This window comes from Acinetobacter wanghuae (assembly GCF_009557235.1).
Taxonomy (GTDB): domain Bacteria; phylum Pseudomonadota; class Gammaproteobacteria; order Pseudomonadales; family Moraxellaceae; genus Acinetobacter; species Acinetobacter wanghuae.
This window is the reverse complement of record NZ_CP045650.1, coordinates 2,305,388-2,418,555: the sequence shown is the minus strand read 5'-3', so window position 1 is coordinate 2,418,555 and position 113,168 is coordinate 2,305,388. Positions and strand designations below refer to the sequence as shown.

Annotated in this window: 124 protein-coding genes, 6 tRNA genes, 3 rRNA genes and 1 pseudogene (2 of these 134 running past the window's edge); 84 read left to right on the top strand and 50 right to left on the bottom strand. The window is 41.8% G+C overall.

Annotated elements, in window-relative coordinates:
• Positions 1–218, top strand: the 3' portion of a protein-coding gene (locus tag GFH30_RS11580) for a hypothetical protein (protein ID WP_171501052.1). Its footprint begins 160 nt before the window's first position; the window shows 218 of its 378 coding nt (coding positions 161–378); the start codon falls outside the window, past its left edge; the stop codon is at positions 216–218.
• A 79-nt stretch (positions 219–297) separates the two neighbouring features.
• On the top strand, positions 298–624 hold the full coding sequence (locus GFH30_RS11575; RefSeq protein WP_153372774.1) for an AbiH family protein: 327 nt from the start codon (positions 298–300) through the stop codon (positions 622–624).
• On the opposite strand, the gene GFH30_RS11570 is transcribed toward GFH30_RS11575, so the two are convergent.
• Together GFH30_RS11570 and GFH30_RS13550 are read right to left on the bottom strand one after the other, a co-directional pair.
• Positions 621–989, bottom strand: a complete 369-nt coding sequence (locus tag GFH30_RS11570; RefSeq protein ID WP_171501085.1) for an IS1 family transposase — start codon at positions 987–989, stop codon at positions 621–623. The two genes, GFH30_RS11575 and GFH30_RS11570, sit on opposite strands and share 4 nt — an antisense overlap.
• Before the next feature lie 87 nt (positions 990–1,076).
• A complete protein-coding gene (locus GFH30_RS13550; RefSeq protein ID WP_166323682.1) occupies positions 1,077–1,358 on the bottom strand; it encodes an IS1 family transposase in 282 nt (93 codons plus the stop codon).
• Between GFH30_RS13550 and GFH30_RS11565 the strand changes: the two genes are divergently transcribed.
• Positions 1,317–2,438, top strand: a complete 1,122-nt coding sequence (locus GFH30_RS11565) for an AbiH family protein (protein ID WP_153372770.1) — start codon at positions 1,317–1,319, stop codon at positions 2,436–2,438. The two genes, GFH30_RS13550 and GFH30_RS11565, sit on opposite strands and share 42 nt — an antisense overlap.
• 150 nt (positions 2,439–2,588) lie before the next feature.
• Positions 2,589–3,818, top strand: coding sequence for a chloramphenicol efflux MFS transporter CraA (craA, locus tag GFH30_RS11560; RefSeq protein ID WP_153372768.1), 1,230 nt, complete (start codon positions 2,589–2,591; stop codon positions 3,816–3,818).
• A 75-nt stretch (positions 3,819–3,893) separates the two neighbouring features.
• Here craA and sodC read toward each other — a convergent pair whose 3' ends face one another.
• The 3 genes from sodC to GFH30_RS11545 form a co-directional block, all read right to left on the bottom strand.
• Positions 3,894–4,454, bottom strand: coding sequence for a superoxide dismutase family protein (sodC, locus tag GFH30_RS11555; protein ID WP_153372766.1), 561 nt, complete (start codon positions 4,452–4,454; stop codon positions 3,894–3,896).
• Positions 4,455–4,565: 111 nt separating this feature from the next.
• Positions 4,566–5,696, bottom strand: a complete 1,131-nt coding sequence (locus tag GFH30_RS11550; RefSeq protein ID WP_406565733.1) for an AI-2E family transporter — start codon at positions 5,694–5,696, stop codon at positions 4,566–4,568.
• 126 nt (positions 5,697–5,822) lie between these two features.
• Positions 5,823–6,467, bottom strand: a complete 645-nt coding sequence (locus GFH30_RS11545; protein WP_153372762.1) for a ParA family protein — start codon at positions 6,465–6,467, stop codon at positions 5,823–5,825.
• Between the two features lie 120 nt (positions 6,468–6,587).
• Between GFH30_RS11545 and GFH30_RS11540 the strand changes: the two genes are divergently transcribed.
• Together GFH30_RS11540 and GFH30_RS11535 are read left to right on the top strand one after the other, a co-directional pair.
• On the top strand, positions 6,588–7,061 hold the full coding sequence (locus GFH30_RS11540) for a Holliday junction resolvase-like protein (protein ID WP_153372760.1): 474 nt from the start codon (positions 6,588–6,590) through the stop codon (positions 7,059–7,061).
• A gap of 12 nt (positions 7,062–7,073) precedes the next feature.
• Complete coding sequence (locus GFH30_RS11535; RefSeq protein ID WP_153372758.1) at positions 7,074–7,658, top strand: hypothetical protein; 585 nt, start codon at positions 7,074–7,076, stop codon at positions 7,656–7,658.
• On the opposite strand, the gene GFH30_RS11530 is transcribed toward GFH30_RS11535, so the two are convergent.
• Positions 7,655–8,281: a class I SAM-dependent methyltransferase gene (locus GFH30_RS11530; RefSeq protein WP_153372756.1), complete on the bottom strand. Its 627-nt coding sequence runs from the start codon at positions 8,279–8,281 to the stop codon at positions 7,655–7,657. The two genes, GFH30_RS11535 and GFH30_RS11530, sit on opposite strands and share 4 nt — an antisense overlap.
• 179 nt (positions 8,282–8,460) lie before the next feature.
• On the opposite strand from GFH30_RS11530, the gene GFH30_RS11525 reads away from it, so the two are divergent.
• A complete protein-coding gene (locus GFH30_RS11525) occupies positions 8,461–9,027 on the top strand; it encodes a hypothetical protein (RefSeq protein ID WP_153372753.1) in 567 nt (188 codons plus the stop codon).
• 68 nt (positions 9,028–9,095) lie between these two features.
• On the opposite strand, the gene GFH30_RS11520 is transcribed toward GFH30_RS11525, so the two are convergent.
• Positions 9,096–9,428 (bottom strand): HopJ type III effector protein, encoded by a 333-nt coding sequence (locus GFH30_RS11520; protein WP_153372752.1) that lies wholly within the window; start codon positions 9,426–9,428, stop codon positions 9,096–9,098.
• 177 nt (positions 9,429–9,605) lie between these two features.
• Between GFH30_RS11520 and crcB the strand changes: the two genes are divergently transcribed.
• Positions 9,606–9,980 carry a fluoride efflux transporter CrcB gene (gene crcB, locus GFH30_RS11515; RefSeq protein ID WP_153372750.1) on the top strand — a complete coding sequence of 125 codons (375 nt, stop codon included), beginning with the start codon at positions 9,606–9,608 and terminating at the stop codon, positions 9,978–9,980.
• Between the two features lie 92 nt (positions 9,981–10,072).
• On the opposite strand, the gene GFH30_RS11510 is transcribed toward crcB, so the two are convergent.
• Both GFH30_RS11510 and GFH30_RS11505 read right to left on the bottom strand, forming a co-directional pair.
• Positions 10,073–10,327 carry a type B 50S ribosomal protein L31 gene (locus GFH30_RS11510; protein WP_153372748.1) on the bottom strand — a complete coding sequence of 85 codons (255 nt, stop codon included), beginning with the start codon at positions 10,325–10,327 and terminating at the stop codon, positions 10,073–10,075.
• 112 nt (positions 10,328–10,439) lie between these two features.
• Entirely contained in the window at positions 10,440–11,738 is a 1,299-nt protein-coding gene (locus tag GFH30_RS11505; protein WP_153372746.1) for an ABC1 kinase family protein, read from the bottom strand.
• 260 nt (positions 11,739–11,998) lie between these two features.
• On the opposite strand from GFH30_RS11505, the gene GFH30_RS11500 reads away from it, so the two are divergent.
• Positions 11,999–12,211: a DUF1737 domain-containing protein gene (locus GFH30_RS11500; protein ID WP_153372744.1), complete on the top strand. Its 213-nt coding sequence runs from the start codon at positions 11,999–12,001 to the stop codon at positions 12,209–12,211.
• A 72-nt stretch (positions 12,212–12,283) separates the two neighbouring features.
• Here GFH30_RS11500 and GFH30_RS11495 read toward each other — a convergent pair whose 3' ends face one another.
• Together GFH30_RS11495 and GFH30_RS11490 are read right to left on the bottom strand one after the other, a co-directional pair.
• Entirely contained in the window at positions 12,284–13,627 is a 1,344-nt protein-coding gene (locus tag GFH30_RS11495; protein ID WP_171501033.1) for an MATE family efflux transporter, read from the bottom strand.
• A 51-nt stretch (positions 13,628–13,678) separates the two neighbouring features.
• Positions 13,679–14,137 carry a DMT family transporter gene (locus tag GFH30_RS11490; RefSeq protein ID WP_153372742.1) on the bottom strand — a complete coding sequence of 153 codons (459 nt, stop codon included), beginning with the start codon at positions 14,135–14,137 and terminating at the stop codon, positions 13,679–13,681.
• A gap of 125 nt (positions 14,138–14,262) precedes the next feature.
• Between GFH30_RS11490 and hemW the strand changes: the two genes are divergently transcribed.
• A complete protein-coding gene (gene hemW / locus GFH30_RS11485) occupies positions 14,263–15,417 on the top strand; it encodes a radical SAM family heme chaperone HemW (protein WP_153372740.1) in 1,155 nt (384 codons plus the stop codon).
• Positions 15,418–15,474: 57 nt separating this feature from the next.
• Here hemW and GFH30_RS11480 read toward each other — a convergent pair whose 3' ends face one another.
• From GFH30_RS11480 to hemF, 6 genes are all read right to left on the bottom strand, one after another.
• The gene (locus GFH30_RS11480; RefSeq protein ID WP_153372738.1) at positions 15,475–15,738 is read right to left on the bottom strand and encodes a hypothetical protein; all 264 of its coding nucleotides are present in this window, start codon (positions 15,736–15,738) and stop codon (positions 15,475–15,477) included.
• Between the two features lie 383 nt (positions 15,739–16,121).
• Positions 16,122–16,331: a cold-shock protein gene (locus GFH30_RS11475; RefSeq protein ID WP_153372736.1), complete on the bottom strand. Its 210-nt coding sequence runs from the start codon at positions 16,329–16,331 to the stop codon at positions 16,122–16,124.
• 338 nt (positions 16,332–16,669) lie between these two features.
• Complete coding sequence (locus tag GFH30_RS11470; protein WP_153372734.1) at positions 16,670–18,493, bottom strand: acyl-CoA dehydrogenase C-terminal domain-containing protein; 1,824 nt, start codon at positions 18,491–18,493, stop codon at positions 16,670–16,672.
• Between the two features lie 411 nt (positions 18,494–18,904).
• Positions 18,905–19,693 carry a shikimate dehydrogenase gene (aroE, locus tag GFH30_RS11465; RefSeq protein ID WP_153372732.1) on the bottom strand — a complete coding sequence of 263 codons (789 nt, stop codon included), beginning with the start codon at positions 19,691–19,693 and terminating at the stop codon, positions 18,905–18,907.
• Between the two features lie 90 nt (positions 19,694–19,783).
• Entirely contained in the window at positions 19,784–19,990 is a 207-nt protein-coding gene (locus GFH30_RS11460) for a hypothetical protein (protein ID WP_153372730.1), read from the bottom strand.
• 166 nt (positions 19,991–20,156) lie between these two features.
• The gene (hemF, locus tag GFH30_RS11455; protein ID WP_153372728.1) at positions 20,157–21,101 is read right to left on the bottom strand and encodes an oxygen-dependent coproporphyrinogen oxidase; all 945 of its coding nucleotides are present in this window, start codon (positions 21,099–21,101) and stop codon (positions 20,157–20,159) included.
• Between the two features lie 239 nt (positions 21,102–21,340).
• On the opposite strand from hemF, the gene hemN reads away from it, so the two are divergent.
• Positions 21,341–22,714, top strand: a complete 1,374-nt coding sequence (gene hemN / locus GFH30_RS11450) for an oxygen-independent coproporphyrinogen III oxidase (RefSeq protein WP_153372727.1) — start codon at positions 21,341–21,343, stop codon at positions 22,712–22,714.
• 153 nt (positions 22,715–22,867) lie between these two features.
• Here the strand turns inward: hemN and ribA are convergent, their stop codons facing one another.
• Complete coding sequence (ribA, locus tag GFH30_RS11445; protein WP_153372725.1) at positions 22,868–23,470, bottom strand: GTP cyclohydrolase II; 603 nt, start codon at positions 23,468–23,470, stop codon at positions 22,868–22,870.
• Between the two features lie 306 nt (positions 23,471–23,776).
• On the opposite strand from ribA, the gene dxs reads away from it, so the two are divergent.
• The 8 genes from dxs to GFH30_RS11405 all read left to right on the top strand — a co-directional run bounded on the left by dxs (position 23,777) and on the right by GFH30_RS11405 (position 32,675).
• On the top strand, positions 23,777–25,681 hold the full coding sequence (gene dxs / locus GFH30_RS11440; RefSeq protein WP_153372723.1) for a 1-deoxy-D-xylulose-5-phosphate synthase: 1,905 nt from the start codon (positions 23,777–23,779) through the stop codon (positions 25,679–25,681).
• Positions 25,682–25,800: 119 nt separating this feature from the next.
• Entirely contained in the window at positions 25,801–26,631 is an 831-nt protein-coding gene (locus tag GFH30_RS11435; protein WP_153372721.1) for an inositol monophosphatase family protein, read from the top strand.
• Between the two features lie 530 nt (positions 26,632–27,161).
• The gene (locus GFH30_RS11430) at positions 27,162–29,075 is read left to right on the top strand and encodes a DEAD/DEAH box helicase (protein WP_153372720.1); all 1,914 of its coding nucleotides are present in this window, start codon (positions 27,162–27,164) and stop codon (positions 29,073–29,075) included.
• Positions 29,076–29,465: 390 nt separating this feature from the next.
• Positions 29,466–30,284, top strand: coding sequence for an ABC transporter ATP-binding protein (locus tag GFH30_RS11425; protein WP_153372718.1), 819 nt, complete (start codon positions 29,466–29,468; stop codon positions 30,282–30,284).
• Entirely contained in the window at positions 30,281–31,060 is a 780-nt protein-coding gene (gene mlaE, locus GFH30_RS11420; protein ID WP_153372716.1) for a lipid asymmetry maintenance ABC transporter permease subunit MlaE, read from the top strand. The genes GFH30_RS11425 and mlaE overlap by 4 nt, the downstream gene beginning before the upstream one ends.
• Complete coding sequence (gene mlaD / locus GFH30_RS11415) at positions 31,060–31,731, top strand: outer membrane lipid asymmetry maintenance protein MlaD (RefSeq protein WP_153372714.1); 672 nt, start codon at positions 31,060–31,062, stop codon at positions 31,729–31,731. The genes mlaE and mlaD overlap by 1 nt, the downstream gene beginning before the upstream one ends.
• 17 nt (positions 31,732–31,748) lie before the next feature.
• Entirely contained in the window at positions 31,749–32,375 is a 627-nt protein-coding gene (locus tag GFH30_RS11410; RefSeq protein WP_153372712.1) for an MlaC/ttg2D family ABC transporter substrate-binding protein, read from the top strand.
• A 12-nt stretch (positions 32,376–32,387) separates the two neighbouring features.
• Entirely contained in the window at positions 32,388–32,675 is a 288-nt protein-coding gene (locus GFH30_RS11405) for an STAS domain-containing protein (RefSeq protein ID WP_153372710.1), read from the top strand.
• A 141-nt stretch (positions 32,676–32,816) separates the two neighbouring features.
• On the opposite strand, the gene GFH30_RS11400 is transcribed toward GFH30_RS11405, so the two are convergent.
• Positions 32,817–33,830, bottom strand: coding sequence for a CorA family divalent cation transporter (locus GFH30_RS11400; RefSeq protein WP_153372708.1), 1,014 nt, complete (start codon positions 33,828–33,830; stop codon positions 32,817–32,819).
• A gap of 153 nt (positions 33,831–33,983) precedes the next feature.
• Between GFH30_RS11400 and GFH30_RS11395 the strand changes: the two genes are divergently transcribed.
• Both GFH30_RS11395 and GFH30_RS11390 read left to right on the top strand, forming a co-directional pair.
• The gene (locus tag GFH30_RS11395) at positions 33,984–34,583 is read left to right on the top strand and encodes an LOG family protein (RefSeq protein ID WP_153373458.1); all 600 of its coding nucleotides are present in this window, start codon (positions 33,984–33,986) and stop codon (positions 34,581–34,583) included.
• Between the two features lie 20 nt (positions 34,584–34,603).
• On the top strand, positions 34,604–35,005 hold the full coding sequence (locus GFH30_RS11390; protein ID WP_153372707.1) for an NUDIX hydrolase: 402 nt from the start codon (positions 34,604–34,606) through the stop codon (positions 35,003–35,005).
• A 1-nt stretch (position 35,006) separates the two neighbouring features.
• Here the strand turns inward: GFH30_RS11390 and GFH30_RS11385 are convergent, their stop codons facing one another.
• On the bottom strand, positions 35,007–35,642 hold the full coding sequence (locus GFH30_RS11385; RefSeq protein ID WP_153372705.1) for a ComF family protein: 636 nt from the start codon (positions 35,640–35,642) through the stop codon (positions 35,007–35,009).
• Positions 35,629–37,674, bottom strand: coding sequence for an ATP-dependent DNA helicase RecG (gene recG / locus GFH30_RS11380; RefSeq protein ID WP_153372703.1), 2,046 nt, complete (start codon positions 37,672–37,674; stop codon positions 35,629–35,631). Before recG ends, GFH30_RS11385 begins: the two co-directional genes overlap by 14 nt.
• Positions 37,675–37,707: 33 nt before the next feature.
• Between recG and GFH30_RS11375 the strand changes: the two genes are divergently transcribed.
• Complete coding sequence (locus GFH30_RS11375) at positions 37,708–38,505, top strand: NAD-dependent epimerase/dehydratase family protein (RefSeq protein ID WP_153372701.1); 798 nt, start codon at positions 37,708–37,710, stop codon at positions 38,503–38,505.
• Positions 38,506–38,608: 103 nt separating this feature from the next.
• Here the strand turns inward: GFH30_RS11375 and plsB are convergent, their stop codons facing one another.
• Positions 38,609–41,164 (bottom strand): glycerol-3-phosphate 1-O-acyltransferase PlsB, encoded by a 2,556-nt coding sequence (plsB, locus tag GFH30_RS11370; protein WP_153372699.1) that lies wholly within the window; start codon positions 41,162–41,164, stop codon positions 38,609–38,611.
• A gap of 284 nt (positions 41,165–41,448) precedes the next feature.
• On the opposite strand from plsB, the gene GFH30_RS11365 reads away from it, so the two are divergent.
• Both GFH30_RS11365 and GFH30_RS11360 read left to right on the top strand, forming a co-directional pair.
• Positions 41,449–42,321 carry an acyl-CoA thioesterase gene (locus GFH30_RS11365; protein ID WP_153372697.1) on the top strand — a complete coding sequence of 291 codons (873 nt, stop codon included), beginning with the start codon at positions 41,449–41,451 and terminating at the stop codon, positions 42,319–42,321.
• Positions 42,322–42,709: 388 nt separating this feature from the next.
• Positions 42,710–43,957, top strand: a complete 1,248-nt coding sequence (locus tag GFH30_RS11360; protein ID WP_153372695.1) for a dicarboxylate/amino acid:cation symporter — start codon at positions 42,710–42,712, stop codon at positions 43,955–43,957.
• A gap of 60 nt (positions 43,958–44,017) precedes the next feature.
• Here the strand turns inward: GFH30_RS11360 and GFH30_RS11355 are convergent, their stop codons facing one another.
• The 6 genes from GFH30_RS11355 to GFH30_RS11330 all read right to left on the bottom strand — a co-directional run bounded on the left by GFH30_RS11355 (position 44,018) and on the right by GFH30_RS11330 (position 50,280).
• Complete coding sequence (locus GFH30_RS11355; RefSeq protein ID WP_153372693.1) at positions 44,018–44,962, bottom strand: metal-dependent hydrolase; 945 nt, start codon at positions 44,960–44,962, stop codon at positions 44,018–44,020.
• A 101-nt stretch (positions 44,963–45,063) separates the two neighbouring features.
• A complete protein-coding gene (gene yihA, locus GFH30_RS11350; RefSeq protein WP_153372691.1) occupies positions 45,064–45,918 on the bottom strand; it encodes a ribosome biogenesis GTP-binding protein YihA/YsxC in 855 nt (284 codons plus the stop codon).
• A 104-nt stretch (positions 45,919–46,022) separates the two neighbouring features.
• Entirely contained in the window at positions 46,023–46,463 is a 441-nt protein-coding gene (locus GFH30_RS11345) for an RrF2 family transcriptional regulator (protein ID WP_153372689.1), read from the bottom strand.
• 97 nt (positions 46,464–46,560) lie between these two features.
• Positions 46,561–47,322 carry a globin domain-containing protein gene (locus GFH30_RS11340; protein WP_153372687.1) on the bottom strand — a complete coding sequence of 254 codons (762 nt, stop codon included), beginning with the start codon at positions 47,320–47,322 and terminating at the stop codon, positions 46,561–46,563.
• A 153-nt stretch (positions 47,323–47,475) separates the two neighbouring features.
• Positions 47,476–49,059, bottom strand: coding sequence for a helicase HerA-like domain-containing protein (locus tag GFH30_RS11335; protein WP_153372685.1), 1,584 nt, complete (start codon positions 49,057–49,059; stop codon positions 47,476–47,478).
• An 18-nt stretch (positions 49,060–49,077) separates the two neighbouring features.
• Entirely contained in the window at positions 49,078–50,280 is a 1,203-nt protein-coding gene (locus tag GFH30_RS11330; protein ID WP_153372683.1) for a PLP-dependent transferase, read from the bottom strand.
• A gap of 161 nt (positions 50,281–50,441) precedes the next feature.
• Between GFH30_RS11330 and GFH30_RS11325 the strand changes: the two genes are divergently transcribed.
• The 30 genes and pseudogenes from GFH30_RS11325 to GFH30_RS11180 all read left to right on the top strand — a co-directional run bounded on the left by GFH30_RS11325 (position 50,442) and on the right by GFH30_RS11180 (position 66,707).
• Positions 50,442–51,182, top strand: coding sequence for a type 1 glutamine amidotransferase (locus GFH30_RS11325; RefSeq protein ID WP_153372682.1), 741 nt, complete (start codon positions 50,442–50,444; stop codon positions 51,180–51,182).
• 262 nt (positions 51,183–51,444) lie between these two features.
• A complete protein-coding gene (gene rpsJ, locus GFH30_RS11320; protein WP_000070912.1) occupies positions 51,445–51,756 on the top strand; it encodes a 30S ribosomal protein S10 in 312 nt (103 codons plus the stop codon).
• Between the two features lie 60 nt (positions 51,757–51,816).
• Positions 51,817–52,455: a 50S ribosomal protein L3 gene (gene rplC, locus GFH30_RS11315; RefSeq protein ID WP_153372680.1), complete on the top strand. Its 639-nt coding sequence runs from the start codon at positions 51,817–51,819 to the stop codon at positions 52,453–52,455.
• Positions 52,456–52,466: 11 nt separating this feature from the next.
• Positions 52,467–53,069, top strand: a complete 603-nt coding sequence (rplD, locus tag GFH30_RS11310; protein WP_153372678.1) for a 50S ribosomal protein L4 — start codon at positions 52,467–52,469, stop codon at positions 53,067–53,069.
• Positions 53,066–53,386, top strand: coding sequence for a 50S ribosomal protein L23 (gene rplW, locus GFH30_RS11305; protein ID WP_153372676.1), 321 nt, complete (start codon positions 53,066–53,068; stop codon positions 53,384–53,386). The genes rplD and rplW overlap by 4 nt, the downstream gene beginning before the upstream one ends.
• A gap of 11 nt (positions 53,387–53,397) precedes the next feature.
• Positions 53,398–54,222, top strand: coding sequence for a 50S ribosomal protein L2 (gene rplB, locus GFH30_RS11300; protein ID WP_153372674.1), 825 nt, complete (start codon positions 53,398–53,400; stop codon positions 54,220–54,222).
• Positions 54,223–54,241: 19 nt separating this feature from the next.
• Complete coding sequence (gene rpsS, locus GFH30_RS11295; protein WP_004281508.1) at positions 54,242–54,517, top strand: 30S ribosomal protein S19; 276 nt, start codon at positions 54,242–54,244, stop codon at positions 54,515–54,517.
• Between the two features lie 9 nt (positions 54,518–54,526).
• The gene (gene rplV, locus GFH30_RS11290; RefSeq protein ID WP_131291426.1) at positions 54,527–54,856 is read left to right on the top strand and encodes a 50S ribosomal protein L22; all 330 of its coding nucleotides are present in this window, start codon (positions 54,527–54,529) and stop codon (positions 54,854–54,856) included.
• 1 nt (position 54,857) lies between these two features.
• Positions 54,858–55,674, top strand: a pseudogene (rpsC, locus tag GFH30_RS11285) (30S ribosomal protein S3).
• Positions 55,614–56,027 carry a 50S ribosomal protein L16 gene (rplP, locus tag GFH30_RS11280; protein WP_153372670.1) on the top strand — a complete coding sequence of 138 codons (414 nt, stop codon included), beginning with the start codon at positions 55,614–55,616 and terminating at the stop codon, positions 56,025–56,027. The pseudogene rpsC and the gene rplP overlap by 61 nt, the downstream one beginning before the upstream one ends.
• On the top strand, positions 56,027–56,224 hold the full coding sequence (gene rpmC, locus GFH30_RS11275; protein ID WP_153372668.1) for a 50S ribosomal protein L29: 198 nt from the start codon (positions 56,027–56,029) through the stop codon (positions 56,222–56,224). Before rplP ends, rpmC begins: the two co-directional genes overlap by 1 nt.
• Entirely contained in the window at positions 56,221–56,478 is a 258-nt protein-coding gene (rpsQ, locus tag GFH30_RS11270; protein ID WP_153372666.1) for a 30S ribosomal protein S17, read from the top strand. The genes rpmC and rpsQ overlap by 4 nt, the downstream gene beginning before the upstream one ends.
• A 91-nt stretch (positions 56,479–56,569) precedes the next feature.
• Positions 56,570–56,938 carry a 50S ribosomal protein L14 gene (gene rplN, locus GFH30_RS11265; RefSeq protein ID WP_153372664.1) on the top strand — a complete coding sequence of 123 codons (369 nt, stop codon included), beginning with the start codon at positions 56,570–56,572 and terminating at the stop codon, positions 56,936–56,938.
• 9 nt (positions 56,939–56,947) lie between these two features.
• Positions 56,948–57,265, top strand: a complete 318-nt coding sequence (gene rplX, locus GFH30_RS11260; protein ID WP_153372662.1) for a 50S ribosomal protein L24 — start codon at positions 56,948–56,950, stop codon at positions 57,263–57,265.
• A gap of 16 nt (positions 57,266–57,281) precedes the next feature.
• Positions 57,282–57,818, top strand: a complete 537-nt coding sequence (gene rplE / locus GFH30_RS11255; protein WP_153372661.1) for a 50S ribosomal protein L5 — start codon at positions 57,282–57,284, stop codon at positions 57,816–57,818.
• A 9-nt stretch (positions 57,819–57,827) separates the two neighbouring features.
• Positions 57,828–58,133 (top strand): 30S ribosomal protein S14, encoded by a 306-nt coding sequence (gene rpsN / locus GFH30_RS11250; RefSeq protein WP_153372659.1) that lies wholly within the window; start codon positions 57,828–57,830, stop codon positions 58,131–58,133.
• 13 nt (positions 58,134–58,146) lie between these two features.
• Positions 58,147–58,542 carry a 30S ribosomal protein S8 gene (gene rpsH, locus GFH30_RS11245; protein ID WP_153372657.1) on the top strand — a complete coding sequence of 132 codons (396 nt, stop codon included), beginning with the start codon at positions 58,147–58,149 and terminating at the stop codon, positions 58,540–58,542.
• A gap of 13 nt (positions 58,543–58,555) precedes the next feature.
• Entirely contained in the window at positions 58,556–59,089 is a 534-nt protein-coding gene (gene rplF / locus GFH30_RS11240) for a 50S ribosomal protein L6 (RefSeq protein ID WP_153372655.1), read from the top strand.
• Positions 59,090–59,103: 14 nt separating this feature from the next.
• On the top strand, positions 59,104–59,454 hold the full coding sequence (gene rplR, locus GFH30_RS11235; protein WP_106984042.1) for a 50S ribosomal protein L18: 351 nt from the start codon (positions 59,104–59,106) through the stop codon (positions 59,452–59,454).
• Between the two features lie 2 nt (positions 59,455–59,456).
• On the top strand, positions 59,457–59,954 hold the full coding sequence (gene rpsE, locus GFH30_RS11230; RefSeq protein WP_153372652.1) for a 30S ribosomal protein S5: 498 nt from the start codon (positions 59,457–59,459) through the stop codon (positions 59,952–59,954).
• Between the two features lie 6 nt (positions 59,955–59,960).
• The gene (gene rpmD, locus GFH30_RS11225; RefSeq protein ID WP_068973579.1) at positions 59,961–60,137 is read left to right on the top strand and encodes a 50S ribosomal protein L30; all 177 of its coding nucleotides are present in this window, start codon (positions 59,961–59,963) and stop codon (positions 60,135–60,137) included.
• Positions 60,138–60,140: 3 nt separating this feature from the next.
• Positions 60,141–60,581 carry a 50S ribosomal protein L15 gene (gene rplO / locus GFH30_RS11220; RefSeq protein WP_067762900.1) on the top strand — a complete coding sequence of 147 codons (441 nt, stop codon included), beginning with the start codon at positions 60,141–60,143 and terminating at the stop codon, positions 60,579–60,581.
• 45 nt (positions 60,582–60,626) lie between these two features.
• A complete protein-coding gene (gene secY, locus GFH30_RS11215; RefSeq protein WP_171501034.1) occupies positions 60,627–61,946 on the top strand; it encodes a preprotein translocase subunit SecY in 1,320 nt (439 codons plus the stop codon).
• A 19-nt stretch (positions 61,947–61,965) separates the two neighbouring features.
• Positions 61,966–62,082 (top strand): 50S ribosomal protein L36, encoded by a 117-nt coding sequence (gene rpmJ / locus GFH30_RS11210; RefSeq protein WP_000867907.1) that lies wholly within the window; start codon positions 61,966–61,968, stop codon positions 62,080–62,082.
• 107 nt (positions 62,083–62,189) lie between these two features.
• Positions 62,190–62,546 carry a 30S ribosomal protein S13 gene (gene rpsM / locus GFH30_RS11205; RefSeq protein ID WP_153372650.1) on the top strand — a complete coding sequence of 119 codons (357 nt, stop codon included), beginning with the start codon at positions 62,190–62,192 and terminating at the stop codon, positions 62,544–62,546.
• Between the two features lie 19 nt (positions 62,547–62,565).
• Positions 62,566–62,952, top strand: coding sequence for a 30S ribosomal protein S11 (gene rpsK / locus GFH30_RS11200; RefSeq protein WP_001040166.1), 387 nt, complete (start codon positions 62,566–62,568; stop codon positions 62,950–62,952).
• A 12-nt stretch (positions 62,953–62,964) separates the two neighbouring features.
• The gene (rpsD, locus tag GFH30_RS11195) at positions 62,965–63,591 is read left to right on the top strand and encodes a 30S ribosomal protein S4 (protein WP_153372648.1); all 627 of its coding nucleotides are present in this window, start codon (positions 62,965–62,967) and stop codon (positions 63,589–63,591) included.
• A gap of 16 nt (positions 63,592–63,607) precedes the next feature.
• Entirely contained in the window at positions 63,608–64,615 is a 1,008-nt protein-coding gene (locus GFH30_RS11190) for a DNA-directed RNA polymerase subunit alpha (RefSeq protein WP_004650465.1), read from the top strand.
• 18 nt (positions 64,616–64,633) lie between these two features.
• Positions 64,634–64,999 (top strand): 50S ribosomal protein L17, encoded by a 366-nt coding sequence (rplQ, locus tag GFH30_RS11185; protein ID WP_005012953.1) that lies wholly within the window; start codon positions 64,634–64,636, stop codon positions 64,997–64,999.
• A gap of 217 nt (positions 65,000–65,216) precedes the next feature.
• Positions 65,217–66,707 carry a flavin-containing monooxygenase gene (locus GFH30_RS11180; RefSeq protein ID WP_153372646.1) on the top strand — a complete coding sequence of 497 codons (1,491 nt, stop codon included), beginning with the start codon at positions 65,217–65,219 and terminating at the stop codon, positions 66,705–66,707.
• 50 nt (positions 66,708–66,757) lie between these two features.
• Here GFH30_RS11180 and GFH30_RS11175 read toward each other — a convergent pair whose 3' ends face one another.
• Positions 66,758–67,930: an acyl-CoA dehydrogenase family protein gene (locus tag GFH30_RS11175; protein WP_153372644.1), complete on the bottom strand. Its 1,173-nt coding sequence runs from the start codon at positions 67,928–67,930 to the stop codon at positions 66,758–66,760.
• A 184-nt stretch (positions 67,931–68,114) separates the two neighbouring features.
• Here GFH30_RS11175 and GFH30_RS11170 point away from each other — a divergent pair, with 184 nt between their 5' ends.
• The 6 genes from GFH30_RS11170 (at position 68,115) to GFH30_RS11145 (ending at position 73,328) form a co-directional block, all read left to right on the top strand.
• Positions 68,115–68,372 carry an FAD assembly factor SdhE gene (locus GFH30_RS11170; protein ID WP_153372642.1) on the top strand — a complete coding sequence of 86 codons (258 nt, stop codon included), beginning with the start codon at positions 68,115–68,117 and terminating at the stop codon, positions 68,370–68,372.
• Positions 68,365–68,748 (top strand): hypothetical protein, encoded by a 384-nt coding sequence (locus GFH30_RS11165; protein ID WP_153372640.1) that lies wholly within the window; start codon positions 68,365–68,367, stop codon positions 68,746–68,748. The genes GFH30_RS11170 and GFH30_RS11165 overlap by 8 nt, the downstream gene beginning before the upstream one ends.
• A gap of 147 nt (positions 68,749–68,895) precedes the next feature.
• On the top strand, positions 68,896–69,036 hold the full coding sequence (locus tag GFH30_RS11160; protein ID WP_153372638.1) for a hypothetical protein: 141 nt from the start codon (positions 68,896–68,898) through the stop codon (positions 69,034–69,036).
• Between the two features lie 239 nt (positions 69,037–69,275).
• Complete coding sequence (locus GFH30_RS11155) at positions 69,276–70,307, top strand: hypothetical protein (protein WP_153372636.1); 1,032 nt, start codon at positions 69,276–69,278, stop codon at positions 70,305–70,307.
• Between the two features lie 82 nt (positions 70,308–70,389).
• Entirely contained in the window at positions 70,390–70,965 is a 576-nt protein-coding gene (rrtA, locus tag GFH30_RS11150) for a rhombosortase (RefSeq protein WP_153372634.1), read from the top strand.
• 176 nt (positions 70,966–71,141) lie between these two features.
• Positions 71,142–73,328 carry a TRAP transporter large permease subunit gene (locus GFH30_RS11145; RefSeq protein WP_153372632.1) on the top strand — a complete coding sequence of 729 codons (2,187 nt, stop codon included), beginning with the start codon at positions 71,142–71,144 and terminating at the stop codon, positions 73,326–73,328.
• A gap of 49 nt (positions 73,329–73,377) precedes the next feature.
• On the opposite strand, the gene GFH30_RS11140 is transcribed toward GFH30_RS11145, so the two are convergent.
• The 5 genes from GFH30_RS11140 to rnr form a co-directional block, all read right to left on the bottom strand.
• Positions 73,378–74,250, bottom strand: coding sequence for a DMT family transporter (locus tag GFH30_RS11140; RefSeq protein WP_153372630.1), 873 nt, complete (start codon positions 74,248–74,250; stop codon positions 73,378–73,380).
• 55 nt (positions 74,251–74,305) lie between these two features.
• Complete coding sequence (locus GFH30_RS11135) at positions 74,306–74,743, bottom strand: hypothetical protein (RefSeq protein WP_153372629.1); 438 nt, start codon at positions 74,741–74,743, stop codon at positions 74,306–74,308.
• 28 nt (positions 74,744–74,771) lie between these two features.
• Positions 74,772–74,972, bottom strand: coding sequence for a YheV family putative zinc ribbon protein (locus GFH30_RS11130; RefSeq protein ID WP_171501036.1), 201 nt, complete (start codon positions 74,970–74,972; stop codon positions 74,772–74,774).
• Between the two features lie 39 nt (positions 74,973–75,011).
• Positions 75,012–77,051 carry a M3 family metallopeptidase gene (locus GFH30_RS11125; protein WP_153372625.1) on the bottom strand — a complete coding sequence of 680 codons (2,040 nt, stop codon included), beginning with the start codon at positions 77,049–77,051 and terminating at the stop codon, positions 75,012–75,014.
• A gap of 274 nt (positions 77,052–77,325) precedes the next feature.
• Positions 77,326–79,758, bottom strand: a complete 2,433-nt coding sequence (gene rnr, locus GFH30_RS11120; protein ID WP_153372623.1) for a ribonuclease R — start codon at positions 79,756–79,758, stop codon at positions 77,326–77,328.
• A 264-nt stretch (positions 79,759–80,022) separates the two neighbouring features.
• Here rnr and GFH30_RS11115 point away from each other — a divergent pair.
• The 4 genes from GFH30_RS11115 (at position 80,023) to GFH30_RS11100 (ending at position 80,697) form a co-directional block, all read left to right on the top strand.
• Positions 80,023–80,112 (top strand) — tRNA-Ser (locus tag GFH30_RS11115).
• Between the two features lie 14 nt (positions 80,113–80,126).
• Positions 80,127–80,203 (top strand) — tRNA-Arg (locus tag GFH30_RS11110).
• 33 nt (positions 80,204–80,236) lie between these two features.
• Positions 80,237–80,313: transfer RNA gene (locus GFH30_RS11105), tRNA-Arg, on the top strand.
• A 307-nt stretch (positions 80,314–80,620) separates the two neighbouring features.
• Positions 80,621–80,697, top strand: a tRNA-Arg gene (locus tag GFH30_RS11100).
• A 101-nt stretch (positions 80,698–80,798) separates the two neighbouring features.
• Here the strand turns inward: GFH30_RS11100 and GFH30_RS11095 are convergent.
• On the bottom strand, positions 80,799–82,100 hold the full coding sequence (locus tag GFH30_RS11095; protein WP_153372622.1) for an SRPBCC family protein: 1,302 nt from the start codon (positions 82,098–82,100) through the stop codon (positions 80,799–80,801).
• A 160-nt stretch (positions 82,101–82,260) separates the two neighbouring features.
• On the opposite strand from GFH30_RS11095, the gene GFH30_RS11090 reads away from it, so the two are divergent.
• Both GFH30_RS11090 and GFH30_RS11085 read left to right on the top strand, forming a co-directional pair.
• Positions 82,261–82,758, top strand: a complete 498-nt coding sequence (locus tag GFH30_RS11090; protein ID WP_153372620.1) for a YcxB family protein — start codon at positions 82,261–82,263, stop codon at positions 82,756–82,758.
• 26 nt (positions 82,759–82,784) lie between these two features.
• Positions 82,785–83,426 carry a fumarylacetoacetate hydrolase family protein gene (locus tag GFH30_RS11085; RefSeq protein ID WP_153372618.1) on the top strand — a complete coding sequence of 214 codons (642 nt, stop codon included), beginning with the start codon at positions 82,785–82,787 and terminating at the stop codon, positions 83,424–83,426.
• Positions 83,427–83,484: 58 nt separating this feature from the next.
• On the opposite strand, the gene GFH30_RS11080 is transcribed toward GFH30_RS11085, so the two are convergent.
• A complete protein-coding gene (locus tag GFH30_RS11080) occupies positions 83,485–84,732 on the bottom strand; it encodes a YihY family inner membrane protein (RefSeq protein ID WP_153372616.1) in 1,248 nt (415 codons plus the stop codon).
• 112 nt (positions 84,733–84,844) lie between these two features.
• Here GFH30_RS11080 and wrbA point away from each other — a divergent pair, with 112 nt between their 5' ends.
• Entirely contained in the window at positions 84,845–85,441 is a 597-nt protein-coding gene (wrbA, locus tag GFH30_RS11075) for an NAD(P)H:quinone oxidoreductase (RefSeq protein ID WP_153372614.1), read from the top strand.
• Between the two features lie 44 nt (positions 85,442–85,485).
• Here the strand turns inward: wrbA and GFH30_RS11070 are convergent, their stop codons facing one another.
• The 4 genes from GFH30_RS11070 to GFH30_RS11055 form a co-directional block, all read right to left on the bottom strand.
• Positions 85,486–85,899, bottom strand: coding sequence for a hypothetical protein (locus GFH30_RS11070; protein ID WP_227551498.1), 414 nt, complete (start codon positions 85,897–85,899; stop codon positions 85,486–85,488).
• A 282-nt stretch (positions 85,900–86,181) separates the two neighbouring features.
• Positions 86,182–86,757 carry a xanthine phosphoribosyltransferase gene (locus GFH30_RS11065; protein WP_153372612.1) on the bottom strand — a complete coding sequence of 192 codons (576 nt, stop codon included), beginning with the start codon at positions 86,755–86,757 and terminating at the stop codon, positions 86,182–86,184.
• Positions 86,758–86,848: 91 nt separating this feature from the next.
• Positions 86,849–87,562, bottom strand: a complete 714-nt coding sequence (locus GFH30_RS11060; protein ID WP_153372610.1) for a DUF3108 domain-containing protein — start codon at positions 87,560–87,562, stop codon at positions 86,849–86,851.
• Positions 87,563–87,727: 165 nt separating this feature from the next.
• A complete protein-coding gene (locus tag GFH30_RS11055; RefSeq protein ID WP_153372608.1) occupies positions 87,728–88,402 on the bottom strand; it encodes a hypothetical protein in 675 nt (224 codons plus the stop codon).
• Between the two features lie 256 nt (positions 88,403–88,658).
• On the opposite strand from GFH30_RS11055, the gene GFH30_RS11050 reads away from it, so the two are divergent.
• The gene (locus GFH30_RS11050; RefSeq protein WP_171501032.1) at positions 88,659–89,516 is read left to right on the top strand and encodes an energy transducer TonB; all 858 of its coding nucleotides are present in this window, start codon (positions 88,659–88,661) and stop codon (positions 89,514–89,516) included.
• Positions 89,517–89,611: 95 nt separating this feature from the next.
• Here GFH30_RS11050 and ybeY read toward each other — a convergent pair whose 3' ends face one another.
• The 3 genes from ybeY to miaB are packed head-to-tail and all read right to left on the bottom strand — an operon-like array spanning position 89,612 to position 92,688.
• Positions 89,612–90,094, bottom strand: coding sequence for an rRNA maturation RNase YbeY (gene ybeY, locus GFH30_RS11045; protein WP_153372604.1), 483 nt, complete (start codon positions 90,092–90,094; stop codon positions 89,612–89,614).
• 21 nt (positions 90,095–90,115) lie between these two features.
• Positions 90,116–91,192, bottom strand: a complete 1,077-nt coding sequence (locus GFH30_RS11040) for a PhoH family protein (RefSeq protein WP_153372602.1) — start codon at positions 91,190–91,192, stop codon at positions 90,116–90,118.
• 38 nt (positions 91,193–91,230) lie between these two features.
• Positions 91,231–92,688, bottom strand: coding sequence for a tRNA (N6-isopentenyl adenosine(37)-C2)-methylthiotransferase MiaB (gene miaB / locus GFH30_RS11035; protein ID WP_153372600.1), 1,458 nt, complete (start codon positions 92,686–92,688; stop codon positions 91,231–91,233).
• A gap of 316 nt (positions 92,689–93,004) precedes the next feature.
• Between miaB and GFH30_RS11030 the strand changes: the two genes are divergently transcribed.
• The 5 genes from GFH30_RS11030 to GFH30_RS11010 all read left to right on the top strand — a co-directional run bounded on the left by GFH30_RS11030 (position 93,005) and on the right by GFH30_RS11010 (position 97,593).
• Positions 93,005–94,960, top strand: coding sequence for a lytic transglycosylase domain-containing protein (locus tag GFH30_RS11030; protein ID WP_153372598.1), 1,956 nt, complete (start codon positions 93,005–93,007; stop codon positions 94,958–94,960).
• Between the two features lie 13 nt (positions 94,961–94,973).
• Positions 94,974–95,633, top strand: a complete 660-nt coding sequence (locus GFH30_RS11025) for a ribonuclease T2 family protein (RefSeq protein WP_406565732.1) — start codon at positions 94,974–94,976, stop codon at positions 95,631–95,633.
• Between the two features lie 167 nt (positions 95,634–95,800).
• On the top strand, positions 95,801–96,787 hold the full coding sequence (locus GFH30_RS11020; protein ID WP_153372596.1) for a malate dehydrogenase: 987 nt from the start codon (positions 95,801–95,803) through the stop codon (positions 96,785–96,787).
• Positions 96,788–96,967: 180 nt separating this feature from the next.
• Complete coding sequence (locus GFH30_RS11015; RefSeq protein WP_153372594.1) at positions 96,968–97,228, top strand: DUF2789 family protein; 261 nt, start codon at positions 96,968–96,970, stop codon at positions 97,226–97,228.
• A 107-nt stretch (positions 97,229–97,335) separates the two neighbouring features.
• The gene (locus GFH30_RS11010; RefSeq protein WP_153372592.1) at positions 97,336–97,593 is read left to right on the top strand and encodes a DUF2789 family protein; all 258 of its coding nucleotides are present in this window, start codon (positions 97,336–97,338) and stop codon (positions 97,591–97,593) included.
• Between the two features lie 63 nt (positions 97,594–97,656).
• Here GFH30_RS11010 and GFH30_RS11005 read toward each other — a convergent pair whose 3' ends face one another.
• Positions 97,657–98,184 (bottom strand): hypothetical protein, encoded by a 528-nt coding sequence (locus GFH30_RS11005; protein WP_153372590.1) that lies wholly within the window; start codon positions 98,182–98,184, stop codon positions 97,657–97,659.
• Between the two features lie 58 nt (positions 98,185–98,242).
• A complete protein-coding gene (locus GFH30_RS11000) occupies positions 98,243–98,845 on the bottom strand; it encodes a 2OG-Fe(II) oxygenase (protein ID WP_153372588.1) in 603 nt (200 codons plus the stop codon).
• A 115-nt stretch (positions 98,846–98,960) separates the two neighbouring features.
• Between GFH30_RS11000 and GFH30_RS10995 the strand changes: the two genes are divergently transcribed.
• The 8 genes from GFH30_RS10995 (at position 98,961) to rrf (ending at position 107,641) form a co-directional block, all read left to right on the top strand.
• Positions 98,961–99,818 (top strand): 23S rRNA (adenine(2030)-N(6))-methyltransferase RlmJ, encoded by an 858-nt coding sequence (locus GFH30_RS10995; protein ID WP_153372586.1) that lies wholly within the window; start codon positions 98,961–98,963, stop codon positions 99,816–99,818.
• A gap of 42 nt (positions 99,819–99,860) precedes the next feature.
• Entirely contained in the window at positions 99,861–100,673 is an 813-nt protein-coding gene (gene pssA / locus GFH30_RS10990; RefSeq protein WP_153372584.1) for a CDP-diacylglycerol--serine O-phosphatidyltransferase, read from the top strand.
• Positions 100,674–100,698: 25 nt separating this feature from the next.
• Positions 100,699–101,808 carry a DUF6670 family protein gene (locus GFH30_RS10985; protein WP_153372583.1) on the top strand — a complete coding sequence of 370 codons (1,110 nt, stop codon included), beginning with the start codon at positions 100,699–100,701 and terminating at the stop codon, positions 101,806–101,808.
• A gap of 399 nt (positions 101,809–102,207) precedes the next feature.
• A 16S ribosomal RNA gene (locus GFH30_RS10980) occupies positions 102,208–103,745 on the top strand.
• A gap of 60 nt (positions 103,746–103,805) precedes the next feature.
• A tRNA-Ile gene (locus GFH30_RS10975) sits at positions 103,806–103,882 on the top strand.
• 68 nt (positions 103,883–103,950) lie between these two features.
• A tRNA-Ala gene (locus GFH30_RS10970) sits at positions 103,951–104,026 on the top strand.
• Positions 104,027–104,449: 423 nt separating this feature from the next.
• Positions 104,450–107,346: ribosomal RNA gene (locus GFH30_RS10965) — 23S ribosomal RNA — on the top strand.
• 180 nt (positions 107,347–107,526) lie between these two features.
• Positions 107,527–107,641, top strand: a 5S ribosomal RNA gene (gene rrf / locus GFH30_RS10960).
• The 16S, 23S and 5S rRNA genes sit together here with 2 tRNA genes alongside, the layout of an rRNA operon.
• Before the next feature lie 501 nt (positions 107,642–108,142).
• On the opposite strand, the gene GFH30_RS10955 is transcribed toward rrf, so the two are convergent.
• From GFH30_RS10955 to GFH30_RS10945, 3 genes are all read right to left on the bottom strand, one after another.
• Complete coding sequence (locus tag GFH30_RS10955) at positions 108,143–109,525, bottom strand: dihydrolipoyl dehydrogenase (protein ID WP_153372581.1); 1,383 nt, start codon at positions 109,523–109,525, stop codon at positions 108,143–108,145.
• Positions 109,526–109,725: 200 nt separating this feature from the next.
• Complete coding sequence (locus GFH30_RS10950; RefSeq protein ID WP_153372579.1) at positions 109,726–110,148, bottom strand: beta-lactamase hydrolase domain-containing protein; 423 nt, start codon at positions 110,146–110,148, stop codon at positions 109,726–109,728.
• Entirely contained in the window at positions 110,141–110,476 is a 336-nt protein-coding gene (locus tag GFH30_RS10945; protein ID WP_153372577.1) for a TIGR01244 family sulfur transferase, read from the bottom strand. Before GFH30_RS10945 ends, GFH30_RS10950 begins: the two co-directional genes overlap by 8 nt.
• A gap of 124 nt (positions 110,477–110,600) precedes the next feature.
• On the opposite strand from GFH30_RS10945, the gene GFH30_RS10940 reads away from it, so the two are divergent.
• Genes GFH30_RS10940 through GFH30_RS10930 form a run of 3 tightly spaced genes read left to right on the top strand, consistent with a single transcriptional unit; the run spans position 110,601 to position 112,377 of the window.
• Positions 110,601–111,497 (top strand): alpha/beta hydrolase, encoded by an 897-nt coding sequence (locus GFH30_RS10940; RefSeq protein WP_153372576.1) that lies wholly within the window; start codon positions 110,601–110,603, stop codon positions 111,495–111,497.
• Positions 111,498–111,923: a thioredoxin TrxC gene (trxC, locus tag GFH30_RS10935; RefSeq protein ID WP_153372574.1), complete on the top strand. Its 426-nt coding sequence runs from the start codon at positions 111,498–111,500 to the stop codon at positions 111,921–111,923.
• Positions 111,924–111,948: 25 nt separating this feature from the next.
• Positions 111,949–112,377 carry an acyl-CoA thioesterase gene (locus GFH30_RS10930; RefSeq protein WP_153372573.1) on the top strand — a complete coding sequence of 143 codons (429 nt, stop codon included), beginning with the start codon at positions 111,949–111,951 and terminating at the stop codon, positions 112,375–112,377.
• Positions 112,378–112,437: 60 nt separating this feature from the next.
• Here the strand turns inward: GFH30_RS10930 and GFH30_RS10925 are convergent, their stop codons facing one another.
• Both GFH30_RS10925 and GFH30_RS10920 read right to left on the bottom strand, forming a co-directional pair.
• Positions 112,438–112,914 carry a nuclear transport factor 2 family protein gene (locus GFH30_RS10925; protein WP_153372571.1) on the bottom strand — a complete coding sequence of 159 codons (477 nt, stop codon included), beginning with the start codon at positions 112,912–112,914 and terminating at the stop codon, positions 112,438–112,440.
• 136 nt (positions 112,915–113,050) lie between these two features.
• On the bottom strand, positions 113,051–113,168 hold the final stretch of the coding sequence (locus GFH30_RS10920) for a DUF4442 domain-containing protein (RefSeq protein WP_153372569.1). 386 nt of this gene lie beyond the right edge of the window; only the last 118 of its 504 coding nucleotides appear in the window; its start codon lies off the right edge, out of view; it ends in the stop codon at positions 113,051–113,053.

Here is a 113,168-nt window from a genome sequence, read left to right as displayed (position 1 = left end):
TCGAAGTTCGTCAGTATTTTAACCGAGTAGAAAACCCAACTTCGGCAGAAGTGAAGGTGACTGAAACAGGCTTGATGGATGATTCGGTAAATACCATTCGAACCGTCTATAACTTTAAGCTTGAAGGACGTACATGGGTGCAAGTAGCGAAAAAAGAAGAATATAAGTGTGCTCGTGGGAAAAATACCAAAACCTTCCAAACAGCGAAATGCTCATAATATTGTTTGATTTTTAAGCCAAAAGTCTTTAAAAGCGTATCTATATGATGCGCTTTTTGCTTTTGGGGCTATAAGAAAAATGAATATTCTAATTGTGGGGAATGGTTTTGATTTGTCGCATTATTTGCCGACAAAGTATGATCATTTTATGGATGTGATGAAAGCAATCGAAGAGTCAAAAAGCGACTTAATGAATTTTGATGAGTTGTTTTCAAAGTGTCGTGAAGATTGGTTTATAGTTAAAACAAAAGAATATTACTTAACAGAAAATATTATTTTAGAGAAAGAACAACTTTATGAAATTAGAGCTTTGTTAAAAGAGAATTGTTGGTATCACTATTTTCAAAAACATGTACAAGATATTCAAACATGGATTGATTTTGAAAAAAAAATTGGTAGTGTCTAAATGTGACGTGTTAACCACCTATCTTTCATGTCTTGATTGTATTTTAATAAAAATAGATGCAAGACAGCTTCATGATTTTCTTTCTTCTTCGAAAAGCTTAAAGTTTTCCGTGTAAAACGCCCTAAGCGATTTCTTAATGTGGCATTGAAACGCTCAACATGGTTGGTTAAACCTGTATGTTTACCTACAGAGCGATGGGTATCAGGATCAAATACCTCAGCATAACTTGACCAATAATCACTACAGGTTGCTAAATTAAAGTAGCTTGTGGGAATACGGCAACGTAAATCTGTACACGTTTTATCATTACGCTGACCACACACATAAGCCACTACTTGGCGTGTACGATGGCAGAGTGCATCCAAGTCCAAACCTTATGGCGACGGGCTTTTACGAAACTCCATAACTCATCAAGCTCAAGGACATCTGTTGGATGAGCATCAAGTAATTCGTCACTCAGTTTCCTGCTGTTTACTTTTTTTTATCCAGCCCATCAGTGTTTCAGGTGCAACACCGAATAGACGCTGCATGCCTCTCAAACTGCCTCGTTCAAGATAGGTACTGATAATGAGTTCTTTCTGTTCTTCGGTATATTTAATTTTGGGTTTGAGTACACTAGAGCGCCCACAATCTTTACATCTGAACTGTGCATTTCCACTTTTGTTGTGACCATTCTTATGGATATTGGGTGATTGGCAACGGGTGCAGACATAAGTTGTCTTTTCTATGATCATGTTAAAGGTTTATTGCTCACACATTTTCACGTCTATTCTAAATTAAAACACGTTGTTTTTGTACACTACCAAAAAATTAATGAATCACTAAGAGCGATAAGTATATTTATAGATAAAATAAGTGAAAAAATTGATGAGATCGGATATTACTCTAGTCATGTTAATCATTCTAATAAATGTAAAAAAAGTCAAATTTTTATAAGAGTTGAATACTGTAAAACTTTAGAGAGCTTAAATCTCTTAAAGTCTGGCTATTACAGAGATTTTGAAGATGAAGACGAATATGGAAGAAAATTCAAGAGACCTGAAGAAACACGTTTTGATTTCGATGATTATAGGTTCTATATCAAGGATGAAATTAACTCATATAAAAATGGATATCAAAAAATTGATGAAAACATAATCCTAGAAAATTTACAAAAATCTTTAGATAAATTTATAAGTATATTTAATATTTATCTAACCTCAGTTATTGATAAGTTAGATTCTAAAGTTGATTTTAAGATAAATGGCGATGATAGGATAAACCCAAATCATATTTATTCATTTAACTATACTAATAGTTTTTTAAAATTTTATAAATTAATCCAAACTGATTTTTTGCATGGACGACTTGGTGAAAATCAAAATATAGTTTTAGGTGTGTCAGATATTGAAAATGAATCCATAAAAAGACTGAAAGCTTATGGTTTTACTAAATATCATCAGAAATTATTTAAGGAAACAGATTATCTTTTCTTAGATGAAACATCTCCTATAACAAATAAAATTAAAAATTCAAGAAATCTCATGAGTTGGGAGGATACGAATATTCTTATTTGGGGTCATTCTTTAGATTCATCTGATAGAGAGTACATTACTGCTATCTTTGGATTAAATGCTGAGAAAGATATAGGAGTAAGAATAGTAATCTTCTATTTTGATAATCAGGCAAAATTCTCACTTTTAAATAATCTGTTGGATATTTTGGGTAAAAATGATGTAGAGAAGTGGATGAAAAATGGTTGGCTTAAATTTGAGCCTAATCCTGAAATTGATTTTGGAATTGAACAACAAACAATTGAAAAAGAGGCATCTTGAATTTAGTTTTAGTTCTAAGAAGTGCATTTAAAGTCGACGCATAAGGGAACAGCTTTTAAAAATCAACTCTGTTAAACTGCATTAAATTTACACAAAATTAAAGCCTGAGTCATGTCCATTGATTCGGGCAAATGAGTCCTTGACGCCTAAATGCAAAATACCCATACCACCAAACTCACCCGTGCCACCATGATGTTTCCATTGGCGTTGGTACTGTTTGAATTCTCAGTTTATATCTGTAACGACCTTGTTCAGCCCGCCATGCTCGCCATTACCAAAGACTTTGGCGTGAGTAGCACATGGGCGCCATCTTCAATGTCATTTTTCTTATTGGGCGGGGCATGTGTTGCCGCATTGCTTGGACCATTGTCAGATCGTTTAGGACGTAGACGGGTTTTATTGGGTGGCGTGGCATTCTTTGTCATCACGTGTTTAGCCATATTACTGACCCCAAATATTGAAAGCTTTTTAGCGGTGCGCTTTTTACAAGGTTTTGGACTGTCCGTGATTGCAGCAGTCGGTTATGCCGCCATTCAAGAAAGCTTTGAAGAACGTGATGCGATTAAAGTCATGGCACTGATGGCAAATGTATCCTTACTTGCGCCATTACTTGGACCCGTATTGGGTGCATTTATGATTGAACACGTGTCATGGCATTGGGGCTTTATTGGCATTGCGATTTTGTCATTTCTGAGTTGGTTTGGCTTAAATGCCAAAATGCCGAAACGTAAAGTCAGTGTGAGTAAAAAACCATGGATTTATGTGTGGGATGACTACAAACAAATTTTGAAGAATAAACGCTTCCTGATTTTAACCTTATCGCTACCTTTGGTGTGTTTACCGCTGATGCTGTGGATTGCACTGTCACCTGTGATTTTGGTCGAGCGTTTAGGACTCAGTAGCATGCAATACGGCATGGCGCAATTTCCTGTATTGGGCGGTTTGATTGCCGGCAATATTGTCTTAATGAAAATTATTGAAAAAGTGCCACTCGGTCGCACCATCATGTGGGGCATCCCACTGATGTTTGTCGGTACACTCATTTTACTTCTAGGCGTATGCATTCCTGATTATTTCGTGGCATGTCTCATCATCGGTATGACACTGATTAGCTTTGGCGAAGGCATGAGTTTTTCAGTCTTGTATCGTTTTGCTCTCATGTCATCGGAAGCCCCTAAAGGTACGGTCGCTGCTGCGGTATCTGTCTTAATGATGTTTAGCTTCTTTATTATGATTGAAGTGATTCGTATGCTATACGAAGCTTTTGATCTTTGGGCGTATAGCTTGTCGTGCTTTATCTTAATTGCCTTCTGGTTCGGACTGCCACGACTCCAACTGAAAAAATTAATGCATGAACGGAAATTAAAAGGAGAGTTTTAATTCTCTTTGAATGATACCAATCATAAAAAAAGCACCGTATTTCGGTGCTTTTTACTTTGCTTTATTTTGGTTTATTTAGCTCACGCCACAGGCAATGCGCTCACCGCCACCGCCTAGGGGTTGAGGTGTATCTGCATAGTTATCACCACCTGCGTGAATCATAATACTACGACCCTGAACGTCGGCAAGCGTCAGGCGTGGGGCAATAAGTTTAACTTTGGCTGTTCCATTTGCAGCAACTTTTAAGGCAGGCAGATCACCCAAATGACCTGTCATTGGCGTACCATGATTCGGTGCTTGATTTGAATTTAAGTGACCACCAGCCGCCATCGCAGCCGCCATTTTTCCATCTTTCATGGCAGGTTCGCAGGAATGGTTTTCATGAACGTGGAAACCACGTTCACCGCTTGGTAAACCTCTGAGATCGGTACGAATGACTAAACCTTCAGGGCTATCATGCATGAGAATAGTCCCAATTTTTTGACCAACGCCTTGCGCAGACACTTGATGAACATGAACCATTTTAATCGGTTTAGTTTTGCTCGTATCAATATTGGACAGTGTATGGGTTGTACAACCCGCGAGGGCAAGTGTACTTAAGGTACATAAAGCCGTTATCTTGAGTAATGATGACATATTCTTCTAATCCTTCGTGTTTTTGTGACTTATAAGACTATTGAATCAGAATATGCGTAACACCACGTTATAAAATAACAGCTGAAATGTAGAGCTTTGTAAGTACCGCGCTTAGAGCGGGGTACGGTCTTTATCTTTTTGATCTTCTTCTACATCATAGGCCATGGTGGCTTTCGGCATCATAAGCGGTTCATGCTGATGGGTTTCATGCAGCCATTCACGCCAAATGGCGAGCAGCACAGCCAAAATCACCGGACCAATAAAGACACCGACCAAACCAAAACTCGCAATCCCACCCAATACGCCAAACATAATCAGCAAGAATGGAATTTGGGTTGCACCTGAAATCACAAGCGGACGAATTACGTTATCTGCTGTACTCACCACACAAACGCCCCAGACCATGACCCCAATTGCTTCAATGGTTTGCCCTTGTGAGAATAACCATAGCGACACGGCGCTATAGGCAAGTGGTGGACCAAAGGGAATGAGTGCAAAAATAAACGTCACAATAGTCAGTACCATCGGGTTTGGCACACCAGCAACAAAATAACTGACACCCGCAAGTAAAGATTGTGCGACAGCCGTTAAGCCCACACCATAGACGACGGCACGTGTGGTATCTGAAATGGTGTCTAAATAATGATGAATACGAGAGCCAACGACCATCTCAAAGGCTTTACGCACTTGCGCTAAAATATTTTTCCCATCGCGGTAGAAGAAGAACAACGACATCACAGCAAAACACAGTTTGAAAATATTTTTGCTGACCTCATTGAACAAGACTTTACCGTAGTTCAAATGTCCTTGAATCCACATCGCAACAGATTGAATAATACTGTTTGGATCGTTATTTAACTCGCGAATAGTACGGGTGACTTCTTTGCCAATAAAGGGCAATTGTCGAATGAAATCAGGCACATTGACATGCCCAGAAAAGACTTGTTTTTGTAATTCAAAATATAAATTGCGTCCTTCATGTTGCAGCATAAAGATTGCAAAAATAAACGGTAAACCTAGTACTAACATGACCGATAAAATCATGACCGTGGCACTTAATGTTGGACGCTGACCACACATACGTAAAATAGACTGATATAAGGGCCATGTCATGTAGGCAATAATCGCTGCCCAAACCACAGGAACAATAAAGTATTTGAGAATACTAAAACTCAAATACATCAGAATAAAAAACAGTCCAAACAACAAGACTTTTTGTAATGTAGGCGCGTATGAGTGCACAGACTTCCATAATTTTAATGTAGGTGTATTCAGCATATTAACTGAAAAAAATGCACACGAGAACGTGAGTATGAAAAGTTCGGATGAATATTTCCAATCTCAATCCGCTTTAAAAACGGCAAACCCTTAGAACCATTGGCTTGGGTCGTCAATAATGGCATTAAGCACAGGTTGCCATTGTGCTTGCATGTCTTGATAGATTTTTTGCGATTGATCAAAGACGCTTAAGCCTTGCATCGCCAGTTTGCCATAGGCGGTACGTTCAGAAATCCACGCTATCGGTTGTTGATCAATTTTGTCGAAGAAGGCTTGAATATCTTTATTGTTTGCAGCATTCGGCTTGGTACGATTGGCTAATAATAATAGCTGAACTTTACCTTTTCGAATTCGTTTAATGTCTTGTAAATGCTTTAAAAAACGTCGCGTTGAATCAATATCAAAAAATGACGGTTGTAACGGAGTAATAATGGCATGCGCTTCAGCGACCAATTGCTCGGCATGCTCATCCGTCAATGCACCCGGCGCATCAATAATGAGATATTCAATATTTTTAGGGACATCACCAATGGATTTGCTGCTGCGCCAATCTAAGGTCTGAATGGGCGTTGCAGATGTCGGGCGTTGTTTGAGCCACTGTAACGCGGATTTTTGATTGTCCGCATCGGCAAGTGCGACTTTATAGCCCTTTACAGATAGAGCAGAGGCGAGAGTAATGGCAGTCAGCGTTTTGCCACAGCCACCTTTTTGGTTTGCGACTAAGATCGTTTTCATGAGCCATATTGATTTTATTCTGTTCAAAGCTAGCATATCATTCTTTTTTCACTTACAAATGACAGAAGCCCTCGACTTCAGTCGAACCCATATTTGAATTTTAAAATTTAGGAAACTTGAATGTCCATTTGGATGGCGATGTTGATTGGTGCTTGTATTGGGGTGGTGCTCACCACGATGATTCTTGGGCAATCAAGAAATGGTCGGATTAAAGCGGAATATGAACAATATATTGCAGAGCTTGAACTCGAACATCAGCAAGCGTTAATTGCCGCGCAAAAACGCAGTGTAAATACCAGTCGTGCCGTGCTGAAAGGTAAAATGGCAGAACAACTGGCACCCATTATGCCTGAGTTTCAATATCTACCCAGTGATGCCAAGTTTATGGGCGACCCGATCGACTATGTGGTCTTTGATGGTTATACCGACTTTCGCGATGGCGAAGGCTTAGCGGAAGATATTGAAGTGGTCTTGATCGATATTAAAAGTGGCGGAGCACGGCTCACCAAAGGGCAGCAAGCGATTGCACAAGCGATTCGTGAAGGGCGGGTGCGCTTTGAAACGATTCGTATTGATTTTCAAGATCCCGATTAAGGACCATCAGGCATGGACAAGTTAGCCATTACCGCAGCGCTGTTTGCTTTAGGACTTTGGGTTTGGTCTGAATATTTTCGTGCGATTCCGCATTTAGAGCAACCGGGCGTGCTCAAGAATTTTAAGGTCGAAGTGATTGAACCACATGAAGCCGAATATCGTGTGCTAGACAAACAATATTACAGTCCGAATCAACGGATGTTGCATCCTGCGAGCCCTATGGTGGGCAGTTTTAATGATTTGGCCTATTTAAGTAATATTGATGTGTTATTGGTTCAGCCGAATGTCAGTACGGTGGAGCTAAAACAGGTCAAACTTGAACAGGATGCACGTTGTTTTAGTCTTGAGCCGAAAGAAAGCACAGCTAATCTGAATCAGTTACAAGCCCAGATTCAAAACCTGAGTGTCATTGCTGCAAATGAGTCTGTCGCTAATCAAATTCGCCGTCTAAAATCTAATCAACATATTAAGCTAAGCGGTGATTGGGTCAATGTGCATTCAGTCAAAATCAACAAAGCGTTTCATGTGGGTTTTGGCTCAAAAAATTCAGCGCAATGCCGTCTCTTTCGCGTTAACGCTATTACACGCCTTAATTAAAACGGTTTGGTAACGCGCGCCAACAGCATACGTTGTCCAATCTTTGGAATACCCACAGCATTGATATATTGCGCATGTTGAATGTCAAAGCCAGTTTCTAACAGCAAGGTTTCAATATCGCGATTTAAATGACAACCATCTGCTACAAGTTTTTGAATGGGCGTAAGCACATGCTGCATACGTTGAATATTCAAATTTTCACGATTAAGGACATGCTCGAGCACATGCAATGTGCCACCCGGTTTCAGCACGCGATATAACTCTTGCAGACTTTGGTTTAAGTCAGGAATGCTGCACAGTGTCCATGTCGATATGATATGTTCCACATGATCATTTGGTAGGGGAATCTGTTCTGCACTCGCGCAGATATGTTCCACATGAAACGGTGTAAGTTGAATACGCTCAGCGGCTAATGCATAAATATCAAGATTCGGTTCTAGCGCATAGACAGTGTCCACGCCTTGATAAAATGCCAAATTCAATCCTGTGCCAAAACCAATCTCCAATACTTCACCTGAAATATTGAGCATGAGTTCACGGCGTAAATCCATTAATGATGAGGTTTGCATGACTTGATTCAGCACATGCGGAAAAATATGTTTTTGATAAAGTCGATAGAGCATGTGAGTCATTAGAATTATGGTGAGTGGGATGAAGCTTAACCGAAAGTAGAATACTTTGTGAACTTCATCATTTGCACAAATTGCGATAAATGGTTACCAAGTTCAACTATTTAAATTTCAAAAAGGCGTTAGGATAAAAGTATATATCGTTCAACATGATTGATGGATTTAATAGAGAAATGAAGTTCAAAGCACTTAAATATTCAGTCTTAATAGCCTCTTTTTTGTTACCGATGTATAGCCAAGCATCGGTCGAACACAATATTGCTAAAGGTTTACCACCGTTGGCAGCAGGGCAATCGATTTCGGTACTCAAGCCGTTTAAGGGTGATTTTCGTATTTTGGGTTCAAAAATCTATACCGATGATGAGCAAGCTAAATTTTCACCAATTGATTATGCGGTGAGTTGGGGCTTATTTGCTGAACCTGAAATTGCACGTCATATTACCGTGAATCAATACGACCGTTTTTTAAATTGGAAAATGGATCGGGTGCCTGTCGAAAAAGAGAAAGCCATGCAAATGGTGTCGAATATGCATATTATTCCTGCCAATCCACAGATTGCTAAAGTCATTAAGAATGTGAAACGCGGTGATTTGGTACGTCTAAAAGGCGAATTGGTTGAAGTCAAAGATAAAGACTTGGTTTGGACATCGTCACTGACACCGACTGATACGGGTGATGGTGCGTGTGAAGTCTTCCGTGTCAATTCAATCCAATGGATTGAAAAAGTACAGCGTAGTTAAATGCCGAATACCTGACTTTTTAGACATAAAAAACCGCTCCATTGAGCGGTTTTTTTAAACTTTTAAAATTATTTAGCGGTTAAAGCCGTACCTTCAAACTCAATACCCTCCCAACCATGAATCATAAACTGACGAATGTTTTGATGATCAGTTGCATCAGGGGTTGCCAATACTGAAGCATAATGTTCTGCAAATAAACTTAAGGTTTGTGCTTGATCTAAATCATGAAGCTTGGCGAAAGAAAAGACTTTAGCACTGCCTTGGTTTTCAGTGGCAGCATTATGCTGTGCGCCATTTTTAAACGCAGTTGCAGTGTGTTGATACGCTGCATCAATATGCGCAAGTACATCTGCAAATTTTGCATCGCCTGCTGCCAATTGTGCTAAAAGATTCTGTGCCATGTCTTGATTCAACCTTGATCTTGATAAATTCCAATACCGACGAATATACCAATTTTTTCTAAAAGTTCCATGGTCAATGCATCGATTTAAGTTCAAGATATGGGCAAGAACTATCTACATATTTTTGTAGCTGTGGATAAAACGAGCTTTATGCACAAGCAAAACGAAGGATAAAACATGAATTGGCTGTTAGTCGCGATGGGCGGCGCAATCGGGGCAAGTTTACGCTATGGTGCAGGACTTTGGCTGTTAAAACCGCATATGCAATTTCCATGGCCAACGTGGTGGATCAATATCATCGGCTGTGCCTGTGCGGGTGCCTTCTTTGCGTTCAGCCAAAAATATCCCATGCTGCAACATGAAACCCGTTTGTTTTTAATGGTGGGTATTTTGGGTGGATTTACCACATTTTCGAGTTTTGGTTTAGAAACATTTCAATTGCTGAAACAAGGTCAACTGATACTAGCTTTTGCATATGCCATATCAAGTGTATTGGTAGGGGTATTAGCGCTGACGCTTGCTTATCTGCTCTTTAAAATAATTTTAGAATGATATCTTCAGTTCATTTAATGAATAAAAAGAAACCCAAGTGTGGAGTCGTGACTTGGGTCTTCAAGAATAAAAAATGAAAAATAAAGCTTAAATTAATGCGAGCGATTAAAACGTGCGAAACGTTTATTAAAGTTCGCGACACGACCTTCATTACTGGTTTGACGTTGCTCACCAGTATAAAACGGGTGTGAAGCACTCGAAATATCTAAGCTCACATAAGGATAGATTTTACCTTCATGTTCACGGGTTTGATCTGAGTTTAAGGTACTGCCAATCACAAAAAAGGCATTGGCATTGGTGTCATGGAATAACACTTCACGATATTCAGGATGGATATGATCACGCATGATTGAACCCTCGATCTCTATTGATTTAATGTAATGTTATAATATAACAATAAGGAATGCAATAAAAGCCCAGTTTGATATGTCACTGGGCTTTTATAAAATGACGCTACGATTAACGACGCAGTGGAACAAGCTCTTCAAGTACATCGCTTAAGTCATCACTGACTTTTAAATGAATCAAATTCCAATATTGACCCGAAATGGTTCGATTCACCATTAAAGTATCAGGCGAGGGTTTAAACACATCCCAATATTTGAGTGAGGGTTTAATTAACTCTACCCCGTCATGATGTGCCGAATTTTCAGCAAAATCATAATGACCATTGAGGGGGCGTAATAAGATTTCTAACCATTTTTCATAAAGTTCGGTCGGGAATTTACCCAGTTCCGTCAGTGAATGTAGTGCATCCAATTCCTGTTCAATACGCGCAATATCATGTTCACGTGCAGCCTGAATTAAGGCTTTAAAGGAAGCCACAACGTCGCTTGATAGGGTTTTAACACCACCAAAGTCATAAATAATGACCGTGCCATCTTCACGAAAAGCAAAGTTCCCGGGATGCGGATCGCAATGGAAGCGTTTTAAATAGAAAATCTCTTGCCCAATCGCGCGCAGTAAACGACGTCCCAAGGCATTACGTGTTTCTTGTGACCATGTGCTTGCGGTTTCAATACTTTCGCCTTGCTCAAAACTTAAGGTCAAAATATGTCGTGATGAATACTCACTAAACACTTGTGGAATTATAATTTTTGAATCTAAAGACTCATGGAAGGCACGTGCCACTTCTAAATTCTGTGCTTCAATTTCGTAATTGAGTTCATCATCTAGACTGGTTTGAATCTCTTTAAAAATTTGATCCTGTAGCTTACGGTCAATTTTCAGCACACCCATTAAACGTAGTGCTAAGCGCACTTGTTTAAGGTCACTTTCACAGGCTTCATCGACACCCGGATATTGGACTTTAACAACCACTTGTTGTCCATCGGGCAAGGTTGCTTTGTGAACTTGACCAATGGATGCGGCAGCAAAAGGCTGTTCATCAAAATATTTAAAAATTTGATCGAGTGGTTTACCGAGTTCTTTTTCGACCTGATGTTTAATTTCGGCAAAAGGCATGGGCGGTGCTTGGCGTTGTAGCTTAGCGATAGCACGTGCAACTTCAGGTGGAAAAATATCTTTATATTGTGAGGCAATTTGCCCCACTTTCATGACTGCGCCTTTCATTTCACCTAAAGTATCGGCAATTTGTACGCCAATATCTTGAAACAATCGACTGCGTGATGCATTTTTCTGCTCTTCATCGGCAGTTATATTTTTAATCGAATTTGAGAGCGTTTTACTTGCAATACTTGCGGTCATACCAGCAAGTTTCATAAAGCGGCGACCGGGTGTGCTAGCCGTTTTAGCCATGCGAGATTCCTTAAGATCAACATCTAAGAGATGTCTTTGATCATAGGCGACAACGTGGAACTTGCCTAGAAATAATTGTAGCCGTTGTGTTTCGGATGAAATGGCTTTCTTCATAATCTCTGCATGAACACCTATTTCAATGAAGAATGCTGGCAATCGTTGTCTTTATGAAGCATGCTGATAAGTATCAGGGATATTTTTGAATGTTGTTTTAGTCTTGAAGAGGTAACATTGCAACAGCGTTATCATGAGATAGGTTAATGAAAGTTTATCGTTATTTTACAGGTAAAGACGATGTGCAATTTTGTGCACGCGTGACCAAAGCATTAAATGAAGGTTATGAATTATATGGTGCGCCGACCATGACCTTTAATGGTACTGATGTGATTGTGGGGCAAGTCGTCATTAAAGATGTCGTAGATGAAACAGAAATACCTAAAGGTTTAAAAGCCGCTTTGGATGCACAGGCATAATGTCTAACTCAAATGTATAAAGAAGGTGAGAGATCCATGACGTCCTTGTCATGGAGCAAGACTCAAATGTATTTATCGCCGACTTAAACGCTGATTGTTCATATACAAGCGCGAGATTAAGAGAATACACGCCACCGACAGACCCACGATTAAACCAATCCAGACACCCGCAGCACCCATATTGGTAAAGCGAGACAGATACACGCCGACAGGGAAGGCAATGACCCAGTAAGCGATCATGGTGATCCACATTGGGGCTTTGGTGTCTTGCATGCCACGTAAACAACCTGCTGCACTAATTTGCCAACCATCCATGAGCTGATAGGCAATCGCAAAGAACACGAGGCTTACCGCAATCTGTGTCACCAAGAGATCAGAGGTGTATAAAGCCACGATTTCACTTCGGAAGAACCACAACAGTAGCATGGTCATACAGGCAAGCAAGGTTGCAGTGGCTAAGCCTAATACCTGAACTTTGCGCATATTTGCCCAATTCTGTTCACCATAATAAGTGCCGACACGAATGGTCAATGCAATCGCAAGTGACATCGGAATCATAAAGAGCTGTGTGGTGATTGAAATCGCAATTTGGTGTGCGGCAACCGTAATTTCCCCTAAAGGACTCAGCACAATTGCAGCCGTACTAAAAATACTGACTTCAAAGAAAATGGCTAAACCAATGGGTAAGCCCAGTTTTAAAATGCGTTTAATCCACACGGCATGTAAGGCTTCCCATCCGGTAAAAGGTTGGGTTTTGCGATAGCTGCTATTTTTATAGATATAGATGGCAAGTGCAAAAAGCATCAGCCATTGTAAAATAGCAGTGGCGAAACCACAGCCTGCGCTGCCCATTTCAGGAATAGGACCAAAGCCATACATAAAAATGAAATTCAGTGGGATTAAGACCACCAGTCCAATTAAGCTGATCACGGTGACAGGACGTGGATGACCAATCGCTTCAGAATAGCCGCGTAATGCTGCATACATGGTCACCGCAGGCATACCTAGACCAATGGCATGTAAGAATAAACTGGCTTTTGGCAGTAAGGCATCGGGTACACCGACCACAGGCAATAACATGGGCATGGCTTGTAAAATTAAAGCCGCAATGATGCCTAGAAATAAAGCCACCCAAAGGGATTGTCGGGTAATGGTCGCAATTTTTTCAGGCGTGCGTGCGCCATTGGCTTCTGCGACCAAAGGTGTAGTGGCGATCATAATGCCACTAAACAACACCATAATCGGCACCCAAAGACCAACACCGACTGCAATTGCAGCCAAGTCATTGGCAGATAAATGTCCTGCCATAATGGTGTCAATTAAGCCAAAACCTGCTTGTGCAAATTGCGTGATCAGGATGGGTATCATTAAATAAATTAATTTTTTTAATTCAAAACGAGTTGTGGTTACAGTCATTTCAGGAGACACAAAGATTACTCATTTTTATCATGCGCTTAGGAACAAGGTTTAGCGTTTTAAAGTGAGAAGCACACCAATAAAAATCACCACGCCACCCAAAAAACGTTGCCAATTGATTGGAGCTTTTTCATTGCTGAGTAAGCCGAATTGATCAACCAACATCGACATCACCATTTGACCAAAAATGATGAGACCCGAAAGTGTGAGAAACCCTAATTTAGGTGCAGCAAATATACTGATACTAATCGCATAGACACCTAAAAATCCACCAAGCCACATATACCAAGGCAATTGGAGGAAGGTATTGAGACTGGGTTTTTCCACGGGTTGAACGTACACCAATATGGCAAGTACTATTGTACCAATCAAAAATGAGAAAAGGGCAGCTTGAAGGGGTGAATGTAAATATTCCCTCAGTTGGCTATTAATGGCTGTCTGAACGGTCATCGCAAAACCAATGCCAAGGGTTAACGCTAAAATCAGCAATAATTCAGATGATATTTTCATACGCATAGATCTTATTGTTGTCTCTGTCTTGGCAGTCTACGTCAAAGTAAACGAGTTTTAAGCAAGCGTTCATTATAGTCATGCTAAAATACAACAAAATTCATATGATCATTTGAGTGCTGTCCTTGTCCGATTTAAATCCTGCTGATGTTCCTTTATCGTTATATATTCATATGCCATGGTGCGTGCGTAAATGTCCTTATTGTGACTTTAATTCGCATGCAGTACCAGATGGCGAGCTATCTACAGCATTAGAGCAAGAATATTTAAATGCATTGGTAGAAGACTTTAAAATGCAAATACATTGGGCTCAAGGACGCCAAATTCATAGCGTATTTATTGGTGGGGGCACGCCGTCACTGATTTCAGCACAAGGTTATCAATGGCTGTTTACTGCGCTTAAAGCCATGCTGCCTTTTGAAGATCACTGTGAAATCACCTTGGAAGCCAATCCAGGGACAGTAGAACACGATCCATTTGCAGGCTACTTGGCAGCAGGTATTAATCGTTTATCTATTGGGGTGCAAAGCTTTAATACCGACCATCTAAAAAAACTTGGACGTATTCATAGCAACGATGATGCGATTTCGGCACTTGCCTTGGCACGAGAAGCAGGCTTTGAGCGAATTAATGTTGATTTGATGCATGGCTTGCCCGAACAGACCTTAGATCAAGCTTTATTGGATTTAAAACTTGCGGTCGAACATGGCGCAACACATATTTCATGGTACCAACTCACCATTGAGCCAAATACTGTATTTTTCCGCACTAAGCCTATTTTACCGACCGATGACGTGCTTGAAGATATTCAAGAGCAAGGTGAAGCGTATTTAAAAGCCAATGGTTATATCAATTATGAAGTGTCTGCTTGGCGTAAAGAACAACCATCGGCACATAATTTAAATTACTGGCAATTTGGTGATTATTTGGCAATTGGGGCAGGGGCGCACGGTAAAGTGACGCAACCCGATGGCGTGTATCGTTTTCAAAAGACCCGTTTGCCAAAAGACTATTTAGCCAAAGTGCCAGCAGAACATTTGCAATTTAAACGTATTGAAGATCAAGATATGCCATTTGAATTTATGATGAATGCGCTACGTTTAAATGATGGAGTGGATGCAGAACGCTATGCAGAACGCACAGGTCTAAGCTTGGATGACTTAAATAAGCTATTAACATCGCTTCGTGAGCGTCAATTGATGGTCAACGATGCCGCACGTTTGGCATGTACTGAACAAGGGCATATCTTTTTAAATTCAGTGCTTGAAGAATTTTTATAAGCTCAGTATTTAAAACGAAAAAAAGAGCGCATGGGCGCTCTTTTTTCATGGCTTAAATTAATGATGTTTTGGCGGCATTTTATGATGCGCTACATTGTGGTGTGGTTGGTTCTTATTAAAAGCACCTTTATGTTTGTCTTGATGACTAAAGTGCGGTTTCGGTGGTGCTTTACGGAAATGATTTTTATGATGTACAGGCTTTTTATTAAAATGTGTAGCATGCGGCGCTTTATGGTGATCGAAATGAGGCGCTGCCATCGCGGACATGGTTGCTGTTGCTGCAATTAGACCAATCATCAGTGATGAAATCAATTTTTTCATGGAAGAAGCTCTCAGTCGTATAATTCAATAAGCTCATCTTAGGCAGTACTGATGTAGGAACGATGAAGCGACATTGGAGAGATTTGTAAATAAATAGCCTTGGAGTTTAAGTTTTTATAATTTAATGATATTTAAGTTATATTGAATTCTTTTTATCCAATATTTGAAGGTTTATTCAACATTTCTATGCTTAATTTCTTCATATTTTGGCATGACTAGCATCAGTCGAAGCAGAGTATGACTGCACTACCTTAGTTAGATGATGTCGTAGCTTGAAATACGTGCTGAATGTTTAAATGACAGAATGCATGTTTGATCTGATATTAAATTTTAGGCATAAAAAAAGCACTCATTCGAGTGCTTTTTTACATTCAATCGCTAGATTAGATAGCGTTGATGTTAGTAGCTGTAGGGCCTTTTTGACCTTGAGCAACGCTGAAAGAAACCTTTTGGCCTTCAGCTAAAGTTTTGAAGCCTGAACCTTGGATTTCGCTGAAGTGAGCGAAAACGTCTGGACCATTGTCTTGTTGAATGAAACCGAAACCTTTAGTTTCGTTGAACCATTTAACTGTACCAGTAACTGTGTTAGACATAGTATTAACCTATTGAGTTTTATATTGATTTATAGCCATCAGATGACTAAGTTGTAACTTGAAAAATAGACAGGATGGAGCTTTTGATCTATAAAAAACGAAGGTTTATGACTAAAACTGCGATACTTAAAGAAGACTAACCAAAACAAGAATTTTTCTAGTTGGGATTATCATACCGAGTATTCAGAATTATTCAACCTGTTTATTTTATTTTTTTAAATGTTGCGATTATATTTTTGAATTTTAAGACTTTTTATAAATAGAATTAAATGTAAATAAATAATTTCGGACGCAAAAAAAGAGCGCCGAAGCGCCCTTTTTTAGATTAAAAAATAGTCTTAGTAATCAAAGCTAAAATGCTCGGCAGCCAATGAGGTCATCGTTTTTGATGGGTTTACCATGGCTTCGGCATGACCTTGAGTACGTGGCAATAGACGTTCGAAGTAGAAATCAGCAGTTTTAATTTTAGCTTTATAGAACTCAGGAACTTCTGCGCCATCACCCGATGCTAATTTCGCAGAAGCGACTGCTGCTTGTTGCGCCCAGAAGTAAGCCATCATGACGTAGCCTGAGAACATTAAGAAATCAACTGATGCTGAAGAAACCACATCGCGATCTTTACGCGCAGTCAGCATGATGCGAACAGTCAAGGCATTCCACTGTGCACATAATTTGGTTAAGTCCCATGCAAAACGGCGCATATATTTGTTACGCGCATGTTGACCACAGAATTTCAAAATCTCAGCCGTATAGTCACGAATCACTTTACCTTTTGAGGTCAGCAGTACTTTACGACCCATCAAATCAAGGGCTTGGACACCTGTTGTGCCTTCATAAAGGGTAGAGATACGTGAATCACGTACAATTTGCTCCATGCCCCATTCTTTAATGTAGCCATGCCCACCAAAGACTTGCATCCCATGATTTGCAGCTTCATAACCCATTTCAGTTAAGAAACCTTTCAAAATTGGTGTGTAGAATCCAAGATGATCATCATGTTTTTCAAATGATGCGGTATCACCTAAAAGGAGCGCGTCATTCATTTTATCGGCAATTTGTGCAGCATGATAAATCATGGCACGGCCACCTTCAGCAATCGATTTTTGCGTGAGCAACATACGGCGTACGTCAGCATGATGAATAATCGAATCAGCTACTTTCTCAGGTTCTTTTTTGCCAGATAACGCACGCATTGACATACGTTCTTTGGCATAAGGTAGCGCACCTTGGAATGAAAGTTCTGCGTGTGCAATACCTTGCACCGCTGTACCAATACGTGCGGTATTCATAAAGGTAAACATCGCGTGTAAACCTTTGTTTTTTTCGCCAATCAGGTAGCCCTTCGCATTGTCAAAGTTAAGTACAGCTGTCGCAGATGCACGGATCCCCATTTTATGTTCAATTGAACCACATGTCACAGGGTTGCGTTCTGCAATGCTGCCATCTGCATTGGCAACGAATTTCGGTACGATGAATAATGAAATACCACGTGTACCGGCAGGTGCATCTGGAAGACGTGCCAGTACAATATGAATAATATTTTCAGTTAAATCATGTTCACCTGCAGAGATGAAGATTTTTGTGCCTGAAATGGAGTACGTGCCATCTTCATTGGGTTCAGCTTTCGATTTAACCTGACCCAAATCGGTACCGCATTGTGGTTCTGTCAAACACATCGTGCCTGACCACGTGCCTGCAATAAGCGGTGGTAAATAAAGATTTTTTTGTTGTTCAGTACCAAACTGTAAAATGGTATTGATACAACCCATGCTCAACCCAGGATACATGGTAAACGACCAGTTTGCCGTTCCCATCATCTCTGATTTAATTAAGTTAAGTGACATCGGTAAGCCTTGCCCACCGAATTCTTCAGGATAAGACAAACCTTGCCAACCGCCTTGTACGAATTGATCGTAGGCTTCTTTAAAGCCTTTTGGTGTAGTGACTTCGCCATCTTTAAAATGACAGCCTTCTTCATCACCTGATTGGTTTAAAGGAGAGATCACATTTTCACAGAAATCTGCTGCACCTTCTAAAATCATATTAACCGTATCGGTGTCGGCATTTTCACCGTTCGATAATTTTTGGTAGTGAGCAGGATAATCAAGCACTTCGTTCATTAAGAAGCGAATATCGTGTAAAGGGGCTTTATAAGCTGGCATGCGTTTAATCCTAATTAAAATAGTAATGGATTATCTGTATCGATTCTTTGATTATTCACATTGCGCTGTAAAAAACATTGATAAGGTATGCAAATAAAAATGTCAGAAAAGCGAATGATTGGATTGGATGATGATTAGATTTATGATTCTAAGAGGATATACGGTTATGTATATCAGATTTTTGTAAGATATTGATCTATTTTAAATTGATAGGAATTTTAACGGAGTAAAGATTTTACTAAAAGGTTGAGATAACAAAATAATAGTCGTTCCATTCATCGGAAATAAAATGTCATAAAAACCAATTTAGACACCTATTTTTCAGAAGAATAATGCCTAATCTTGCTCAAAGCGTTGTTTAGGAACACCTTGAGCAAACGTTTTAAAAATTTTTAAGCGTCGGTCTAAGAGTTATAAAAAGTCTTTTAAGTTAGGTTTTACACCATTCCAGATGGAAAAAGATTTAATCGCTTGACCGACCAACATGCCATAACCTTCAGCAGTCGGGACACCGCGCGCTTTGGCTTGCTCTAAAAAGCTTGATGGTTTGCCATATGCCATTTCATAAGCATGTTTAAATTGCAAAGTTTCAGGAAGAATCAACGTATCGCCCGTTAAACTTGCTGAGGTTGCATTAATAACGAAATCGAATTGACCTTCGAGTTGCTCTAATGCGATTGCAGATAATTCTGCCTCATGCACGGCTTCTTTTAAGTCGCTTACCAATTGCTCAGCACGAGCAAGGGTGCGATTGGCAATCACGATTTTTTTTGCACCCGCTTTGACCAATGGATAAATCACACCGCGAGTTGCACCACCTGCACCTATAATCAGAATGTCTGTATTTTCTAAATTCCAATCCAAGGCATGAATAGCATCAACCAAGCCTTGTCCATCAGTATTGTCGCCATGCAGAACGCCATTTTCCATCCATAGCGTATTCACTGCTTTGGCAATTTGTGCGCGTTCAGTTAAAACAGCACATTGGGAAAAAGCTTGTTCTTTGAAGGGCACAGTGACATTCATGCCGATGCCACCTTCAGCAAAGAAGCGCTCAACACTCTCGCTAAAACCATCAAGGGCTGCAAGACGTTTGCTGTAGCAGAGATCGATCCCAGTTTTTGCGGCAAAAGCGTGATGTAATTCAGGTGAGCGAGACTGCTCGATAGGGTTACCAATGACTGCGAATTGCTTGCTCATAACTGAGATCCGATTGCTGAAATTTTGGCAACACTATACGTGAAATTTAAAAGGGGCTAAAGCCTTGATGTCTATTCGTTTTAATTTGATTTATGGATTACAAATGTTATTCACGCCTTCAAAAAGACGTAATGCACCGTAGGTGAATAAGCCAATTGAACTTGCTACAATGACTAAAGTACCCAGACCATCATTAAAGAGTGTTTCACTAAATACAACGGTACTGATTGAACTTAAAAGTGTGATCGAGAGTGTCCAAAATAAAATATGGCGGGTCGAAATTTTTTGATTATTCATATAGTTGTCCTAATTCATGCTTGCGTCAATTAAATGGACAGATTGATTTCATAACAAGCGTGATTTAAAAATCTGACATCTATTGCCAAAACAGTATGCAATAAAAATGTGAACAATGTAGAGATATTTAATAAAAAACCCACATTTTTATCTGTGGGTTTGGTTTTTATTTTTTAAGTTCAGTTAACCAATCATGTGGTTTGAGGTAATAATCGGTCAGGCGTTTTTCAGCAGAGCCTTCTTCCCATTCAGGACGATATAACCAACCCGTCAGTGGCGGTAAGCTCACTAGAATCGATTCAATACGACCACCCGTTTGCAACCCAAATAAAGTTCCACGGTCATATACCAAATTATATTCGACATAGCGACCACGACGGTAGAGTTGGAATTCACGTTGTTCTTGGCTATAAGGTTTATCTTGATTACGTTTAAAAATCGGCAGGATGGCGTCTAAGTAGCCATTACCGACGGCTTGCATATATTCAAAGCAAGTTCCAAAATCCCATTGATTTAAGTCATCAAAGAATAATCCGCCCACGCCACGTTGTTCATCACGGTGTTTTAAGTAGAAATAATCATCACACCATTGTTTATGTTCGGCATAGACCTCATCACCGAAGGGTGCACACAGGTCATGTGCTGTTTGATGCCATGACAAGACATCTTCATCATTTGGATAAAATGGCGTGAGGTCAAAGCCACCGCCAAACCACCAAATAGGATCTTGTCCTTCTTTTTCAGCAACAAATAAGCGGACATTGGCATGTGAAGTTGGTACGTTTGGATTATTCGGATGAATGACCAAAGACACGCCCATCGCTTGGGCTTTCGCTCCAGCTATTTGTGGGTGACGTTCCGTTGCAGAGGCAGGCAGTTTTGAAATATTAATGTGTGAGAACATCACACCGCCTTTTTCAATGACTGTACCATTTTGTAAAACGCGTGAACGACCACCGCCACCTTCAGGGCGTTGCCAGTCATCAATTTCAAAGGTTGCTGTACCACCGCCCAATTGTTCTTGTTGTTCGAGCGCAGTACAAATACGGCCTTGTAAGTCGAGGAGAAATTCGCGAACGCGTTGAATATCCAAAGAGGTAGGATGTTGCATCAAGGTTCTCGTAGCAGAAAATAAATTAAGCTACATCAAACCATAAAATCAATTAAAAATTAAGTCGTATTTCTAAAGACCAAGGATTGAGGGAAATCTTAGAGATTGATTTTAATCATAACGAAATCGTCTGTAAACCCAACTATTTTACTCGGTTGAAATATTCATGGAGGCTTATCACAATACCCTTAAGCGCTCAAAGAATTGAGCAAAACGGTTCCAATTGAGGTGCGTGTCGCATGTCTATGCAAGTCAGTTCACTGATTCAAAAATATAATGTACCGGGTCCACGCTACACGAGTTATCCGACAGTACCTTATTGGGAAAACGAACATTTTTCAGTTGAGCAATGGCAGCAGACCTTAAAACAATCCTTTCTTGAGTCGAATCAAAGCGAGGGCATCAGTCTTTATATTCATTTGCCATTTTGTGAAAGTCTTTGTACTTTTTGCGGCTGTCATAAACGTGTCACCAAAAAGCATGAAATGGAACAGCCTTATATAAAGGCACTGCTTAAAGAATGGGATTTATATTGCCAATTATTGGTTCAAAAACCGATGATTAAAGAAATTCATTTGGGTGGGGGAACGCCAACCTTCTTTCGTCCTGAACATTTAACTCAATTGATTCAAGGCATTCTGGCAAAAGCTGAGATTGCGCCTGAATATGAATTTAGTTTTGAAGGTCATCCCAATAACACCACACGGCAACATTTAAAGGCGTTGTACGATGTTGGTTTCCGTCGTGTGAGTTATGGCGTACAGGACTATAACGAAACGGTGCAAAAAGCCATTCATCGCATTCAACCTTATGAAAATGTGAAAAATGTCACCGAATGGGCACGTGAAATTGGCTATACCTCTATCTCGCATGATTTGGTCTTTGGTTTGCCTTTTCAAACGCTGGATGATGTGCTGAATACCATTGAGCACACACATTCATTGTCACCTGATCGTTTGGCGTTATATAGCTACGCGCATGTGCCTTGGATTAAAGGCAATGGGCAACGTGGTTTTAAAGATACGGATGTGCCGAAAGATGACATCAAACGTCAGTGCTATGAAGCAGGAAAAAAGAAACTACTTGAGTATGGCTACCATGAAATTGGTATGGATCATTTTGCCTTAGCAGAAGATAGTATGTATCACTCATTTCAGGCAGGTCGTTTGCATCGTAATTTTATGGGCTATACGGCATCAAAAACTCAAGTCATGATTGGACTCGGAATTTCATCGATTAGTGATAGTTGGTATAGCTTTGCGCAAAACGTTAAAACGCTTGATGGGTATTACGATTTACTCGAACAAAATCAGATCCCAGTTTTTAAAGGGCATATTTTAAATCAGGAAGATTTAATCATTCGTCAGCACATTTTAAATCTGATGTGCACCTTTACAACTTCGTGGACAGAATCCGACATGCAATTTAATGAGATTGATGCTGTTTTGGCACAATTAAAAGAAATGCAGCAGGATAGGTTGATCAAAATTGAAGACTCGTCGGTCACGATTTTGGAGGCAGGTCGTCCCTTTATTCGCAATATTTGTATGGCATTTGATTTAAGGTTAAAGCGAAACAAGCCTGAGAATCGGATTTTTTCGATGACGATTTAATTTGTAATCCACCCCGACCCTCCTTTACAAAAGGAGGGAGACTTAAGCATTGCTTTAAGTCGAAGCGTAAGAAAGGGAGGCTTATTTTCCCCTCTTTTATAAAGAGGGGGTAGGGGAGATTTAAAAAATGTTGGGGTGTATTTGTAGAGACTGTTAAAAATCTTCCTTCTGATACATATGCGCCATACGTTCATGTTTGGTTTTTAAATATTCTTCATTGAACGGATTTAAGCCCACAGTTAAAGGCACACGACCTACAACGCGGATGCCTTGCTCTTCAAGGGCTTTAATTTTAAGAGGATTATTCGTTACCAATTTCACGGCTTTTACATTTAAATGTTTCAGCATAATGCTACACATATCGTACTGACGTGCATCGGCAGGCAGATTGAGCATAAGATTTGCATCAACGGTGTCATGTCCTTGATCTTGCAGGGCATACGCGCGAATTTTATTGGTCAAACCAATACCACGACCTTCTTGGCGCAAATATAAAATCACACCACGACCAATGTCATTAATCAGTTTTTGTGTGGCTTGTAATTGCGGACCACAATCGCATTTTAAAGATGCAAATGCATCTCCTGTTAAGCATTCAGAGTGCACACGCACAACTACAGGTTCATCAGATGCTTCTTCTAGACCTTTGGAAAGAGCAACATGTTCTTCACCTGTTTTGGGGTCTTGAAATACAGTAATTTTAAACTCGCCATGAGCAGTAGGTAATCTTGAAGTTGCAACAAATTCGATAGGCACAGCTGAACCCGTTAAATCCTGAAATTGCTCAAAGTATAGCGTAATGATTGAACATTAGTAGGATTGGATCGCTGAATTTATGGAGAACATTTTCTTTTTTGTATAAAGCGAACGATAATGGTTGATAATGAGTAATATTATTCAGGATAATCGTAGGCTGCAATTTTTAGCACCTAGAAACGATTGTCTAATATTACATCGTATCAAGTTTTGCTGAATTGAAGCTGCTATAATTCACCTTTATGATCGGTTACTCCCCATTGACTTAGCTTAGGATTTGCCAGGCTTTTGAAGGCTTTGCCATTTATGCTGTATACAGAAATACCAACTCAACGCCCTGTAACACCGTTGCTTGATGCGATCGACCATCCCAAGCAATTGCGTGAACTTGAGCAAAGCCAGCTCGACCAAGTGGCGGATGAGTTACGTCAATTCATTTTGTATGCTGCAGGTCAAAGCGGTGGACACTTTGGTGCAAACCTTGGTGTGGTTGAGCTGACTGTTGCACTACATTATTGTTTTAATACGCCAAATGACCGTCTCATTTGGGATGTGGGTCATCAGGCTTATCCGCATAAAGCGTTAACGGGTCGTCGTGATCAGCTTATCACCATTCGTGCCAAAGATGGTTTGGCGGCATTCCCTTTACGTGAAGAATCTGAATTCGATACCTTCGGTGTAGGACATTCATCGACTGCGATTTCAGCAGGCTTGGGGATGGCTTTAGCGCGTCGCTATCAAAATGATCCTTGTGATGTGGTTTCGATTATTGGTGATGGCGCAATGACAGCAGGCATGGCATTTGAAGCCATGAATGATGCAGTAGCACACAATGCGGACTTAATGGTTGTCTTAAATGACAATGATATGTCGATTTCGTGCAGCACAGGTGGATTTGCGAAGCATTTAGCAGCCATTTGGGAGCGTGGTGAATCTGTCAACATTAATGACCAAGGCGAAGTCTTTGTACAGCCTTATCCTGAGTGGTCGTACAATTCACGCTTACATTCGTCAGCCACCGATGCAGCTGATAATTTATTTAAAGCCATTGGTTTTGACTATTTTGGACCATTTGATGGTCATGATGTACAAGGTTTGGTACAGGTCTTCGCTGCGCTGAAAAAGCGTAAAGGTCCGCGTCTTGTGCATATTTATACCAAGAAAGGTAAAGGCTTTGCACCTGCCGAAAGCGAACAAATTAAATATCACGCGATTAGTAAATTAAATACAGCTGCTGCAGCAACACGTGCACCAAAATACTCGGATGTCTTTGGTCAATGGCTCTGTGATGAAGCAGCTCAAGACAAACGTTTACTTGCCATTACGCCTGCCATGAGTGAAGGCTCAGGCATGGTAAAATTTGCTCAAGACTATCCAGAACGCTTTTTTGATGTTGCCATTGCTGAACAGCATGCAGTGACATTGGCTGCGGGTATGGCATGTGAAGGCTTAAAACCGGTTGTTGCCATTTATTCAACGTTCTTACAACGCGGCTATGACCAATTGGTGCATGACGTGGCTTTACAGAATCTTGATGTCACTTTTGGTATTGATCGTGCTGGATTGGTCGGTGAGGATGGTCCAACCCATGCAGGGGCGTATGACTATGCTTATATGCGCACTATTCCAAATTTAGTGCTCATGGCACCGAAAGACGAAAATGAATGTCGTCAAATGTTGCACACTGCTTACTTATACAAAGGTCCTGCAGCTGTGCGTTACCCACGTGGTAATGGCTTAGGTGTCGATATTCAGCAAAATATGGTCGAAATTCCAATCGGTCAGGCTGAAATCGTGGCAAGCTTTAATGAACAATATGATGACTCTATTTCGGTATTGGCATTTGGTAGTCGTGTTCAGGCTGCGCTAGAAGCGGCTGAAAGTTTTGCAAGTAAACATGAGATTGCAGTGCGTGTTGTCAATATGCGTTTCATTAAACCGCTCGACACTCAAATCTTAGATCAATTGGCAGCAAATACCCAATTGTTCATTACGGTAGAAGAACATGCGGTGATGGCGGGTGCGGGCAGTGCAGTCAATGAATATCTTGCACAAGCACAAATCGTAAAACCTGTGCTTAACTTAGGTTTAGCAGATCGTTTCATGGCGCAAGCGACGCATGGTCAAATGCTGCAGCAATCGGGTTTAGATGCTCAAGGCATTGAAAAGTCGATCAATCAAGCATGGAATGCGCTTGAGCAAAGTGTGTGATCTGAGCTTAAATAAAATTTAGAAACATTTTTCCCCTAAAAGCACTTATATTTGCTAAAATATAGGTGCTTTTATGCATTATTCTTTATCAATATCTTCAAATTTGTAGTGGGTGTTCAATGGAACCTATGGTGGTGATGGCTGCGCGTGCGGCTCAGTTAGTTGGTCAAGAGCTTTTGAAAGCGCATCAAAATCGTCATAAACTCGATCTACAAGTCGAAGAAAAAGGGATTGATGGTCCAGTAACGCGTGTAGACCGTTATTTGGAACAATTGACTATCGATACGCTACGTAAAAGCTATAAAAATCACAGCTTCCTTGGTGAAGAGTTTGGTCTACAAGAAGGTAATGGTCACGACGCTGATTGGTGTTGGATTATTGACCCACTTGATGGCACATTAAACTTCATTAATGGTTTCCCGCATTTCTGTATTTCTATTGCAGTTCAGCACAAAGGCGTAACTCAGCACGGTGTTATTTATGACCCTGTGAAAGATGAGTTATTCTCTGCAAGTCGTGGCCGTGGTGCCATGATGAACCAACGCCGTATTCGCGTAAATGTAAAAGACAACTTAGATAAAACTTTCCTTTCAGTAGGTCACGCTTACCGCGCGCAACGTGGTGGCGAAGTTGTTTCTTATGCGGAAAATCATTTCAAATCACTTTTAAATGTCACTGAAGCTGGCGCTCAATATCGTCGTTCAGGTTCAGCAGCGCTAGATTTAGCTTATGTTGCTGCAGGTCGATTTGATGGTTACTTCGAGCTTGGTTTGAAACCATGGGATATCGCAGCAGGCGAGTTAATCGTGAAAGAAGCGGGTGGTACTGTAGTGGATGCGCGTGGTGGTAGCGAATCTATGGAAAATGGTCAAGTCTTGGCTTGTTCAATGAAAATGCTGAAACCTCTAATGCAAGCAGTTGTACCTGCTTGGGGTGACGCAGCAAAATAATCGAGTTTAGATGATCTGCATCTAAATGAACTCAAAAAGGTATCCTTCGGGATGCCTTTTTTATTGTTTGTTGTTCATGATTTAGTAGCACAAAAACCGCTTAAAAAATGTGTTTTGCTGCATGAATGTTCGAATGTACAAGAAGTTACATTTTTATATTTATATAAGTGTCTGATTAATATTTTAATATTTATATTAAGTGAAAATAACACTAAAACTTAATGACATTATTTAAAATTCTGCTATACTCCGCCAACGCACTTAAATTTCCGTTCTTTACCTGAACATTATCTTCTAATCATTGTATGCGCGTGCTGTCCATAGAGAGGACATATCCTTCGCGCCCCAATCGCTTAAGCGATTCCTTCAGGTTTGCGGCCGTAATCATATACGTGCGTTATCCACATCGTCGTTACTCGGATCGCTGCTGAATCCTAATTTTTCAGCTCTAATTGCTGTACCGCTTTTTGCCGATGTCCATAGTTTTATATTTATTTAATGGAGCACCCACTTTAGGGTGAACACTCTCTATGAGCAAAACTTTTGCTGATTTTTCCCTTGACGAGTCGTTAACACAGGCTCTTGAAGGTCTAGGCTTTACTACGCCAACTCCTGTACAAGAACAGGCAATCCCAGCTGCACTAGAAGGTAAAGACCTTTTAGTATCAAGCCAAACGGGTTCTGGTAAGACTGCTGCATTCTTACTACCGACTTTAAACGGTCTTGCAAACGAAGACGGTCTTGTTCCTTTCAAAGATCGCATGAAAGCGGTAACTCAACCGAATATCTTGGTAATTTCACCAACGCGTGAATTGGCACAACAAGTATGTCAAGACGCGATTGCACTTGTACGTCACATGAAGGGTGTTCGTATTGCTGCAATTATGGGTGGTATGCCTTTCGGTAAACAAATCCAACAGTTAAAAGGTGCACAAGTGGTTGTAGCGACTCCAGGTCGTCTACTTGACTTAGTAAACCGTCGTCAAATCAAACTTGATAAAGTTGATGCGTTAATCGTCGATGAAGCTGACCGTATGCTTGATCTAGGTTTCTCTGAAGACTTAGAAGCAATTGGTGATTTGGCTGCAAACCGTAAACAAACATTGATGTTCTCTGCGACATTCGCTCCACGTATCATTACACTTGCAGAACGCATGATGAATGATCCGATGCGTATTTCGATTGAAACTGGTCACTCTACAAATACTGACATTACTCAGACTTTGCATTGGACTGATGGTTTCGAACACAAGAAAAAATTATTAACTCACTGGTTAAACGAAGAAGACGTTGATCAAGCAGTTGTATTTGCGTCGACTCAAGAAGACACAGATATGTTGGCTGAAGAACTTGCTGAAGCAGGTTTATCAGTTGTAGCGCTTCATGGTGCTATGCCACAAACTGTACGTAACCGTCGTTTACGTAGTATCCGTGAAGGTCGTGCTAAGATTTTAGTTGCAACTGACGTTGCTGCTCGTGGTCTTGACGTACCAACAATTTCACACGTTATTAACTTCGGTCTTCCAATGAAGAACGAAGACTATGTTCACCGTATTGGTCGTACAGGCCGTGCTGGTCGTACAGGTAAAGCGATTACTTTAGCGACTTACCGTGAACGCGGTAAAATTCGTGCGCTAGAAGATTTCCTTGAAGCACGTTTGAACGTGTCTGAAATTGAAGGTCTTGAGCCATCTCCACCTCCTGCACGCGGTAGTCGTGATGGCGGCGGTCGTGGTCGTGACGGCGGTCGCGGTGGTCGTGATGGCGGTCGTGGTCGTGGCGGTTTCGGCGGTCGTGATGGTGGTGGTCGTGCTCGTTTCGAAGGCGAATCTAATTTCAAACGTCGTGAAGGCGGTGATGATCGTCCTAAACGTGATTTCGGTGATCGTCCACAACGTTCATTTGATGATCGTCCTAAGCGTGATTTTGGTGATCGTCCTGCTCCACGTCGTGAAGGCGGTTTCGGTGATCGTCCACAACGTTCGTTCGATGATCGTCCAAAACGTGATTTCGGTGATCGTCCAGCGCCACGTCGTGAAGGCGGTTTCGGTGATCGTCCACAACGTTCATTCGACGATCGTCCAAAACGTGATTTCGGTGATCGTCCAGCGCCACGTCGCGAAGGCGGTTTCGGTGATCGTCCACAACGTTCGTTTGGTGACAAACCACGTTCTGCAGATGACAACCGTGGTAATCGTGTAGATTACAAACCAGCGCGTGAAAATGGTTATAGCGACCGTCCAAAACGTGATTTCGGTGATCGTCCTGCTCCACGTCGTGAAGGCGGTTTCGGTGATCGTCCACAACGTTCGTTCAGCGATGATCGTCCTAAGCGTACTTTCGGTGGCGAAGATCGTCCACGTCGTAGCTTTGATGATAAACCACGTGGTGAACGTCCAGCGTTCGGCGGTGAAGACCGTCCACGTCGTAAATTCAATGACTAATTGAATTGAATAAAAAAACCAGCGGAAACGCTGGTTTTTTTTGTGCTGAATTTTTATGTCTTGAGATAAAATGTATACTGAATCATCAAAAAAATAGTTTATGATAAGTAAAAGAATGAGGCTGTCGAAGCCGATTTAAACAATAATAGAGGTTGCTATGCCTTATCTTGCTTTAATCTTGGTGTTGTGTAACGTCCTTTTTTACTTATATAACACCTTGAATTAGTACATATAATATCCATTATTTTGTGTTATTTTAGCCTCAATTAAAAACGCAACTATTTTTGCACTACATTGGATGTGCTTATCCCAAATTTATCAAAAGTAACATTTTGAACTCTAATCCTTTATAGTATGCATGCTGAAAAAAATGCAGGAATACGCTCAGCTATGAATAATCAAACATTGTTTGAGGCTCAATCATTGATTGAAGTAAAAAACTTGAGCTTTAAACGTGGCGATCGTGTGATTTATGACAACGTAAATCTCAATATTCGTCGCGGTCAAATTACAGCAATTATGGGACCCTCAGGCACAGGTAAAACGACATTACTGCGTTTGATTGGTGGGCAGTTAGTCCCCGATGTTGGACAAGTTCTATTGGATGGTAAAAATATTGCGGCAATGTCACGTAAGGAATTATTTGCCTCGCGTGCACGTATGGGCATGCTCTTCCAAAGTGGGGCATTATTTACCGACATGTCAGTTTACGAAAATGTCGCATTTCCGATTCGTGCGCATACTCAATTGCCTGAGCATTTAATTGCAGAATTGGTCGCGCTTAAACTTGAATCTGTTGGTCTGCGCGGGGCAGAGCAAATGATGCCATCTGAATTGTCAGGTGGTATGAATCGTCGTGTGGCTTTGGCGCGTGCGATTGCACTTGACCCTGATTTGATCATGTACGACGAGCCATTTGCAGGGCAAGACCCAATTGTGATGGGGGTTTTAACCCGTTTAATTCGCTCATTACGTGAAGCGTTGGATTTGACCACCATTATTGTCTCGCATGATGTGGCTGAAACCTTATCCATTGCGGATTACATCTATGTGGTGGCTGAAGGCAAGGTACAAGGTGAGGGCACACCTGAACAGCTAAAAGCGCATTCATCTGCATTTGTGCAACAATTCCTCACAGGTTCAGTTGAAGGCCCTGTGGATTATCAATTTAGTCATCAAGCCTATTTAAGTGATGAGGTGCATTCATGAATGCCATTGCCTTATTAGGTCGACGCGTTATTGAGCGCGTGCAAGGGATTGGCGTTGCCACCTTGATGTTATTACAAGTGATTTGCTCTTTGCCCACTTGGCAGGGTGTGCGTTTATTTATTTATCAAATGTACCGTGTTGGCGTGATGTCATTGCTCATCATTGTGGTGTCGGGCTTATTTATTGGCGCTGTTTTAGGTCTACAAATGTTTAGTATTTTGTCGACCTTTGGTAGTGAATCTATGCTGGGCACAGCTGTCGCTTTAACTTTGCTCCGTGAACTTGCGCCTGTGGTTGCCGCTTTACTGTTTGCTGGACGTGCCGGTTCTGCGCTCACTGCTGAAATTGGCTTGATGAAAGCCACAGAACAGCTTTCAAGTATGGAAATGATTGGCGTCGATCCACTCAAACGTGTGATTTCACCACGTCTTTGGGCTGGTATTTTTAGCTTGCCCATGCTGGCTGTCATTTTTGCTGCGGTCGGTATTATGGGAGGCAAATTAGTCGGTGTTGATTTTTTAGGTGCCGACGAGGGTGCATATTGGAGTGGCATGCAAAGCAGCGTGCAATTCTTTAAAGACGTTTTAAACGGCACTATTATTAAAAGTTTTGTATTTGCATTGATTTGTACTTGGATTGCGGTTTATCAAGGCTATGCCTGTGTACCAACATCTGAAGGGATTGCAACATCAACAACACGCACAGTGGTGTATTCGTCATTGTGTGTCTTAGGTTTTGATTTCGTATTGACTGCGGTCATGTTCGGAGGTATTTAATGAAATCACGTACGAGTGAGCTCGCAGTTGGTATATTCGTCATTCTGTTTGCTATCGCCATTTTCTTCCTTGCGATGCGTGTCAGTGGTTTGGTCGGTACAAATATTAAAGACAGTTACAGTTTAACCGCGACTTTTGAAAATATTAACGGCATTAAACCACGTGCCAAAGTAGCGATGAGTGGTGTGAAAGTGGGTCAGGTCGATTCGATTACCCTTGATCCTGTGACTCGTTTAGCGACTGTACATATGACGATGGATGGCTCTTTGACCACATTCAATGCTGAGCAATTAAAACAAGTTCAGCAAGAAGCCTTAGAGGAACTACGTTATAGCGCAGATTATCAAGCCGCGAATCCGACCTTACAAAAAGAACAAGAAAAGCAACTCTTAGAAAACATGAAATCCATCACTAATTTGGATGAAGATGCTTATATATCTGTAGCAACCAATGGCTTGCTCGGTGAAAAGTATCTGAAAATTATTCCGGGCGGTGGCTTAAATTATCTTAAACGTGGTGATCAAATCGCCAATACCCAAGGCACCATGGAAATTGAAGACTTAGTGACTAAGTTTGTCACCGGTGGTGCGGGTGAAAAAAATAAATCAGAAGAGGCATCTGCTGATGCAAACACTGTAGAAGCAGATGCAGAACCTGCATTTGTTGAATAATGATCGAGGATATTTGTGTGAAAACATTTGTGAAACAAACACTAGCTGTAGGCATTTTATCAACTGTAGTAGCGGGTAATGTCTTTGCTGCACCGACTGAAACCCCGCCTGCTTTTGTGAAAAAAGTTGCAGATAGTCTGATTGCACGTTTAAAAGCGGATCATGCAAAATTACAAGCGAATCCTGCTTTAGCGCGCTCAATTGTACGTCAAAATTTAGATCCTTATATTGATTCACAATCGTTTACTCGTATTGTGATGGGAACTTATGCGACCAATCAATATAGCTCAGCGGCACAACGTGCGCAGTTTGAAAAGAATTTCCGTGAAACCTTAATTGAAAATTATGGTTCAGCATTTGCCAAATTCAGCAATCAAACTTATACCTTGCGTCCATACAAAGCGACTGGTAGCAAAAATCCAGTGGTGACCTTGGACTTTAAACACAATGGTGAAAAAATTCCTGTTTCGTTCCAGTTGGCAGATCATGGTTCGCAATGGAAAATCCGGAATATCAATGTTTCAGGTATTGATCTTGGTTTACAGTTCCGTAATCAGTTTGCAGCAACGGTAAAGCGTAACGGTGGTAATTTAGATAAAGCCATTGCGAACTTTAAACCTGATGCTGATATCGACAAAAAATAAAAGGGATGTGCTGTGATTCAATTTTCTGATCAGGAATTGGTGGTGTCAGGCAAGATCGATTATGACAATGCCGAAGACTACTATGTAAAAGGGTTGCGTGAAATTCAGTCATCTCGCCAATTTCCAATTGTGGTCAATTTGGCTGCGCTTGAAAATGGCAGTACGTTGGCGTTGGCTGTTTTGATTCGTTGGTTACGCCAAACACCACAAGCGAAAGGCTTACAGTTCAAAGCCGTTCCTGCCAAGATGATGAATATCATACAGGCCTGTCATTTAGAAAATGATTTACAGATTATCTAAATAAAAAAGCACCGAAAGGTACTTTTTTGTTGCCTTGGAAATGCTTTATCAATTCCCTCTCCTGTTAGGAGGGGGCTAGGGAGAGGTTATGTTGATTACCCTCTCTCTAACTCTCTCCCTCAGGGAGAGAGGACTTTACTATCAAATCCATTTTTTCCATCTAAAGTAAATCAATGGTCCAATAAAGAACGCGAGCAAAATAATACCGACAATGACAAAGCTGGTTGTGCCTTGTGCAAATGGCAGTACATCGGTGTTCATACCATAGACACTGGCAACCAACATCGGTGGCGCGAGCATACTCGGTAAAATCGAGAATCGACGAATCGTGTCATTCTGTTCGGTGTTAATGAACCCTGAAGTGGTATCCAGTAAGAAGCGTACCTTTTGGAATAAAAAGGCATCATGCTCGACCAATGAGCGCACATCTTCACTCAATTCTCGAATGTCCGCATCATAGATATGACTGCCTAAAGCACGAGGACGCGATAAAAAGGTGAGTACACGGCGTAAATCAATTAAACATAGCTGTGCTTTACCTAGCATGTCTTCTAATTGCGCAAGGCGGGTAATCATGTCATCTAGATCGAGAATCTGTTCACGATGGCGGTTATTCAGTACTTCGGTGGAGTATTTCTCTAGATCCTTATGGACGTCTTCTAAAATATCTGCAAGTTCGTCCAGTTTGGCTTCAAGTAAACCAAGCAAAATCCAGGTTGGATCTTTGTAATCAATTTCGTAGTCATTGCGGCGGGCACGTGCTCTAAATGCACGGAATGCCACTAGTTTTTCACCACGTAAAGTAAACAAATGTTCCTTATGTAAAATGAAAGCAACCGTTTGTACAGTGGCTAAAATACTCGATTGATCTTCACTTTCATCATCGACTTGATAATTTTTATTTTTTGTCAAAAAGTAGGTGCTGATATGTAAAATACCATCATCATCGCGATAGAATCGCGCACTTGATGAAATGTCTTCGAGAGATTTCAGTGTCGGTAAATTTTGATCATAGGCATCTAAAATCCATTGCTGCTCTTCTTGTGAAGGTGCAATTAAATCGAGCCAAACTAAATCTTTATGTAAATCAAAGTCGCCATTAATTGTGACGTCTTCTAAACTACCGCGCTCTGTGGCGTAAAAGGCTTCAAGCATGCCGTCTTTTCTCCCTTGCGCAGTATGTAAATCCGAATGGGTGTATTTTAGACAAGGAATTGAATAAAAACACGGGTTGAACGGTTATTTTTTTAAAAAAAGTCTTAAAGTGCCATATTCATTGGCAGGCTTTGTTTGTGAGGGTGAATAATGATGAATTCTATCGCAATTTTTTGTGGTTCTGCACTAGGCTCAGATCCTATTTATGCAAAAATTGCTGAACATGTCGGGCAAACGTTAGCAGCACGTAGGCAATGTCTCGTTTATGGTGGTGGACGTTCGGGCTTAATGGGCATTATTGCAGATTCAGCTTTAGCTGCAGGTGGTCAAGTCATCGGGGTTATTCCTAAACAATTGGTCGATCGTGAGTTGGCACACCCGGGTTTAACCGAGCTTTACGTGGTTGAAAATATGCATGAGCGCAAAACCAAAATGTCTGAACTTTCAGATGGTTTTGTTGCAATTCCGGGTGGAGTAGGCACTTTGGAAGAAATTTTTGAACAATGGACATGGGCGCAATTGGGCATTCACGAAAAACCATGTGCATTTTTAAATGTTCAAGATTTTTATACCGGCTTAATTCAATTTATTCAGCACACCACAGAACAAGGTTTTACCAAAGAACGCTTTACTGAGAAATTGATTGTCAGCGAAGACTTCACTGAGATTTTGAATCAGTTTGATCACTATGCAGCACCACAAGCGAAATGGGGCATGGTTGATCAGCAAGACCTTGTGAAATCAACTGATTAAAAAAGGAACACACCTTCACAATGAAAATTATCACTGTTGCTGCAGCCATTATTTTAAATGATGCTAATCAGCTTCTGGTCGTGCGTAAAAAGAATACCGATTGTTTTATGCAAGTCGGTGGCAAGCTTGAACCCAATGAAGCCCCTGAACTGACCATCGTGCGTGAAATTAAAGAAGAGATTTGCTGTGATATTCAGATTGAATCTTTTATTGGACGATTTGAAACTAAAACCGCCAATGAGCCAGATCATCAATTGATCAGCTATGTTTATCATGTGACATTAAATCAAATGCCACAGATTGAAGCCGAAATAGCTGAAATGAAATGGATAGATTTAGATGATCAAGAAACCCGACTTGCACCGCTAACTACTGAGATTGTGATGCCTTGGGTTAAGTCTCATCTTTTGGCACAGGCTTAATTTAAATTTTTGCCCCCGCAATACAGGCAGCATAAATTTCTCGACAACCTAAGGCTTCAAGTTTGAGCTTAAGTGCGTGAATTGAGCTGCCTGTGGTGACGACATCATCAATAATCAGCACACGTCGATAACATAATTTAGACTGTGTGCTGATTTCAAATTGCGCTTCGATATCGTCCATACGTTCAAGTCGACTTAAGCCTTTTTGTGAGTGCTGTGAACGTCGGGTAATCGGCTGCCAAATTGGAACGTTCAGATGTTTAGCAACGTGTTTCGCTAAGACCAACGATTGGTTATAACCACGCTCGACCAAACGTTCTGTTGAGATAGGCATAGGCACGATCGCACTGACTTTGGGCAGCCTTAAACTGAGTAATGTCCCTGCCAACACATTTTGCAAATGTAGTTTTTGTTCATATTTAAACAGTTGAATCATTCGATCCATCGGATAGGTATAGTCACAGGCAATATGAACCTGCATTTCCTGACGTTGCACTGTGGTTTTTGCCCAAGGGAGCTGTGACCAACAATCCTCACATACAGAATGAATGTGCTGATAATCACTACCACAGAGTTGGCAAGGCTGTAACTGCTGCAGCCAAGTTTTCGCTTGCTTAATTAAATTAGACATAGGCATAACGTGGAGCTTCCGGTAACCAACGTTTTAACAGCGCTTCAGCTTGATTTGGATAATCTTTTAACATTTGCTGTGCGACATAATGTGCTTGATTAAGCAGATGATCATCACGTTCAAGCTTAGCAACACGAAAGTTCATATCACCCGTTTGCTTAGTCCCCAATAACTCACCCGGTCCACGAATTTCTAAATCCTTTTCTGCAATTAAGAATCCGTCATTGGTTTCACGCATAATGCGTAAACGCTCTTGTCCATTTTGTGACAGGGGATGCTTATAGAGTAGGGCACAGAAACTCGCGGTTGCACCACGACCGACTCGACCACGTAACTGATGCAGTTGTGAGAGACCTAAACGTTCCGCATTTTCAATCACCATAATAGACGCATTAGGTACATCGACACCAACTTCAATCACCGTGGTTGCAATCAGAAGCTGTAATTCATTATTTTTAAACTGCTGCATCACGGCTTGCTTTTCATCGGCTTTCATTTTGCCGTGTACTAAGCCGATATTTAAGTCGGGGAAGCGTTCCTTAATTTCGGCAAAAGTGGCTTCAGCAGCTTGTGCATCTAAAGTTTCAGACTGCTCAACCAAAGTACAGACCCAATAGGCTTGTTTACCTTCGGCACAGTTGCTTGCGATGCGTTGTAAGACTTGTTCACGACGTTCGAGTGGGATGGTCACGGTTTGAATCGGGGTTCGACCCGGGGGGAGTTCATCAATCACTGAAGTATCAAGATCACCATAAGCCGACATCGCAAGCGTGCGTGGAATAGGGGTTGCTGTCATTACCAATTGATGAGGTGACATGCCATTTAAGCCTTTATTTCTTAAAGCAAGACGTTGATCAACTCCAAAGCGATGTTGTTCATCAATAATCACCAAACCAAGTTTGGCAAACCCAATACTGTCTTGGAATAAGGCATGTGTGCCGACCACCATATGCGCAGATCCATCATGAATCATCTGTTCTGCGGCAGCACGGGCTTTGCCTTTTTGCTTGCCAGACAGCCAAGCGATATGTAACCCCAAAGGCTCAAGCCATTTTTTAAAGTTTAAATAGTGTTGCTCGGCAAGAATTTCGGTCGGTGCCATCAATGCCACTTGCCAACCTTCTTCTAAGGCATGACAAGCTGCAACCCCTGCGACTAAGGTTTTACCTGCACCGACATCGCCTTGCACTAAGCGCAGCATCGGTTTGTTGCCTTTTAAATCCTGCGCAATTTCTTTCGATACCCGTTTTTGTGCACCCGTCATTTCAAAGGGTAAAGTCGCTAATAATTGTTTGGCAAAGTTTTGGCTTGGCGTAAATGAAGGCGCTTCAACTTGCTGCACATAAGCACGGCGGGTCAATAAACTAATTTGATGTGCCACCAACTCTTCAAAGATTAAACGTTGCTGTGCAGGATGTGAGCCTTGTGCAAGCTGCAACATATTGGCATCCACAGGTGGATGATGAATATATTCAAGGGATTGCTTTAGTGCATAACCATTGGTGAATTTTTTGGGTAACAGTTCAGGTAGGTCGTTACTGTATTGTGCTAAGGCTTGCTTAATATATTCACGCAATTTGGGTTGCGTTAAGCCTTCGGTTGCAGGATAGATTGCGGTAAGTTCGGTTTGTGGTAATGGCGTATGTTCAGTAATGACCTGTAACTCAGGATGATACATTTCTAAACCACGTGCCCCGACACGGACTTCGCCAAAAATACGCAGCCGAGCACCGAGTTTACAACGATCCGTAATGCCTTTATAGATATGATAAAAACGTAAGGTGACCTTGCCACATTCATCATCTAAAAGCACCGCCATGGACTTACGTTTGCCGGGCGGAAAGTCCACACCTTTGACGATCCCTTCAAGCAAATAGCTACGTCCCACGGTCAATTGATTCATAGGAATGATCGTGCTACGGTCTTCATAGTCACGTGGTAGATGAAAAAGCAAATCATCAGTATTAAAAATGTTTAGTTTTTCGAGTAAAGCAGCTGCGGCATTGCCGACGCCTTGTAACTGATGAACTGCAGCCATATCCCCTCAACTCAAGTCAGTGATTCGGTGCGAATGCGTATTTTATTTATTGGTTATGGTAAAACATCTCAGCGTGTTGCTAAACATTTATTTGAGCAAGGACAACAAATTAGCACAATTAGTCAAAGTGCTAAAACAGATGTGATTGCCTCTCATCAAATTCAAGATGTGCATCAACTTGATTTATCCAATCATGCACCGATTGATTGGGTCTATATTTTACTTAGTCCGAAGCAGAGCACCATTCAAGATTATCAACATACTTATCTCGATTCTGTGCAACCGATTCTTCAAGCCTTAAAGCTTCATCCTGTTCAACGGATTGTAGTGGTGTCATCGACGCGTGTGTATGGTGAAAATGCAGGGGAAGATGTAGATGATGAAACACTTGTTCAGCCCACTGATGCACAAGGTGAAATTTTACAGCATATGGAACAAGCATATTTAACCGCATATCCTGAACGATGCACGATTATTCGTCCAAGTGGAATTTACGGAACTTCAGTCACGCGATTAAAAAACATGGCGATCAAGAGGCAAAGTTACCCAAATCTGCATTGGTCAAATCGAATTCATATTGAAGATTTATCACGTTTCTTGTCACAGATGATTCACGTGGAACATCTGTCTGCTTCTTATATTTTGAGCAATAGTGATCCCAAATTATTGCATGAAATTCTACAGTGGTTTCAGCAGAAAATGGATGTCCCTATCTTAAATGTAGAGAGTGAACATGTGACAGGGAGAAGGCTGTATGCAAGCAGAATGCAGCAGATGGGATTTCACTTAGAGCATCAAGATTGTTTTGAGGATTATTTGAAACTTATGTAAATAGACTTCCTCTCCCTATGGGAGAGGGTCGGGGTGAGGGCTTTAAGTCAAAACCTACTTCTCCCTAACTCTCTCCTTAAAGGAGAGAAGGAATCTTAAGCTTTTACTTCTTCTTCCGCTTTTGGCTTTTCTTCGCTTTTGCAGCAGCCAAGGCTTCTAACGCTTCTTTTAGCTCTTCATCGGTAAATGACGTGATGTTATGCAGCATTTGGAGTTTGACTTCATCCAATACCAAATCTGCATATTTTGCGATATTGCTAAAGTTTTCATCAAACACAATCGCGTTGTCTTCATTGGTACGGATATATTCTTTCTGAGTCAGCACCTTAATAAAGGTTTGGAATAATGCCTTATCAAAGAATTCTGGTGAATTAAACTCATATAACACCGATAGGCGCTGACCGACCAATTGACTGAGCTCTTCAACTTGGCGTGTCGACATCATGCCTGAACCACGCTGTGTAATGAGTGCAAGTGTCATGTAATAACGCTCAATACTTTGCATGACAGGCGCAGCAAGGACTTCTAACTGATGATGCGCTTCACTGTTTGGTGTTGGTGCAACTAAGTTTTCACCTTCAATTGAAATCAATTTTGCCGCAGTCAATGCATCAATATACGCATTCACTTGTTCTGAGATTTCATCTTCACGCCATTTTAAGAACAGTTCAGCCTTCAAGAATGGATATAGCGTACAGCTCATATTCACAACATCTTGACGACGAATGATGCCATTGTGATTGACGAGTGCTGCAACCAAAGAAGGTACAACGAACGCATGCAAAATGTTGTTGCGGAAGTATGTCAATAGAATGGCTTGACCATCTTCAATCGCAATAATATCGCCTAAGACATGATTCACACGTTTAATGTGCTTCAGTTTTAAGGCATAGGCAATGATTTCTTTGCCTGACAACGGCGTAACTTGCATACGGTTATCGTATGGCAACGAAAGTAACAGGTTGCGATAGGTATCAAGCTGCTTGATACAAATTTCTTCATCAAGCGTATGTTTAGGTGTCGCTAATAAAATCAATGACAACAGTGAAATTGGATTGATCACCGCAGCACGGTTAATATTTTCTAAAATGGCTTGAGCTGAACTATTGACGGCATCTGAAACAGCTTGTGGAATTGGATCGTCATTTTTTTCAATTTTGATATTTTCAGCACCGTGCTGTTTTAAAATATCATCAAGGAAAACAGGCTCACCAAAGTTCAAATGTACTTTACCGAAAATGCGCTCAATTTTACGTAAGGTTTTAATAATCCCGAAGATGGATTCGGCTTCTTTTTCTTTCCCGTTCATTTCACCGACATAAGTGCCACCTTCCATCAGGCGTTCATAGCCAATATAAGTCGGTAAGAATACGATCGGTTTTGCCTTACCACGCAAATGACCATGTACCGTCATGGCAAGCATGCCTGTTTTTGGCGGTAATAGACGCCCTGTACGTGAACGCCCACCTTCAATAAAGTATTCAAGCGGATTATTGCGCGACAATACGCTATATAAGTATTCTTTAAACACTGTGGTATACAGGGCATTACCGCGGAAAGTACGACGAATAAAGAATGCACCACCACCACGTAAAATCTGCCCGACAAACGGCATATTTAAGTTATCACCTGCTGCGATATAAGGCACCATCAAACCACGGCTATAAATCACATAAGACAACAATAAATAATCGATGTGACTGCGATGACATGGGGTATAGACAATCTCATAATCTTTTGCGAGTTCACGTACCGTACTGAAGTTATGTACTTCAACGCCGTCATAAAGCTGTGTCCACAGACGATTTAGTAGCTTATCGGCAAAACGAACGGTGGAGTGTGAATAGTCTGATACGATTTCATTCAGATAGCCAATCGCACGACGTTCTGCTTCAAGCATGCTAATTTTACTACGAATGCTTTCATTGCGAATCGCGGCTTGCACATCAACTGATTTAATCAGTCCATGCATCACATTACGACGGTCGGATAAATCGGGACCGAGCACCACTTCACGTTGACCATCTAAGTAGTCATTTAGTGTGCTAACAATATAAGTGGCAGGCGATGAATTCGGGTGCGTGTTTTTGGCATATTGAATTAAGGCGCGTAAGGATTGTGCCTTATGAAACTCTAAATGGGATTGACGACCATGTAAGCCAATATTCACCAATTGTTTCACACGACTTGGGGTTGACCATGTATCGGTAAAGAGTAATTTAAACCAAGAATCTTCTTTTTCAGGATCACGTCCCCAAAGGACAGTGACTGGAATCAGTTCGACATCTACATCTGGATTTTTTTCTAAAATTTCAATTAAACGCAATAAACGCGGTGGAAATGCATGCGGTGGTGTGCTGAGTAAATTATTTTCATCACGATGTTGTAAAAACAACACTGATGCTTTTTCTTGATGTGGACCCAAATGCATTGGATCGAGTGCAGCAGGCAGTTTTAAGCGACGTGTTTCCCCATCGACCACCAAGGCATTACTACGTGAGTGGTTTTGCAAAACATAGCAGACCACTTTTTGTTTTGGTTCAGAAGCTGCAGCAGGTGCTTCAGTTGGTACTTCCCCCAAAACGTGAGGGGTAACCACAAGATCAAGCATCTTACTTGATAACTTGCGATACATTTGACCAAAGCCACTCTTGGACATACAAACTCCTAATTTTACTGACCAAAACAACAGAACTGCTGAGGGGGAATTATTTTGCGTGATTCTGGTTAAAAACAATATGTCATTTTCTGACAAATTCACAGAAGATGTTTGATTTTAGCTTGAATAATGGGGTTTTTTCTAGAAATTTACAATTTCACTATGACAGCGCAGTCAATCTAACTTTAGTGATTTAGTCAGATTTTATGGCAGAATATAGCGATTGAATAAATAGATTTTTATTCATCCATTTTGGATATCCCGCATTTCGAATAGGTTGTGTTATGAATGCTTTAACCCAAGAGTTGGTCGATTTACTCAGCTTGGAAAAGCTTGAAGAAAATATTTTCCGTGGACAAAGCCGTAATTTGGTCGGTAAACGTGTCTTTGGGGGGCAGGTTCTGGGTCAAGCATTACGTGCAGCCTCTTATACCACAGATCGTCCCGCGCATTCTTTACATGCTTATTTCTTATATGGCGGTGATGTGAATGCACCGATTGTGTATGAAGTCGATCGTATTCGTGATGGTCGCAGCTTCGTAAGTCGTCAAGTGCGGGCGATTCAGCATGGCAAAACCATATTCATGTGTATGGTGTCATTTGCGGAGCCTGAAGAGGGTCTCAACTATCAAATTTCTGAACCTGAATATCCAGCAGTTGAAACTTTAAAAAATGAAGCTGAACTAAAAAAACTGATGGTCGAGTTTGTACCTGAAAATGTCCGCGCATCATTTATGCGGGATCGTCACGTTGAAATTCGTCCAGTCATGCCAGTGAATCCATTCCAACCACAGCCTGAAGCACCGAATTACGCACATTATATTCGTACGCATGACAAAATTGCAGCCGATGTGGATGAAGTCTCTTTACATCAAGCAATTGCTGCATTCTATTCAGATTTTACTTTAATGACCACAGCATTACGCCCACATGGTCTGAGTTATATTTCACCAAGTTTGCAGTGTGCGAGCATTGATCATGCGATGTATTTCCATAAGCCATTCCGCGCCGATGAGTTCATGCTCTACGATATGGATGCAACGGTCAGCGCAAGTTCACGTGGTTTGAACTTCGGACGTATGTGGCAAAATGGTGAATTGGTGTGTAGCACCACACAAGAAGGTTTAATTCGCTTACGTGAAATTGAAACCCAATAAATTAAAAATGAAAAAAGCCGAATTTGATATTCGGCTTTTTTTATGCGCAGTCAAAAAATTAGTGACAGTGCGGCACATCATTTGCTGAATGTTTGTGACAGCCTTCTTTGCCTTGTCCATTATTGCTCGATGAGTGTGCAAAAGTTTGTCCAATGCTACATAAGAGTGCAATTGCCATGATGAAGTGCTTCATAACGATCTACCAACTTAAAGATAAAATGAATCTATGTTTGGATGAAGCACAAAATATGCCATTTCATTGCAAATCATGCATGTACATGGTGCATATGTACATTTTTTAGCTATGGGTTGAGTAAAAAATAACTCGATTATGGCTGATCATCATGGCATAGTGCCAAATAGTTCCGATCTTTAAAATGCCTAGAATATGAGCTTAAATACCCAGATTTTAATTGCCGCCATTTTGGGTGTGCTGTTTGGTTTTATCCTAACTGTTTTCCCAGACACTGCATTTTTCTCTGCCAGTTTGTATGGCGTTAGCATTGCCAGTAGTGTGTTTATTGGTTTGCTCAAAATGATTTTGGTGCCGCTGATTTTTACCTCCATTGTCGTTGGTGTTTCTAACTTACAGTCGGGCGGACAACTTAGTCGTACTTGGAAAATCACACTGATGTGCTGTGTGACCACCACAACTTTAGCCCTTATTTTAGGTTTAACCTGCGCGCATCTATTTGGTGTGGGCAAAGGTGTAGATATCGTCATGTTCCAAGATGCGATGTCACAACATCAAACCCCTGATACCTTAACGCCGTCTTCTTTCTTTACCAATTTCATTCAAAATACCTTAATCAATCCGTTTAAAGCCTTTAGCGAAGGCAATGTGCTTGCGGTTGTGGTGTTTGCTTTATTCATTGGTGTGGCGTTGGTTGCAGGTGGAGAAAAATTCACAACAGTGCGCAAAATCAGTCATCAACTGTTCGAGATTATGATGTTGATGATCGGTTGGATCATGAAGATTGCACCGATTGGTATCTTTGCTTTATTGGCGAAGTTGGTTGCAACTGAAGATGTCTCTGTTTTAAGTCGTTTGGCTGAATTTGCTGCTGTGGTTACAGGTACTACCATTTTTCACGGTTTAGTCGTGTTACCGCTGTTGTTATGGGTCTTTGGTAAAATGAATCCGTTGACCTTCTTTAAAGGCACGCGTTCAGCGCTAATTACAGCTTTCGCAACTAGTTCAAGTTCAGCGACGATGCCACTCTCTATGAAATGTGCGCAAGAAAATCTTGGTGTACGTCCGCAAACGGTGGGTTTTGTCATTCCGCTTGGTACGCAATTGAATATGGATGGTACTGCGTTGTATGAAGCCGCAGCGGCATTGTTTATTGCTAACTTAATGGGCTTGGATTTAACCTTAGGTCAACAGTTGGTGGTGTGTGCGACAGCGATGATTGCGTCCCTAGGGGCACCGGGTATTCCAAGTGCAGGAATGGTCACCATGATTATGGTCTTACAATCGGTAGGCTTGCCCGCAGAGGCAATTGCAATTTTACTGCCAATTGACCGATTACTCGATACCGTTCGGACGGTGGTGAATGTGCAGGGCGATATGATGATTTCAGTGGTGGTGGATCGTTATACCCGAAAAGCTGAATTAAATTCTGAAGCCAGTTGATCAATATTCAATAGTAAAAAAGCAGGCAATCAAGCCTGCTTTTTTATGTAAATTTTTTGTCTAAGCAATTTTTAATAAAGCGCGCTTCGCAGCTGGCGACTGATTTAAATAATTTAAAGCATCTTCTGTGCTGGCTTCATGCACAGGGTCATACCAAGGCATTAAATAACCCAGTTGTTGTGAAACCAACCATAACGGATGCGGCATAATTTTATGGTCTTTCTTTGCAATTCGCGACCATTCACGCCAAATCCAAGGTTTATAAACTGCGGGTTTAATCGATTTATAACGTGGATCTTGCGACATTAAATGTGCAGCACCATCTACCCATAATCCAATCACGCCAATAATCACCGCAACACTTAAATAATAACGGGCGATATATGTACCCCCTAAGTGACGATACAGATCAAATGCGACGGTACGATGCTCAATTTCTTCCGCACCATGCCATTTAACCAAATCGAGCATGGCAGGGTCAGCACCGAGTTTTTCCCATTCCGTGTTATAGAGTACGTATTTTCCCAAGACGCAGGTCATGTGTTCTACGGTGGCAATAATACCTAAGCGAAATAAATCCCATTGATGTTCAAGCACTTTAGGCACATTTAAGCCCAAAGGTTTATCTGCCAAGATTTTGTTAAATAACACATCCATGATGCGTAAGTTACGTTGAATATCAATATTGCGGACCGATAAATATTCTTTGTTGGCGGAGACATGTGCTTGCGCATGCATCGCTTCTTGGCGAATAAATGCTTTCACATCAGCGGCAAGTTTTTCATCTGTGATTTGAGGTAACACTTTGTTATAAAGTCGGCAGAACCAAAATTCACCCGCAGGTAAAATATTATTAATTTCATTAATGAAATAACTGGAAAATGGGTGATTGGGAATCCAATCAATAGGGGTGTCCTGCCATTCGAATTTGACTTTACGCGGTTGAATAAAATAATTAATCGAAGAACCGATTTTTGTTTTTTTTAAGCGAGAAAGTAGAGCCATTACGATATCCATCATCTGTGCATGGCTACAGTATTAAAAAAATGTCCCCGAAAGCTTTAAGCAATAGGGGACATTAATTTGTCAATTACATCACAAAATGTTTAATTTTGTTCGTTTGATTGCACTTCGTTTTGCTCTGAAGCGCTTTCAAGATCCATTTCTGAATCATCGTCAGTGTCTAGATCAATGTCATCTTCACTGACTTCAGGAATCGCAGAAAGATTGTATTCAACTTGCTGACCCAAAGTGAAGTTCAAACGACCACCCATGACACTTGCAAGTTCTTCCAAACCTTCTTTGTTCATAGATGAGAACAATTGAATAGAGAAGTTTAGCTTCATTTTTTTCAATGCCGCTTTCACTTCTTGCAATGCTTTAGAGGCAGGACCACGATTCAGTTTGTCCGACTTGGTTAAAAGCACATGCACAAACAATTGACGTGAATACGCCCATTCCAACATCATGACATCGAAGTGTTGTAACGGATGACGAATATCCATCAATAACACCAAGCCTTGTAAGCTTTCACGATGAATCAAATAATTCTCAAGTTCTTTTTGCCACACGATTTTCATCGCTTCAGGTACAGCCGCATAGCCATAACCGGGTAAATCCACCAAACGTTGGTTTGGATTACCGAGGCTAAAGAAGTTAATCATTTGGGTACGACCCGGGCGTTTTGACGCACGTGCCAATTGTTTTTGATTGGTGAGGGCATTAATCGCGCTTGATTTCCCCGCATTTGAGCGACCGGCAAAGGCAACTTCAAAACCGGTATCTTCCACACATAAATTCAGTTTTGGTGCGCTCATTAAAAATTCAGCTCTGCGAAGCCAATTCAGAGCTTGTACCGAATATTCAGTCACGGCGGAATCAACGGCTTTGGCATAGCTGATCTTTTGCTTAGGCGCGTTTGCCGTTTTACTGTTTTTCGATTTTCCTCTGTGCTGGTGCATGACTCAACTTCAATAACTAATTTACAAGAAGCTATTATAAAGGAAGTCGTGCAGGCAAGCGAACTTTGTCAGCAAGATAGAGCCGCTGATATCAAACAGATGTATTAAAGATTAAGAAGTGGAATAGACGATGATGCGTTGCTGTGTAGATGAATGGGTTGAATGACATCTTGAAATTGATATTGATCTAGATGGTAATAAAATTGCTCAAGTGCTTGATCTAATATTCCTTTTAACCCGCAATGTGTGCGTAAAACACAAGGTGGGCTGTTGCATTCCACCACGTGTTGATCCTTTTGTAAAATGCGTACAATGCCGCCTAATTTTTGTTTGAGTAATTCTGGATTTAAACGAATCCCACCGCCTTTTCCGCGTGTGGTGATCAACCAATCTTGCTTTGCCATAAAATGCACAATTTTCATGGCATGATTTTCAGATACGTCTAAGCGTTGTGAAAGCTCTGCAATGGTATAAGGCAACTCGCGAGGTTGAGCCACGTACATCAAAATACGTAAAGCGTAATCTGTGAATTTATTCAGTTGCATAGCACGAGCAGGGGAATGGTTGTGGTGCTATCTTAGCATTGAAAGTCCCGCGAACGGAACTTTCGGTATTAGCGTTCAATCTTTTGAATGACAAGAATTAAAGTGTGCTCGGTGCTGATACTTCTACAAGATCACCGACTTTATAGTGCTGTAGCAACGCATTATTGACTGAAAATGCTGTTGGATTTTCTTCCGCTTTTACGACAATTTGATATTGCTCGGCTTGATCAGTATCAAAGGTAAATTGCTGTGGTTGATATAAATCTTGGTCCGCTAGTTTCACGCGAACTGAGATAAACTCACCGGCTTTAGCGGTTTTAATCGCGGAGTGATCTTTGGCTTTTAATGTGAATAATTGAGCTGCATCTAAGTTTTCAATGGCTGTGATTTCAAATTCACGCCAACCCGTCCAACCGCCATTTTCAGTGTTTAACGCAGCATATTTTGCTTTTTCCACGCCAATGAGTAAATCAGCCAATTGCATATACGCTGCTTTCCACGCTGCGATTAAATCGGATTCCATTGGCACGTCTAAAACTTCACTGATTGAATGCAGTAAGTGTTCACCCACGATTGCATATTGCTCAGCTTGAATGTTGAGGCTGACATGCTTAGTGGTCATGCGTTCGACTGCTTTGGCAAGCACGGTTGGATTTTCAATATGTTCTGCATAAGCCAATACCGCAGCAGCCAAGGCACGCGGCTGACGACCTGTTTCTTGATGATCCATATTGAAGGTATTTTTCAGCTCAGGATGATGCTTGAGCATGCGCTGATAAAAATAAGTGGTCAGTGCGACACCACTTTCACGTAATACAGGAACAGTGGCTTTGACCAATTCAATATGTTGCGGAGTCATGGGAGAGGCTCAGACTTGATGTAAGATGTATTTAAAATACATCTTTAGGGTTGGCAGCGCAATATAAACCCATAAAAAAGTTATGGGATATAAAAATATCCCATCATAAATATGAAAATGATCGGAAAAGGTCAGAAAGATGTCTGAGTTGAGTTACCTTTTTCCAAACAAGGAACCTAACAGACCGCGTACGATTTTTTGTCCAGTCGTACCGCCAAGGCTACGTGCTGCACTTTTGGCAAAAGTACCGACAGTGTCCTGAATTAGTTTTTCACGCTGTTTGGCGGCGCGTTCGGTTTGCTTTTGTTGCTCACGGGCAAGACGTTCTTGTTCACGTGCGTGTTGTTTGGCAAGCGCTTCTTGTTCTTTTGCCACTTGCTTGGCATAGGCTTCTTCGGCTTTGGCTTGTTGTTTTGCAAGTTCAGCTTGCGCTGCATGTTGTTGGCGCTGTTCGATTTTTTGTTGCAGCATTTCAAAGGCACTTTCCCGATCAAGAACTTGATCATACACACCTGCAACTACGCTTTGCGCCATGAAGGCACGTCTTTCTTCAAGTGAAATAGGGTTAAAGGAGGAATAGGGTGGCATTACCCAACCACGTTCGACCATTTGAGGTGTGCCTTTTTCATCGAGGCAACTAATTAAAGCTTCCCCGACTGCGAGTTCGGTAATGGCATCTTGCACTTTAAATTCAGGATTGGGTCTAAAGGTATCGGCTGCGGTTTTGACTGCTTTTTGATCTTTGGGTGTAAAAGCGCGGAGGGCATGCTGTATACGGTTACCCAGTTGACCGAGCACGCTTTCAGGAAGGTCGAGCGGATTTTGCGTGACAAAATAAATCCCTACACCTTTAGAACGAATCAGGCGTACTACTTGTTCAATTTTTTCTTGTAGCGTAGGGCTGGCATTGTCAAAAAGCAGGTGTGCTTCATCGAAGAAAAACACCAGTTTTGGTTTATCTAAGTCACCGACTTCGGGTAGTTGCTCAAACAGTTCCGACAGCATCCAAAGTAAAAACGTCGCATAGAGTTTTGGGGTGTTCATCAGCTTGTCAGCAGCCAATAGATTGATATGACCGTGACCTTGGGCATCAGTTTGAATAAAATCCATTAAATCGAGTGCAGGTTCACCAAAGAATTGATCGCCACCTTGATCGGCAAGCGCAAGTAAATTGCGTTGAATTGCACCTAAACTCGCCGGTGATAAATTGCCATAATCGGCTTTAAACTCTGCTGCATGCTCGCTGACATAGCTGATCATGGCTTTTAAATCTTTAAAGTCGATCAGTAGTAAGCCTTGATCATCGGCAATACGGAACACAGCCGATAACACACCTTCTTGGGTGTCATTCAGGTTGAGCATCCGTGCAAGCAGCAGTGGACCAATTTCGGAGATCGTGGTGCGAATCGGATGCCCTTGTTCACCAAATAGATCCCAAAACACCACAGGGAATGCTGCAAATGGAATCGAGTTGATATTGAGGCTTTTGATCCGTTCCTCAAATTTAGGATTGCTTTCTCCGGCCTTAGCAAGACTTGATACATCGCCTTTGGCATCGGCTAAAAATACGGGAACACCAATACGTGAAAAACTTTCTGCCAAGACCTTTAATGTGACGGTTTTACCTGTGCCTGTCGCGCCGGCAATTAAACCGTGGCGGTTGGCAAGCTCAGAATGTAAAACGATCTCTTGTTTGGTATCTGTGGTTTTTTTAGCAATAACGAGTGGTGTTCCCATAGTTTCACCTATTTTGTTTTATTCAATTTTTTGTTGATGCATGTGTTGTAAAGCGTTTTGGATATCTTGTATTAAATCGTCAGGATGTTCTAGTCCTATACAAAAACGAACCAGTAATCCGTCTTGTAAATGTGAATGCTCAAGTACACGCATATCTTTTAAGTTATACAGCATCACAAGGCTGACAGGACCGCCCCAACTAAAGCCAAGTTTAAATAGCTGTAGCGCATCGCAGAAGTTGCGAATGTCTTGCATATTGTATTGCGTATTAAAGATTACGCTGACCAACCCAGCACTATGACCTTCCTTGCAAATTTCTGACCAATAGACATGACCGGCAGAATCGACATCGGCAGGGTGTAACACTTGCACAAATTCAGTTTGTTGCTTTAACCAATCTTTCAGTTGTAAGGCACTTTTAGATTGATTTTCATAACGCAGTTGCATCGATGCAAGACTGCGTTGTACTTGAGCCACATCATCACCTGATACGCAAATGCCCTGAATGGCATGCATACGGAACAGTTTATGATGCAGCTTTTGATCACGTGTCACCACGGAGCCCATCAAAATATCACCACCGCCACTTGGGTATTTGGTCAGGGCATGCACAGTGATATCCATGCTTAAATGTTCATTGCCAAAGTCAAAGGCATTAAAGGCAAGTCCTGCGCCCCACGTATTGTCTAAAGCTGTCAGCATGTTATGCGCTTGGGCTTTTTTAACGAGTCCTGTTAAGTCTGGAAATTCTAAGGTGACAGAACCGGCTGCTTCGAGCCAAATCAGTTTGGCGTTTGCACTTGGGGTAAAGGTGTCGACATCAATTGGGTTGTAGACTTTGACTGTAATGCCATAGCGCGTTTCTAAGTTACGCAGATGCTCCATGTTAGGGCCATAAATGTTATCTGCGACCCATACTTCATCGCCTTGGCTTAAAAAGCAGGAGTTCACCAAGTTAATCGCTGATAAACCACTTGGTGTAAGTAGGCAATATTTCCCACCCTCGATCTGCGCGATGTTGTCACCTAGGGTAAAGGTAGTGGGTGTGCCATGTGTGCCATAACTATAGTCATAGGCATCCGTCCAATGGCGATTAAATAGGGCATCGGTGTTGTTAAAAATAATGGTCGATGCACGATAGAGGGGAGGTTGTACTGTAGAAATAAATTGAGGGGCTTGTCGTGGTGCATGAATAAGGGCAGTTTGCGATTTTATTTTCATAGCAATGCGTTTATATGTAATTAAATATTGCACTACTTTAAGAGAATCAAGCCATTCCTGCTAGATACGTATTGAATTGTTTAAAATCCTTATATAAATAAAAAGTTGGCTTCATTTTTGCAAAACCTAAGCATATAGAGATAACAATAGGTTTTTCGCGCATGAAGTCGCATTTAAGAGTTCATTATTTTCAGCATATTGCTGGTGAAGGTTATGGCAGTTGTTACAAATACTTGAAACAGCATCAGGCTCAAATCACAGCAACCGAATTTTTTGCATTACCGCTCGATCGTCCACTTGATATTGAAGCATTACCTTCTGTAGATGAAGTTGATTTGCTTATTATTATGGGGGGTAAAATGAGTGTAAATGATGAAGCAAACTACCCTTGGCTTAAAATTGAGAAGCGTTGGTTGCGCCGTTATTTATCCCAAGGCAAGCCTGCAATTGGTCTATGCCTAGGTGGGCAGCTGATTGCCAATGCTTTAGGGGCAGGCGTAAGTCGTAATCCAGAGCAAGAGTTGGGTTGGGCGACTGTGCGTAAAATTGCAAATACACCCAAAGATTGTTTTGATTTGCCAAATGAGATTCGTGTAATGCAATGGCACAGTGAAACCTTTGAATTACCAAAAGGCGCAGTACATTTGGCAGAGAATGACGCTTGTCGTAACCAAATGTATCAATTGGGCAAAAATGTGTTGGGCTTCCAGTTTCATCCTGAAATTCATGAAGAAAGTTTAAAGTTGTTTTTAGATGACGAGGAAGAGCTGTCAATATTTTCAGGAAAATATGTGCAAGCTGCACATGAACTTAAAAAATCGCCAAGAGAATATTTTTCTGAAGGAAATCATTTACTTGATAACGCAATTCGTTATGTGGTTGAAAAAACTTACAACTGCTGAAAAATCAAACTCTTGATTTGTTGAACAATTTGAAATGTAGAGGAAAAGCGTAAAATCAATTTGCTTATGCAATAAACAATGGCTATAATGGGCGACCCTCGATTGAGGGGGTTAACTGCGAAGAAAGTAGTTAACATCGTGACAGTCGTGGCATCGATCATGACCTTAGTGATAATTCACTGCTCTTGACACTTATCCTTTTTTAGTGGGATGAGATGCGTCAAGGGTGATTCTTTATATTTTTGGCTTGGAGTTTACTGGTATGTCTAACCAGAGAATTCGTATCCGTCTTAAGTCTTTTGATCATCGTTTAATTGATCAATCAGCTCAAGAAATCGTAGAAACAGCAAAACGTACTGGCGCACAAGTTTGTGGTCCAATTCCAATGCCTACACGCATTGAACGTTTTAACGTTTTAACATCACCACACGTTAACAAAGATGCGCGTGACCAATACGAGATCCGCACTTACAAACGTTTGATCGACATCGTTCAACCTACAGATAAAACTGTTGATGCATTGATGAAGTTGGATCTTGCAGCTGGTGTTGATGTTCAGATCGCATTGGGTTAAGGCTTTCGGGTTAATTAACGTTTTAAGTTAATTAGGCCGCTTTTTTAGAGGTTTATGCACATGGCTATTGGTTTAGTCGGTCGCAAGTGCGGTATGACACGTATCTTTACAGATGCTGGTGTTTCTGTACCTGTTACAGTGATTGAGGTTGATCCTAACCGCATCACTCAAATCAAAACGCTTGAAACTGATGGTTATCAAGCGATTCAAATCACTACTGGTGAACGTCGCGAATCTCGCGTAACTAACGCTCAGAAAGGTCACTTCGCGAAAGCGGGTGTTGCTGCTGGTCGTCTAGTTCAAGAATTCCGTGCTACAGAAGCTGATCTTGAAGGTCGTGAAGTTGGTACTTCTCTTACCGTTGAATTGTTCCAAGTAGGTCAAATTGTTGACGTAACTGGTACTTCTAAAGGTAAAGGTTTCCAAGGTGGTGTTAAGCGTTGGAACTTCCGTACGCAAGACGCAACTCACGGTAACTCACTTTCTCACCGTGCTGTAGGTTCTACAGGTCAAAACCAGACTCCTGGTCGCGTATTCAAAGGCAAAAAAATGCCTGGTCACTTAGGTGCGGATCGCGTAACAGTACAAGGTCTTGAAATTGTATCGATCGACACTGAACGTTCAGTTCTCGTTGTTAAAGGTGCGATTCCTGGTTCTACTGGTGGCGACGTTATCGTTCGTCCTACTATTAAGGCCTGAGGGGAAATAACGTGAATTTAAATACTGTTTCCGGCTCTGCTGTTGAATTATCTGAAGTTGCTTTCGGTCGTGAATTTAACGAAGCACTTGTACACCAAGTTGTTACAGCTTATTTAGCTGGTGGTCGTCAAGGTTCGAAAGCTCAGAAATCTCGTGGTGATGTATCTGGCGGTGGTAAAAAACCTTTCCGTCAAAAAGGTACTGGCCGTGCGCGTGCTGGTTCTATTCGTAGCCCAATCTGGGTTGGCGGTGGTAAAACTTTTGCTGCTCGTCCACAAGACTGGTCTCAAAAAGTAAACCGTAAAATGTATCGCGGTGCTATGCAATGCATCCTAGCTGAACTTGTTCGTCAAGATCGCTTAGTTTTAGTTGAAGAGTTTGCTGTTGAAGCTCCAAAAACTAAAGAATTGCTTGCAAAACTTAACGACTTGAATGCGACTCGCGCATTAATCGTTACTGATGCTGTTGATGAGAACTTGTATCTTGCTGCTCGTAACATTCCACACGTTGATGTGGTTGATGCGACTGCGATTGATCCTGTTAGCTTGATTGCGTTCGACAAAGTTGTTATGTCTGTAGCTGCTGCTAAGAAAATTGAGGTAGAACTCGGATGAACAACGAACGTTTATATCAAGTCCTTCAAGGACCTGTTTTCTCAGAAAAAGCACAAGTTTTAGGTGAAACTGCTGGTGTTCAAGTTTTTAAAGTTGCTGTAAACGCAACTAAACTTGAAATCAAAAAAGCAGTTGAACAACTCTTTGGTGTTCAAGTTGTTAAAGTTAACACAACGATCACTAAAGGTAAGACTAAACGCTTTGGTAAAACATTAGGACGTCGTTCTGATGTTAAAAAAGCATACGTCACCCTGAAAGCTGGCCAAGATGTTGAAATGGCTGACTTGGGCGATACCGCTGAAAGCACAGCGGAATAAGGACGAATATTATGCCTATTCAAAAATGTAAGCCAACGTCTCCAGGACGTCGCTTTGTAGAGAAAGTGGTTCATGATCACCTTCACAAAGGCGCGCCTTATGCTCCACTAGTTGAAGCTAAAAAACGTACTGGCGGCCGTAATAACAACGGTCACATTACGACTCGTCACGTTGGTGGCGGTCATAAACAGCACTACCGTCTAGTTGACTTCAAACGTAACAAAGATGGTATTCCTGCTACTGTAGAGCGTATCGAATACGATCCTAACCGTACTGCACACATTGCACTTGTATTGTATGCTGACGGTGAACGTCGTTATATCATCGCTCCTAAAGGCCTTCGCGCTGGTGATCAAGTACAGTCTGGTAACGATGCTCCAATTCGTCCAGGTAACTGCTTGCCACTTCGCAACATGCCTATCGGTTCTACTCTTCACAACATCGAACTTAAAATTGGTAAAGGCGCGCAAATTGCTCGTTCAGCTGGTACTTCTGTTCAGTTGTTGGGTCGTGACGGTTCTTACGCAATTGTTCGTCTACGTTCTGGCGAAATGCGTAAAATTCACGTTGAATGTCGTGCAGTTCTTGGTGAAGTTTCTAACCAAGAAAGCAACCTTCGCTCACTCGGTAAAGCTGGTGCAGCTCGCTGGCGTGGCGTTCGTCCTACCGTTCGTGGTATGGCGATGAACCCAGTTGATCACCCACACGGTGGTGGTGAAGGGCGTAATAAAGGTATTCAACCTGTAAGCCCATGGGGTCAAAAAGCTAAAGGGTACAAAACACGTACCAACAAGCGTACGACTAAGATGATTATTCGCGACCGTCGCGTTAAGTAACAAGTAAAGGAATCTGACAATGCCTCGTTCTCTGAAAAAAGGCCCATTCGTCGATGCGCACTTGTTCGCTAAGGTTGAAGCGGCTATCGCGGCTAATAACCGTAAGCCGATCAAAACTTGGTCGCGTCGTTCGATGATCCTCCCGGATTTTGTTGGTTTAACAATTTCTGTCCACAATGGCCGTAACCATGTTCCAGTGATTGTATCTGAACATATGGTTGGTCATAAACTCGGTGAATTCGCGCCAACTCGTACCTATCGTGGTCACGGTGTTGACAAGAAATCTAAACGTTAAGGTGCTATGATGGAAGTTACTGCTAAATTACGCGGTGCCGCTATCTCGGCACAGAAAGCTCGTTTGGTTGCAGACTTGATCCGCGGCAAATCTATTGCTCACGCTCTAAATATCTTGAACTTCAGCAACAAAAAAGCTGCAGTTTTAGTTAAGAAAGCGTTGGAATCTGCGATTGCAAACGCTGAACACAATAACAGTTTAGATGTAGACGACCTTAAAGTTGCTACGATCTACGTTGACGAAGGCACTAGCCTTAAACGTATTTTGCCACGTGCTAAAGGCCGTGCAGATCGTATCACTAAGCGTACTTGTCACATTACCGTTAAGGTAGGGGTTTGATATGGGTCAGAAGGTTCATCCAATCGGTATCCGCCTAGGTGTTGTGAAACGTCATAACGCTAACTGGTACGCGAGTCCGAAACAATATGCTGAATATTTGCTTAAAGATCTTCAAGTTCGTGAGTTTTTAACTAAAAAACTTAAGAATGCGATGGTGAGCAATATTCTTATCGAACGTCCTACAGGTGCTGCTAAAGTAACTATTAGCACTGCTCGTCCTGGTATCGTTATCGGTAAAAAAGGCGAAGATATTGAGAAATTACAACGCGAATTAACATCTATCATGGGTGTTCCTGCGCAAGTAAGCATCAATGAAATTGATCGTCCAGACTTAGACGCTCGTTTAGTTGCTGAAGCAATCGCTTCTCAATTAGAAAAACGTGTAATGTTCCGTCGTGCTATGAAGCGTGCGGTTCAAAACTCTATGCGTTCTGGTGCGAAAGGTATCAAAGTTGAAGTTTCAGGTCGTCTAGGCGGTGCTGAGATTGCTCGTACTGAGTGGTATCGTGAAGGTCGTGTGCCTCTACATACACTTCGTGCTGACATCGACTATGCTTCTGTACGTGCAGAAACTACTTACGGTACGATCGGCGTTAAAGTTTGGGTATTCCGTGGCGAGATCTTAGGTGGCATGAAACAAGTCATGAACCCTGCTCCTGCTGAAGAACGTCCAGCTAAACGTGGTCGCGGTCGTGGTGAAGGTCAAGAGCGTCGTGGTCGTCGCAATGATCGTTCTGCTGAAAAAGGAGAATAATCCATGTTGCAACCTAAACGTACTAAATTCCGTAAGGTGCAAAAAGGCCGTAACACTGGTCTAGCGCATCGTGGTAGCACAGTATCTTTTGGTACTATTGCACTTAAATCGCTTGAACGTGGTCAAATGACTGCGCGTCAAATTGAAGCAGCGCGTCGTACAATTAGCCGTCGTATTAAACGTGGTGGTAAAATCTTTATCCGTGTATTCCCGGACAAACCTATTACTTCTAAACCACTTGAAGTGCGTATGGGTAAAGGTAAAGGTTCTGTAGAATATTGGGTTTGTCAAATCAAACCAGGTAAAGTCTTGTACGAAATTGATGGTGTTAGCGAAGAATTGGCACGTGAGGCATTTGTTCTTGCTGCTGCTAAACTTCCGTTTAAAACCGCTATCGTGACTCGGACGGTAATGTAATGAAAACTAAAGATCTACGTGAAAAGTCGGTAGAAGAGTTGACAGCTTTGCTTGATGAGCAACAGTTGAACCAATTCCGTCTTCGTATGGCGAAAGCAACTGGTCAATTGGGTAAATCGCACGAAGTTGCGCTTACTCGTAAGACAATTGCTCGTATCAAGACCCTCCTTACCGAAAAACAGGAGAACGCACAATGAGTGAGCAAACAGTTCGCACGTTAACAGGCAAAGTAGTAAGCGACAAAATGGAGAAATCTATTGTTGTGCTTATCGAACGCCGCGTTCAACACCCGTTGTATGGCAAATTAATCCGCCGTTCAACAAAATTACACGCTCATGATGAGAACAACACAGCTAAAACTGGTGATGTTGTGACTATCAAAGAAAGCCGCCCAATTTCTAAAACTAAGTCTTGGACTCTAGTTGAAGTTGTTGAAGCAGCTGCTGAGTAATTAACGTTCTTGTTGCATCATCGGTTGATTTCGAGTACTCTTTGAGCCTTTCGAAATTTCGACCGGTGTTGCTCGGTTTTGGAGTAGGGCAATGATTCAGACCGAAAGTATGCTCGACGTAGCAGACAACAGTGGTGCACGCCGCGTACAATGTATTAAAGTACTAGGTGGCTCGCATCGTCGTTATGCTTCAGTTGGCGACATTATTAAAGTTACTGTAAAAGAAGCAATTCCGCGCGCTCGTGTTAAAAAAGGCGACGTAATGAATGCTGTTGTTGTACGTACAAAATTCGGTATCCGTCGTCCAGATGGTTCGGTTATTCGTTTCGACGATAACGCTGCTGTGATTTTGAACACCAACAAAGCACCGATTGCAACTCGTATTTTTGGACCAGTGACTCGTGAACTTCGTACTGAACAGTTCATGAAAATTATTTCATTGGCTCCAGAAGTTCTATAAGAGGCGATCATGGCTAAGATTAAAAAAGGCGATCAAGTAATTGTGATCGCAGGTAAAGAAAAAGGCAAACAGGGTACTGTATTGTCTGTTTCTAATGACCAAGTAAAGGTTGAAGGCCTTAACTTGGTGAAGAAGCATCAAAAGCCTAACCGAGCTACTGGTACTGAAGGTGCCATCGTAACTCAAGAAGCTGCGCTTCATATTTCTAACGTGGCAATTTTTAATGCTGCAACCCAAAAGGCTGACCGTGTTGGTTACCAAGTTGTAGAAGGCGTGAAAACTCGCGTGTTCAAATCAACTGGTGAATCAGTGGCGGTAGCGAAGTAATAGGTTGAAATAGGCTATGGCCAGACTTAAAGCACGTTACAACGACGAACTTAAAGCTCAATTACAAGAAGTATTGGGCGTTAAGAATGTGATGGATATTCCTCGCATTACTAAAATCACTATCAACATGGGTGTTGGTGCAGCTTCTGCTGACAAAAAACTCCTTGATGGTGCTCTAGCTGATATGCAAGCTATCGCTGGTCAAAAACCAGTTCTTACGTTAGCTCGCAAATCAATCGCTGGTTTCAAAATCCGTGATGGTTGGCCGATTGGTTGTAAAGTTACTTTACGCGGCGAACGTATGTACGAATTCTTAGACCGTTTGATCTCGATTGCGATTCCTCGTATCCGTGACTTCCGCGGTTTCTCGGCTAAATCGTTTGATGGTCGCGGTAACTATTCAATGGGTCTTAAAGAACAAATCATGTTCCCAGAGATCGATTTTGATAAGATTGATCGTATTCGTGGTATGGATATTACCATTACTACGACTGCTCGCACCGATGACGAAGGCCGCGCGCTTATGCGTGTATTCGGCTTCCCGTTTAAATAAGAGGTCGATATGGCTAAGAAAGGTATGATTAATCGCGAATTGAAACGCGAAGCTACTGTTGCTAAATTTGCTGCAAAACGTGCTGAATTAAAAGCAACGATTGCAAATGTAAATGCTAGCGATGAAGAGCGTTTCGCCGCGACTTTGAAGTTACAAGCATTACCACGTAATGCATCTCCAGTACGTCTTCGTAACCGTTGTGGTTTAACTGGTCGTCCTCATGGTTACTTCCGTAAGTTCGGCTTAAGCCGTAACAAATTACGTGAAACAGTAATGCAGGGTGATGTACCGGGCGTTGTTAAGGCAAGCTGGTAAGGAGCGACTATAAATGAGTATGCAAGATACCGTTGCCGACATGCTAACACGTGTTCGTAACGCACAAATGGCTAAGAAACAAACCGTTTCTATGCCTAACTCTAAGTTGAAGGTTGCTATTGCAAACGTTCTTCAACAAGAGGGTTATATCTCTGAAGTAGCGGTTGCTGATAACGAAGGCAAACCTACTTTAACGATTACATTAAAATATTTCGAAGGCAAACCAGTTATCGAAACTGTGAAACGCGTAAGCCGTCCAGGTCTACGTCAGTATCGCGGTAAAGATGCACTTCCGAGCGTTAAGCAAGGTTTAGGTATTGCAATTGTTTCTACAAGCAAAGGCATCATGACTGACCGTGCAGCACGTTCTGCAGGCGTTGGTGGTGAAGTTATTGCTTTTGTTTCTTAATAGGTGATTCCTCATGTCTCGTGTGGCTAAAGCCCCAGTAACTGTACCTAACGGTGTAACAGTTACTCAGAACGGCCGGCAGGTCGAAGTGAAAGGCACTAAAGGTACATTGTCTTTCAACCTGCATGCGCTGGTCGAGCTTAAACAGGAAGACGGTACACTAGTTGTTGCTCCTAAAGCTGAGTCGAAAGACGCTTGGATGCAAGCTGGTACTGCTCGCGCTGTGCTAAACAACCTTGTAAAAGGTGTTAGCGAAGGTTTCGAACGTAAGTTACAGCTTATCGGTGTTGGTTATAAAGCTGCGGTTAAAGGTAATGTTATTAACCTTAACCTTGGTTTCTCTCACCCGATCGATTACAACCTTCCTGAGGGTGTAACTGCTGAAACTCCTACAGCAACTGAAATTGTCCTTAAATCAGCTGATAAGTCTGCTTTAGGTCAAGTTGCTGCAGATATCCGTGGTTACCGTCCACCAGAGCCTTATAAAGGTAAAGGTGTTCGTTATTCTGATGAAGTTGTTCTTCGTAAAGAAGCTAAGAAGAAATAAGGCGCGAGGTTCTTATGAACGAAAAGAAACAATCCCGTTTGCGTCGTGCGAAAAGCACACGCTTGCACATCCGTGCATTGGGTGCGACTCGTTTGTGTGTAAACCGCACTCCGCGTCACATCTATGCTCAAGTTATCTCAGCAGATGGTGGCAAAGTATTAGCGCAAGCTTCTACTTTAGACGCTACGCTACGTGCTGGTACAACTGGTAACGTTGAAGCAGCTAAACAAGTAGGTGCTTTAATTGCTGAACGTGCAAAAGCAGCTGGCGTAACTAAAGTTGCATTTGACCGTTCTGGTTTCAAATATCATGGTCGTATCAAAGCCTTGGCTGATGCTGCTCGTGAAAACGGCTTGGAGTTCTAATCATGGCTAAAGTTGAACAAAACGAAGGTCTTGTTGAAAAGCTGGTTGCCGTTGATCGTGTAGCCAAAGTTGTTAAGGGTGGTCGTATCTTCTCTTTCACAGCATTAACTGTTGTGGGTGATGGTAATGGTCGCGTAGGTTTTGGTCGTGGTAAAGCACGTGAAGTTCCAGCTGCTATTTCTAAAGCACTTGAAGCTGCACGTCGTAACATGATTACTGTTGAGCTTGTTAACGGTACTGTACAACACCCTATTAATGCTCGTCACGGTGCAAGCCGCGTTTACATGCAACCTGCTTCTGAAGGTACTGGTGTAATTGCTGGTGGCGCTATGCGTGCAGTTCTAGAAGCTGTTGGTGTACATAACGTACTAACAAAATGCTATGGTTCTACAAACGCTGCTAACGTAGTAAACGCAACTTTCAAAGGTTTGCGTGATATGACTTCTCCTGAGAAAGTCGCTGCGAAACGTGGTTTGTCTGTAGCACAAATTCAAGGGTAATCAATCATGAAAACGATTAAAGTTACCCAGACTAAATCTTCATCGCATCGCTTGAAAAATCACAAGCTTAGCCTTAAAGGTTTAGGTCTGCGTCGTATCGGTCACACTGTAGAAGTAGTTGATACTCCTTCTAACCGCGGTATGATCAACCAAGTTTACTATATGGTTAGTGTAGAGGAATAAGCCATGACTCTGCGTTTAAATACTATTGCACCTGCAGAAGGTGCTAAGCGTGATAACCTTCGTCTAGGCCGTGGTATCGGTTCTGGCGTTGGTAAGACTGGTGGCCGTGGTGTCAAAGGTCAAAACTCACGTAAAAGCGGTGGTACTCGTCCGGGCTTTGAAGGCGGTCAAACAGCGTTATATCGTCGTTTGCCTAAATTCGGCTTCACTAGCCAACTTGCTTTAAAAACTGCTGAAGTACGTTTATCTGAGCTTACTAAAGTTGAAGGTGATATTGTTTCACTTGAAACTTTAAAAGCTGCGAATGTTGTTCGTAAAGACATGATTCGCGCTCGTATCGTACTTTCTGGTGAAATTACTCGTGCTTTCACTATCCAAGGTGTTGCATTGACTAAAGGCGCTAAAGCTGCTGTTGAAGCTGCTGGCGGTAAAGTCGAGGAGTAATCTCCAGTGTCTATGTCTCCTAGTTCTGTAGGTCATGTCAATATGATGAAAGGCCAACCATTTCACGTGAAATACCGTGAGATTATTCGCCGCATGATGTTTCTCATTGGTGCGTTGTTGGTTTTTCGACTAGGAGCGCATATTCCAGTACCAGGCATTAATAGTGCTGCTTTAGAGAATCTGTTTAATGCAAACTCAGGTACCATCCTGGGTTTGTTTAACATGTTCTCAGGCGGTGCATTAGAGCGAATGTCTATTCTTGCTCTTGGGATCATGCCATACATTTCTGCCTCAATTATTGTGCAGTTAATGTCAACAGTCATTCCGTCGCTGGAAGCATTAAAAAAAGAAGGCGAACAAGGCAAACGTAAGATAAATCAGTACACGCGCCAAGGAACATTACTCCTTGCACTTGTGCAGTCAGTTGGTATGTGTGCAGGCTTGATCAGTCAGGGGATTACTCTGAATTCTGGTTTGGCTTTCTATGTACCTGCTGTAACGTCACTGGTTGCAGGTACCATGTTCTTGATGTGGTTGGGTGAACAAATTACCGAGCGTGGGGTGGGGAATGGTATATCCATGATCATCTTCGCGGGTATTGTTGCAGGATTGCCTAACTTAGTTATGCAATCTTTCTCTTCTGTAGATAACGGTCAATCAAGTCTTATAGGCTTGGCTGTATTCGCTTTATTGTCTATAGCAGTGCTTGCAGCAATTGTGTTCATCGAGAAAGCGCAGCGTCGCATTCCGGTAAACTATGCTCAGAAACAACAAGGTCGTCGCGTATTTACTGCACAACAAACACATTTGCCACTTAAAATTAATATGGCTGGTGTGATTCCTGCGATTTTCGCAAGCTCATTACTTTTGTTCCCTGCGAGCTTAGGTCAATGGGTAGGAAGTGCAGATCCGAATGCCGGAATTATCCAACGTAGTCTTCAAGATTTGGCATTGGTTTTATCGCCTGGTCAGCCGATGTATTTGGTGCTCTTTGGTGCGTTAATTATCTTTTTCTGTTACTTCTATACGGCACTTGTATTTAGTCCCAAAGAAGTGTCAGAGAACTTGAAACGCAGCGGAGCTTATGTGCCTGGTATACGTCCAGGTGAGCAAACTGCTCGTTACTTAGATCATATTCTCAATCGTTTGACCTTTATCGGCGCGATTTATATCACGATCATCTGCTTAATGCCGATGATTCTACAAAGCTCATTTGGTATTCCATTTAGCTTAGGTGGGACATCTTTACTGATTGTTGTGGTTGTTGTGATGGACTTTATGGCTCAGCTACAAGCACATCTCACCTCGCACCAGTACGATAGTCAAACATTAATGAGAAAAACGACTGCTCATCCTAAGGGATAAGCGCACTTGAGGTTTCATCATGAAAGTACAAGCTTCTGTAAAGAAAATTTGTGGTAGCTGCAAAGTTATCCGTCGTAATGGGGTTATCCGCGTAATTTGTAGCGCAGAACCTCGTCATAAGCAGCGTCAAGGTTAATCTGATCAAGACCTGTTGATTTCAGTAGGCGAATTAGGTTATTATCCGCCCCTCAAGATTTTTGTGGGGCGGTTGATTATCTCGGCTGCCTTTTTGGAGAAAATTGAATGGCTCGTATTGCCGGTGTAAACATTCCGGATAACAAGCATGCTGTTATCTCTCTAACGTATATCTTTGGTATCGGTCGCCATACTTCAAAAGCTATTTTAGCTGCTGCTGGTATTGCTCCAACTACTAAGATTCGTGAATTAGATGACGCTCAGCTTGATGCGATTCGTGCAGAAATTGCTAAGGTTCCGACCGAAGGTGATTTACGTCGCGAAATTTCCATGAACATTAAACGTTTAATGGATTTAGGCTGCTACCGCGGTCTTCGTCATCGTCGCAGCTTGCCTGTCCGCGGTCAACGCACCAAAACTAACGCACGTACCCGTAAAGGTCCGCGCAAACCAATTAAGAAATAAGATTTCTGGAAGCTAAAAGATGGCTAAAGATACTCGCACACGCAAGAAGGTCACTCGTACCGTCTCTGAAGGTGTTGCACACATTCACGCTTCTTTTAATAACACCATTGTGACTATTACCGATCGTCAAGGTAATGCACTGGCTTGGGCCACTTCAGGTGGACAAGGCTTCCGTGGATCACGTAAATCAACTCCGTTCGCTGCTCAGGTAGCTGCTGAAGTTGCTGGTAAAGCTGCTTTAGACTACGGTTTGAAAAACTTGGACGTCCTTGTAAAAGGTCCTGGTCCAGGTCGTGAATCTGCGGTTCGTGCTTTAGGTGCAGTGGGTTATAAAATCAATAGCATTACCGATGTGACTCCAATTCCGCACAACGGTTGCCGTCCACCTAAAAAACGTCGCGTCTAAGGAGAATCATTCATGGCTCGTTATATTGGTCCAAAATGCAAACTCTCTCGCCGCGAAGGGACAGACCTGCAATTAAAATCTGGCGTTAAACCATTTGACGTCAAAACTAAAAAACACGCTAAAGCTCCTGGTCAACATGGTGGAGCTCGTGGCGGTAAACAATCTGAGTACTCACTACAATTACGTGAAAAACAAAAAGTACGTCGCATGTACGGTGTTTTAGAGCGTCAATTTAGTAACTACTATAAAGAAGCTGCTCGTGTTAAAGGCGCAACAGGTGAAAACTTGTTGAAATTGCTAGAAAGCCGTCTTGATAACGTTGTTTATCGCATGGGTTTTGGTTCTACACGTGCAGAAGCTCGTCAGCTTGTATCTCACCGTTCAATCACTTTAAATGGTCGTCGTGTTAACATCGCGTCTATCCAAGTTAAAGCGGGCGACGTTGTTGCAGTTCACGAAGGTGCTAAACAACAATTACGTATCAAAAACGCAATTGAATTAGCTGCTCAACGTGGCACTCCTTCTTGGATGGAAATTGACCATTCTAAATTGGAAGGTACGTTTAAAGCTGCACCAGATCGTTCTGATTTACCTGCTGAAATCAACGAAAGCTTGATTGTAGAATTGTATTCTAAATAATCCTTGAGGTAGCAATATGACGCGTACTGCAAATGAGTTTCTAACACCGCAAGCGATCAAGGTCGAAGCGGCAAGCGGGACCTCGGCAAAAGTTATTCTAGAACCCTTAGAGCGTGGCTTTGGTCATACTCTGGGCAATGCTTTACGTCGCATCCTTCTTTCTTCTCTACCTGGCGCTGCTGTGGTAGAAGTTGAAATTGAGGGTGTTGAGCACGAGTACAGTACTTTGGAAGGCTTGCAGCAGGACATCGTCGAGCTCTTGCTGAACCTAAAAGGATTGTCGATTAAGCTGTTCGATCAAAACGAAGCATATTTAACATTAGAAAAACAAGGTCCTGGCGATGTAACAGCCGCTGATCTTCGTTTACCTCATAATGTTGAAGTGGTTAACCCTGAACATTTGATCGGTACTTTAAGTGCTTCAGGCTCATTAAAAATGCGCCTGAAAGTTTCTCAAGGCCGTGGTTATGAGACTTCTGACTCACGTTTCCCAGAAGGCGAAACTCGCCCAGTGGGTCGTTTACAGTTAGATGCTTCTTATAGCCCTATCAAACGCGTGTCTTACACAGTTGAAAATGCTCGTGTAGAACAACGTACTGACCTTGATAAATTGATCATTGATCTTGAAACAAACGGTACTGTAGATCCTGAAGAAGCGATCCGCAAAGCTGCAACAATTTTGCAGCAACAAATTGCGATCTTCGTTGACCTTCAAAAAGATCAAGCACCAGTTGCTCAAGAACCTCGTGAAGAAGTTGATCCAATCTTGCTTCGTCCAGTAGATGATCTAGAGCTTACTGTTCGTTCTGCTAACTGTTTGAAAGCAGAAAATATTTACTACATTGGCGATCTTGTTCAACGTACTGAAGTTGAGTTACTTAAAACTCCTAACTTAGGTAAAAAATCGTTGACTGAGATTAAAGATGTTCTGGCATCGAAAGGCTTGCAATTGGGCATGCGTTTAGAGAACTGGCCACCGGCTAGCCTCCGCATGGACGATCGCTTTGCTTATCGTAGTCGTTAATTAAGTAGGACTATCACCATGCGTCATCGTAATAGTGGTGTGAAATTAGGCCGTACAAGCAGTCATCGTAAAGCGATGTTCCAAAACATGGCTAATTCTTTGTTCGAACACGAGTTAATTAAAACTACTGTTCCTAAAGCAAAAGAATTACGTCGTGTTGCTGAGCCTTTAATCACTTTAGCTAAAGTCGATTCTGTAGCAAACCGTCGTTTAGCGTTTGCTCGTACTCGTTCAGCGGCAACTGTTGGTAAATTATTTACCGTTCTTGGCCCTCGTTACAAAGAGCGTAACGGCGGTTATCTACGTGTTCTTAAAGCGGGCTTCCGTGCAGGTGATGCTGCACCGATGGCTTACGTTGAGCTAGTAGATCGCGAAGTTAACTAATTTCGTGTAGAAAACAACTCAGTTGTTATCGGAAAGGTCGGTTGAATAAACCGGCCTTTTTTAATGCCTTAAATTTAATAGAGATAGATTGTTAGACAGAATTAAACATTGACCTGAAAAGACAAATTTTTGAACGATTTTATTTAAACTTGACATTGTGTATTGTCAGAATTGTGCTTTAATAAATACATATAAGATAAACATGGAAAAAAACAACATGGAAAAGCAGATTGATGTACTGATTGTAGGTGCTGGTATTTCAGGTATTGGACTTGCTGCACATATTACAAAAAATTCTCCACAGCGTAGTTTTGCCATTATTGAACGTCGTGAAGATATTGGTGGCACATGGGATTTATTTAAGTATCCTGGTATCCGTTCTGACTCTGATATGTCGACCTTCGGTTTCAATTTTAAACCGTGGAAGAAAGCCAATGTGTTGGCAGAAGGGGCATCAATTAAGGGTTATTTGGCTGAAGTGGTCGATGAGCTGGATTTAAAATCTAAAATTCATTTCCAACAACGTGTTGTTAGCGCAAATTATGATTCGACTAAACAGAAATGGTCGGTTGAAGTTGAAGATGCGCAAGGCAAAAAACAGACTTGGATTGCCAATTTTGTTTTAGGTTGTACCGGTTATTATAATTATGAAGCCGGTTTCCAGCCTGAGTTCCCAAATCTAAAAGCATTTAAAGGTCAGTTTATTCATCCGCAGCATTGGCCTGAAGATTTAAATTATCAAGGTAAAAAGATTGTCATTATTGGTAGTGGCGCAACTGCAATCACGCTTGTACCTGCTTTATCTAAGGGCGGTGCAGGGCATGTGACTATGCTGCAACGTTCACCGACTTATATTGCATCCGTCCCTTCTATTGACCTTGTTTACGACAAAATGCGTAAGTTTATGTCAGAAGATTTAGCATATAAGTTAACGCGTGCCCGTAATATTGGCATGCAACGTGGTATTTATGCGCTTGCACAAAAGCAGCCAAAATTACTCAAATCTTTATTGCTTAAATCAGTTCAATATCAACTGAAGGGCAAAGTGGATATGAAACACTTTACTCCGAACTATGAGCCTTGGGATCAGCGTTTATGTGTCGTGCCAGATGGTGATTTATTCAAAATCTTACGCGAAGGTCGTGCTTCAGTTGCAACCGATCAAATTGAAAAATTCACTGAAACCGGTATTCAACTAAAATCTGGTCAACATTTGGATGCTGACATTATCGTTTCCGCAACGGGTCTGAATATTCAAATCTTGGGTGGCATTAAAGCGACGCTTGACGGTAAACCCTTAGATACTTCAAAACACATGCTTTATAAGGGTGTTATGGTCAGTGATGTGCCTAACATGGCATTGATCATTGGTTATATCAACGCATCGTGGACATTGAAAGTCGATATTGCGGCTGAATATATTTGCCGCTTAATGAATTATATGGACCAAAAAGGCTATGCTGAGGTGATTCCTGAAGGCAATGCTGCTGAGCTCATGGAAGACACCGTTATGGGCAGTTTAACTTCAGGCTATATTGCGCGTGCAGCGAATGTTATGCCGAAACAAGGTAAGAGTGCCCCGTGGAAAGTCACCAACAACTATTTGGCAGATCGTAAAGAACTGAAAAATGCCTCGTTTGAAGATGGCGTACTACATTTTAAGAAAAAGTCTGAAGCAAGCAATGTGAAACCACGCCTCGTTTCATAATAGATGATGATAAAAAGGAGCATATCGATGCTCCTTTTTTTATTTCACTTTTAAAGCGTACGTGAAATCAGTTCTTTCATAATTTCGTTGGTGCCTGCATAAATGCGATTTGCACGATGATCGATATAAGCGCGTGCGATCGGGTATTCCATCATATAACCGTAGCCGCCATGTAGTTGTAAGCACTCATCCACAACTTTAGAATATAAATCAGAGATTTTATATTTTGCCGCTGCCGCAGCATCGATGCCTAATTCATGATTGATTTCCAGTTGCATACAATGATCTAAGTAAGCACGGCAAATATCAATCTCGGTGCGTAATTCAGCCAGTTTAAAACGAGTATTTTGGAACTGCACAATGGCTTTGCCAAATGCTTGACGTTCTTTGGTGTATTTCACCGTGTGGGCAAAAGCCGCTTCTGCGCCAGCTTGGCAAATAATTGCGACGAGCATACGTTCCCAAGCCAATTCTTTCATTAGCATCATAAAGCCGAGACCTTCTGCACCCAGCAAATTTTCTTTGGGTACACGGACATCATCGAAAAATAATTCGCAGGTATCCTGTCCTTTCATACCAATTTTATTGAGCGGTTTGCCTTTACTGAATCCCATGCGATCAGCTTCCACCATAATTAAAGAGAGATTGGCTGAACCTTTTTCGCTGTCACCTGTTTTACACACCACAATCGCCATATCGCACAAATAGCCATTGGTGATAAAAATTTTGGAACCATTAATCACATAGTCATCACCATCTAAAACGGCAGTCGTACGTACCGCTTGTAAATCAGATCCTGTGCCCGGTTCAGTCATTGCAATCGCGGTAATGATGTCACCGCTTGCCATTTTTGGAAGCCAATATTGCTTTTGTGCATCATTGCCAAAATTTAAAATGTAATTGGCCACAATATCGGAATGTAAGGAAAATCCTGTTGCTGAATCACCGGCATAGGCTTGCTCTTCAATCAAAATCATACTGTAAAGGCGATCAACTCCTGAGCCACCATAAATTTCTGGCATATTGGCACAGAGTAAGCCCATTTCTCCGGCTTTTCGCCAGAGCTCACGATCGACATGCTGTTGTTGCTCATATTTATGCGTATTAGGCAGCACTTCTTTTTCATAAAATTTGCGTACTGTTTCCCGAAAGGCCGCATGTTCTTCATTGAATATCTGACGCGGTAACATATTCAGAATAGGGCGGATGGCAGTCGATTGCATTGTTATTGTTCCAAGTTTTTATTTTCCTTGTTTTAAAATTAGAAGATAAAGAGGCCACAGGCAATGAGATGTATGCTCAAAAATCAAAAAAGCGTGATGCTTTCTGTCATTCGCTCAAATTCACTCGAAAATGATAGAGCGCTTCAGGTAAACTAATGCTGTTTTAATAACGAGGGAAATAGAGATGACTGATGACATCAGCTTAGAAGAACGTAAAGTGATTTATCGCGCACGTCGTGGCTTAAAAGAGTTGGATGTTTATTTTGATCCCTATGTCAGAAATTACTATTTGTCAGCAGAACCATTCGAACGTCAAATGTTTGCAGAGCTGATTGAACAAGAAGATCCGGATTTATTGGATTGGTTTATGGAAGTTTCTGAGCCACCACGACCTGAACTCAAAGCATTTATTCAAAAGTTGAAATTCTACGTTCATGGATAGTCGTTGTTTTAAGCTGAAACGCAGTTGGTTTGCCTTAGCGTTTCAGCTTTTGATTTTTGTGTTGCTGATGTTTGTGCTATATCAAGTATTGGCATTGGTACTGTGGGTTGTTTGTGCGGTGGCAGGCTTGGTGGTCTATCGGTTGTTTTATCGTAAAAGCCCACAGATTGATCAGTTTGAACATTTGGATGGTCGTGAATGGTCAATCACCTTGCAGCAACATACTCAGCGCGTGATGGTGAGTCATGTCATCGATCATCAAGTTTACGTTGTGGTGTATTTCCAACATGCTAAAGTGCGCCCACTGTTAATTTGGTGCGATCAACTGCCGATGCACCAATGGAAAGCCTTGAAAGTACTGACCAAATTGGTTTAATTGACTAACCTAAAAAATTTATCTCAAAAATATACTTTACAGCAGCACCTGAGCTGCTGTTCTGTCTGAATTGTCAGACAAAATGATATAAAAAATAAATAAAAATGCTGAAATGCTTAAATTGTCAGACAATTATCCGCTCAAATTTTGTTTAAAATCTATACATTGAATTTACCAACAGCATACCAAGGAGATCAATATGATCGTTTTGCCAATGTGGGTGTTTCTAATCGTAGCCATTATTATGGCCCTAGTCATTGGACGACTTGGAACCGTGTTGAAGGATAAATTTTCAGAAGAATAAGTGTTGAGTCACTTTCTCAGTTAATAAGTAGCATGTGCTGAACCGTCGCAATGCTACTTTTTTTTGCCCAAAATTTAGTGAAAGTTTGCCCTTGGTCAATTGCAGTCTTCTGAAAGAATGTCAAAGTGACTCATCTAATTTAGAGCATTTGCTCTTTAATTCCCAAAAAGCTTCTGATATGTTTGTCGGGATGGATATAACCACAATTATAGAGGACAGGAAAATGTCGAGCGTCCAGAAACTTTGCCAAGGCATGGCTGCAATTGCAATAACAACGACAGTACTAACAGGATGTTCACAAGTCATTAAAACAGGTGCCAATGTTGCACTGGGTTTTACAGAAAATCATATCGTTCCGCCTATTTTAGCGATGGAAGATGCTGAAATGGTGTGTAACTCGGGTAACTCATTGACGCCTGCCATTATGGCAACGAAAGACATGGGCGCAGATCCAACCCGCGTAGCAGTGCTCATGTATTCAGCAGCAGGCATTTGTGCAGAACAAAAAGCATTGGATGCTGAATTACGTTATATGCGTGCCTCAAAAGAAAATAAAGTCTCAGAAGCACAAGATGCGCGTATTGAACAGAAACGTTGGGCGGCATTGGCAGCACAGCGTCAATATACGGGTTATCAGTTATTCCAAACTCGCTATGAAAAGAAATATAAAAAACCACTGGGCGAAGAATGCGCACGCATGAATGGTGACATTGAGCAAACCGTTTATTTACTGGGGATGTTGAGTGGTCTACAAGCCATGACCAATGATATTAACTCAGGCGGTGCAGTGAATGTGCCTAAAGATATTGCCGCTGTGGTTGAGCGTGGTATGAGCTGCCTAGACAATGCTAAATTCTGGGGTGCTCCAAATGCTACACGTGCGGTAATCTGGACTTTATTGCCGGGCGCTGGCGAAGGTAAACCTGATCCTTATCAGACCTTGAAGCAATCGACCCAAATTGGTGAGCAGAAGGGTGTGCGTTTATCTCATGCCTTATATGCGGTTGCAGCGCAAGCGAGCGGTGATGATGCCAAAATTCGCGATGCTTTAAAAACTTTTGCTGATGCACGTAGCGATGAAAAGCCGATTAACCCACAATTTAAACTGATTGATAGCATGGCTTCAATGATGGTGGGTGGTATTGCGGATCGTTATTGGACTGAACATACGGGTGTGCGTAGTGCAGACGACGGTATGCAAAGGTTCTGGGATGAATCAGATAACGCATCAGAACTTGATGAGCTCTTTGATTAAACCTTATTTCGTTTCAATCTTAATTTCGCGCCTTATCACTTGATAAGGCGCGATTTAAATGAAGAAGACTAGGGAGGCGCCTATGCAGGATCAGTATCTCCATCGCAAAATTGTATTTATTGCAATGGTGGTCTCTCTTTGCGCCTGCCTACAAATTTTTAAAGATCATTTTATTTATTGGCAAGACCATCTTTTTGCTGAACCATGGCGTTTATGGACAGCGCATTGGGTCCATGTGGGATGGATTCATTACCTTCTCAATATGATTGCCTTCGCTTGTTTACCTTTTATTTTTCCGCGAGCTTGCGTTTGGCATTTCAGTACCATTTTCTTACTGATTTCTCCACTTTTAAGTCTCAGTTTTTATTGGGTCTTGCCTGATATTGGTGCTTATGCGGGTCTGTCGGGTGTATTGCATGGGGCTTATGCCGCCATCGCATGTGTGCATTTACTGTATAAACGGGAACGAAGTTTTGCAGCTTTGGTGTTGTTTTTAATTTTTGCCAAACTCATTTGGGAAAATACGATAGGCAGTACAGGTACAGCCCAGCTCATTGGCAGCCCAGTTTTGGTTGAAGCGCATTTACTCGGGGTGATTTGGGGTATTTTACTGGCGAATATTTATATCATTGTCGACTACTGCTATGACCGAAGTTGAAATTGGTCAAAAAAACCGAAAAGAAAATCTAAATTGTCATTTTAATTTTATAAAATTTCATGCACATTCGAGTACAAAATAAACGATAAGTCTTTGAAAAGGAATTTTCGAGACTCATGGAGCAATGGGTTCGTCGTAATAACGTTCGATACTCAAGAATAACAATAGGAAAATACATGCAAAATGATGATCAAAACAGATCAGGATTAGGTCTGTTGCGCTATATATGGACTGAATGGGTCTCTACCTTTGTCGTTTTAGTCTTACTGTTGTTAACGCTTGTGATTGGTACCGGTGAGATGATCCATGGGCAGTTACTGCGCATGGGCGAACGTATTTATGGCGATCCTGCATCGGGTATGCAATATTCATTCTTACGCGCAGAACCGACCGCACCGAAATGTGAGCGTAATGTTGATATTGATGCCACGGTGCAAAAGCAACTCAAAATAGATGCTGCAGATGAATATGCCGATTTCTTTGGCGTGCGCTCTGAGGCAGATGTACGTGCCGCTGTTGTGCAGGCGCAACAAGTCTGTGAAGAGTCCTATGTGTTCTATGACAAAGCCATCGATCACATTGAAGCCAATCCAAGTATTCGTGCTTACCGTAATTTTGAAACATCATTCTTTGGTTTATTCAAATTCGGAACAGAAAATCGGGCTTTATTATTAGTCATTATGGTGGTTTTTGCTGCCATTAGTGCCACGCTGAAAACCCATCATATTGGTTTGCGTAGCCCAGCAACACGTATTGATTTCCGTCTGTATAGCATTGCTATGTTGGTTGCGAATGCATTCTTGGCATTCTCATCGTATAGCCAATATCAGTCAATGATTAATTCGGGTGTTCCGCTCGGCGAAATGAAATACATCTATTGGCTATGGATGATTTTGTTTAGTACCCTGACCTTAATCAGCTTGTTCCAAGTCATTAAGTTACCAAAGCCGACCAAAGAAGGCGGCAGTATTGGTATGGCATTCCTGAGCATACCGCTCTATGCCTACATGGCGATTACAACGGGTGTGAATTTTACATTCTTTATGGACTATCCGATGGGACAGGGGATTTATCTCGGTCAGTTGGTTGAGTTCTCAAGTATCTTCCTGAACCTAGCACTGTTCATTTGGGCAGGTATGCTGCTAAAACAAACCCGTGTTGTGGATTTATTCCTCAATATTCTACGTCCATGGAATTTAGCACCTGAAACGTTAACATGGCTTATTCTACTTGCCGCAGCATTGCCAACGGCTTATACCGGTGCATCAGGTATTTTCGTCATTGCCGCAGGTGCAATCATTTATAAAGAGGTATGGAATGCGGGTGGACGCCGTCAATTTGCTTTGGCTGCCACGGCGATGTCAGGTTCATTGGGTGTCGTGTTACGTCCGTGTCTATTAATTGTCGTTGTTGCATCATTGAATAAAGAAGTCACGACCGATTTACTGTACCACTATGGGATTTATGTCTTCTTACTGAGTTCGACACTGTTCTTGGTGATTTCATTATTTATTGCGGATAATAAATTCCGTATTGCATCACCAAGTGTGGCAGCGCCTCAATCGGGTCGTGCTTTCTTGGCGGTGATTCCATATATCGTGATTTTTGTATTGACATGGATGTTCTACAAATTCGCACTTTCCACAGATCTCAATGAATTTACTGCACCCGTCATGATGCCAGTAATTCTATTGATGGTGGTGCTATTTGATAAATTACGTCATGAGCCTGCACCATTGCCACCAGTTGGACATTGGGATGCAACACTCAATACCCAAGCGAATGCTGAACCTGTACCTGCTGTTGAGCGTGCTGAATCGCCATTACGTCAGCTCGGTTTCTGGAAATCAATCCATATTTCAACCAGTGAAACGGTTGGACATATTGGTGCGTTGATTATTCTGATGGCATTGTCCGTGAGTGTTGGTGGTTTACTTGAACGTATGGAAATTATGGAAGCATTCCCGACCGACATTAGCAGTACAATCTTGGTAATTACCATGATTGTGGGCTTAATGATCTTTGTCGGAATGATCATGGATCCATTCGGTGCTGTTATTTTAATTTCAGCAACGGTAGCCCCTGTGGCGTATCAATATGGTATTGATCCTGTCCACTTCTGGATGATTACCTTGATTGGTTTCGAGTTGGGTTATGTCACCCCGCCAGTTGCACTAAATCACTTGTTGGCAAGGCAATCCATTGGCGATGCTGAAGTCGCAGAAGCCGATGCTGAAGTCCGTCATCTGTCCTTCTATTACCGCTATGAACGATGGATTTTACCAGTGATTGTATTGCTGCCAGCCATGCTGATTATTGCCTACGTACCGTATATCTTTAAATTATTCGGTTGGTATTCTTAACAGAACCCTTAAAAAAAGCACCTTTGGGTGCTTTTTTTATAATATGCATTTAGCCATTAAGTCTTTTCTGCAATAGCGGACTACAGATTAAAATGGCACAGAAAATAAAGCTTAAACCAATCATGCTATAAAAATCAGGCAGTTCACCCCAAAACAGATAGCCCCACATGCCTGCAAACACAATCGCAATATAGTTGACAGGTCCAATTTGTCCTGCGGGTGCAAGCTTATAGGCGGTCGATAGAAAAAGTTGGCTGACATTGGCTAAAATGCCTGCGCTAATTAAATAGCTGAGTTCTGTCCATGTGTACGGACGCCACAACCAAAACATCGGCACAATTGAAATCAATACCCCGAAGAAGCAAAAATAAAAGACGATACGTTCAGGTGGCTCGGTTGCGGTTAATGCTCTCACGGTTACAAATGCTATCGCGGCAAGAAAACTCGCACCCAAACCAATCACAGACATCATATTGAATAAACCCGTGTCAGGTTTAGCCACAAACAGTACGCCCGTGAAGCCAATTGCAGCGGCAAGAAGCATACTGAGCGTCACTTTTTCTTTTAAAAATAACCAAGCAATGAGCGGAATAAAAATAGGGGATGAGTAGGTAAATACCATGGCATTGGAGAGTTTTAGATGTGCAATGGCATAGAAGAAACCATACATGGCAATTAAGCCGACAACAGAGCGCCAAGTATGCATCCAGAGTTTTTCAGTTTTGAAAAAACCGATACCCTTATTCAAAATAAGCGGTAAGAAAATGCACAAACCGACCACATTTCTAAAAAATACAATGGTGGGATTATCAACAGTATGCGAGGCGTAACGGATACAGACGCCCATCACAGAAAAGAGCAGTGCAGAAAGCGTTAAGCACATAATGGCTTTCATTAGCTGTGATGGTGGGGCTGTAAACATAAAGGCGGCTGAGCTAGAAAATATAGCAATAGTCTAGCTGATATTCAGCCACAAATTATTTTTCTTGAGCAAGTTGTGCTTCAAGAAGTTGAATTTGTTCTTCCTTTAATTTGATCAAGGCATCTGCATCGGCATGTTGTTGATTCAAAGCTTGTTTCTGGTCATTTAATTGCGCTTGGATATCATCAAGTTTATCCAGCTCTTCTTTGGCTAGACTTGGGTTTTCGGGGACTGCATCTTGAAGCAACGCCTCATCTACCAAGGTTTTCGTTTGTGTTGATGCAGGTACTTGCTCAGCGGCAACAGCAACGTTTTGATCTGTCGCGACTGAAGGCTGCATCGCAGGTGGATTGCTTAACGTTTGTTCTGGTTCTTGAGTCGTTTGAGTCGCATTGCTGAGCCAAAAATAGCCAAATACACATGCAACAATCACGGCTAAAGCCGCCATAATCCCCATTAATAGTTTCGGATTATCCCTTTGATCTACCGACATAATGTAAACCTAATTCATATTATTGTACTTAGCGGGGTTTAAATTGAATGACCCCAATTTCATCTGGAACAGCAGGAATTTCAGGTTGATCGACATGGGTAGGGCGATTTTCTTCGTAACCACAGTCGATACATTCAATCCATTCATTTTCACCAGAGGTGAGCATGACAACACGATCCATCGCCTGACATTTTGGACATTTTGCGCCTGCAATAAAACGACGTTTAATGGTCATCATACTTACCTTTGATTCATTTAAAACACTAGTTTAAGCGCTTTTAGTTGTATTCGTCCAACCTTGATGACGAAGTAAAGCATCTATTTTCGGTTCACGACCGCGGAAGTTTACAAAAGCATCAAGCGCGGTATCTTTACCGCCCACAGCGAGGATGTTTTTACGGAATTCATGACCAGTGTCAGTATTAAAAATACCTTCATTTTCAAAACGATCGAAAGCATCACTGGCTAACACTTCTGCCCATTTATAAGAGTAGTAACCTGCTGCATAACCCCCTGCGAAAATATGGCTAAAGCTATGTTGGAAGCGGTTATAGTCTGTGCTTGGCAGTACAGCATATTGAGCACGAATGTCATTTAAAGTCGCTTGCACTTGTTCGGCATTGAGTGCTGGACTGGCTTTATGAATGCTTAAATCAAATAAGGCAAATTCAAGTTGACGTAAGGTCTGCATACCAGATTGGAAGAAACGTGCGTCTAATAAAGACTTCAGCAAATCTGCGGGTAAGGTTTCTTTACTGTCGATATGTTCACTCAATACATCGAGGCTTTCTTTATCCCATGCCCAGAACTCCATAAACTGACTTGGTAACTCTACTGCATCCCATGCCACGCCATGTGTACCGGCAACTGAAATATTGTCGACCTCAGTGAGCATATGATGTAAACCATGACCAAATTCATGGAATAAGGTAATTACTTCATCGTGGGTAAGTAAAGCAGGCTGATGACCAATGGCAGGAGTAAAGTTACCGACCATATAACAAATTGGTTTTTGTAAGCCGCTATTGCTTTGCATACGTGAACGGAAGCCGCTCATCCACGCGCCACCACGTTTGCCTTGACGGGCATAGAGGTCGAAGTAAAAACCGCCAATCACTTGACCTTGATCTTCAAGTTCAAAGTAACGTGCATCTGGATGCCAGACAGGCGCTTCACGTTCAACCACTTGAATGCCATAGAGACGGTTTACGATACTGAATAAACCTGTCACGACTTTATGTGCAGGGAAGTAAGGTTTTAACGCTTCTTGAGACAAATTAAACTGCTGAACTTTGAGTTTTTCAGAATAATAGGTGCTATCCCAAGGTTGAAGCTCGGTAATGCCATCTTCCGCAGCAATCGCTTTGAGTTCTGCAATTTCTTGAGTGGCCGGTGCGCGCGCATGTTCCGCTAAATCACGTAGGAATTCATCAACTACTGTAACGCTGGGTGCCATTTTACTGGCCAATGATAAATCGGCATAGCTGTCAAAACCAAGCAAACTTGCCATTTCATGACGAAGGCTCAAGATCTCCTCGATCACGGGTGTATTGTCAAATTCAGTTTTGTCTGACTGATCCGATGCACGTGTGGTATAGGCTTTATAGAGTTCTTCACGTAATTCACGATTTTCGGCATAGGTCATAATCGCTAAATACGACGGAAAATCTAAAGTCGCAACAGGCTGCTCTAGCTCACGTTGTTGCCCATATTGTTTGAGTAACTCGATACTGCTCTCAGGCAAGCCAGCAAGTTGCTCTTCAGTTAATGGCTTGAAATAAGCTTGAGTGGCATCAAGTACGTGATTTGAAAAATCTGATGAAAGCTGAGATAAACGCGCAGAAATTTCCGCATAACGTTTTTTGGCTGCGCCTTCTAAAGCCACACCTGATAGTTTAAAGTCACGTAAAGTAAGTTTGATTGCACTTTGCTGTGCTTCGGGTAAATCGGTAAATACAGCTGCATCATGCACATGCTGATAAGTTTGATAAAGCACTGTATGTTGACCAAGTTGGGTATAGTACTCACTTAAGCTTGGTAATAGCGCTTGATAGACTTCACGTGTTTCAGCGTTATTCATAACTGCATTTAAGTGTGACAATACACCCCATGCTTCGCTCATATTATTTTCAAGCGTGTCAATTTGCTCTAATGTTTTAAGTTGCTCAATGACACTGTCTGGTGTTTCAGACAAATCATTTAAAAATTGTTGACCTTGTTGAATCGTGTTTTGAATATTTTCTTTTAAATCTGCAAGGGTAATTTGATCAAATTGTGGAACAGGCAAAGTTGCCTTTTCTAAAGTCATGTCGGTCTGCCGAATGGATTTCCTGTATTAGTTCTAGAGATAAGGGTAAGTGAGGGATAAATCAAGAGTTGGACTTTATTTATTATGCTTATCGCTATTCAAATGAGATATAGAAGAATAAAGCACTGATAATGAAAATAAGAAAAATGAAAATGACATAACCACGATAGTCATATTTAGAAATTGAATGAATTGCCATGATTGAAGTTCTTTATTTTTATAAAGATAAAACAAATAAAAAAGAGCGCCGTAGCGCTCTTTTTTAATCACAAGCTTAAATTCGTTCAGTCTTTGGTTTACTGTTCGATTTTTTCTTCTTCAGCTTCGACTTTTTCTTTACTTTATCTTTAACCTTTGTTTCAGGTTTTGCTGCAGATTTTTTACTAGGCTTTTTGCTGTAAGCGCCAGATTTGTCTTTTTTGCGTCTGGGCTGGTCTCCTTGATCACTGGGGGATTGCCGGGGACGGTCTTGAAAGACATCTTCTTTTGCTTCAGCGCGTGGTGCAGTTTTGCTTTTTACGCGTGGTGCACGTTCACGAATGGTACGACCGGCATGCGTTAATTGCTGAACCAATTCAAAGTCAATTTTGCGCTCAGCAAGGTTCACGCCTGCGACTTTAATTTTCACTTCATCGCCTAAACCAAAGCTTTGACCACGGTTTTGACCGACCAAGTTTTGACTTGCTTGATCAAACACAAAGAAGTCATCGCCCAATTGGCTCACATGAATCATGCCATCGACATATAAGTCTTTAAGCGTCACAAATAAACCGAATTCGGCAGTGGCACTGATTGTACCAATAAACTCTTCACCCAAATGCTGCTGCATATAATGGCATTTTAGCCAAGTGGTTACTGAGCGAGAGGCTTCATCGGCACGACGTTCAGTGGCAGAGAAATGCTCACCAGCATCATCAAGTGCTGCACCAGAGAGTGGAGACGGTTTATTTGCAAGCTGTGCTTTAATGGCGCGATGCAACAGTAAATCTGGATAGCGACGAATTGGCGAAGTGAAATGCGTATATGCATCATAAGCCAAGCCGAAATGTCCGGCATTTTTCGCGCCATAATAGGCTTGCATCATTGAGCGTAACAGAACAGAGTGAATACTTGGTGCATCAACACGATCTTTGGTTGCTTCGATCACGGCTTGATAATCCGCTTGGGTCGGCTGTTCAGGGAATTTAAGCCCTAACAATTTCACAAAGTCGCGAACTTTCTGAATGCGTGAAAACTCAGGTGGCTCATGCACACGGTAGAGCATCGGCACTTCGTTTTTCATGGCATATTCTGCAGCTGCAACATTGGCAAGCAACATGCATTCTTCAATCAGTTTATGCGCATCATTTCGTGAGCGAGGCAGAATTTGATTAATCCCACCCAATTCATCAAAGGTCATGTACGTTTCAACGGTTTCAAATTCCATGGCATGACGTTCAGCACGTAAGCCTTTCAGTACTTGATACAATTGGAATAGGGTGTTGATTGATTTACGTACATCACGATCTTCAGTAATCGCACTGCTATCGCCGTCTAAGTATTGAGCGACTTGATCGTAAGTCAAACGGGCTTTCGAATGCATCACAGACGGGTAGAACTCATAACCTGTCACACGACCTGCACGTGAAAGTTTTAAGTCACAAACCATACATAAACGATCAACGTTTGGATTTAAAGAACACAATCCATTAGATAGTGCTTCAGGCAACATCGGTAGTACGTAATGCGGGAAATACACCGATGTACCGCGTTGTTGCGCTTCGTCATCAAGTGGTTTACCAATACGCACATAATGACTGACGTCAGCAATGGCAACCACAACACGATACCCACCGCCCGGACGTTTTTCTGCAAACACGGCATCATCGAAGTCACGTGCATCTTCACCATCAATCGTGACTAATGCTAAATCACGTAAGTCGATACGACCTTCACGATCTTTTTCACTTGGCTCTTTAAAGCTTTCCGCTTCTTTGACGACTTCATTTGGGAATTCGTAAGGCAAGCCAAATTCTAAAATCGTTTGTGGGATAATGATTTCGGTATCTGCTTTGTCTGCCATCGATTGCACAATGTGACCTGTTGCCAAATCTTCTTTGGTCGGATAGTCATCAATCGCAATTCGAACAGAATCACCTACGTTTACTTTCGCGTGTTCGATCAGTTCTTTTTCTAATGTAATCGGTTGGTGAGCATTCGGATTGCCCGGCTGAATAAAGTATTCGCCTTCATGCTCTGCGACTTTACCAATAATCTCTTTTACACGGTGCTGCACAATCTCTGTAATAAAGCCCCACGCTTTACCTTTACGGTCGACAGAGGTTTGACGCACTTTAACGCGGTCACCATTAAACACTTGGCGCAGTTCGCGTTCGGGTAACAATAAGTCGTCCTGACCTGAAATATTTGCCGTGCCCATACCTTTTGCATTGATATAGACCGTTGCTTCATGTTCAGGTTGCTCAGCCGCAATTTGGAACTTATAACCGTCTTTCATGAGCTGACCATCACGTACCATCGCAATCAGACGATGGCTTAACGCATCTATACTTTTTTGATCAGCAATTTCAAACGCTTCTACCAAGTCCGCATGAGACTGTGATTTATTTTTTTCGATGATTTCAAGAAGAAGTGTGCGGCTTGGAATAGGGTTGTCATAACGTTCGGCTTCGGCTTTTGCTTCAGGATCGACCCAATTTTTCATCATATCTTAAATTTTATGTCAGGAGATGGGATTAGCATAAGTCATGTACGCACAGACTGCACGTAAATGATTGCAATAATCTGTGTAAGTTTTAGATTTTGAGTTTATTTTCGATAACTGGAAATGCGAATTGGTAAATTTGTACACTGAATGTACGAAATAAATGCAAATCGCTTAAAAAGTATTTAAACAAGCAAATATATACACTTTTTTTCAATGTGAAGCTTGCAGTCCATGCACGAACTTTGTATTATGCCACCACGTTACGGTGAGATGGGTGAGTGGCTGAAACCACATCCCTGCTAAGGATGCATACGGGTAACTGTATCGAGGGTTCGAATCCCTCTCTCACCGCCAACTTTACTTATGTCGCGCTCATAGCTCAGCTGGATAGAGCACTTGGCTACGAACTAAGGGGTCGGGAGTTCGAATCTCTCTGAGCGCACCAATAAGTAAAGATGTTAACGTAAACCTAAGTAATGCGCTCATAGCTCAGCTGGATAGAGCACTTGGCTACGAACTAAGGGGTCGGGAGTTCGAATCTCTCTGAGCGCACCAACTTAACATCGCAAGATGAACATTAAACCGCATTAGCAGCGGTTTTTTTGTGCCTGAAATTTGCGTTTTGCTTTGATTCAGGTTTATATAAAAATAACATTCAAGCGTATTTATCTTCCCAACTTTATTCTTTCTACATTCTTCAATCGATCTATTAAGTGTTTTTAACTCTAAATCTGTATGATATTTCCACGAAATATCATTTGCATAGGGCTATTGTTTAATTGTTGTTCATTTGATTTGGTTTTTATTAAAAAAGACTTAACAAGATGATAAAACTCCGTATAATGCATCCCATCAAGACGTCGCGCTCATAGCTCAGCTGGATAGAGCACTTGGCTACGAACTAAGGGGTCGGGAGTTCGAATCTCTCTGAGCGCACCAATCTTGATAAGAATTCTGAAAAAACCGCACATTGATGCGGTTTTTTTACGTCTATTGTTTTACTTGGGCTATATAAAAAAACAATAAATCGAAGATAACAACTATCTAAGCTTTTGCTGTACTTTTAAAGCGTAGACCGTATTGGCACCGACCGCAGGCAAAAGATCATGGTAGGGCATACTACGCATGGCTCGGATTAAAAATGGCGCATCATTGTCTATTTTTAAACTTGTGGTCATTTGCAACAGCGTGCCTTGCGCTTGTGGCAATAGTTTCATCCCGCCTTTTACATACTTAAGATCGCCACCAATCGCGTTGTATTGATTTTGCGAGGCATCAGCTTGATGGAAACGCACGTTAAAATTAAATGGAATTTGAATCACACCCAGACCAACCGAGACCTTAAAATGCGCATCGACATTTTGGGCATTATGTTGCTTTAAATCGACTCGCTTAATTTGCTTGGGAAAAAGCTGCTGACTGGCATTGGCAGTGAGCCAAGGTTGGAGTTTTTCTGCGGGTTGTGGATAGTAATGATAAGTCGTACTAAACCTTAACTGCTCAACCGCTTTCGCTTGTTTAATTTGATAACTCGGTAATATAAAACTCACAGGTTGTGAAGACTGTTGACTTAAGTTCGCTATTTTTTGTCGTTGTTGGGCATTGAGTTGTATTTGAGGAATTTGACCGTCTGGCAGTGCAATTGGATTTGACGATTTAAAGCGCTGTTGCAGGGCTTCGAGCAAAAAAGCATTGGTACCCGATGAAATACCTAATTTGGCTTCAGGTAATGCATTTAAAATTTTAGAAAATAAAAAACCTTTGGGCTGATTTAAATCACCCCATTGGGTGACGGTCATTAAAGTTTTGTTTTCAGCTAAGGCAAACCATTCGAGTTTCCCTGCAGCAAAAGGAATCGGCGCATCAATGATCAGCGTACTAATACTGTTTTTATCCACCTGATGTTGCATCAGCACATTTTCTTTAAAATTGAGTACTGGAATGGGTGTAGGAATATGCACCTGATATTTCACTTGTTGAATATTGCCTGATGATTCAATCACTTTGGCTGATTTTAAAGTGGGGAATAACCCGACATAGTTGGGAAAATGTTTAAGTAATTGTTCAACTTTGCCCGTAGATGTCGGTAAAACGACAGCAGCACTATAAAATTGAGCTGTACGTGCGTTATTGACCTCAAAGGTCGGCAATTTAATTTTTTGCTGCGGATGCGCATAAATGAAAATTCGGTTGCCCGTTAAGTCTGCAAGTTGTGCTGCATCACCATTGAAGCTGTCGAGGCTGCTCGGAATTTGCGGATTCCAATGCACTAACTTGGCAAATGCTGAGTGATTCATGCACAGACACGTGCTGATCACGACGGATTTGAATAGGTTCTTCATACAACGTCCTGTTGTTTGATTTTTGTTTTCGTTTTTCGAATTAAAAAGGTTTTTAGTGGAAAGCGAAAGCAAATATATGTAAATCCTTTCAGAATGAATCAGGACTGAATAGATTTTGGTATAGTATTGAACCAAGATTTTATATATTTAATGTGATGTTATGTCCGAGCCAAAACCTACTTTATCCACCCGTTATTTTCTAAATTTAGAAGAATCTCAAGATGGTTTTGCCTTGGCGACCTTTGGTAAAAAGCAATTTACTCAGTTTCTGACGCCGTTGGTCAGTATCGGTATTATCATCTGGGGCTTTTCCATGGGCTTCAGTGGAGTTGGTCGATACTATGTTGGCTTAGGTGCATTTTTCCTGATTATGCAACTTTTAATGCGTTATTGGTTCTTACCGATGATGTTTAAACGCCAATTCGTCAAATATCAGTTTGGTAAAAGCGAGCAGGGCATTGCGTTGTTCCAAGATTATGCTGAACTTTATAACGATGGACGCACTAAGGTTGTGCCGTATGGCGAAGTACAAAAATTTGCGGCAGGCAAGCTGACTTACATGATTGAGCTAAAAAGCAAAACGGTCGTGATTGTACCCAAACGTGCATTTAAAGATGCCACAGAGCAAACACTTTTTGAAAATACATTTAAGAAATAAGTTCAAGGGAAAGGAAGCAACACATCATGAGTACACGTCCATCTAAAATTGTGTGTGTCGGTCGTAGTTATGCAGATCATGCGAGAGAATTAGGCAATGCTGTGCCGACCAGTCCCGTATTATTTATGAAGCCACCGAGTGCTTTAGCGACACTAGAGCAAGGCATTGAGTGGAATCGTGATTTGGGCAGTTGCCATTATGAATGTGAACTGAGCCTACGTATTGACCAGACGTTGAAAAATGAGACCGATCCTGCTAAAGCCTTGGCGGCTGTTGGTGCGGTGACTTTGGGTTTGGATTTAACCTTGCGTGACCAACAAGATGACTTAAAGCAAAAAGGTCAGCCTTGGGAGCGCTCAAAAGCTTATGATGGTTCATGTGTGCTTTCAGATTGGATTGCAGTGGAAGATGTCGTTGCGGATTGGAACGACGTGCATTACAGCTTTGAAGTGAATCATGAGCTGCGCCAAACAGGGGATACCTCGCATCTTATTTTTGATATCGGCACCTTGCTGACAGACATTAGCCAAGCCTTTACTTTAGAACCGGGCGATGTGGTGATGACAGGTACACCTGCAGGTGTTGCCGCTTTACAGTCAGGCGATCAGTTAAAAATGACATTAAAAGGTCAATCTCAGGATTACGTGTGGACGACGTTTGTTAAATAAAGTTGCGTATTAAAAAAGGCTGCCATAGTGCAGCCTTTTTTATGGCGTAGATTTGGACTTAACGTCGATTAAACAAAGACGACAATGGGAAACTTAGTTTTTCGCGTAAGTAGCTGTCGGCTTCAAGTAAAGGTGGAGAAAGATTTTGCATCCACTCATCATTGGCATCCCCTTGAGTAATTTGCTTTTCTTGAGGTAGGGGATAAGGCAGCTGGCGATAAAAATCCCAAAAGTTGACATGATCTAAATCACGTACTAATACATATTCATTATCGTCAGTTCGTTTAATCAGATTTTGCTGTTCAAACATACTGACATAACTTGGCCAACGTCCAATTTCGTCACGTCCAAGGACTTCCAATGCTTCGCCTTCACTGATACTTTCACCGGTTTTTTGTTTGGCATAGAACAATGCTAACAGGTCGATTAACATGAGAATTGGATGACGTTTTTGATCTTGTCCAGATTCAAAAGCGGTGAGTGCATAACTGATTTCAACGCCAAGTAAGACGATGTTCCAAGACAAGTAAATCCATAACAGGAAAATAGGAACAGCAGCAAAAGCACCATACACAATTTGATAACTGGTGAAGTTAGACATCACAAAACCAAAAAGATTTTTGAGTAACTCAAATACTACAGCACTAAAAATACCAGCAATTAACGCGGCTTTAATGGGGACACTTCGATTAGGAATAGTCCAATATAAAATAAAGAAGCCTAAAATGGTGAGCGCAAAAGAAATCATCCAAAGAATAAAAGCACCATCCAACTCATAACCCGCGAAGTTGTTACTCAAAACATTTAACGAGGCTAAGGTAGACGAAATCACAAAGGCGCTACCGAGCAAAATTGGACCCAAAGAAATAATTGTCCAATAACGCATAAAGCCAATAATACCGCCACGTGTTTCAGTCACACGCCAAATTCGGTTAAATACAGTTTCGATACTGGTCAGCATCATCACGGTGGTGATAAATAAGAACAGCACCCCAATGACCGTGAGGTTACTGGATTTGTCTGTGAAGGCATTTAGGGCTTTATCAAAAGCGATGGTGGTTTTGGGTAAAAAGTTACTATAGATCAGCTGTTGTAATTGTTGTCGTGCAGGTTCTAGGGCTTTAATCGAGGAAATGATGACTAAAAAAACTGTCAACATCGGCACCACAGCAAAAAGCGTGGTATAGGTCAGAGAACCGGCTTGTTCACGGCAACGATCGGCTTCAAAGCGACGCAACACAAATAAAATAAACTGAAACCAATGCTTCTCATAAAAAGGTAACTTCTTTAAATATTCAAGGATCATGCGCTTTCTATCTCAATATTCTTATACATCATGAATTTTCAAGCATCAGCTTAACCAAAAATGATGCAAAATACCGTATAGTTTTCTTTTTTGAGTGTTGGACATCATTATTATGCAACCTTATGTCCTGGTTTTGTATTACAGCAAATATGGCTCAACCAAAGAAATGGCACACTTGATTGCCAACGGTGTTGAAGCAGCTGGAATGAACGTTAAGATTCGTACAGTACCGAATTTATCGACTGTGGTGAAAGAAGCCGAAGCGAGTATTCCTGAAGAAGGTGATATTTATTGCACCTTAGATGAATTGGCACAATGTTCAGGATTGGCACTGGGTTCACCAACCCGCTTTGGTAATATGGCATCGGAAATGAAGTATTTCTGGGATCAAACCACCAGTCTTTGGCTAAATGGTGCTTTACACGATAAGCCTGCCTGCGTGTTTACTTCGTCAGGCTCGATGCATGGCGGTCAAGAAAGTACATTGCTGAGTATGCTACCGCCTTTATTTCATCACGGTATGATGATTATGGGCTTGAATAATGCTCATCCAGCATTATCCAATACCAAAACGGGTGGCACGCCGTATGGTGCAAGTCATGTCAGTGGGGCACGACATGATCAGTCTTTAAGTCAAGATGAAAAAGTTTTGTGCGAAGTGCAAGGTAAGCGTTTAGCCACTATTACGCAAAAGCTCGTGCAAGCTTAAAGGGTTTGGCATCAGGAAATGCGTCTAAGTTCATTTCCTGATGCTTAGTCTTCCTTGGGAGCGTTGTCGTCAATCGCTTGAGTGTTTTCTTCCTGCTTTTTTGAAGCATCTGACTGTTTTACACTAAAGCGATGTTTGCATTTTAGGCATTGGTAATCTTGGAAAACGTTACGATCGACTGAAATCCCGGCTTTTTTGCCAAAGATATTGCCAATAACACCGCCTGTAATACCAACACTAATCGCACCGACAAACGTTCCTACTGTTCCACCGACAATCACGCCTAATGGACCTGCCACCGTACCGATGGCTGCACCAATAGATGCACCTGATGCTGCACCGCCGACTGTGCCTGCGGTCGCACCTGCAGATGTCATTAAAATGCCACCAATTTTTTTCAAATGTTGTTCATGATCGCGCGTTTGAATTTCAGTTGAAGCGCATTTTGGGCATTGCATAGGATTCATTCCGTGAGAGGGGCAGAAAATACTGCACTCTATAATGTTAGCTCACTCTTTAATAACAATATCAGCGTCTTAAATAAAGCATTCAATCGTTATAAATTGTGTTAGGCAATTGTTCTATTTTTTAAAAGAGAGCGCAATTGCAAAGTCATCCAAATTATTTATTTCTAATTTCTTATATTCTTAAAATGAACGCTTATTGTTGGGGTTGATAATGTATAGCCACAAAAAAAGCGCTGTCATAGCGCTTTAATTGCAATCTTGAATTGTTCAATCTTAGTCACGAACAAATTCAACAGTACCGTTGCCTAAAGATTTAACACGTGCCAAAGATTCAACACGGTAACCTTTTTCAAGCAAAATATCGCGGCCAGGTTGGAATGATTTTTCAATCACAATACCAATACCCACAACCGATGCATCTGCTTGATGAATAAGATCAGCTAGACCAAGCGCAGCTTGACCATTTGCAAGGAAGTCATCAATCACCAAAACTTTATCGGTCGCATTGATGTGTTTCTTAGAAATCGCAATCGTACTTTCAGTTTGTTTAGTGAAAGAGAACACTTTAGAGCGATATAAATCGTCTTTCAGTGTAAGCGATTGGTATTTACGAGCAAAAATAACAGGAACGCCAAGCTCTAAGCCTGCCATCACTGCAGGTGCAATGCCTGAAGCTTCGATCGTGATAATTTTGGTAATGCCAGCATCTTTAAAAAGACGCGCAAATTCCTGACCAATTTGCTGCATCATAACAGGATCAATTTGGTGGTTTAGGAAAGAATCGACTTTCAATACTTCTTCAGATAGAACGATACCTTCAGCCAAGATTTTCTGTTCTAGTGCGTGCACGGGAGATTCCTCAAGGACAGATGCTTTTTAAAGCAAAAGCGTATTTTAAAAAGCAACTGAAAAAAATCAAGCTAAATTCACGAAATTTTGTTTAATTGCTTGTGCCCTTGTAGCCAGTCAGCAATAAAGCATAAGATGTTTTTTTGTCAACATGTGATACTTTGACCGGTAAGTAGTCCAGTTTTGGCGCTAACCAAAAGATTGTTTCACGTCCCGGTTTATCATGTTTCATCACCACTTTGATGGTGTTGAATGTGCCATAGTTGGTTTTTACATTTTCAGAACCTTGCTTCACAAACTTACGTGCTTCGATTTCTTTGGCATCGGCAAGATAATAATTTGCTTTTAAGCCTGAACCTTTTAAGTCTTCACGTAGTTGTAATTCAGCATTGAGTTCATCCAAAACATCAGCTTTCCAAGTAAAAGAACGTGATTCGTTGTCTTTTTTCGTACTAATGGTTTTACTGCTTGGATGGAAGTTAATGCTCATGGTGTTGTTATGTACCAATACTTTACTGGTACGGCTAAAAGAGCTTGAACTAATTTTGCCATTATTGAAGGTAAATCGACTGGTTTCAGTTGCTGAAGCTAAACCTGCAGCTTTTGCAGCAAATACATAGCTCCAGTTATTTCCAGACTTACTTAATGTACGGGTTGCAGAACCGACATTTTTACCGTTATAGCTAAATTGATACGTTGCTTGGAAAGGGCTCATCGCAAATGCTTGACTGGTCATGCCAGTCAACAGAATTGCTGTTGTTAAGCCTGCTGTCATACCAAGTGTTTTAAATGCTGAATGTGCCATACCTTTTCCTATGCAGTGAACGTGAGTTAATAAACAAAAAAGCTCACTGCTTGATTATCGGGTCAAATCATGAAGAACAAAGCAAAAAAATCATGGGAAATGTATATTTCCTGTTGTGATTGCGTCCAAATGTATAGATAAACAGCTGTACTTCAGGCGCTATGATTATTTTTGTTTAATCGGCGTCACTTCAGTTTCATTGTAATCATCATCCCAATCTGTTTCTTTTTCTTGAGATAACTTAGTAAACAGTGCTGCTAGATTGACATTGCCCATGACCACCATTTCGGCTTCACGTAATAAGGCATGGGTGACATGAACTTTGGCAAGCGTATCAATGATGGATTTATTTTTGCCTAACCAACGGTTTAAATCTAAATGCAACAAATCATCGATAACAGTAATTACGCCCAATTTTTCTAAAATCATGCCCAATGGGTCTTTGTGTAATACACGTTGATAAAAGAACAGGGCAAACTTAACACCAAGTTTATAAAAAATATTGGGATACTTGGCTTCAATCAGTTTGGTGTCGCTAATTTGCTCAAAGACAATTAACTGTCGATCTTTATTGAGTTCCATTTGTACCAATTTCAGATCAACAGAAAGCGTAATATCGAGACCGTTATAATCCAACGTGGCATACAGTCTTAACCAATCTTCATGTAGATCGGCATGTAAATCTTTCAGCATTTGCACATTGTCAGTGACAAAGCGTTGGAAAGTTGCATTCAGAAAAACTTGCGATAACGGAAACTCGCGCTCATCTTCAATAAACCCTTCTGCCTTTTGATACACTTGGCGGATTCGTTTAGAAATATTGGAAATGAGTGTCTGCATTCTTAAAGCATCCTAGCGACGAAGTTGGCTTGTCATGTATCTTGTCTAATTATCTGAAAAATACAAGTATTCAGGCTTGCAGTTTAGCAAAATAAATAGCACCATTTTTATAGTTTTAGTTATGCATCGTGTATTTTTTGATACACATCTCATTCTTATAAATAAATGAAAAATGTATCAATATTTGTCTTAGGGGCGTCGAAGTTATGCGGTCAAATATTCCTTTTAATGTGCTGAGTCATCGCATATGACGTTCATGCCTTTGATGAAGTCTTGGTGGAAAGATCCCATTTTTACTGGGGCAGTGATTATTGCAGTTGCGTTGCACATCATGCTGTTGGCATTACAATTTGGCATGCCGCAAGAGCAAGATGCCATGAGCAAAGAAATTGCAGTGACGCTTCGACAGGCAGACAAAGAACCTGAGCATGCTGATTTTTTAGCGCAAACGAATCAGCAAGGGTCAGGCGAATTTCGAGAAGCGCATCGTATGTCGAGCGATATGCCAGCGCCTATGCTTGAGCAAAAAGCAGGTGAGTCGCAACAAGAAAGCTTAGATATGCTCGAACAAAAGCAACAGCTCAGCTTTGAAGAAAAAATACTGATGACGACGCTCAGTTGGCAAAAACAAGCCGAAGATGCCAAGCGTAAAAAAATTCAAGAACAGCTCAATAGTCAGTTTCAAGCCAAAGCGGCAATGGTGGCAAGTTTGGAAGCTCAGTATTTACAACGTCAGAAAAATTTTAGCCGTCAGCAAAAAATTAAAACCGTTGATGGAATTCAAGCCAAGCAAGATGTATCTGCTGCTTATTTAGAAAAATTCCGTCAAAAAGTGGAATTTTACGGCAACCGTTTTTACCCCGATGCAGCACGTGCACAGAAGCTCGCGGGTGAAGTTCGTCTTATGGTGATTTTGAATCAGAATGGCGGCATCCGCGCGATTCGTTTGATTGATTCATCAGGGCATGGCATTTTGGATGAAGCTGCGAAAGCATCGGTACGTAAGTCCGCACCGTTTGGTGCATTTGATGCGAAAATGTCAGATATTTCAGAGCTTCGTATTATTCGAACATGGCGTTTTGATCCGGCTGATGCAGAGTTTGAGGTGCGTTAGTTAAACATTTACCTCTCCCTAACCCTCTCCTAGTAGGAGAGGGAATGTGTAGACATAAAAAAGCGAGCCGAAGCTCGCTTTTAAACCTTAAACATCTAGTCTTGTTCCAAATAAGGATTATCAAAACCTAATTTTTTCAAAATCTCAATTTCGAGTGCTTCCATTTCTTCAGCATCAGCATCTGAGGTTTCATGGTCATAACCCATTAAATGCAATGTGCCATGTACCAGCATATGAGTGAAATGTGTGAGTGGCGCTTTATGTTGCTCAAGTGCTTCACGAAGGACCACAGGAATGCAAATGACTAAATCACCAATAGGGAATGAATCGAGAATATCTGCCATTTCATCGGGCAAGTCGCTCGGAAAAGACAACACATTGGTCGGTTTGTCTTTACCGCGATATTCTAAATTCAACTTGTGACTTTCATCATTGTCCACACAAGCAATACCAATTTCGCAATCGCTTTGAGTGTCAATATGGCGTAAAGCAGTTTCTACAACTTTTTTGATATGCGCACGTTTCAAGACCAATTCAGGGGCTTGAAAGTCCTGTTGTAGAGAAAGATTCAGTTTCAAAATAAATCCTTAGTTTAATCTTTAAGACTGTGCATCGGCAGCAGCATCATTTTCGGCAATGAGTGCCGCTTGAAGTGCTTGGCGTTCGGCACGTGCCTCGTTACTTAAGCGTTGTTGGGTACTGTCCCATCCTTCGTAGGCTTCAACAATTTTTTGTACCAATTGATGACGCACCACATCACGAGAATGGAAGCGGGTAATATGAATTTCTTTGATCTTTTCAATGACGCGTAATGCATGCGCAAGACCCGATTGTTGCCCACGCGGTAAATCGACCTGCGTCACATCACCAGTAATGACGGCACGCGAACCAAAACCTAAACGGGTCAGGAACATTTTCATTTGTTCAGGCGTGGTATTTTGCGCTTCATCTAAAATGACAAAGGAATGATTCAGCGTTCGACCACGCATATAGGCAAGGGGAGCGACTTCAATCACTTGACGTTCAATCAATTTCGCTACTTTTTCAAAGCCAATCATTTCATATAAGGCGTCATATAACGGGCGTAAATAGGGGTCGATTTTTTGGCTTAAATCACCAGGTAAAAAGCCCAGTTTTTCACCGGCTTCAACTGCAGGACGCACCAACAAAATTCGCTGAATTTCGTTGCGTTCCAGCATGTCGACCGCAGCAGCAACCGCTAAATAAGTCTTACCAGTACCGGCAGGACCAATACCAAATGAAATGTCGCTTTGCAAAATTCGTTGTACATAACGTTTTTGATTGGCACCGCGTGGTTTAATTCGACCTTTACGAGTTTGCAGATAGACATCTTCTAAACCCGTGTGCTCGTTGTCGGAGAGATCTTCTTGCAGCTCACGATCAGTTTGACTACCTTGAATCATCAGATGCAAGGTTTCAGCATTAATCTGGGCGCTGTGTTCAGACTCTTCGTGTAAGCGCTGCAAGAGTAACTCGGCTCTCTCCACTGCATCGATTTCCCCATCAATGGTAAAATCATCACCACGTTGGGAAATTGTGACATTTAAACGTTGTTCAATTTGTTTCAAGTGACCGTTATAAGCACCGAGCATGCTTTGTAAACGCTCCATTGAAATTCCGGGAAAAGCTACGGTACGTCGAATCGCTGCAGTCAAGAGAGTTCCTTATAGAAGTGTTCGCTACTTGTCCTACATTACGCCACGTCTGGTTCCAGATTCAAGAGCTCACCGTAAACTAAATTTAAAGTTTTAATTTCGGTAATTTCGATCTCGGCAAAACGTCCAACCCAAGCAGCATCGCCAATAAACGTCACATAACGTGTGTTATCGGCAGTACCGACCAATAAATTTGGATCTTTATCAGACACTTTTTCAATAAGGACGCGTTGAATCGTACCAAGCATGGCATCGGTCTTATCAATGCTGGATTGACGTACCCATTGTTGTACCAAGCTCAAACGATGCTTTTTCACATCTTCAGGAATGGTGTCTTCAAGTTCTGCGGCAGGTGTACCCGGACGTTTTGAATAGATAAAGCTATATGAATGATCGAAATCTAGGTCTTGAATAAACTGATAAGTTTCTTGGAAGTTTTCATCCGTTTCACCGGGGAAACCAATGATGAAGTCGCTTGATAAATGCATATCAGGACGGACTTTACGCAATTTGGCAATTTTCTCGATGTAGACATCAATCGTATGATTACGTTTCATGGCTTTTAATACATCGTTTGAACCGCTTTGTACGGGCAAATGTAAATGCGAAACCATTTGCGGTAAATCACGGTAGCATTGAATTAAATCATCGTTAAATTCAAGTGGGTGTGAAGTGGTATAACGTAAACGACCAATACCCGGAATTTCTGCGACTAAACGCAACAAATCTGCAAAGGTACAGATTTTGCCATCGAAGGTTTCACCGCGATAACCATTCACGTTTTGACCAAGCAATGAAATTTCACGTACGCCTTTTTCAGCGAGACCCGCAATTTCTGCAAGCACATCATCAAGCGGACGAGAGACTTCTTCACCGCGTGTATAAGGGACAACACAAAATGAACAATACTTTGAACAGCCTTCCATGATCGAAACAAAGGCTTTATAGCCTTCAACACGAGGTTCAGGCAAGAAGTCGAATTTCTCAATATCTGGGAATGAAATATCAATCAGTTTGATTTTTTCTTTTTTCGGCTTTTCAATTTGTTCAAAATGCTGATCGAGCATTTGTGGCAAACGGTGCAAGGTTTGTGGACCAAAAATCATGTCGACATATTGCGCGCGTTTTTGAATATTGTCGCCTTCTTGCGATGCTACACATCCACCGACACCAATAATGACATCGGGATTTTTTTCTTTCAGTTTGCGCCAGCGACCCAATTCTGAAAAGACTTTCTCTTGTGCTTTTTCACGAATGGAACAGGTATTCATGAGCAGAATATCTGCATCTTTAGGGTCTTTGGTTAGCACATAGCCATGTGAATCACCCAAAAGATCTGCCATACGGCGACTGTCATACTCATTCATCTGACACCCTTGCGTTTCAATGTACAGTTTTTTAACTGAAGCATCGTTGGCTGGGGTGTGCGCTGGCTGGGTGACAGTGTTTTCTGAGGCAGCTTGGGCAACATTCGGAATGAAGGTTTGAACCGTCATGTACGCTCCTAAGGGGTATTGCGTAGTCAAAGTGATGAAATTACTCGAAAAAACTAACAATCGAGTAATAAAAATTCAAATCACAAAATGAAATCTGGGAAAGTCGCATATTTTAACAGGAAAGTCGCTTAAACTTGTAGAGATAATTAAGTGCTTAAAAATATTGATTTATGGACAAAATATGTTTGAAAATTAATATTGCTTAATCATAAGGTTACATATACAGAACAATAGCGCCTGTTCAGAGAAACTAAACTACTCTAGATCAAGCCCGCATGACGGTCTAGAAGCACGAGAGACGATAGAAGGCACGTGGATGTTAAAACAGATTTTTAAAAAACAGAATTATGCTCAACTCATTGCTCTAAGCGTAGCTTATCTCGGCTCCACGACTGCATATGCGCTTGAACAACAGTTTAATGATGCGATGCGCGCAGCCAATTCAGGCAATACTGAATTACTACAACAATATAAAGTTGCCATGCAAAATGACGCACTAGGCTATTACCCTGAATATTGGATTCTTAATCAGAACTTAGCCAATCAACCTGCAAGTTTGATTATTAATTTTGCGCAGCGCTATCCAAACTCAGCGATGGCAGAAAAACTCGCTGCCGATTATGTTGAAGAAAAAGTAAAACAAGCAGACTTTTTGACTGCACAGCCAGTTCTCCAATATGTAAGTAATGCCGATCGCGCTGAAACTTGTGCGATGGCACAGGTGCGTGCCAAATCAGGTGATCCATTGGTTTATGCCGAATTTAAAGAGGTTTGGCTCACGACAGATTCACAACCTGAATCATGTACTGGCTTAGGTCGTATGATGTTATCGAGTCCGCTTTTAACCGCGGAAGATCGTCAACAGCGTTTATGGGCGCAGCTTCGTGCAGGTCAATCGGGTCAAGCCATTGCGACCGCTCAAACGATTGGTCAAAGCTTAAGTCTCGCTCAGCTCAATGCTATTCAGTCGAATCCATTGCAGTATTTATGGACGGCACCCAAGGCAACTACCGTTGATCATGCATACTTAGTTTATGCCATGGGGCGCCTTGCAGATAGCGATTTAAATTCTGCCTTTTCTATCGTGAAACAAACGGCAGCTGGCACTCCTGACAATGTTCAAAAAGCATTGTTTAGAGCCGTCGGCTACGTCGGTGGCACGACAGTCATGAAAAATAATTTCAATCGTGAAGTATTGAATTATTTAGATGCCAGTTATGGTTTGGCATTTAGCCCTGAAGAAGCGGAAATTTATGCACGTCAAGCCATCCGTTTTAGTGCTTGGGAAAGTTTAATTCGCGCCATTAATGTCATGAATGTGAATCAGCAACAAGAAGACCGTTGGCAGTATTGGTTAGCGCGTGCTTCTGAACAGCGCGGTGATCGTTCATCGAAAAAAGCCGCTGAAGAAATTTATAAACGCTTGGCGAGTGGTGGGGATTATCACAATTTACTTGCACGTGATCGTTTAGGGCAGTTAACTTCAGGCTCAAACTCTCAAGCACAACCTTCAGCACAAGCGATGCAACGTCTGAATCAAGATATTCATTTCCGCCGTGCTTTTGCTTTACGTGAGATTGATGCACCAGCGGCATACATTAATCGTGAATGGAATTGGGCGGTGCGCCAAGCCTATTTAAAACATGACGATGATTTAATTTTGGCAGCAGCAAAGCGTGCATTAGATATGGGATGGCATGATCGTGCGATTTATGCAGCCGATCGCACCACCAACAAACATAATTACAACTATCGTTATCCAATGCCACATCAAAACTATGTGGTGAGTCATAGCCAAAATGCGGGTATTGATCCGGCTTGGGCATATGGTCTCATGCGCCAAGAAAGTCGCTTCAATACAGGCGCACGTTCGCATGTTGGTGCGGGCGGGTTGATGCAAATCATGCCAGATACTGCCAAATTGGTGGCAAGGAAAATGGGTGAAAGTTATAACCCTGCTGCTTTAACCGATATGAATACCAATATTCGTTATGGGACTTATTATTTATCGACGATTCAGAATCAATTGAGCAATAGCCCAGTATTGGCGACAGCTGGCTATAACGCGGGTCCAAACCGTGCGCGCCGTTGGCAACCTGAATATCAAGCGATTGCAGCCGATCAATATACTGAAACAATCCCATTGCTCGAAACGCGTGATTATGTGAAACATGTCATGACGAATGCCACATATTACGGTATCTTACTGGGGCAGGGGGCGCAGTCGATTGGCAAGCGTATGCAACAAATTCCGTTACGGAATGCACAATAAAAAAATTTGAAAAATGGAGAATAGTGATTTACTCGTGGTGTTAATGCGTAATCGTCGTGTAGGTTTAGCTTGCGCTGCTGTATTATTTACAGTGGTGAGCCCGAGTGTCACCGCTGCATCTCCTCACTATATTATGGATGTGCAGCTTGTGCCTGCGGTCTGTAGTTTGTCGCCAGAGTTAGCCAAAAGACGTAAGTGTCTAGAAGGCTTCTCCTTAAATATATCTGGCTTGTTTCCTGAAACGGTATCAGGGGATTGCACGACACAGAGCTCTGCTAAACTTCAACCTTTACAAGCCAAGGTTGTTGCACGGGTCATGCCTGATGAAAATAGTCGTGCATTGTTGTGGCGGAATATTGGTGGGTGCGTGCCGATGAATGCCAGTCAGTACTTCCGAAATATTATTAATTATGCAGATCGTCTAAAAGTCCCTGAAGAGCTGACTGGGCAAGAAAATGTCGTCATGCCCTTGGATGCTTTACGTGCTAAATTTGTAAAAATAAATCAAAGTATGCCCGCCAATGGCGTCATATTTAATTGTCAAAAAACCTCAAAAGGCAATTTATTAACGTCCATTAAAGTCTGTTATCACGCCAATGGTAAATACAAAGCCTGTCCAACACATGTCGTCAACACTTGCGCTAAAAATGTTTTGATTAAAGGGACTTATTAACTTGTTTTTACAATTTAATAAGTATTTCCTATGAGACTTTTGTTGAATTACATCCTGATTTATATGCATGACGGACAGGATTGGAGTACAATCTTTGGCGTTTAAGAACATTAGATTAAACACTGATTATTTAATCGCATTGACTATCCTCAATTGGAGATAATTACATGAAGCAACCTGTTCGCGTTGCCGTTACTGGCGCTGCTGGTCAAATTGGTTACAGCCTATTATTCCGTATCGCTAGCGGTGAAATGTTGGGTAAAGACCAACCCGTTATTCTTCAATTATTAGAAGTTCCTTTTGAGAAAGCTCAACAAGCGCTTAAAGGCGTAATGATGGAACTTCAAGACTGCGCATTCCCACTTTTAGCGGATATGATCGGTACTGATGATCCTAAAGTTGCATTTAAAGATGCTGACTACGCACTTTTAGTTGGTTCACGTCCACGTGGTCCTGGTATGGAACGTGCTGAATTACTTAAAGTAAACGGTGAAATCTTCATCGGTCAAGGTAAAGCGCTTAACGAAGTTGCTAGCCGTGACGTTAAAGTACTTGTTGTAGGTAACCCTGCAAATACAAATGCTTACATCGCAATGAAATCAGCACCTGATCTTCCAGCGAAAAACTTCACTGCAATGTTACGTCTTGACCACAACCGTGCTGCATCTCAAATTGCGGCTAAAACTGGTAAAGCAGTTAAAGACATTAAAAACCTTACAGTTTGGGGTAACCACTCTCCAACAATGTATGCTGACTACCGTTTTGCAACAATTAACGGCGAAAGCGTTAAAGACATGATCAACGACCAAGAATGGAATGCAAATACATTCCTTCCAACTGTTGGTAAACGTGGTGCTGCGATCATCGAAGCACGTGGTTTGTCTTCAGCTGCATCTGCTGCAAATGCTGCAATCGACCATATGCGCGATTGGGCTCTTGGCACAAACGGCGAATGGGTAACTATGGGTATTCCTTCTGACGGTTCTTATGGTATTCCTGAAGGCGTAATGTTCGGTTTCCCTGTAACAACTGAAAATGGCGAATACAAAATCGTTCAAGGTCTTGAGATCGACGAATTCAGCCGTGAACGTATCAACGTTACGCTTGAAGAGTTAGAAGGCGAACGTGCAGCGATTGCTGACATGGTTAAATAATTTAGTCTTTTAGATTAAGTTAAAAAAAGCACTCCATTTGGGGTGCTTTTTTATGCTCATATAAAATGTGAGCGGGGCTATACAAAAAATAACATGATCCGCGCAAGTGACTAGCAGATAAAAACATAAGCTTGCGTTAGGCTTTTAATGAAAGCCACTATAAAACAATAGGAGTCGATCATGTTTGATGAACAACCCACCTTAGAATTATTATTTCAACAACTCGGCTTAGATTCAGATCAAGCGTCAATTGATCGATTTATTGAAGAACATCAGCTCGATCAGAACACCCCTTTACATAAAGCCAGTTTTTGGTCTAAAAATCAGCATGATTTCATTATCGGGCATTGGAAAAAAGATGATGAATGGGCAATTCCTGTTGATACCTTAAATGCACTATTGCATCAGAATGATGGTGTGGAAAATGTTGCCGATCAATAGCACAACAAATTGATACAAGAAACCTAGCTAAACAGCTAGGTTTTTTTATGAAAATATCATAAGTTTGATGAATAAATAAACACAATATAATTGATAAGGAGGGCGAGATGCTCACTCAACACCATCCATCCTTAGAGTTGCTTTTCTCTCAATTAGGTCTTGCCAATAGTCCAGCCGCAATTGAATTGTATGTGCGTACGCATCAGCTTCCCGCTGATCTTTATTTGCATGATGCGCCATTTTGGAATAAATCACAGCGCTCATTGCTCATTAGTCATCTGGTACAAGATGATGATTGGGCAATCTGGGTTGATGAACTCAATCAACAATTGCACTTAGATGCTTCTAAACGCCGTTTGGCTTAATCTAAAAAAATATCTTTAGCTAAAAAAATGCCTCCAATTGGAGGCATTTTTTATGGTGTAAATTTAATGCATTTTACTTTTGATAATCGCTTGAAACCAGTCAAGCGCATGATATTGCTCAAACGCATGATGCTGCTGTAAAAGTTCCAAATCAAATTCATTGCTTTGGCTATATTTAGTGAGCCAATGCCGAGTCAAAGCAGGTTCATTGTTAGCGCTATAGGCATACGCCAAAGCAAACAAAATATCGCCATGACCAAAACGTGTCATCGGTTTTAAAATTTGGCGGGTAATAATGGCATAACGCGCTTCTTTGGTAATTTCAAAGAACATCATATAAGCCTTTGCCAAATCTAAAGACAAATTGATATACAAACTCAGCGGCATTTCTTCAAATTCAATCCGCGCTTGCTCAAGTAAAACAATCGCTTCTTGCAAGAAGTGAATTTGTTCCTGACGTACTTGGCTTAAAGTCACTAACTGTAAACGTAAGTCAGCACGTTCAAGTGCAAGTTCAGGTGTATTGCCATTTAAAAATAATTGGTCGGTTTCACCGATACGCACAATGACTTGCTTGGTATCTAATGTCATGAACGGCATCCTCATTTCTTTATATCAGCTATATGAGGCTGATTTTTTCAATTTAAAGTTAAATGATGCCTGAATCACTGCGTAGCCATGCGGTAATAGACAGACGTTGATGTTTAGCCAACAAGACTTCATGCAATAAATCACTTTGGAACAGTGCCATCCGATTCGGCTTAGGGGCAAGAACATGCCAAGCGCCGTTTTTATCTTGTAGACGCAGTTCACCGCCCCAATCTGCTTGCCATTCATCGTGTAAGTAATACACGCTTGAAATCATGCGACCGTTTTTACCTTGCGGATTATCTTTATGTAGTGCATAGAATTCACCTGCGTTATAGCAAGCAAAATGTGCTTCGACGTCTTTAATGCCTAAATAAAATGCCCGATTCAACGCTTGACCTAATATTTCGAGCATTTGTACATGTTGATTTGACACTTTTAAATCGGGGTTAAGCCATAAAATATGATCGCTACGGATGTTGCTCACAATGCCATTTTGAATGGCTGCATCACGAAATCGTGCTAAGTTATGGGTGCATTCTGCAATTAGATCTACAATATATTCAGTCTCATAGGCATCATCGACGATACTAAAACCATGTTGATCTAAATCATCCAAAATTCGATCAACAGACCACGACTTTGGGAGCTGAATTGCATCCATAACATTAACCTAAAAATCAAAAACCTATAGCGCTGCTATTCTAGTGTAAGAAACGAAACTGAACGAAACTATTTTTCATGTTAAAATGGTGGTTGATATGAGGAATTAATGAAACATGAATTACCGTCACCATTTCCATGCTGGCAACTTTGCCGATGTCATGAAGCACGTATTATTACTGCAACTATTGACTCGATTAAATGCGAAAGATAAACCCTATCGCTATGTAGATACCCATGGTGGTGCAGGCAAATACGATCTTTCAACATCTGAGGCACAAAAGTCAGGTGAGTTCTTAAACGGTATTCATCGTCTTGTTAAACTTGATGATTCAATTAAACGTACTGCGCCTGAAGGTATTCAACAATACTTAAAAGTCGTTGAAGGCATGCGTGAAAACTTCGGTAAGGGTGCTTACCCAGGTTCTCCATGGTTTGCGCTTGAAGGTATGCGTGAAATCGACAAAGCGACCATTTTTGAAATGCAACGTGACGTGTTCCAACAGCTTCGTCATAACATCTTTGACAAGCGTGCGGGCTTACATGAACGTGATGCGTATGAAGGTTTATTAGCAGTCATTCCACCGAAAGAAAAACGTGGTTTGGTGATGATTGACCCGCCATATGAAATTGAACGTAAAGATTTCCCACAATTAGTGAATCTTTTGGTTGCTGCTTATAAAAAATGGCCGACAGGTTGTTTTGCAGTTTGGTATCCAATTAAAGACCGCGCCATGATTGAACGTTTTGAGAAAAAAATGTTTAAAACTGGTATTCGTCGTCAATTGGTCTGTGAAGTTTGTGTGTGGCCAGATGACACACCTGTTGGCTTAAATGGTTGCGGTTTACTTGTGATTAATCCACCTTGGAAATTCTCACAAGATGCGGATGAAGCACTTCAGTGGTTATTCCCACATTTACGTATGACAGAAAATGGTGGTCATGCGGCAGTTCGCTGGTTGGTTGGCGAATAAAATTAAGAAAAATTAGTTCATAGATAGAATGGATCGACGAAAATGACAAATACGCAAAAGCCTGAACGTGAATCTTCAACCGGTGTACCATTCGATGGCATCACTTTTGAGGTGGAAGAAGAAGAGCACACGCAAGAAGGGCAAAAGGTCAAACGTCGTGGCATCTATCTATGGCCGAACCTGATTACAACGGCCGCGTTGTTGTCAGGTTTCTATTCGATTATTGCCAGCATGGATGGTCATTATCAACAAGCAATTTATGCGATTTTCCTTGCTGCATTGTTTGATGGTCTTGATGGTCGTGTCGCACGTGCGATTGGTGCACAAAGCCCATTTGGCGAACAGTTTGACTCGCTTTCAGATATGTTGGCATTTGGTGTTGCACCTGCCATCTTAATGTATAGCTGGGCATTACATGATCTGGGTCGTATTGGTTTGGCTGCATGTTTTGTTTTTACCGCTTGTGCAGCTTTCCGTTTAGCGCGCTTTAATGTTCAAATTGGTGTGGTCGATAAACGTTATTTCATTGGGGTGGCGAGTCCGCTTGCAGCACTCATGATTATTTCATTGGTTTGGGTCGGTTTAGACTTTACTGAAATTTTTGATATTCATGATTTAACTGTACAGATCTTACTTGCGATTGCGATTATTGTCGCTGGTTTGCTCATGATCTCGAACATCAAATACTATTCGTTTAAAACGGTAGAACGTAAACGCGTGCCGTTCTTTGTGTTACCCATTGCAGTATTTATCTTTGCCGCAATGACTTATAACATTCCTGTGGGAATTCTCGTGATTTCTGTGATTTATGCATTATCTGGTTTTGTCACCACACTGATGGCAAGAAAAGAGTAGCACTATATGAGCTAAGGAGTCTGACATGCGCGTTCTTCAATTTTTTTTAGATCGATCCAAGCAGCTCAATCAGACTCCTTACGCGCCACAAGCTTTGGCTTATCAAGCACCAAATAAAAAATATAAAATTATTCATCAAGCCTTGATGATTCCAAATTTACCTGCACCACTTCATTATCTGAATTTTTTAAGCATCATTGGTCAGCCCAATGCACCGATGCTGTGCAATTCTAGTGCGATTCAAACCACCGCTTTAGATACTGCAACAGTCATATGTAGCAGCAGTCCGCATATGCATGGGCATTTCAACCATTATTCGATTGAAAAAGAATGCCAATTTCAAAATGATCGTTTTGAATTTCTAGACCGCGAAAAGTTACAAGGCTCGTTTCCTGAGTTTCAACTTACGCGTAAGGATTCAGAACTGAGTTTTGATTTGAAGATTCAAACCAGCACGCTTATTTCACATTTTACCCATATGCGATTTTCACTTGCTGAACATTGGTCACTGCTTTGTGAGTGTCAAGGCTGGATTCAATATCAAGATCAACGTTATATGATTGAGAGTTTAGCGAGTTTTGAATATGCGCGAAGTTTTAACTTTCCTTATTTGCCTTTGGCTTTCTTCACCTATCAAGTGATTAATCTAAGTCGTAATCGACAAATTTTATTGGCACAGATTCGAGATTCTTATAATGCGATTATTCAATCTCGTATTTATTTAAGAGATTTAAATCAGCAGACCTCCCAGATGTTTGAAGATCGGGTTTATTTCAAAGTTCATCGTGTCTATCCGCAAGTCGTTACGCCAAATGGTCAAAAGATGTATTTGCCTCGCGAATTTGCATGGTCGTATCAAAATGATCAAGATGGGATGCATATTCAAATACAAGCACAAAGTCGTGGTGATTTTAAATTTGGTGTGGCAGCAGGCTATGTCGGCAGCTTTTGTTATGACATCACAATCAATAATGAAACTGAAAAAGGCGAGGGCGGCTATTGTGAATACATCGATTGCCGTGCTTTAAAGTTCCAAGAAAACGATAAACATGAAAATTTAATAAATAATTTTGCCAATATTGCTTCAATAACAACCAAAAGAAGAGAAAAAAGTGCTTTTTGGTTCAATAAATAAGCGGGCGATAGAAAAGATTGAAAATAGGGGTTGTGTTGGGTGTGAAATGCTGTAGAATGCACATCCATCGGCAGTGATGAAGATTAAAACTTCTGATAAAACAATGGCTTAGCACAAGATGTTAAGAATTGATTTTAGAAAGAAAGTTTAAAATAATTTGAATTACTGATTGACACTAGATAAATCTAGTGTAATATAGCCGACCTAGCTTGCTGGTGACGAACCAACAAGAAGATCATTAAGAGATTATGAAGAACAACTTGTGTGGATTTTTACTGATTGATTGATCGAAATTATTTTCATTGATTGATGGTAGAAATTACTCGAAGTTTATTTAAGAAATATTTGTCAGAAAATTGATGAGCCAAGATTGGTAGCCTTTAAGCTACTACTGATTTTAAACTGAAGAGTTTGATCATGGCTCAGATTGAACGCTGGCGGCAGGCTTAACACATGCAAGTCGAGCGGATGAAAGTAGCTTGCTACTGGATTCAGCGGCGGACGGGTGAGTAATACTTAGGAATCTGCCCATTAATGGGGGACAACAGTTGGAAACGACTGCTAATACCGCATACGCCCTACGGGGGAAAGCAGGGGATCTTCGGACCTTGCGTTAATGGATGAGCCTAAGTCAGATTAGCTAGTTGGTGGGGTAAAGGCCTACCAAGGCGACGATCTGTAGCGGGTCTGAGAGGATGATCCGCCACACTGGGACTGAGACACGGCCCAGACTCCTACGGGAGGCAGCAGTGGGGAATATTGGACAATGGGGGGAACCCTGATCCAGCCATGCCGCGTGTGTGAAGAAGGCCTTTTGGTTGTAAAGCACTTTAAGCGAGGAGGAGGCGCCCTAGACTAATACTCTAGGTGCGTGGACGTTACTCGCAGAATAAGCACCGGCTAACTCTGTGCCAGCAGCCGCGGTAATACAGAGGGTGCGAGCGTTAATCGGATTTACTGGGCGTAAAGCGTGCGTAGGTGGCCAATTAAGTCAAATGTGAAATCCCTGAGCTTAACTTAGGAATTGCATTCGATACTGGTTGGCTAGAGTATGGGAGAGGATGGTAGAATTCCAGGTGTAGCGGTGAAATGCGTAGAGATCTGGAGGAATACCGATGGCGAAGGCAGCCATCTGGCCTAATACTGACACTGAGGCACGAAAGCATGGGGAGCAAACAGGATTAGATACCCTGGTAGTCCATGCCGTAAACGATGTCTACTAGCCGTTGGGGTCTTTGAGACTTTAGTGGCGCAGCTAACGCGATAAGTAGACCGCCTGGGGAGTACGGTCGCAAGACTAAAACTCAAATGAATTGACGGGGGCCCGCACAAGCGGTGGAGCATGTGGTTTAATTCGATGCAACGCGAAGAACCTTACCTGGTCTTGACATAGTAAGAACTTTCCAGAGATGGATTGGTGCCTTCGGGAGCTTACATACAGGTGCTGCATGGCTGTCGTCAGCTCGTGTCGTGAGATGTTGGGTTAAGTCCCGCAACGAGCGCAACCCTTTTCCTTATTTGCCAGCGGGTTAAGCCGGGAACTTTAAGGATACTGCCAGTGACAAACTGGAGGAAGGCGGGGACGACGTCAAGTCATCATGGCCCTTACGACCAGGGCTACACACGTGCTACAATGGTCGGTACAAAGGGTTGCTACCTAGCGATAGGATGCTAATCTCAAAAAGCCGATCGTAGTCCGGATTGGAGTCTGCAACTCGACTCCATGAAGTCGGAATCGCTAGTAATCGCGGATCAGAATGCCGCGGTGAATACGTTCCCGGGCCTTGTACACACCGCCCGTCACACCATGGGAGTTTGTTGCACCAGAAGTAGCTAGCCTAACTTAATTGAGGGCGGTTACCACGGTGTGGCCGACGACTGGGGTGAAGTCGTAACAAGGTAGCCGTAGGGGAACCTGCGGCTGGATCACCTCCTTAACGAAAGATTGACGATTGGTAAGAATCCACAACAAGTTGTTCTTCATACGATGTACCTGAGGGTCTGTAGCTCAGTTGGTTAGAGCACACGCTTGATAAGCGTGGGGTCACAAGTTCAAGTCTTGTCAGACCCACCACTACTGACGAAGCAAGCAATTGCAGAGTAAGACAGAGAATCAGAATACATTGATCTAAATGATAAGCTGGGGACTTAGCTTAGTTGGTAGAGCGCCTGCTTTGCACGCAGGAGGTCAACGGTTCGACTCCGTTAGTCTCCACCAAATTTCAAGACAAGAAAAGCATGCTTTTCCTTGAAATTTAGGCAAGAAGCTACGCTTCGCGCAGTATGTGATCATACGGTGCTGAGGTTGATTAGTCCTTGAGCTATCAAGTGTTTAGATCCTAGAGATTAACAAGTATAAGCGTTATGATACGCGCACTTGGTAATCTCTGTGATTTATCACAGTTGCTACGATCCGATGAGGACGTAGATAATCATTAACAGAATATATTTGAGTTGAAATAAATTGTTTAAGGCTCATTTCAAGTAAGCAATTACGAGGAATGAGAAACTAGCGATTAACTGAATCAAGCGTTTTGGTATATGATTTTGATTGAAGCTGTACAGTGATTAAATTCACAGTACTTCGAACTGTATGTTGAAGGTGCTCCTTGTAGGTACCGTCGACTGTTTGGGGTTGTATAGTCAAGTAATTAAGTGCATGTGGTGGATGCCTTGGCAGTCAGAGGCGATGAAAGACGTAATAGCCTGCGAAAAGCTCCGGGGAGGCGGCAAATATCCTGTGATCCGGAGATGTCTGAATGGGGAAACCCACTTACCATAAGGTAGGTATTGCATGATGAATACATAGTCATGCAAGGCGAACGAGGGGAAGTGAAACATCTCAGTACCCTTAGGAAAAGAAATCAATTGAGATTCCCTTAGTAGCGGCGAGCGAACGGGGATCAGCCCATTAAGTTACATAAGCTTTAGTGGAACGCTCTGGGAAGTGCGAACGTAGAGGGTGATATTCCCGTACACGAAAGGGCTTATGTAATGATGACGAGTAGGGCGAGGCACGTGAAACCTTGTCTGAATATGGGGGGACCATCCTCCAAGGCTAAATACTCCTGACTGACCGATAGTGAACCAGTACCGTGAGGGAAAGGCGAAAAGAACCCCTGTGAGGGGAGTGAAATAGATCCTGAAACCGCATGCATACAAGCAGTGGGAGCCGGCATTGTGTCCGGTGACTGCGTACCTTTTGTATAATGGGTCAGCGACTTACATTCAGTAGCAAGGTTAACCGAATAGGGGAGCCGTAGAGAAATCGAGTCTTAATAGGGCGTTTAGTTGCTGGGTGTAGACCCGAAACCGGGTGATCTATCCATGAGCAGGTTGAAGGTTGGGTAACACTAACTGGAGGACCGAACCCACTGTCGTTGAAAAGCCAGGGGATGACTTGTGGATAGGGGTGAAAGGCTAATCAAACTCGGTGATAGCTGGTTCTCCCCGAAAGCTATTTAGGTAGCGCCTCGGACGAATACCATTGGGGGTAGAGCACTGTTTCGGCTAGGGGGTCATCCCGACTTACCAAACCGATGCAAACTCCGAATACCAATGAGTACTATCCGGGAGACAGACTGCGGGTGCTAACGTCCGTAGTCAAGAGGAAAACAATCCAGACCGCCAGCTAAGGCCCCAAAATTATAGTTAAGTGGGAAACGATGTGGGAAGGCATAGACAGCTAGGAGGTTGGCTTAGAAGCAGCCACCCTTTAAAGAAAGCGTAATAGCTCACTAGTCGAGTCGGCCTGCGCGGAAGATGTAACGGGGCTAAAACTATATGCCGAAGCTGCGGATTTGCAATTTATTGCAAGTGGTAGGGGAGCGTTCTGTAAGCCGATGAAGGTGGATTGAGAAGTCTGCTGGAGGTATCAGAAGTGCGAATGCTGACGTGAGTAACGACAAAACGAGTGAAAAACTCGTTCGCTGAAAGACCAAGGGTTCCAGTCCAACGTTAATCGGGGCTGGGTGAGTCGACCCCTAAGGCGAGGCCGAGAGGCGTAGTCGATGGGAAATTGGTTAATATTCCAATACTTCTGTGTAATGCGATGAGAGGACGGAGAAGGTTAAGTCAGCCTGGCGTTGGTTGTCCAGGTGAAAGACAGTAGGCATGCATCTTAGGCAAATCCGGGGTGCTCTATGCTGAGAGTTGATAGCAAGCTGTACTTGTACAGCGAAGTGGCTGATACCATACTTCCAGGAAAAGTCTCTAAGCTTCAGTTACACAGGAATCGTACCCGAAACCGACACAGGTGGTCAGGTCGAGTAGACCAAAGCGCTTGAGAGAACTCTGCTGAAGGAACTAGGCAAAATGGTACCGTAACTTCGGGAGAAGGTACGCTGTCGACGGTGACGGAATTTACTTCCTGAGCGGTTGACAGCCACAGAAACCAGGCCCCTGCAACTGTTTATTAAAAACATAGCACTCTGCAAACACGAAAGTGGACGTATAGGGTGTGATGCCTGCCCGGTGCTGGAAGGTTAATTGATGTGGTTAGCGCAAGCGAAGCTATTGATCGAAGCCCCAGTAAACGGCGGCCGTAACTATAACGGTCCTAAGGTAGCGAAATTCCTTGTCGGGTAAGTTCCGACCTGCACGAATGGCATAATGATGGGGGCGCTGTCTCCAGCAGAGACTCAGTGAAATCGAATTCGCCGTGAAGATGCGGTGTACCCGCGGCTAGACGGAAAGACCCCGTGAACCTTTACTGCAGCTTGACATTGAACTTTGATCTTACTTGTGTAGGATAGGTGGGAGGCTTTGAAGTCGTGACGCTAGTTGCGATGGAGCCAATCTTGAAATACCACCCTGGTAATATTGAGGTTCTAACTCTGCTCCATAATCTGGAGCGAGGACCATGTCTGGTGGGTAGTTTGACTGGGGCGGTCTCCTCCTAAAGAGTAACGGAGGAGTACGAAGGTGCGCTCAGCGTGGTCGGAAATCACGCGTAGAGTATAAAGGCAAAAGCGCGCTTAACTGCGAGACCCACAAGTCGAGCAGGTACGAAAGTAGGTCTTAGTGATCCGGTGGTTCTGTATGGAAGGGCCATCGCTCAACGGATAAAAGGTACTCTGGGGATAACAGGCTGATACCGCCCAAGAGTTCATATCGACGGCGGTGTTTGGCACCTCGATGTCGGCTCATCTCATCCTGGGGCTGAAGCAGGTCCCAAGGGTATGGCTGTTCGCCATTTAAAGAGGTACGCGAGCTGGGTTTAGAACGTCGTGAGACAGTTCGGTCCCTATCTACCGTGGGCGTTGGAAATTTGAGAGGATCTGCTCCTAGTACGAGAGGACCAGAGTGGACGAACCTCTGGTGTACCGGTTGTGACGCCAGTCGCATCGCCGGGTAGCTATGTTCGGAAGGGATAACCGCTGAAAGCATCTAAGCGGGAAGCCTACCTCAAGATAAGATTTCCCAAGGACTTTATGTCCTCTAAAGAGCCGTTGAAGACTACGACGTTGATAGGTTGGATGTGGAAGTGCAGTGATGTATGAAGCTGACCAATACTAATTGCTCGTGAGGCTTGACTATACAACACCCAAACAGTTGGTGTTGTAGTCGAAATCACTACAAAACAACTTGATTTAGTTTGAAAGCTAAGTAAAATTAAACAACACATCGATACTCAAATATCTCTGTTAATAACTCTTTTGACCAAAGCTAGGCATGCGAAAGCAACTAAGACCATAGCGAGTAATCATAAACAGTTGTGCTGGCGACAATAGCAAGAGTGAACCACCTGATCCCTTCCCGAACTCAGAAGTGAAACCTCTTAGCGCTGATGGTAGTGTGGGATTACCCATGTGAGAGTAAGTCATCGCCAGCTCATTAATTCAAAACCCCCTCAATCAAAAGATTGAGGGGGTTTTTCTATGCGCGGAAAAAAGTTAAACTTATGATAAGAGATATAAAATGATTACAAAAAATGCATAGGAAGTTTTATCCTCACTATTTGCTATTAAACATTTTGATTTCAGCAATTTTTATTGTGATTGTCATGTATCCTAAAAGCTTGCTCTTAAATTATTGGATGGTGCTCTTATGTTGGATACTTGGGATTGTTCTGATGCATTTTTTAATTTTACATCTACCTATCTTTAAACAATTTTATATAAATCGCAGAAAGCTTCAGAATGTTGTGGTGCAAACACGAAAATATAATCATGCTGAACATAAAGCAGCACCTGTTATGTCGGGCATAGTTGTATTTATTATTGTGGGTGCAGCACTATATCTTTTAAATATCACTCAATATTATGTGGAATATGCTTTTATTACAGCATTATCGACAGGGAATATGAGTTATTACTATACTCCCTGATAGATTTCACTCATTTGTATTCAGTTGCCGTCTTGTATGCTTTAAAGCAGTTCTTAAACCTTCTTCAATCGTAGGGTGATAGAAGGGCTTATCAAGTAAGTCATCAACGCTAAGTGACTCTGTAATCATCCAAGCAAGTAAATGTGCTAAATGCTCTGCTTCATAACAGAAAAGCTCCGCACCTAAAATTTTTCTTGACGATTTATCAACATAAATTTCAGCAGCACCTTGGTTTTTGCTATTTACAATGGCACGCCCTTGCTTTGAGTAATCAATAAATCCTGTTACGAAATCAACTTTTTGATCAGTTAACGTTTTAAAATTCTGACCAATTGATGCCATTTGTGGTGAGCAAAATACGATTCCTAAAGGCGCGAGTGTTTTTACATGAGATGCTTTGCCATCGATTAAAATATGTTTGGCAATCATTTTCCCTTCATGCGCTGCTTCGTGTTGAATAGGGGTATCGGTATGTGCATCTCCTACAATATAAATAGGATAATCAGAAAGTTGCTTGGTTTGAGGATGAACTGGTAAGTCTTTTAGATCTTTAAATTGAGCAGTTATATTTTCGAGTTTAAGCGTATTTAAACGGGTTTTCCGACCCGTAGCTGACAAGACATAATCGACATTTAAAACGTGTTGTTGATCATCTTTTTGATAAATAATTTCCACGCTATTTTCTATTGTTCTGTAAGCTTCAGGTAGGGTTTCAAAATGCAGATTGAGTTCCTTCGCTAATTCATTTTGAGCAAGTTCTTGTAGCTTTGGACTAGCCAATGAACCGACTTTGCGACTTCGCGCGAAAATATCAGTTTTCACCCCTAGACGATGCATGGCTTGCGCAATTTCTATCGCAATGACACCACTACCAATCACAGCGAGTGAAGCGGGTAATTGTTCTAACTCAAATATTTGGTCAGTTGTAATAAGTCTACCACCTAATTTTTCTTTAAGATCGGCATCCACATTTGGCGTAGAACCGACAGCGAGAATAAAGTGTTTTGCTTGATAGGTTGAGCCATTCACTTGAATCGTATTCGCATTTATAAATTCCGCGCGACCTGAAATTTTATGTTCAGCTTTCCAAGAATCGACATCTTTTAGAGTAGCGCGAATAAATCGATGTCGTAATTGCTGTAAATGTTGCATCACTTGAGATGTATCAAGCTCAACTTGAGCGCTTAAACCTAAGCCATCTAAATGTTGTATGTCATAAGCACGATTTGCCGATGAAATGAGAACTTTACTCGGCATACAGCCTACTCGAGCACAAGTGGTGTCCCAAGGTCCGTCATTGATAATTAAAAGATTATGAGTGTATTTAAGTGCTTCTTTATACGCTGAAATACCAGCAGTACCTGCACCAATGATAATAAGGTCGTACATAACGCAAGATCGTGATAAGCATATTAAACAGTCTTAGCATACTTACCATTGATCGGCTAGAAGAGTTTTGCAATAAATAAACGGCCCATGAGCCGTTTATTTCTTAGATGCTACTACCAACGCTGACACCGACGGTCGGTCTGACGTTCATTGAACTACAGCCGGTAAATACGAGAGTACAACATAAGATGAGTAAGAGTTTATTCATGAATAAGTCCTTGTGCTTGCGCCTGGTTGAACAAATCTGCTGAACGAGTACCACTGCGACACACCATTAAAATAGGTTTGGGTAACTCATTATAATATTTAGCAAATTCTGTAATATTCGCTTGCGTAATTTGCCCACTTGTCACAGGTTGATAAATCACACTGACGTGAGATCGTTCCGCAATACTACGTAATTGGCTCACTGTCACCAAGTTACCAGGTTCTTGATCAGGGCGATTCACAATCACGGCTTTAAAGCCTTCATTGATCAACTTTTGAAATTTATCAATACTCATTTGCCCCGTGACACTCACGTTTTCGGTCAGTGCACGACTTAAATGACTGGTTGCCATACTCATAGAGGACACGGCAAAAATGCTGAGAAATACAGCACTTTTCCAGAATGACTTAGTCATCTAATAAATCCATTTGTTTGGCAAGTTGGTACAAATTATTTGAGCGATTGCCTGTACGACAGAACATTAACAAAGGTTTTGGCAATTCATTGTAGTGATTTGCAAATGCACGTACATCAAGTTCCGTAATTTGACCGGCAACCACAGGTTGATAGACGTAATCTAAGCCTGCATTGCGTGCTGCTTCTTCAATTTGTGCGCTGGTCGGTTGATCAGGACCACCTTCCATATCTGGACGGTTATTAATGATCGATTTAAAACCTTTTTCATGTACTTGAGATACTTGTTCAGGTGAGATTTGACCTGCAAAACCTACATTTTCACTCATGATGTCACTCCATCATTTCATTTATCAAGATATGCTTTATGATAGCATTAAGCACAAAAATGAGCAGAATGTTCTTAAGTTTTTATAAATGATTGATACTAAAAAATAACGCAATGGAGCGCGTATGCACGCCTATACAGTCGAACCACTGTATGTCAAAAGTGGTCAGGACGTGATTGCTGCAGATTTTTATCGCCCAAAACACATTGAAAAGCCTGCTGTAATTTTAATGGCACATGGTTTAGCGGCATTACGTCATTTTAAACTGATGGATTATGCAAAACGTTTTGCAGCAGCCGGTTATGCGGTGATTTTATTTGACTATCGTTATTGGGGTGGCAGTACAGGTCGTCCACGTGAATTGGTCTCGATTAGTGCGCAGCTTGAAGATTGGCAGACCATGATTGCGCACGTCAAACAGCGTAAATCTGTGGATACCAAACGTGTCGTGCTGTGGGGTACATCACTGAGTGGTGGGCATGTCCTTACGCTTGCCGCGCAAATGCAAAATCTGCAAGCTGTCATGGTACAAATTCCCTTTGTCGATGGGGCAGAAAGCGTCAAACAATATCCGCTGCATTATTTGCCTCGCGCTTTAAAGTTATCGAGTCAGGATTATATGGGCTCAAAAGTTGGCATGTTACCAAAGACCTTAGAGGTGGTGCATCCAACCGATTTATGCGTGATGCCGACACCTGATAGTTATGATGGCTATTTATCTATTGTTAATTCAGATTATTATTGGAGTGGCGCGATTCCTGCACGGATCTTTTTTCACTTAATTCGTTACCGTCCGATTCAAGACGTCCGTAATATTCGTATTCCGGTCTTATTTATTGCCGCACAAAAAGACAGTCTGATTCCAATTGAATCAAGTCGTGAAACAGCGACCAATCTTGCGCCATTTGCTGAATATCATGAGTGGAATATTAAACATTTTGATATTTATCATGGTGAATGGTTTGAAAAAGCCATTGCGACCCAATTAGACTTCTTACATCAACATATTGGAGTTCGTTAGATGATTATTGTATGCCCATCATGTTTGGCTAAAAATCGCGTTCCTGAAGACAAATTGGGCTCAAATCCGGCATGCGGTCAATGTCATCAAGGTCTTATACCACTCGCACCCATTGAATTAAATGAGCAAAATTTTAGTCAATTTATTAGCAACAGTGATTTACCTGTACTGATTGATTTATGGGCGGATTGGTGTGGTCCTTGTAAAATGATGGCACCGCATTTTGCCAATGTTGCGAAGCTTTATCCCAATGTCGTGTTTGCTAAAATTGATACTGAAGCGAATCCACGTTTAAGTGCGGCATTTAATGTGCGCAGTATTCCGACTTTGGTGTTGATGAATAAAACGACAGAAGTTGCTAGAATAAGTGGTGCGCTCAGAACCCCTGAGTTACAACAATGGCTTGATCAGCAGCTCAGTGCTTAATTCTATTCAGATGCTTGGAGTGAATGTGTCAGAATCTCACGTAAAACCAGAGGGAACACTTTCCCTACAAACCATAGCGATGCCTGCCGATACCAACTGGAGCGGTGATGTATTTGGCGGTTGGATTGTGTCACAAATGGACTTGGCAGGTGCCATTCATGCAGAACGTTTTTCAAAAGGACGTTGTGCAACCATTTCCATTAACCAGATGACATTCTTAGTGCCTGTGAAAGTGGGCGATGTGATTAGTGTTTACACCAAAATTTTAAAAGTGGGTAATACGTCCATTCAAATGCAAATTGAAGTTTGGGATAGCCATGACAGTTCACGTGATCCAATTCGTGTGACAGAAGGGGTGTATACCTTTGTTGCAGTCGACGTAAAAGGCAATAAGCGTGCGATTCCAGATGAATCTAAACAGCGCTTTGCAGAGCTACAACAGCAACAGAATTGATTCATTGAGAATTAAAAAACCAGACATTATGTCTGGTTTTTTATTTTTACAGCTAGCGCGTTAGAACATGGTATTTTTGTTGGCACTTGGTTTTGGGACCTGTTGCTGTACATCCCAATGCTCCACAATTTTGCCATTTTCAACACGGAAAATATCGACAACGGCTGTACCGAGATCCTTCGAATTTTGCGTAGAATGTACGTGTAACCACACCAAGTCACCGTCTGCGACAACGCGTTTAATGGTGCTTTTTGCATCGGGGTTTTCTTTAAAATATTGGGTAAAGTAATTCACGAATGGTGCTTTGCCATCGGGGACATGAGGGTTATGTTGGATGTATTGATTGCCAATATAACGGTCTGAATATGCCTTTACCTCATGCTTTTGAAAGACACCCTCATAAAAATCGACCACGATGTTTTTGTTTTGCTCGGCTTGAGATTTGACCCGTACAGTCGATTGAGGATCAGCAGCTTGAACGCTACTGAGTGTCGGAATACTTAAAACAAGGGCAGTCGCCAATAATACTTTTTTCATAGTAATGCTCAATATCATTGATGGAGAATATGTCTATATTGAGCATGAATGAATCTGTAAACGAGCTTTATTTTGTGGCAGCTTGGTGCAAATCACGTAAGCATCACACTTACCCAACAGTAAGTTTTATTTACATTTATTTATTTTTCAGGTAAGACTTTGCGACCCATGCCCACAACATTTCACATTGAATTGGTGCTTCACCAGATTCATCTGTTAAGGTTACTTTTACCAAGGTTTCACCACGCTCGAGT

Excerpts from the sequence above, each read along its gene's own strand:
- GFH30_RS11190 (WP_004650465.1), top strand. The coding sequence starts at position 63,608 with ATGACGCGTACTGCAAATGAGTTTCTAACACCGCAAGCGATCAAGGTC.
- rpsM (WP_153372650.1), top strand. The coding sequence starts at position 62,190 with ATGGCTCGTATTGCCGGTGTAAACATTCCGGATAACAAGCATGCTGTT.
- GFH30_RS11345 (WP_153372689.1), bottom strand. The coding sequence starts at position 46,463 with ATGCAACTGAATAAATTCACAGATTACGCTTTACGTATTTTGATGTAC.
- mlaD (WP_153372714.1), top strand. The coding sequence starts at position 31,060 with ATGAAATCACGTACGAGTGAGCTCGCAGTTGGTATATTCGTCATTCTG.
- GFH30_RS11545 (WP_153372762.1), bottom strand. The coding sequence starts at position 6,467 with ATGAAAACGATCTTAGTCGCAAACCAAAAAGGTGGCTGTGGCAAAACG.
- GFH30_RS11460 (WP_153372730.1), bottom strand. The coding sequence starts at position 19,990 with ATGAATAATCAAAAAATTTCGACCCGCCATATTTTATTTTGGACACTC.
- GFH30_RS11155 (WP_153372636.1), top strand. The coding sequence starts at position 69,276 with ATGTCGAGCGTCCAGAAACTTTGCCAAGGCATGGCTGCAATTGCAATA.
- GFH30_RS11360 (WP_153372695.1), top strand. The coding sequence starts at position 42,710 with ATGAGCTTAAATACCCAGATTTTAATTGCCGCCATTTTGGGTGTGCTG.
- GFH30_RS11170 (WP_153372642.1), top strand. The coding sequence starts at position 68,115 with ATGACTGATGACATCAGCTTAGAAGAACGTAAAGTGATTTATCGCGCA.
- GFH30_RS11145 (WP_153372632.1), top strand. The coding sequence starts at position 71,142 with ATGCAAAATGATGATCAAAACAGATCAGGATTAGGTCTGTTGCGCTAT.
- GFH30_RS11340 (WP_153372687.1), bottom strand. The coding sequence starts at position 47,322 with ATGACTCCGCAACATATTGAATTGGTCAAAGCCACTGTTCCTGTATTA.
- GFH30_RS11330 (WP_153372683.1), bottom strand. The coding sequence starts at position 50,280 with ATGAAAATAAAATCGCAAACTGCCCTTATTCATGCACCACGACAAGCC.
- GFH30_RS10925 (WP_153372571.1), bottom strand. The coding sequence starts at position 112,914 with ATGAAAAAAGTATTATTGGCGACTGCCCTTGTTTTAAGTATTCCGACA.
- mlaE (WP_153372716.1), top strand. The coding sequence starts at position 30,281 with ATGAATGCCATTGCCTTATTAGGTCGACGCGTTATTGAGCGCGTGCAA.
- GFH30_RS11520 (WP_153372752.1), bottom strand. The coding sequence starts at position 9,428 with ATGGCACAGAATCTTTTAGCACAATTGGCAGCAGGCGATGCAAAATTT.
- rplN (WP_153372664.1), top strand. The coding sequence starts at position 56,570 with ATGATTCAGACCGAAAGTATGCTCGACGTAGCAGACAACAGTGGTGCA.
- GFH30_RS10995 (WP_153372586.1), top strand. The coding sequence starts at position 98,961 with ATGAATTACCGTCACCATTTCCATGCTGGCAACTTTGCCGATGTCATG.
- plsB (WP_153372699.1), bottom strand. The coding sequence starts at position 41,164 with ATGTCCAAGAGTGGCTTTGGTCAAATGTATCGCAAGTTATCAAGTAAG.
- GFH30_RS11490 (WP_153372742.1), bottom strand. The coding sequence starts at position 14,137 with ATGAAAATATCATCTGAATTATTGCTGATTTTAGCGTTAACCCTTGGC.
- yihA (WP_153372691.1), bottom strand. The coding sequence starts at position 45,918 with ATGCACCAGCACAGAGGAAAATCGAAAAACAGTAAAACGGCAAACGCG.
- rplW (WP_153372676.1), top strand. The coding sequence starts at position 53,066 with ATGAACAACGAACGTTTATATCAAGTCCTTCAAGGACCTGTTTTCTCA.
- GFH30_RS11055 (WP_153372608.1), bottom strand. The coding sequence starts at position 88,402 with ATGCAGACACTCATTTCCAATATTTCTAAACGAATCCGCCAAGTGTAT.
- GFH30_RS10950 (WP_153372579.1), bottom strand. The coding sequence starts at position 110,148 with ATGACTAAGTCATTCTGGAAAAGTGCTGTATTTCTCAGCATTTTTGCC.
- rplR (WP_106984042.1), top strand. The coding sequence starts at position 59,104 with ATGAACGAAAAGAAACAATCCCGTTTGCGTCGTGCGAAAAGCACACGC.
- rpsJ (WP_000070912.1), top strand. The coding sequence starts at position 51,445 with ATGTCTAACCAGAGAATTCGTATCCGTCTTAAGTCTTTTGATCATCGT.
- GFH30_RS11505 (WP_153372746.1), bottom strand. The coding sequence starts at position 11,738 with ATGGCTAAAACGGCTAGCACACCCGGTCGCCGCTTTATGAAACTTGCT.
- GFH30_RS11010 (WP_153372592.1), top strand. The coding sequence starts at position 97,336 with ATGCTCACTCAACACCATCCATCCTTAGAGTTGCTTTTCTCTCAATTA.
- GFH30_RS11355 (WP_153372693.1), bottom strand. The coding sequence starts at position 44,962 with ATGGCTCTACTTTCTCGCTTAAAAAAAACAAAAATCGGTTCTTCGATT.
- GFH30_RS11400 (WP_153372708.1), bottom strand. The coding sequence starts at position 33,830 with ATGCTTGAAGCCTTTTACGCCACAGAGCGCGGTAGTTTAGAAGACGTC.
- GFH30_RS10945 (WP_153372577.1), bottom strand. The coding sequence starts at position 110,476 with ATGAGTGAAAATGTAGGTTTTGCAGGTCAAATCTCACCTGAACAAGTA.
- recG (WP_153372703.1), bottom strand. The coding sequence starts at position 37,674 with ATGGCTGCAGTTCATCAGTTACAAGGCGTCGGCAATGCCGCAGCTGCT.
- GFH30_RS10985 (WP_153372583.1), top strand. The coding sequence starts at position 100,699 with ATGCGCGTTCTTCAATTTTTTTTAGATCGATCCAAGCAGCTCAATCAG.
- GFH30_RS11165 (WP_153372640.1), top strand. The coding sequence starts at position 68,365 with ATGGATAGTCGTTGTTTTAAGCTGAAACGCAGTTGGTTTGCCTTAGCG.
- GFH30_RS11175 (WP_153372644.1), bottom strand. The coding sequence starts at position 67,930 with ATGCAATCGACTGCCATCCGCCCTATTCTGAATATGTTACCGCGTCAG.
- GFH30_RS13550 (WP_166323682.1), bottom strand. The coding sequence starts at position 1,358 with ATGATCATAGAAAAGACAACTTATGTCTGCACCCGTTGCCAATCACCC.
- GFH30_RS11540 (WP_153372760.1), top strand. The coding sequence starts at position 6,588 with ATGTCCATTTGGATGGCGATGTTGATTGGTGCTTGTATTGGGGTGGTG.
- rplP (WP_153372670.1), top strand. The coding sequence starts at position 55,614 with ATGTTGCAACCTAAACGTACTAAATTCCGTAAGGTGCAAAAAGGCCGT.
- GFH30_RS11435 (WP_153372721.1), top strand. The coding sequence starts at position 25,801 with ATGGAACCTATGGTGGTGATGGCTGCGCGTGCGGCTCAGTTAGTTGGT.
- rpmJ (WP_000867907.1), top strand. The coding sequence starts at position 61,966 with ATGAAAGTACAAGCTTCTGTAAAGAAAATTTGTGGTAGCTGCAAAGTT.
- rplQ (WP_005012953.1), top strand. The coding sequence starts at position 64,634 with ATGCGTCATCGTAATAGTGGTGTGAAATTAGGCCGTACAAGCAGTCAT.
- GFH30_RS11020 (WP_153372596.1), top strand. The coding sequence starts at position 95,801 with ATGAAGCAACCTGTTCGCGTTGCCGTTACTGGCGCTGCTGGTCAAATT.
- GFH30_RS11480 (WP_153372738.1), bottom strand. The coding sequence starts at position 15,738 with ATGAAAAAATTGATTTCATCACTGATGATTGGTCTAATTGCAGCAACA.
- rplC (WP_153372680.1), top strand. The coding sequence starts at position 51,817 with ATGGCTATTGGTTTAGTCGGTCGCAAGTGCGGTATGACACGTATCTTT.
- pssA (WP_153372584.1), top strand. The coding sequence starts at position 99,861 with ATGACAAATACGCAAAAGCCTGAACGTGAATCTTCAACCGGTGTACCA.
- GFH30_RS11470 (WP_153372734.1), bottom strand. The coding sequence starts at position 18,493 with ATGCCAGCTTATAAAGCCCCTTTACACGATATTCGCTTCTTAATGAAC.
- GFH30_RS11050 (WP_171501032.1), top strand. The coding sequence starts at position 88,659 with ATGCCTTTGATGAAGTCTTGGTGGAAAGATCCCATTTTTACTGGGGCA.
- GFH30_RS11005 (WP_153372590.1), bottom strand. The coding sequence starts at position 98,184 with ATGACATTAGATACCAAGCAAGTCATTGTGCGTATCGGTGAAACCGAC.
- miaB (WP_153372600.1), bottom strand. The coding sequence starts at position 92,688 with ATGACGGTTCAAACCTTCATTCCGAATGTTGCCCAAGCTGCCTCAGAA.
- wrbA (WP_153372614.1), top strand. The coding sequence starts at position 84,845 with ATGCAACCTTATGTCCTGGTTTTGTATTACAGCAAATATGGCTCAACC.
- rplV (WP_131291426.1), top strand. The coding sequence starts at position 54,527 with ATGGAAGTTACTGCTAAATTACGCGGTGCCGCTATCTCGGCACAGAAA.
- GFH30_RS11390 (WP_153372707.1), top strand. The coding sequence starts at position 34,604 with ATGAAAATTATCACTGTTGCTGCAGCCATTATTTTAAATGATGCTAAT.
- GFH30_RS11430 (WP_153372720.1), top strand. The coding sequence starts at position 27,162 with ATGAGCAAAACTTTTGCTGATTTTTCCCTTGACGAGTCGTTAACACAG.
- GFH30_RS10955 (WP_153372581.1), bottom strand. The coding sequence starts at position 109,525 with ATGTACGACCTTATTATCATTGGTGCAGGTACTGCTGGTATTTCAGCG.
- rpsQ (WP_153372666.1), top strand. The coding sequence starts at position 56,221 with ATGAGTGAGCAAACAGTTCGCACGTTAACAGGCAAAGTAGTAAGCGAC.
- GFH30_RS11070 (WP_227551498.1), bottom strand. The coding sequence starts at position 85,899 with ATGCAATGCCCAAAATGCGCTTCAACTGAAATTCAAACGCGCGATCAT.
- GFH30_RS11525 (WP_153372753.1), top strand. The coding sequence starts at position 8,461 with ATGAAGTTCAAAGCACTTAAATATTCAGTCTTAATAGCCTCTTTTTTG.
- rpsE (WP_153372652.1), top strand. The coding sequence starts at position 59,457 with ATGGCTAAAGTTGAACAAAACGAAGGTCTTGTTGAAAAGCTGGTTGCC.
- GFH30_RS11395 (WP_153373458.1), top strand. The coding sequence starts at position 33,984 with ATGAATTCTATCGCAATTTTTTGTGGTTCTGCACTAGGCTCAGATCCT.
- rpsK (WP_001040166.1), top strand. The coding sequence starts at position 62,566 with ATGGCTAAAGATACTCGCACACGCAAGAAGGTCACTCGTACCGTCTCT.
- GFH30_RS10940 (WP_153372576.1), top strand. The coding sequence starts at position 110,601 with ATGCACGCCTATACAGTCGAACCACTGTATGTCAAAAGTGGTCAGGAC.
- secY (WP_171501034.1), top strand. The coding sequence starts at position 60,627 with ATGAAAGGCCAACCATTTCACGTGAAATACCGTGAGATTATTCGCCGC.
- rnr (WP_153372623.1), bottom strand. The coding sequence starts at position 79,758 with ATGATGAAAAATTGGGTCGATCCTGAAGCAAAAGCCGAAGCCGAACGT.
- GFH30_RS11030 (WP_153372598.1), top strand. The coding sequence starts at position 93,005 with ATGTTAAAACAGATTTTTAAAAAACAGAATTATGCTCAACTCATTGCT.
- GFH30_RS11095 (WP_153372622.1), bottom strand. The coding sequence starts at position 82,100 with ATGAAGAACCTATTCAAATCCGTCGTGATCAGCACGTGTCTGTGCATG.
- rplO (WP_067762900.1), top strand. The coding sequence starts at position 60,141 with ATGACTCTGCGTTTAAATACTATTGCACCTGCAGAAGGTGCTAAGCGT.
- GFH30_RS11530 (WP_153372756.1), bottom strand. The coding sequence starts at position 8,281 with ATGCTCTATCGACTTTATCAAAAACATATTTTTCCGCATGTGCTGAAT.
- rplB (WP_153372674.1), top strand. The coding sequence starts at position 53,398 with ATGCCTATTCAAAAATGTAAGCCAACGTCTCCAGGACGTCGCTTTGTA.
- GFH30_RS11495 (WP_171501033.1), bottom strand. The coding sequence starts at position 13,627 with ATGACTGTAACCACAACTCGTTTTGAATTAAAAAAATTAATTTATTTA.
- trxC (WP_153372574.1), top strand. The coding sequence starts at position 111,498 with ATGATTATTGTATGCCCATCATGTTTGGCTAAAAATCGCGTTCCTGAA.
- sodC (WP_153372766.1), bottom strand. The coding sequence starts at position 4,454 with ATGTCATCATTACTCAAGATAACGGCTTTATGTACCTTAAGTACACTT.
- aroE (WP_153372732.1), bottom strand. The coding sequence starts at position 19,693 with ATGAGCAAGCAATTCGCAGTCATTGGTAACCCTATCGAGCAGTCTCGC.
- GFH30_RS11015 (WP_153372594.1), top strand. The coding sequence starts at position 96,968 with ATGTTTGATGAACAACCCACCTTAGAATTATTATTTCAACAACTCGGC.
- GFH30_RS11425 (WP_153372718.1), top strand. The coding sequence starts at position 29,466 with ATGAATAATCAAACATTGTTTGAGGCTCAATCATTGATTGAAGTAAAA.
- GFH30_RS11060 (WP_153372610.1), bottom strand. The coding sequence starts at position 87,562 with ATGGCACATTCAGCATTTAAAACACTTGGTATGACAGCAGGCTTAACA.
- dxs (WP_153372723.1), top strand. The coding sequence starts at position 23,777 with ATGCTGTATACAGAAATACCAACTCAACGCCCTGTAACACCGTTGCTT.
- rpsD (WP_153372648.1), top strand. The coding sequence starts at position 62,965 with ATGGCTCGTTATATTGGTCCAAAATGCAAACTCTCTCGCCGCGAAGGG.
- rrtA (WP_153372634.1), top strand. The coding sequence starts at position 70,390 with ATGCAGGATCAGTATCTCCATCGCAAAATTGTATTTATTGCAATGGTG.
- GFH30_RS11325 (WP_153372682.1), top strand. The coding sequence starts at position 50,442 with ATGAAGTCGCATTTAAGAGTTCATTATTTTCAGCATATTGCTGGTGAA.
- rpsN (WP_153372659.1), top strand. The coding sequence starts at position 57,828 with ATGGCTAAGAAAGGTATGATTAATCGCGAATTGAAACGCGAAGCTACT.
- GFH30_RS11080 (WP_153372616.1), bottom strand. The coding sequence starts at position 84,732 with ATGATCCTTGAATATTTAAAGAAGTTACCTTTTTATGAGAAGCATTGG.
- rpmC (WP_153372668.1), top strand. The coding sequence starts at position 56,027 with ATGAAAACTAAAGATCTACGTGAAAAGTCGGTAGAAGAGTTGACAGCT.
- GFH30_RS11475 (WP_153372736.1), bottom strand. The coding sequence starts at position 16,331 with ATGTCTAACACAGTTACTGGTACAGTTAAATGGTTCAACGAAACTAAA.
- GFH30_RS11335 (WP_153372685.1), bottom strand. The coding sequence starts at position 49,059 with ATGGGAACACCACTCGTTATTGCTAAAAAAACCACAGATACCAAACAA.
- GFH30_RS11000 (WP_153372588.1), bottom strand. The coding sequence starts at position 98,845 with ATGGATGCAATTCAGCTCCCAAAGTCGTGGTCTGTTGATCGAATTTTG.
- GFH30_RS11135 (WP_153372629.1), bottom strand. The coding sequence starts at position 74,743 with ATGTCGGTAGATCAAAGGGATAATCCGAAACTATTAATGGGGATTATG.
- GFH30_RS11510 (WP_153372748.1), bottom strand. The coding sequence starts at position 10,327 with ATGCGTGATCATATCCATCCTGAATATCGTGAAGTGTTATTCCATGAC.
- craA (WP_153372768.1), top strand. The coding sequence starts at position 2,589 with ATGCAAAATACCCATACCACCAAACTCACCCGTGCCACCATGATGTTT.
- GFH30_RS11575 (WP_153372774.1), top strand. The coding sequence starts at position 298 with ATGAATATTCTAATTGTGGGGAATGGTTTTGATTTGTCGCATTATTTG.
- rpsH (WP_153372657.1), top strand. The coding sequence starts at position 58,147 with ATGAGTATGCAAGATACCGTTGCCGACATGCTAACACGTGTTCGTAAC.
- rplF (WP_153372655.1), top strand. The coding sequence starts at position 58,556 with ATGTCTCGTGTGGCTAAAGCCCCAGTAACTGTACCTAACGGTGTAACA.
- hemN (WP_153372727.1), top strand. The coding sequence starts at position 21,341 with ATGTCTATGCAAGTCAGTTCACTGATTCAAAAATATAATGTACCGGGT.
- GFH30_RS11385 (WP_153372705.1), bottom strand. The coding sequence starts at position 35,642 with ATGCCTATGTCTAATTTAATTAAGCAAGCGAAAACTTGGCTGCAGCAG.
- GFH30_RS11375 (WP_153372701.1), top strand. The coding sequence starts at position 37,708 with ATGCGTATTTTATTTATTGGTTATGGTAAAACATCTCAGCGTGTTGCT.
- GFH30_RS11025 (WP_406565732.1), top strand. The coding sequence starts at position 94,974 with ATGGAGAATAGTGATTTACTCGTGGTGTTAATGCGTAATCGTCGTGTA.
- rpsS (WP_004281508.1), top strand. The coding sequence starts at position 54,242 with ATGCCTCGTTCTCTGAAAAAAGGCCCATTCGTCGATGCGCACTTGTTC.
- GFH30_RS11085 (WP_153372618.1), top strand. The coding sequence starts at position 82,785 with ATGAGTACACGTCCATCTAAAATTGTGTGTGTCGGTCGTAGTTATGCA.
- GFH30_RS11090 (WP_153372620.1), top strand. The coding sequence starts at position 82,261 with ATGTCCGAGCCAAAACCTACTTTATCCACCCGTTATTTTCTAAATTTA.
- hemF (WP_153372728.1), bottom strand. The coding sequence starts at position 21,101 with ATGCAACATCCTACCTCTTTGGATATTCAACGCGTTCGCGAATTTCTC.
- GFH30_RS11500 (WP_153372744.1), top strand. The coding sequence starts at position 11,999 with ATGAAAGTTTATCGTTATTTTACAGGTAAAGACGATGTGCAATTTTGT.
- crcB (WP_153372750.1), top strand. The coding sequence starts at position 9,606 with ATGAATTGGCTGTTAGTCGCGATGGGCGGCGCAATCGGGGCAAGTTTA.
- rplX (WP_153372662.1), top strand. The coding sequence starts at position 56,948 with ATGGCTAAGATTAAAAAAGGCGATCAAGTAATTGTGATCGCAGGTAAA.
- GFH30_RS11535 (WP_153372758.1), top strand. The coding sequence starts at position 7,074 with ATGGACAAGTTAGCCATTACCGCAGCGCTGTTTGCTTTAGGACTTTGG.
- GFH30_RS11180 (WP_153372646.1), top strand. The coding sequence starts at position 65,217 with ATGGAAAAGCAGATTGATGTACTGATTGTAGGTGCTGGTATTTCAGGT.
- rpmD (WP_068973579.1), top strand. The coding sequence starts at position 59,961 with ATGAAAACGATTAAAGTTACCCAGACTAAATCTTCATCGCATCGCTTG.
- GFH30_RS11365 (WP_153372697.1), top strand. The coding sequence starts at position 41,449 with ATGAATGCTTTAACCCAAGAGTTGGTCGATTTACTCAGCTTGGAAAAG.
- GFH30_RS11140 (WP_153372630.1), bottom strand. The coding sequence starts at position 74,250 with ATGTTTACAGCCCCACCATCACAGCTAATGAAAGCCATTATGTGCTTA.
- rplE (WP_153372661.1), top strand. The coding sequence starts at position 57,282 with ATGGCCAGACTTAAAGCACGTTACAACGACGAACTTAAAGCTCAATTA.
- GFH30_RS11125 (WP_153372625.1), bottom strand. The coding sequence starts at position 77,051 with ATGACTTTAGAAAAGGCAACTTTGCCTGTTCCACAATTTGATCAAATT.